Genomic DNA, 112,412 nt, shown 5'->3' on the forward strand with positions numbered 1-112,412 from the left:
GCCCCTGACGCTCGCCGCCCGCCAGGCCGAGCGCCACTTCAACCACATCCACTACTTCGCCGAGCCGGGCGTCGCCGACCGCGACCTCGCCGCCGCGCCCCGCGAGTTCCTGCGCAAGGTCTTCTACGCGCTCTCCAGCGACTACCACTACCTCGACGTCTGGCGTCAGCCTCCGGGCACGTCCTATATCGACGCCCTGCCCGAAACGCCGCCGCTCCCGTGGACGTGGCTGACCGAACCGGAACTGGAGTTCTACGTCGACGCCTACAGCCGCAGCGGCTTCACCGGCGGGCTCAACTGGTACCGGGCCATGGACCTTTCCTGGGAGTACCGCAAGTCCTACGGCGACCGGAAGAACCCCGTCCCGTACTACTTCATCGGCAGCGAGCAGGACGCCGACCTCGAGGGCTGGCACGGCGACGATCCCCTGAACAGGCTCGGCGACCACCACGCCGACGTCCGCGGCGTCCGGATGATCAAGCGGGCCGGCCACATGATGCAGATGGAGAGGCCCGCCGAGACCACGGCGGCGATGCTCGGATTCCTCACGGGGAGCGACAGGTGAGCCTTACCGAAGACCGCGTCGTCGTGGTCACCGGCGCCAGCCGCGGGGCCGGGAAGGGCATCGCGCTCGCCCTCGGGGCGACCGGCGCGACGGTGTACGTGACGGGCCGGACGCGGGCCGAGGGCGACGCCGGCCTCCCCGGCACGGTCGCGGCCACGGCCGAGGAGATCGACGCCCGCGGCGGCACCGGCGTGCCGGTGATCTGCGACCACTCCGACGACGCGCAGGTCGCGGACCTGTTCGAGCGGGTGGAGCGCGAGCACGGCAGGCTGGACATCCTCGTCAACAACGCGTTCACGATCCCGGACGGCCTCACCCGCGAAGGGCCGTTCTGGGAGAAGCCGCTGGCGCTTCAGAGCATGTTCGACGTGGGGATGCGCTCCGCCTACGTGGCCGGTTACTACGCCGCCCCGCTGCTGGTCAGGAACAACGCGGGTCTCGTCGTCAACACTTCCTCCTTCGGAGGACGCTGTTACATGCACGGCCCGGCCTACGGGGCCGGAAAGGCCGCCGTCGACAAGATGGCGCACGATATGGCGGTCGACTTCCAGCCCTACAACGTCGCCGTCATCTCGCTGTGGATGGGTCTGCTGAAGACCGAACGGAACAGGGCGCTTTTCGAGGGCGTCCCCGACCGGTACAGGTCGTTCGCCGCGGGCGCGGAGTCTCCCGAGTTCAGCGGACGGGTGATCGACGCGCTCGCGCGGCACCCCGAGTACATGCGCTGGAGCGGGCAGGTCCACATCGGGGCCGAGCTCGGCGCCGAACTGGGCGTGGTGGACGTCGACGGGACCAGCCCCCGCTCCCACCGCGGGCACCTCGGCGACCCGCCCACCTTCAGCCCCACCGTCGTCAAGTAGTCGGCAACGCCTTCGCCAAGGCTTGCCCGCCTGCCGGATGGCAATTCAAGAGACTTTTCTGATTCGACTCGCCGGCCTCTCATGCGAGGCAAAGCATTCTTCATGTCGCCGGACGCCGCGACGAGCCCTTCCGCCCGGCGACGGCGATTAATACGGATACGCCGGAAATGCCCCGCGAAAGGGCCCCTGACCTGGCGCGCAAGCGGCGTTATGATCCGAAACAGGGCCGAGGAGATAACGGTCCCATCCGGGACGTCCGGACGTCCGTTGTCCGCATTCCTGCGTCCATCCCTGTCCGGCCGAGACCGCGCGAGACAAGGCGATGGGACTCCAGCGAGGAGGCACCATGACCCACGTCGAGCAAGAGTCCACCCCGCAGACCCCGCCCGCGACCGCCGATCCCGCGCCCCTGGGCCTGGCGGCCTTCGCCCTGACCACGTTCCTCCTGTCCGTGAAGAACGCCGGATGGACCGACGGCACCGACGCCTGGCTGGGCTACGCCCTCGCCTACGGCGGCGTCATCGAGATCCTGGCCGGCATGTGGGAGTTCCGGAATCGCAACGTGTTCGGCGCGACGGCCTTCTCGTCCTACGGCGGCTTCTGGCTCGGCCTGGGCCTGTACGTCGTCCTGATCGCCGGTGAGGCGACCCCGGCCCAGGAGGCCAACGACCTCGGCTGGATCCTCCTCGCCTTCGCGATCTTCAACACCTACATGATGCTCTGGGCGACCCAGGTCAACCAGGCCGTCCTGGCGGTGTTCGTCTCCCTGGAGGCCACGGAGATCATCCTGTTCATCGGGAACTTCTCCACCAGCGAGACCACGATCAAGATCGGCGGCTACCTCGGCGTCCTCACCGCCGTCTGCGCCTGGTACGCCTCCGCTGCCGGCATCATCAACGGCATGACGGGCCACACCTTCCTTGGCGTCGGCAAGCCCCTCACGGCCCTGACCTCCCGCTCCGGGCCCTACTCGCGCTGACTCCCGGCGGGCGGCCCCGCGCCTCGAACCCCTGCGGGGGGACGGCGCTAGAGTGGCCTTCGTGACCCCCCGTCCGGACGACCTCGCGCGCCTCGTCGGCGACGATGACCGCGACACCGCCGCGCAGCGCCTGCGGGACGCCTACGCCACCGGGCACCTCACGCACGAGGAGATGGACGAGCGCCTGGACCAGGTCCTCACCGCCAGGACCCACGGCGACCTCGCGGTGCCCCTGGCCGCGCTCCCGGACGAGGACACGGGCGCCACGACCACGATCGGCGCCGCCACCGGACGGATCAAGCGCCGGGGCGCCTGGCGCGTACCGCGCTCCCTCAAGGTCGAGTCGGCCTTCGGACGGGTCCGGCTGGACCTGTCCAAGGCGATCATCGAGCATCCGGTCGTCGCCATCGAGCTGCAGGTCGGCACCGGTCAGGCCAAGATCATCGTGCCGCGCGACGCGGTCGTCGACATCGAGGGCCTGCACACCGGGCTGAAGGACGCGCGCTACACGCCCCGCCGTCCCGCCCGGCCCGGCGGCCCCGAGATCCGGATCACCGGCACCATGGGCCTCGGCCGCCTGAAGATCCGCCACGCCCGCCGCTAGCGCGCCCGCGACCTCTCGACCGTCCGTCACACCTTCTCCGCCTGTTCGAGCCGGGGACGGCGGGCGGCGCGTCCCGCCGGGTGGGGGGTGACGGCCCAGACGGCGAGAGCGCAGAGGGCGAGCGTCGCACCGAGGACGGTGGAGCCGATCCAGCCGACGGCGTCGAACAGGGCCGTGGTCGCGGCCGCTCCCAGAGCCGAACCGAGGGAGTAGAAGACCATATAGGCGCCGATGGTCGTGCTGGTGCGGTCGGGGTAGGCGGTCGTGAGCGTGTGCTGGTTGCTCACGTGGACGGCCTGGACGGCGAAGTCGAGCAGGACCACGCCGAGGATCAGCAGCGGCAGTGACCAGGGCAGCTGTCCGATCGCGGCCCAGGAGGCGATCAGGAGCGCGAGCGCGATCCCGGTGACCCGGCGCGCGTGCCCGGCATCGCCCCAGCGCCCGGACCGGGCGGCGCCCAGGGCCCCGGCCAGCCCGGCGACGCCGAAGAGCCCGATCTGCGCCTCGCCGAGATGCCACGGCGCCCCGGCCAGCGGCAGGGCCATGCCGCTCCACAGGGCGCCGAACGACGCGAACAGGAAGAACGCGATCAGCCCGCGGCCGAGGAACACCGGCTGGACGAAGAGCCCGCCGAAGGACCGGAGCACCTGCCCGTATCTCGCCGTCCCGGACCGGACGTCCGCGGGCAGCGCGGTGAGGGCGAGCAGCGCGAGGACTCCCGCGAGGGCCGCCAGGGCCAGGTAGATGCTCCGCCACCCCCACAGGTCCGCGAGGACTCCCGCGACGACGCGCGCACCGAGGATGCCGATCACCACGCCCGAGGTCACGATGCCGAGGTTGCGCCCGCGCTCGCCGGCCGGGGAGAGCGACGCCGTGTACGCGACGGCGGTCTGCACCACCACCGCGAAGACCCCCGCCGCGGCCAGCCCGGAGAACGCCGCCCAGGCGGCCGGGGCGACCGCGGTGATCGCCGTCCCGGCGGCCACCAGGGCGAGGTGCGCGGCGATCAGGCGCCTGCGGTCGAGCATGTCGCCCAACGGCACCAGCAGCACCAGTCCGGCCAGGTAGCCGAGCTGCCCGGCGGCCACGAACCAGCCGAGCGAGTCGACCGGAACGTCCAGATCGCTCCCCATCGCGCCCAGCACCGGCTGCCCGGCGTAGACGCTCGCCACCGCCACCCCGCACACCGCCGCCAGCAGCAGCCTCGTCGTCCAGCGCACCGGCCCACCTCCGATTGGTTTCATTTTGAAACTCTGCGGAGCGTAGGTCAGAATGGTTTCATTACGCAACTCCTTGGAGGGGTGATGGCGCGCGACGAGACCGGCGGGCGGAGCCCCGCGTGGACGGACCCGGGCTGCCCGGTCGCCCGCACCGCCGACCTGGTCGGCGACCGGTGGAGCCTGCTCATCGTCCGCGACGCGATGGACGGCGCCCGCTCGTTCACCGACTTCCAGCAGCGCACCGGCATCGCCCGCAACATCCTCAGCGACCGGCTCCGCAAGCTCACCGCCCACGGACTGCTCACCCAGGTCGACGCCCCGTCGGGCAGGCGCCGCCTGTACGCGCTCACCGACGCGGGCAGGGACCTCTTCCCCGTGATCGTCACGCTGCGGCAATGGGGCGAGCGCCACGCCTTCGCAGCCGGCGAGGAGCACTCCGTCCTGGTCGACGGCGACGGCGCCCGAGTGCCCGACCTCCTGCCCGTGTCAGCGAACGGCTCGCCGCTGACAAGCGACACGACCTCGGTACGACGTCCCGGCTAGGCAGCGGAACGACTCGCTGTCTCGCCTGCCCTCCGCAGGCCCGGGACGAGCTAGCCCGGGGCGTGGATCCACTTCGCGAGGGTCGGAAGGTAGCCCGGGGCGAGCACACCGTCCCGCCGCACCCGATGGTCGGCTCCCGCGAACACCTGCACGGTCAGCGACGCCCGATGATCGCGGTCGGCGTCACACGCGGCCTCGCCGAACAGCCGGACGCTGGCGGCGACGGGAACGAGCTCGTCGGCACCGCCGAAGATCGCCAGGTGCGGGCAGCGCAGCCGAAGCGCGTCGGGCAGGGGATCGTGATCCTGCTTCCGCTTGAGGAACTCCCAGCCATCGGCGTCGACATCCGACCAGAAGGCGGCCAGGGCCGGGTGCCCTGCCTCGGCGACGATCCGAGTGGCCTCGGCGAAGCCGGCACCACGCCGGCCCGCTTCCACCAGCCGGTCGTAGAACGCCACGACGGAGTCCACGTCACGCTCATGACGCGAGCCGGACGCTCTGGCAGCGGTGGTCCGCGCGTAACGTTCCTGTTCAGCCGGGGTGACGCCAGGGCAGCTGTTGGTGACGACCCAGGACGGCGCGCCCCGGGCGGCCGCGCGCAAGGCCACCCAGCCGCCCTCACTATGGCCGAACAACCCGGCGGCCTCGTCCGGCACCTCCGGCTGGGCGCGCAGAAAGCCCAGCGCCGCCAGCGCGTCGGACGCCAGGTCGTCCATCGTCGCCGCGCACCACCGGCCCGACGACCGCCCCACCCCGCGCTTGTCGTAGCTCAGGACCGCGACCCCGGCCTCCAGCAGATACCGGCGGATCGGGCGAAAGGAGCCGTCGTTGTCCCGGTCGGACGGCCCCGAACCCCCGTCAAGGACCACGCCCGCCACTGCTTCACCGCCCGGAACCCCGAGCAGGCCGGCCAATGTGACGCCCTCGGCTCCGAACCTGACCTCGCGCACACGCCATTCGCCCGGCATGCCCTCAGGCTAGGACGCCGGGCCGGTTCAAGACCGTCTGCGAAGCGTCAGCGCACGGAGTCGGCCGCCACGCCCTGGCCGCCGATGGTGGGGCCCGCCGGCCAGAGCGCTGCGAGCTCCGTGGGCGTCAACGGGTCTCGGTAGGCGGCGTGGAGGACGGCCGTTCTGGTGGCCTGGTCTGCTCGGGCGAGGTTCGCGAACCAGTCGATTCCGGCGGGGTAGGCCCACAGGTAGGAGCGGAGTTGGGGGTCGGCTCCCCTGTCGGTGAGGACGTCGGCGATCGCGGCCTCGGTCGTCCAGGGCATGCGCGCACGAGCGCGCTCGGCCAGTTCGCCGATGCCGGCACCCCGGTTGAGGTCCACGTGCAGTTCGGCGCGTACAAGCTGGTTGTAGTGGTCGAACTTGGTGCGGGCGACCATCAGCTCGTCATCGGGGGCGATGAACAGGGGGAGCGCTTGCGCGAGCCCTTCGAGCAGGACCTGTTGCGGCGCGTGCACCGACATCAGACGCACCCAAGGGACCTCCTGGGCAGCGGCTCGCGCCGACCAACTCGCGCTCTGGAGGCCGTGGCCGAGCACCTCGTGCAGAGCGAACTGGCGAGCGGCGACCTTGGTGAAGCCGGCGCGCCGAAGGTTGAGGCGCAGCCGGACGTCGGCCCCGGAACCGTCCAGCCAGTACGCCCAGTAGGCGTCCACCTCGGCGGTCTCGATGGTGAGGTTGAACGGCGCCTCGCTACCTGTGGCCTGACGGACGGCGGCCTCGTAGTCCGCCGCGGCCTGCCTGATCGCGTCCGGCGCCTCGCCGGCCTCGATCGGCCCCTCGACCGCCCTCAGCTCCCGGACGGTCTCCGAACCCCACCCGACCCCGACGGCGCCGAGTGCCTGGCGGGCCTGGTCGCCGCGGTAGGCGACGTAGTCGTCCCGCCACCCGACAGCGACGCACCCTTGAGTGGCCCGCACATAGTCGCCCAGCGGCGGATGCTCCCCCAGCAGGGCGCCGAGATAGGCGAGATCGGCGGTCAGGCGCGCGGTGAGCCGGTCGGCGCCGGCCCCGACGGTGCGGACGCGCAGGTCGGACAGAGCCCGGTAGACCGCAAGACGGCTGGTCGCAGCCTCGACGGGCGCGGCGGTGGGCGCGCAGTCGAAGTCGATGACGGCCACCGGCCCTCGGTCGGCCTCGTAGGCGTGCCAGCCTCGCAGGACCGTCTCGATCTCGTCGCGCAGATCCACCCATCGCTCCCAGCACAGCGTCACGCCCGGCACCGGCGCGGCGGCGGCAACCTGCCGTCCTTGCCATCGGCTTCCCGACGAAACTATCCCCGGCCGGGTTCTCCGTCTCGCCGATCGCGCGTTCGACGGAACCCGGCCGGCCGCCGATCCACAGGCATCGCCAGGTTTCTCGAGGTGAACGGCACGGTCACGATCAGCAAGGGCGGTCGCGCGAACATTTCCCTCCCCGGCGGTGTCACATGGGCTGAGGGGCGGGGTCGTGGATCCGCCCCCCGGACGAAACCATCAAGAGTGGGCACATTTCAGGCCTTGCTATGTGTTTTCACTCAATGACGATGAGCGTCCGGCCGTATCCTCAACAGTGCGGGAACGTCGATGAGTGCTGGGCAGAACCCCTGGGGACCGTACGGCGGCGGACCGCATCCCCCCGCCCGGCCGCCGCAACCGCCGGGCCGCGGGATGCCGCCGGGCCCTTGGCAGTACGGCGGCGGCCCCCAACCGGGCTGGGGACCCCCGCCCGGACCGCCGCGCCCGCCGTCCCGCAGGCGGCGGCTGTTCCGGCTGCTCAACCCGGTCATCGCCGGACGCCAGGTGGCCAGGCCGACGCGCCCGGACCGGGTGGACGATCCGGCGGTGCGGAAGGTCCAGGTCCTGCGCGCGGTGGTCGGTCTCGTCGCGGTGGTGTGGATCACGGTGGCGTACCGCGTCGCCTCGGACGCCCAGTCTCTGGCCTACCAGCGGGCGGACCAGATCGTGACGTCCGCGGCCCTGCTGCCGGCCACTTTCCCGATCGTCGTCGGCGCGTTCATCCTCGGAAGCCGCCCGCACCTCCGGGCCCTCCACCTGCGGCGGACGCTGAAGCCGCTCGGGTCGCTGCTGGCTCTGGGCGGCACGGTGCTGTTCTTCGTCGTGCTCACCTCCGTCATGCCGGAAGGCGGCCTCATCGGGGATGACGAGCAGCCGTCCCCGGCCGTCTACGCGAAGCTCCTCGTCATGGTCATCATCGCCCTCGTGGCGCTCTGGGCGATCGTGTTCGTGTTCTTCGGCGCCGCCGTCGCACTGGTGCACGTGTTCCGGACCGCCGACATCCACGAGGTCCTGCCCCCGATCATCGCGACCGTCCTGGTCTGGGAACTCGCGATCATGGACCTGTTCTCCCACGACTACGACGGCCTCCCGGTCCCGGCGCGGCTCGCGGTGATCTTCGGCGGCCCGCTGTCGGTCACGCTGGTGAGCCTCTGGGAACTCCGCCGCCTCAGAACCCGCCACCACCTCACCGTCCGCCGAGCACTGGGCCGCTGACCCCAGAGCGGCCTTGGCCCCGTCCGCACGCGACCGAAGCCCGGTTCGGACTCGCGACGCGACCTCCACGCGAGCCCGAACCGGTGTCTCCCGCTTCGAGTGACGCCCCGGGCAACCGGTTGCGCGCGGGCTACTGTTGCTCGTCACCGCCATCGACGAACAATTCGCTGCCGGTGACGAAACTGCTCTGGCCCGAGGCGAGGAAGAGCACGGCGCCGGCGACCTCCTCGGGACGACCAGGCCGGCCGAGCGGAAGGGCACTGCCCAACTGCCGGACGAGCCCGTCGGCCGAGGCGGCGTCGGGCGCCAGGCCGCGCAGCCCCTCGGTGTCGATCGGCCCCGGCACGATCGCGTTCACCCGGACGCCCCGGTCGGCGAGCTCGACCGCCCAGGTGCGGGCGAACGACCGGATCGCGGCCTTGCTCGCCGCGTAGACCCCGAACGCCGCGGTGCCGCTGGTGGCCGCGGTCGAGCCGGCCAGGATGACCGACGCGCCCGGGTTGAGCAGCGGAAGAGCCTTCTGCACCGTGAACAGCGTGCCGCGCACGTTGATCGAGAACGTCTCGTCGAAATGCTCCGGGGTGACGTCGGCCAGGGTCGCGAACGTCCCGCCGCCGGCATTGGCGAACAGCACGTCGAGACCGCGCCCCTCCCCGCGGATCTGCGCATAGAGCTCGTCGAGGTCCTCGGCGCTCGACACATCCGCGCGAACTCCCCGGCCTCGATCACCGAGTGCCTTGACCGTCGCATCGAGTTCCGCCTGCCTGCGGCCGGTGACGAAGACGAACGCGCCCTCGTCCGCGAACCGCTGCGCCGTCGCCCTTCCGATGCCCGACGTGCCCCCGGTGACCAGGGCCACCTTGTTGTCCAGCTGTCCCATGACTACTCCTGTTCCAGATATCAGACCTGCGTGGAAAGCAGGACCTTGGTCCGCAGCCCACCGTTTTCCATGCCGCGGTGGACCTGCGCGGCGTCCATCAGCGGGGCGACGCTCTGCGAGCGCAGCGTCAGCCGCCCGGCGGCCAGCAGTTCCATGACGGCTTCCAACCGCGACGTGATGCGTGGCCCGTCCGGCCCGGACAGCCGGACGGCGAAGTCGGCGGCGTGCGGATCCGAAAGAGTGACCACCCGGCCAGGTCCGCCGGCCAGCTCGACCGCGGCACCGAGGACACCTGCACCGGAGACATCGATGACCGCGTCCACCGACGGCACGACGGCCCGGACGTTCGCCACCAGCTCGGGCCCGTAAGCCACCGGAGCGGCGCCCACACTCGCCACGAGGTCGAAGTCCCCGGGACGGACCGCGGCGATCACCTCCGCCCCGCGCGCGACGGCGAGTTGGCTTGCGATCAGCCCGACCGACCCCGCCGCGCCGACGATCAGCACGGTCTCGCCCGCCGCGACGCCGACCTCGTCCACGACCCGTGCCGCCGCCTCCCCAGAGGCCGGCAGCGCCGCGGCCGCCTGGGCGCCGACCGACCGCGGAACCCGCACCCAGTAACGGGCCAGCACCTGCCCGGCGTAACCGCCGAGTTCGGGCAGGAAGACCGCGACCGCATCACCTGGCCGCACGTCGATCACCGAGGAGCCGACCGCGTCCACCACCCCGGCCGCCTCGAACCCGAGCACGGAACCCGGACGGGCACCGAACGCGCCCTTCAGGCGGCCCGACCTGATGGCCAGGTCCGTCGGCCCGACCCCGGCGAACTCCACGTTCACGCGGATCTGCTCCGCCCCCGGCGGACCGATCTCGACCTCACCCGGAACCAGCCCGTCCGGGGAGCCGTAGTCGCTGAGCACGACTGCCTTAGTCACATCTACCTCCTAGATTTACGTGATATGTCACGTATCGCGGTTAACACGGCTCGTCACGCACTTGTTCCTGGAGATGCGGCATCGGCTAGCCTGAGCGCCGCGCCACGTAGAGGAGCCCGCATGCCGAACGACCTGGGGGACAGCGCGGACGAGCCGGCCCGCAGCGAGCTGACCGCCGAGCAGGAGGCGACCTGGTTCGCCTACATGCGGGTGGCGCTCCGGCTCAACTACGAGATCAATCGCGAGCTGCAGGCCGACGGCGGCCTCTCCCACCAGGACTTCCACGTCCTGAACGCCCTGGCCGACTCCGCCGACCAGCGGCTGCAGCTCAGCGACCTGGCGGTCCGCATCGGCTGGGAGCGGAGCCGGGTCTCCCACCAGGTGCTGCGCATGGAAGCACGCGGCCTGGTCGCGCGCCGCCCGTCGAGCACCGACGCCCGAGGGACCGACGCGGTCCTCACCTCACAGGGCCGGGACGCGCTGCGCCGGGCCACCCCGGGCCACGCCGCCCTGGTGAAGCAGATGTTCTTCGACGGCCTCGACCCGACCCTGCTCGGACCGCTCCACACCGCCCTGGACCAGATCCACGAACAGATCCTCGCCCACGGCACACTCCCGCGCCCCTCAGGCCACCAAACCCGCTGGACCACCACCAACAAGGCCTGACCCACACAGAGACGACCACACGCCCCTACCAGGCACAGCACACAAAAGGCCCCTTCCGAAACCGGAAGGGGCCTCTAAGCCATGTGCACCCGAAGGGATTCGAACCCCTAACCTTCTGATCCGTAGTCAGATGCTCTATCCGTTGAGCTACGGGTGCCTGCCGGAAGTACTGTACCGGCTCCGGGGACCTGACCGCGAATCGGTTCACGGATGCACGGAGCCCGCAGTGTGACTTGAGTCACGGAACCCTTGGTGGGGTAGCTACGCCAAAGGGGTGATTAGGGCGGGTGTGACCTGGGAGGGTGTAGCCCGTTCGCAAGCCCAACCCCCTGAAGGAGAATCCCCATGCGCATGTCCGCCACCAAGCTGGTCGGCGTCCTCGCCGTCGGTGGACTGATGCTCGGTTCCACGGGCTGTGGCGCGGTCGACGCCATCGCCGGCGGGAAGAAGAAGACTGCCTGCAAGAACATCGAGACCGAGCTGCGGAGCTTCTCCACCGGCGGCATGTCGATGACGACGCCGGGCGGCGCCTCGGCCACCGCGCAGAAGTTCTCGGACACGGCCTCCAAGGTCCGGTCCGAGGGCCAGAGCGCCGGCGGCGACGTCGAGACCGCCGCGACCGCGTTCGCGGGCGACCTGGACGAGACCGCCTCGATGCTGCGCCAGGTGCAGTCCGGCAGCACGACCCCGCGCCAGCCCGACCTGGCCGGCATGCGGCAGCACGGCAACGACCTCGCCGAGGCCTGCGGGTTCACCGGGTTCCGGCTCGGCGGCTGACGCCCGGCGCGACCCGCTCCCGCGGCCCCGGGAGCGCGGCGCCGGGACGTGTTTCCGACTATGCTGTCGGAGCCGAGGGTCAGGCTTTGCCGGTTGGCTCGCCGAACCGGTAACCTGTCCTGGGCCTGACGGCTCCTGGAGGATTCGCCTAGTCCGGTCTATGGCGCCGCACTGCTAATGCGGTTTGGGTGCAAGCCCATCCGGGGTTCAAATCCCCGATCCTCCGCCACACTGACCAGGGACTTCGTCCAAGATCTAGATCTTGAGCGAAGTCCCTGTCGCGTTTCGGACGCCCGTTCTTCCTGGCCTGGTGTGCACGGAATGTCGTCGGAGTGCTTTCGTCACCGGACGATGCGGATGCCGGCCGTCTCGTCTTTGATTACCCTGCGTGTTGACCGCGCCGGTTGCGCCGGTCCGCAGGAGAGATCACGTTGGCGACGTCGGGCGTGGCCGAGAGTTTCGCTGATCAGTTTCATGTTGACGCCGACCGCGACCCCGTCCACGCCCGGCTCGCCCCGCATGTCCGAGCACATGCGCAGTGGCATCGTCATCCACCCCCGCGGCGACCACGACTCCACCGGGAGCCCGGCCGGTCACAGACCGGTCAGACGGTCAACTGTGCGCGTCACGCGATCAACTGCGGCGGCGCGGTGGAGGCGAGACTGGAAGGCATGTCCACGCCTCAGTCCTCGCCGCCGTCCGCAGACACTTCGCCGCCCAAGTCCTCGGCGCGGTCCGGCGGCTCGACGAACTGGTCACCGATCGTCGCGCTCGCTGCCGGGATCGCGGTGCTCGTCGGTAGCGAGTTCCTGCCGGCGAGCGTGCTGCCCGCGATGGCCGGCGACCTCGGGGTCAGCGAGGGCACCGCCGGGCTGGCGGTCGCGGCGACCGCGGTCGCGGGCGCGATCACCGCCCCCAGCATCGCGGTGCTGCTGCCGCGGACCGACCGGCGCACGGTCCTGACCGGGCTGCTGGTCGCGGCGGCCGTCTCGAACCTGGCGGTGGCGGTCGCCCCCGGTTTCGCCGTCCTGCTCCTCGGCCGGCTCGTCCTCGGCGTCGCCATCGCCGGGTACTGGTCGTTCGCGTTCGGCGCCGGGACCCGCGCCGTGCCGGGACGCGACAGCGTGGTGTCAACGTCCATCGCGCTGGGCGTAACCCTCGCGACGATCGGCGGCGTCCCGTTGGCGTCCCTGCTCGGCGACGCGGTCGGCTGGCGGTTGGTGTTCGGCATCGCGGCGGCCCTCGGCATTGCCGCTGCCCTGGCCGTGGCCCTGACGTTGCCGCCGGTACCCCCGCACCCGGCCGCCGGAATGGCGATGCTGCGGGCGGCGCTCACCAACCGGTGGCTGATGGCCGGGGTGCTGGGCGTGGTCCTGGTCGCGTTCGGCAACTTCGCCGCCTACCCCTTCGTCCGGGTCGCGATCGAGGACGTCGACGCGGGCGCCACGGTATGGCTGCTGCTGGCCTGGGGCGTGGGCGGGTTGGCGGGCAACCTCGCCGCCGGGCGGTTCGCGGGACGGCTGCGCGCTGTGGTCGCCGCAGCACCGCTGCTGCTGGCCGGCGGCCTGCTGGTCACCGCGACCGCGCCATCCCTGCCGGTGCTGGCCGCGGGGGTCGTCGTGTGGGGCCTGGCCTTCAACATGGTCCCGGTCGCCACCCAGCTATGGGTGACCCGCGTCGAGCCCGAACGCGCCGAGTCGGCCCTTTCGTTGCAGGTCACCGCGTTCCAGGTGGCGATCACGCTGGGGTCGGCGTCAGGAGGCGCGCTCCTGGACGCCCGCGGCGTGCAGGCGGCCTTCCTGCTCGGCACGGGGTTCGCCGCGGCGGCCGGGCTGCTTTTCGCCGCGCTGCGCGTCCCGCGCGGGTGACGGCTCCCGCCAGGCCTGCGGCGCGACGCCGTGGTGGGACGAGAACGCCCGGCTGAAGGCAGCGGTGGAACCGTACCCGACGGCGGACGCGATGTACTCCACCGGACGCGAGGGGTCCGCGAGCAGCCGGCGCGCCTCCCGCATCCGGATCTCCCGGAGCACCTCCGCGGGTCCGCGGCCGAGTGCGCGGCGGAACCGCTCGCCCAGGGCGGAACGCGACAGATGGACCAGGCGGGCCATCCCCTCGACGGTCCACGGCTCGGCCGGGCGGGCGGTCACGGCGGCCACCACCGCGGTGACGGCCTCGTCGGGAGGTCCGGCGTCGCCGCCCTCGTCCTCCTGCCAAGAGGTGGTCATCGCCGCGCCGATCAGGTTGCCGTAGCTGGCGGCGAACAGGGTCGGTCGGCACGCACGTTCGAGCGGGCACTGCGTGACGAGCGCCATGACGCCGCCATGCCGGATGCCGAAGCCACGGACCACCAGCGGGCTGGGCAGCCGACGGACCGGGACGGCCATGCGCAGGTCCGCTACAACCAAGGCGGACTCCTCGTGCCGCTCCGACGCGGTGAGCCGGTAAGCGGTGCGGGCGTCGATGAGGACGGCGTCCCCCTCCGCGAGCGACTGCGCCTCGAACGCCACCTCAAGCGTGAGTTCGCCCTCCAGCACCAACGCCCACAGCGGGACCGGCCGTTCGGTGAGCACCGCGCCCGCCGGCAGCTGGACATGGTCCATGCCCGACATCTCCCACGCCGGTTCCGGGGAGGAGGTGCCGACGTCGTCTGCCCGTGAGATATCCACGATGTTCGCCACGTGAGCTGAAGCAGAGACAAGACGGCGGCCTATTCCCGCGCGTCCCGGATGGCGTCCCGGTTGGCGAGCCTCGACTGGCTACGGGAGTCGACCTGGTGATTACAGTGAGTGCTCGGATGGCGAGGTCTACCTTCGGCTCCAACGACGGTCGGTGAGCACAAGGTGCGCACGAACTGTAATGGATCACGGTGGATGAGGCTGCATCATGTGGTCGCTGACCTGCGGGAACGCGAATTCGCCGGGATGGAATCATCACATAGCACGCCAAGAATGGCTCTGCTCATGCGGTTTGGGTGCAAGCCCATCCGGGGTTCACATCCCCGATCCTCCGCCACTCTGACCAGGGACTTCGTCCAAGATTGTGATCTTGAGTGAAGTCCCTGTCGCGTTCCAGAGGTGCCAATGGGCCAACCCCGACAGGATGACCGGAGAGTCCGGGGCTTGGACGCTCCGGGCGTCCTGTGGCTTCAGCCCCGCGTCATCACTGCTGGGGTGGCTGCGGCATGTCGGCTTTCGACGGCACCACTAGGTCTTTGTGGACGACGGTGAACCCGCCGGACAGGACGGGGGAGAACGGGGCCGGTGCCATCGCGGTGCCGACCTGCTCGGGTTCGTAGGTCTCACCCTGGGGGTTGACGAGCATGTTGGCGTACTCCCAGGACATCCCGATCCTGTCTTTGGACCGGCCTGGCTTGCCACCGTGGTCCCGGCCGGCGTCGTAGACGCTGAAACCCTTGGTCATACCGACCCATGGCGGGCCCTCGCAGCCCTCGGGGGTCGGGGTGTCCTCCACGCACCACGTCTTGACGATCTCGGCGGTGATCGTGGCGTAGCCCGGGGAGGTGATCAGCGAGTCGGCCCGGCCGATCGCGTAGAAGGTCCGCTTCCCCGGAGCGAAGTGGTGCTTGATCTTCACCGTGCCGGTCGCATCGTTCGGCGACCCGGTGATCGTCGCCCCGCCGGGGAGAACGCGGTGGTGAGTGAACGGAGCCTGACGGACGTCGAAGGTGAAGAAGCGGCGGTCCTTGTCGTCCTTCGGCAGGAACGTCATCCGGAACTCGCCGGACCCGGTGACGCCGGCGACCTTGGGCTTGTTCGGCTTGATCTTGGCCTGGACCGCACCTGTGGTCGCGGTGACCACGGCCGCAGCGGCCACGCCCGCACCGAGAACAAGGACAGCGGCCTTACGTGCGCGCTTCACGATCATCTGGGAGTTCTCCTTCTATCTGATGTTTCGTCGCTGAGCGGTGATGCAGGGGAGGTGATCGAGTCCGCGGACACCGCCAGAGCTGGGCGGTGGCGTCGAAACTCCCGGGCGTGGGCCCGGTCCATGCTGAGAGCCGGTCAGGCCGCACGGCGTCGCCGGTAGTAGTGGACGGTGACCGCGATCAGCAGCGGGCCCCAGAACACGACCGGTGCGAAGGAGGCGTTCATCAGCCACGCCCATGCGCCGGTCGGGGAACCGGAGCTGCGATGCGTCCAGGTGTAGAAGTAGCCGGCGGCGTACAGCAGCACCGCCATCGCCCCCAACGTCGCGGAGGTGACCGCGAACCGCACCGACACGCGCTTGCCGCCGACGAACCCCATCCAGCGGGGGAACCGCTCCCCCCACGGCTGGATCAGACCGAGGGTGGCGAACGATGCGACCTCACTCAGCAGGATCAGGGCGAGCACGTACGCCGAGCCCCAGCCGGGGACGTGCAGTTCCACCATCGCCTCGTCGGTGAAGCCCATCCCGAACCCCCACGCCATCGGCAGCCGCCACAACGCCGACGGCAGCGTCGTCAGGGCCGCCGCGTGCGCCGCCCAGCGCGCCCATCTGGGCACACCAGGCACGGTGCGGAACCCCGCTTTCCAGCCGCCCCGCTGGACTTGGACGCCAGCGGACGCCGTTTCGATAAGGGTCGTGGTCATCGTGGCTCCTTGAGAGTGGCGCTCCGGCTCCCGATCCCGGCATGAACGACTTTGCTGGGATCGGGGGCCGGATCCCTCCCCCAGCCGGGTGGGCCGTGCCGTCCCGTCTCCCCCGTGAGAGCTACAGCCGCACGTCCCGCCTGACCAGGGATGACAAGGGGCCAAGAAGACCAGCTCGCCGCGCCACGCGGACGCGGGCGTCGTCGCCGGCCGGGTCAGCCGGGCGGCCATCTGCTGCCAGGCCGCGTCCAGCGCCACGAAACCCCGCTCCACATGCGAACCTGGACAAGCGGTCTGAACGTAGTGGCAGCGCCTCCGAAGGCGATCAACGCTCCTCCCTCAACCCCAGTTCGGGGGCGTATCCGACGGAAATTCCTACAGGGGAAGGCGGACGGGCGTGGGGTCTTCCCTGTGAGGTCGGTGGGGTGCGGCGGATCGCCGGGTCCTTGCTGTCCCCCACCGCCACCACCGCGCCGCCCACGTCCGTTGAAAGAACTGCCCACGGGTTCAGGGGCAGGCGGTTTCACCGGGATGGTTCGGTGGCTGCCCGGGCATCTCGGGAAACCTAGGTGTAGGTGTCTGCGGTGGATGAGGAATGCGAGGCGCCCCCGCGTTTCGCTGATCATCTTTAGGCCGACCTTGGCGAGCGGCGCCAGCGTGGCCGCTCCGTGGAAGCGGATCGGCGGCAAGGCGCTTCTTTCTCGGTCTCTGGGTTGCTGGACTGGGCTGGAGGCGCCTTGGCTTGGGCCCTGGTTGCGTGGCGTGTCCCGTGATAGGGAGCGAGTATGGCGCTGCCTCGCCCGTTCAACACTGAGATCTATGTCCACCCGGACATTGCCGGCCTGGAAATCACACGGCTGGCCGCTCGCCTGCCCGAGTGGGCGGGACGGCAAGCCACTGAGCCGGCCGACCGGCCTGCCGCCGAGGCGGCGATCCGCGGGTTGTACGAACTGGTCGGCGCGCCGCAGCCTCGGCTGGTGTGGATCGATTCACCTCGCGGGGATCCCGATTGGAACTGGAGTGAGTTCGGCTCGCCAAAGCCCCAGGCGATCGCGGCCGCTCACGGTGTGCCGGAACCGGGCGAGTTCCTCCTGACCCTGCTCAGCGGTCATCGGGGAAAGAGGGACGGATGGTTTTTCCGTAAACGGCGACGGGAGGTCTGGAAACGGAGGCTGGCGCTGTGGAAGGAACTCATCGAGTCCTGCGGCGGCTGGTGGCCCTTCAAGGAGGTCTGCCTGGTGTGCGAGCGGCCCGCTCAGATCCGTCTCGCCAAGGCGCCAAGGTCCTTGGAAGGCCCTTTGGTGCTGCACTGCCGCACAGGTCCGGCTTTAAGTTACCGCGACGGCTTCCACCTGTACGCGCTGCACGGAAGGGTCGTCCCCGACGACGCCATCAGCGGCGAGCGGACAGGGGCCAGTCGGCCGTCCGGATTACCGGACAACCTGGCGGAATTGATCGATGACAGCAGTGCCGAGGCCGTCGCCCGGCTCGCCGGCAAGGACTTGCGTGGGGCCGACCTGCGGGGCGTCCGGTTCCCCGAGGGGACCGACCTCATAGGCGCCGACCTCAGCGGAGCCGATCTGCGCCATGCTGATCTCTCCTGCGCCGATCCGGGCGGGGCCCCTGTCCTGGGAGCCCGGTTCGCTCGCGCCAAACTCGTCGGAGCGGATCTACGCGACGCCGACTTCGGCATCGTCGGCGATTTCGTCGGTGCCGACCTGACCGATGCCGACATGACCGGCTCCTACTTCGGCGGCGCCCCCGAGATCGGCACCTCGTGCTTCAATGACGCCAAGCTCGTGCGGACCAAGTTCATCGGCGCCCACCTGGTAGGAGCCTATTTCAGCGGCGCCGACCTCACCGGGACGGATTTCACCGGCGCCCGCCTACACTACTCTTCTGGATCGATAGACTCGAGCTACATACTGTCGCGCTTCGCTCAGTGCACCTGGGACTCCACGACGAGATGGCCGGACGACGAGATGGCCGAGGCCGTCCGCCGGGTATCCGACCCCATCGACCAGGAGACCTTTCGAGTACGCAAAGAGCCACCAACTCCACCCGGACGACGGGAACCCCTCCCTCAACCACACCCCCTTCCGGAGGGCGACCCCTTTTTCGACATCGGCCACTAATTGGCAGTCGTCAACATCCTGGGTGGATGAACTCACCTGGCCGCTTGCTATTGCGCTAACCACTGAGCCACACACGCGCCGGCAGCGTGACGACCGCGCATGGATGATCGGACGATCTTCGGGGTTTTGGGTCTTGACGGATCTTCAGAGGATGCTCAGACTCCTGCATGGGAGCGCTCCCACACTCCGGCTCGCTCGTCCCGCTTGGCCGGATCGCTCCGTGATTCCTCATGGGCGCGCTTCCTCCACCACCCCGAGAGTCTGGAGTACCGGATGAGACGCGGCATCGGGATCCTCGCCACGGCCGCGACGAGCATCGTCGCGCTTCTCGCCCCGCCGGCGCAGGCGTTGGAGCACGACGATCCGCTGGCCGGGAAGGCCAGGTTCTACGTCGAGCCCTCGACGAACGCCGAGCGACAGGCTGACGTTTGGGCGGCCGCGGGGCGCGATGCCGACGCGGCGCACATGCGGGCCCTGTCCAAAGTCTCGCAGGCGATCTGGTTCACCAGCGGCACCCCCGCTGAGGTGCGGACGGCGGTGCGGCAGACGATGATCAGAGCCGCCAAGCAGCACGCCGTTCCGGTGCTGGTCGCGTACTACGTGCCGGGCCGGGACTGCTCGCAGTACTCAGCGGGTGGCGCTCCGACCGAGGCCGCCTATCGCGCCTGGATCGACGCCTTCGCCAAGGGAATCGGCGGTGGCCGAGCCGTGGTGATCGTGGAGCCCGACGGGCTGGCGCTGCTGTCCAGCGAGCCGTGGTGCAACGAGGGCGGCGGCGGTACCACTGGAACGCCGGAGGACACCGCCCGGGTCGACGAACGCTTCCGCGAGATCAACTACGCGGTCGGCGCCCTGCAGCGGCTGCCGCGCACCGGCGTCTACGTGGACTCCGGACACTCGGACTGGCAGCCCCTCAACGACTACGACGCCGGATACGGCGAACCGCGCGCCCAGCTCGGCATGGCCAGCCGCCTGCTGAAGGGCGGCGTCGCCAAGGCCGACGGCTTCGCGCTGAACGTCTCCAACTACCGCAGTGACGAGGAGTTGGTCTCGTACGGCACCAGGCTGTCCAAGTGCCTGCGCTTCCGTCAGGAGACGGGCGCGGCCAGTTGCTCCGACACCGACCTGGCCACCGTCCCGGACGATCCGCGCGAGCTCACACACTTCGTCCTGGACACCAGCCGCAACGGCCAGGGACCGTGGACGCCTCCGGCAGGCAAGTACACCGACCCTCAGGTCTGGTGCAACCCGCCGGGCCGCGGCCTGGGCGCCCGGCCCTCGACCCGCACCGGTGATCCCCTGGTCGACGCGTTCCTCTGGATCAAGCGTCCCGGCGAATCCGACGGCCAGTGCACCCGCGGCACCGCCGGTCCGGAGGACCCCGAGTACGGCGTGGTCGATCCTGCGGCCGGCGCCTGGTGGCCCGAGTACGCCTTGGGCCTCGCCCAGCGAGCCGTACCTCCTCTCCGCTGACCGGCCCGAACCCGACCTGCGTGACGCGGTCAAGGCCGCCCGAGCTCCGCGACCCGCCTGCCCCTTCCGGAGCACGGGCGGCCTGCGCTCAGGGCGTCACGACGGGGGAGTTCGGCTCGGGGTCGTCGATGACGGCGAGCAGCCGGCGCAGCGCGGCGCCGTCGCCGGTGGTGCCGATGCCGGCGGCGTCCTGTCCGCCGGCCAGGGCGAGCAGCATCGGCTTGGTCAGCGACAGGGTCAGGTCGGCGCCGCCCGCACCGTCGGGATCTTCCGGTGCATGAGCGCCCCGTTGGACAGCGACATGCGGTACCGGTCACCGGAATCGGTGAACTCCCAATCGATGATCAGGTGCTCGTTCCAGGTTTGGGGCCGTTGACGCGGATGGCGAGCGAGTCGAAGACCTGCTCAACGTCGAGGCCCGCCGCCATCCCACCGGAGATGCTGGTCGGAACCGGCGGGACGCCGCTGAATCAGAACGAGAAAGAATGGGCGCTGTGGTAAACGGCCACGCCGTAACCGATTGCGGTGATCACTACCAGGCCGAGCGCTCCGAGAAGGAACCCGGCCACGGTACATGAGACCGGACGCTTGGCGGGGGCCCACAATGGTCCCCACACCCAACCGAGCACAGCACCGAGCGGGGGGAGCCCGAACACGGCGACCGCCCCTAGCAGCACGCCCGACTTGGTCCGGTGATTGCCGCGCCAGTCGGTCCCACTGAGATGATGTGCAGCCGATGAGGCCGCCTCGCACCATGCCACGATGAAGACGAGCCAGATGATCAGGGCGATGACCAGCATACCGATCATGTCCTTGCGCCAGGTCTCCACGGTTGGCTCCCGGATGTAGCACAAGATCGCCCACGCCGTGCTCGTGCGGCGCGGCACGCTGACTCATCTCGGCGCGAACGGCTCACGCGCATACCGCATCAACGGTAGGAGATTCGTGAACTGATCCGAAAGGTCGTCCAGGAAAAATTGACCTGACAAAGGCCAAGTGGCGCAGGAGCAGCTACAGCGGTGCCGTCCGGTCCGCCGCCGACGCGCACTGACCACCAGTCGCCCACCCTTGCTGGCCGCCCGTTCCGCCGAGGAGCGGCGAGTCGTGGAAGATTGCAGGAGGAGAGGCGCGTTACCTGGGAGGGGCGATGCTGTTCAGGCGGGAGGTCCTTGAGGGGATCGCGGGCGGGCGGATCGACCGGGTGTTCCGGGTGTGGGCCAAGCCCCCGGTCCGTGCGGGGAGCACGCAGCGCACCTGGGCGGGGATCATCGTCATCGACTCGGTCACGGCCGTCACCCCCGAGGAGATCACCGAGGAGGACGCGCTGCGTTCGGGCTTCGACAGCCGCGCGGCGCTGCTCACCGCCCTGTCCAAGAGCACCAAGCAGGGCGGCTACCACCGCGTCATGCTCCGTCTGGGCGGGCCCGACCCCCGAGCGGAACTGGCCGGGAACGCCGACCTGACCGACCAGGAACTGGCCGACCTCAAAGCCTCCCTCGACGCCATCGACACCCGCAGCCGCCGCGCCCCCTGGACCCGCGAAGTCCTCCGCCTCATCGAGGAGCACCCCGGCCTGCGCGCCCTGGACCTGGCCGAACGCCTCGGCCGGGACAGACTCCCTTTCAAGGCCGACGTCCGCCGCCTCAAAGCCCTCGGCCTCACCGAAAGCCTGGAGACCGGGTACCGCCTCACTCCGCGCGGCAAGGCCCTCATGGCCTACCTACGGTCCTTGACCGAATGATCTGATCCCGGGTTCTGCGAGACGCTGCGCGGCCTTGCCGCCTCCCTGCGACGGGCCGGGGTGTGGTTAACCGAACCCCCGGTCCGCCTGCTTCCACGATCGACCCGGCGGCGCCTCCGGGACGAGTCTGGAGACATCCGTTCACGCAGTTCGGAAGGTGTCTCATGGCGATTCTCGTTTCCCGCGTCACGCGCCGGTCCCGCTTCGGCTCGTCGCTCTGGCGGCGTTCCGCTTACGCGTTCGCGGCCCTGCCTGCGGGGCTTGCCTCGCTCACGGGGGCGCGGGTGCAGCCTGCACTCGCGCACCGCCTGCTGGACGTGCCGTCCGCGCGTCCCGGACGGTTCCGAACGATCCTGCACGCCCTCCTCTCGCTGCCGCTCGGCGTCCTGTCGCTCCTGGCAGGCGCGTACGGGTGGGGGATCGTCGTGCTCAATCTGTTCTACCCGGCCCGCTGGCTCATCGGGATGGGCGGTTCACTGAGGGACGCTTGGGGCGGCCCGACGCTCGCCGGTGCCTGGGCCGTCCACGCGACGGGCGGGCTGGTGATGCTGCTGCTGATGCCCGCCCTGATGAAGGGCATCACGACGTTGCAGGCCCGCCTGATGGTCCGCGTCATCGGCAGGGCGGACGGGACAATGGGGCGATGACACAGGTGCTGAGGGCCCCGGCCGTCCACCGGGCCTGGTCGGAGGCGCTCTACCTGCTCGCCGGCGCCCCGATCGCCCTGGCCGGGGTGTACTACGCGGTGTTCTCGGGCGCGTTCGGCATCGTCATGTCGGTCACGCGGCTGGGCGCCGCCGCGACGGCGGCGGTGCTGCGCGGCGCCTGCCGGTTCGGGGAGTTGCACCGCCGGCTCGCGGCCGTCCTGCTGGACGAGCGGGTGCCGGCGCCGGGCCAGCCGCGGTCGCGGGCCGGGCTGCGGGCCTGGGTGCGGGACGCACACGACGCCACTGGGTACCGCGCGTTCCTGCATCTGCTCGTCCGGTTCCCGCTGGCCGTCCTCGGCGTCGTCGTGGTGCTCGTGACCTGGGTGTATGGATTCCTCCTGCTGACGTATCCGATCCAGCTCCCCCTGCATCTGAACGAGATCACCACCCGCGACTCGGGCGGCAGGGTCCGGCACGGCCTGGTCGTCGGCGGGTTCTACTTCGACACCTGGCAGCGCAGTCTGCTGGTGGCTCTGGCCGGCGCCGTCCTGCTGGCGTTGGCGCCGCGGGCCGTGCGGCTGGCCGTGCGTCTCGACCTGGCGGTGCTGCGGTCGCTGCTCGGTCCGCGGCCGGACGACGCGCGCATCCGCGACCTGGAGCTGAGCCGGTCGTACGCGGTCGAGGACGCGGCGGCGACGCTCCGCCGGATCGAGCGGGACCTGCACGACGGCGCCCAGGTGCGGCTCGTCTCGCTGACCATGACCCTGACCGCGCTGCAGGAGACCCTCCCGGCCGACACCCCCGAGCCCGCCCGCGAGCTGGTCGCCGCCGCGCGCACCGGCGCGCGGGAGGCGATCGCCGAGCTGCGCGAACTGGTCCGCGGCATCCATCCGCCCGTCCTGGACCAGGGGCTGGACGCGGCGCTGGCGACGCTCGCCGCCCGCAGCCCCGTCCCGGCGGAGCTGGAGACGGACCTGCCGGTCCGGCCGTCCGCGGCGATCGAGTCGATCGCCTACTTCTGCACCGCCGAGCTGCTGGCCAACGCGGGACGGCACGCGGCGGCCGACCGGGTCGCCGTGTCCGCCGTCCAGCCGGGGGACGGCACCCTGCGGCTGTCGGTCACCGACGACGGGAAGGGCGGCGCGCGGGCGCGTCCCGGCGGCGGGCTCGCCGGGCTGGCCGAGCGGGTGCGTACGGTGGACGGCGAGCTGTCCGTGCTGAGCCCGCTGGGAGGACCGACCACCGTGACCGTCACGCTCCCCCTCACCACCTCATGACCGGTCTGCGCGTGGTGATCGCCGAGGACGCGGCGATCCTGCGGGACGGCCTCGCCCACCTGCTCGGGCTGCGCGGCCACTCGGTGGTCGCGGCGGTCGGCGACGCGCCCGCGCTGCACGCGGCCGTGGCCGAGCACGGGCCGGACGTCGCCGTGGTCGACATCCGGATGCCGCCGACGCACACCGACGAGGGGCTGCACGCCGCGATCGAGCTGCGCCGCGTCCGTCCCGGGCTCGGCATCCTGCTGTTCTCGCAGTACGTGGAGACGCGGTACGCGGCCGAGCTGCTGGCGGGCTCGCCCGCGGGCGTCGGCTACCTGTTGAAGGAGCGGGTGTCCGACCTCGACGACTTCGTGGACGCGCTGAACCGCGTCGCCGCCGGGGGCACCGCGCTCGACCCGGAGGTCGTGGCACACCTGCTCGGCGCCGCCCGGCGCGACGACGGGCTCGCGTCCCTCACCCCGCGCGAGCGGGAGGTCCTCGGCCTGATGGCGGAGGGCCGGACGAACGCGGCGATCGCCGCGTCCCTCGTGGTCACCGAGCGGGCCGTGGAGAAGCACATCGCGAACATCTTCACCAAGCTCGGCCTCGCGCCCACGGGCACCGACCACCGCCGCGTCCTGGCCGTCCTGCGCTATCTGGGAGCGTCCTGATCGTCCGTTGAGGGGCGTCCTACGGCCAGGGCGGGCCCGGCTTTTCGCCGAGCCCGCCATGTCGGGTCCGCTTCCGTGTGTCAGCGCTGGAGCGTCAGCAGACCCGGCCGGTAGGGCAGGAGGCCGTAGTCGCCGCCGGAGTTGGGGCTGCGCCCCTGGTAGAGCAACTGCAGGTTGCAGGGGTCGACGGTGAAGGTCTGGTCGGCGCCGGCGCGGATCAGTTCGCCGTGGCTGATGTCGTTGGTCCAGGTGGCGCCGCTGTTGGCCTTGCCGGCGAAGGGGTTGCTCTCGGTCGCGGCCTGCGGGGTCCACGAACCGTTCAGGCTGGTGGCCGTGAACGAGCGGAAGTAGCGCCCCTGTGAGCCGATCGCCTCGACGAGCATGAGGTAGCGGCTCTGGCCCTGGAGCTTGTAGACCTGGACGGCCTCGAACAGGTTGTTCGTCGAATCGCTCATGACCACTGTCGAGGTCGCGCCGAAACTGCCCGGGAAGTTCCCGATCGGCATACTGGCCCGGTAGATCTTGCCGTTGTCACCGGCGAAGAAAAGGTACATGTTCGTGCCGTCGCCGATAAGCGTCTGATCGATCGGGCCCGTTCCGGAGCCGCTGATGCTTCCGGAGAAGAGCACCTGCTGCGATGACCACCCATTCGGGTTGGTGGGGTCGCTCGACGTCCGGTAGGAGAAGGCGGTCCCGCCCCACTGGTAGGCGAGCACCCAGACGTTCTTCGGCGCGAAGTAGAAGAGCGTGGGAGCGACGGTTGAATTCGACATCGTGTTCTGACTGGCCGAGGCCATCTCCGACCAGTTGGTGAAGGGGCTGAAGTTCATCGAACCCCATCTCGTCCCCGTGTCGTGCGTCGTCGCATAGACGAGATGCCGGCCGTTGTAGGGGGCGACGGTGAAGTCCTTGAGCGAGACCCACCCCGACTTGGGCTGCGCCAGCGGGCCGGTCGACGTCCAGCGGTAGGCCGCCGGGAGGTCGCACGCGGGAGTGGAGCCGCCGCCGACCGGGACGAGCTGCCACTGCTGGTTGTCGCCGCCCCAGTCGTCGTACTGGACGATGTTCGCGTTGTCGGCGGTGGAGCCGCCTTGCACTTCGAGGGCCTTGCCGCTGTGGCGCGACACGAACCTCACGTAGCCGCCAGGGCTGTCGGCCAGCCGCCACTGCTGGTTGGCGCCGTTCAGGTCGGACCACTGGACGATCGAGCCGCCGTTGGCGGTGGAGAAGTTGTAGACGTCCAGCACCTTGCCGGAGTGGCGGGACCTGATGCGGTAGTAGCCGTCGCCGGAGTCGACGAACTGCCACTGCTGCTGGTTCTGATCGTTTCTCGTCCACTGGGTGATGCGGGCGCCGTCGCCGGTCGCCAGGTTGTAGACGTCCAGAGCCTTGCCGCTGTTGCGGTTGACCAGGACGTACCACGTGTTCACATCCACTGTCGCGGCCTGGGCGGGCTGTGGGTTCGTCACGCACATGAGCACCGAAAGCAGGAGCGATGCCAGCACCGCGCCGGTCCTCACCATGACCTTCTTCCTTTCGTTGGGCGTGGATGTTAGCGCTAACAATTTCTGTCGGACGGGACCTTCTCTCCATCGGCGGCCAGGGGGTGGCGGTGGCCGGAGTAAATAACAGGCAGAAAGGCATCGTCAAGGGCCCGGGAACTTCGAAAAGTTTCGAGCGCCGGCCAGCCGAAAGATCACGCATACGGCGCCATGAAAGATATGGAAACTATTGACGGAATCTGCGGGGGCTCACACACTGAGTCCGCGACGCCCTGGTGGTGTGTGCGTTCCTGTGAAGGAGCGCGGCGTCTTTTACACGGCTGTGTTCCGTGCTCCCACCCCTCGTTCATTCATGGAGGAACAGACGTGCGTACGAACGCCATGCTCAGGCCCGGGATCCGTAAGCGGGCCCTTCTCGCGGGCACCCTCGGGGTGCTCGCCGCCGCTCTGGTGGCACCGCCCCCGGCCACCGCCGCCGAGAGCACGCTGGGTGCCGCGGCGGCGCAGAGCGGCCGCTACTTCGGCACCGCCATCGCCTCGGGCAGGCTCAACGACTCGGCGTACACCACGATCGCGAGCCGCGAGTTCAACATGGTGACCGCCGAGAACGAGATGAAGATCGACGCCACCGAGCCCCAGCGGGGCCAGTTCAACTTCAGCTCCGGCGATCGGGTCTACAACTGGGCCGTCCAGAACGGCAAGCGGGTACGCGGCCACACCCTGGCCTGGCACTCCCAGCAGCCCGGCTGGATGCAGAGCCTCAGCGGCGGCACGCTGCGCCAGGCGATGATCGACCACATCAACGGGGTCATGGCCCACTACAAGGGCAAGATCGCCCAGTGGGACGTCGTGAACGAGGCCTTCTCCGACGACGGCTCGGGAGGCCGCCGCGACTCCAACCTGCAGCGCACCGGCAACGACTGGATCGAGGTCGCCTTCCGCACCGCGCGCGCCGCCGACCCGGCCGCCAAGCTCTGCTACAACGACTACAACATCGAGAACTGGTCCTGGGCCAAGACCCAGGGCGTGTACGCCATGGTCCGCGACTTCAAGCAGCGCGGCGTGCCCATCGACTGCGTCGGCTTCCAGTCCCACTTCAACAGCGGCAGCCCCTACAACAGCAACTTCCGCACCACCCTGCAGAACTTCGCCGCCCTCGGCGTCGACGTGGCCATCACCGAACTGGACATCCAGGGCGCCTCGGCCACGACCTACGCCAACGTGACGAACGACTGCCTGGCCGTCTCGCGCTGCCTCGGCATCACCGTCTGGGGCGTGCGCGACACCGACTCGTGGCGCTCGGAGCAGACCCCGCTGCTGTTCGACGGCAACGGCAACAAGAAGGCCGCCTACACCTCGGTCCTCAACGCCCTCAACGGCACCTCGTCTCCCCCCACCGGCTCCGGCAAGACGATCAAGGGCGTCGGTTCGGGCCGCTGCCTGGACGTGCCGAACGCGAGCACCACCGACGGCACCCAGCTCCAGCTGTGGGACTGCCACAGCGGAACCAACCAGCAGTGGACCTCCACCGACGCGGGCGAGCTCAGGGTCTACGGCGACAAGTGCCTCGACGCCGCCGGGACCGGCAACGGCGCCAAGGTCCAGATCTACAGCTGCTGGGGCGGCGACAACCAGAAGTGGCGCCTCAACTCCGACGGATCGATCGTCGGTGTCCAGTCCGGCCTCTGCCTGGACGCCGCCGGCAGCGCCAACGGCGCCCCGATCCAGCTCTACTCCTGCTGGAACGGCAGCAACCAGCTCTGGAGCCGCGCCTGACCTACCGCACGACGGAGTGGAGCCAGGAGTGTCCTGGCTCCACTCCGTCGCCTTTCTGCGGCTACCCCCCTTCGGGGACGCTGTGCTGGGCGCGCGCGATGGGCATGTACGTCGGGGACGCGTCAGTGGTCAGGAACGCCAGGACCATGGCGCGCACCGCTTCGGCGTGCTCCATCAGCAGCAGATGGCTGGCGTTGGGCAGCACGGCCAGCTCGGCGGTGGGCAGCGCGCGGTAGAGCGCCACGGTGTGGTCGAGCGTGACCAGATCGTCGTCGCCGGACAGGACGAGAGTCCTGGCCGTCACCGCGCGCAGCTCGGCCGGGTCGAGCCGCGGCTCGGTCGCGGCCGCGTGCGCGATCTTGCCGAGGACGACCGGGAAGTGGTCGCGGCCGTCGGGCGACACCTCGGCGTAAGCGTCGACGAGCGCGGCGGGCGTCTCGCCGTCCGCCGACGGCTTGAAGATCAGTCCGTCCAGGTCGCAGGCGGTGCTGATGAGGACGAGGCGCTCGACCAGGTCGGGGCGGCGCATCGCCACCCACAGCGCCACCGTCCCGCCGGCGCTGTAGCCCACCAGCCGGGCCGGGCCGCCGACCACCCGCTCCAGGAACGCGATCGTGTCCCGGGCCATGAGCTCCATGGTGATCGGACCGGGGGCGTCGGGCGTGCGGCCGTGGCCGCGGCGGTCGGGCAGGTAGATCTCGAACGTGTCGGCGAGCCCGTCGAGGTTGCCGGTGAAGCAGCGGCCGTCGGTCAGCCCGCCGTGCAGGAGCACCACGGGGTCGCCCTTGCCGCGCTGGTCATGCCACATGGGAACGATGTCGGTCATGCACTACATACGGGACGGCGCCTCAGGAGTCATCGGCAATCCGAACAACGCGAACAGGGACGGATCCAGGTAGGTCGTCGTGTTGGCGATCAGTCCGTCGCGGACGTCGATGACGGACAGGCCGAACGCCTTCCCGTCCCGGTACTGCGCGAAGGCCGGCGATCCGTTGGCCGCCGTGCGGACCAGCCGGTCATCGGCGCAGGCACCGGCCGCACCCGCCAGGGCGGCCCGGATCGCCTCCCGGCCCCTGAGCCACCAGGCGAACGGCGGCATCGACATGGTGGCGTCCCGGTGGAGCAGCGACACCAGGCCGTCGACGTCGTAGGAGGTGAACGCCTTGACGTACCGTCCGAGCAGGTCCTCGTCGACCTCGCCGCTCCCGCCCGGCGTGCGACGCGCGGACATGGCGGCACGTGCTCGTTGCAGGGCACTGTTGACCGCGGCGGGGCTGCTGTCGAGCAGCCCGGCCACCTCCTCCGCCGTCCAGCAGAGCACCTCACGCAGGATGAGGACGGCCCGCTGGCGCGGCGGCAGAACTTGCAGGGCGGCGACGAACGCCAGCCGGATCGTCTCGCGCCCCTCGGCCAGCTCGGCCGGATCACCGTCAACGGGCAGCGCGAGCCGGTCGGGGATCGGCTGCACGAAGGCGGCGGCTCCCAGCGGCGCGCCGAGAGAAGCACCGGCGGGTGAGGACGGGCCGAGATCCATCGCGAGCGCGCGCCGCTGGACGCTACGGGTCATGTCGAGGCAGACGTTGGTGGCGATCCTGTGCAGCCAGGTGCGCAGACCGGCTCTGCTCTCATCGAAGCGATCGGCGTTCTTCCAGGCGCGGAAGAAGGTCTCCTGGACGGCGTCCTCGGCCTCGGCGGCGCAGGCGAGCATGCGGTAGCAGAAGCCGGTCAGGTCGACCCGGTGTTCTTCCAACCGCTCCTCGAAGGCCACGTGCCCACCATATTCAGGGCTTTGGCCCGCGCTGCCTCACATCCGGGACCTCAGCACGTCGACCTCGCAGCCCGGCGCGAAGGGGTCGAAGCCGTGCTCGCTCAGCCAGCGGACGATCAGCAGGCTTCGCAGGGACCACCACGCGCGGATCACGTCGAGGTCGACGTCGACGCCATAGCCGGCGAGGACGTCGCCGAGGTGCTCCTCGTGTCCGAGCGTGAAGGTGGCGAGGTCGTACAGGGCATCGCCCCGGCCCGCCTCGGACCAGTCGATGATGCCCGTGACCTCGTCGCCGTCGACGAAGACGTGCGCGATCTGCAGGTCGCCGTGCGTGAACGCCGGAGTCCACGGCCGGAGCGCGGCCTCGGCGACCCGGCGGTTGCGGCTGACGAGGTCGGCGGGCAGGAGGCCGCCGGTCACGAGCAGCTCGCACTCGGCGTCGAGCTCCGCCTCCAGCGCGGCGATGCTCCGGCCGGCCTGGCCCGGCCAGGACGGCGGCGGCGCGTCGTGCAGCGTCCGGATGGCGGCGCCCGCCGCGGCCCACGCCGACGGCGACCCGGTCGACGGCCCGCCGAGGCGTCCGAGCGTCGTCCCCGGGAGTGCGGCGATCGCGAGCACGGGCGGCTTGCGCCAGAGGACCTCCGGGGTCGGGACCGGCGCGAGGGACATCGCCTCAAGCTCGACATCGATGCGCGTCTGGTCGGCGTCCATCTTCAGGAACACGTCGCCGACGCGCAGAGTCGCACGCTCGGAATGGGCGACGACGACCTCGACCTCATCCACGGGCGACCAGTATCCCGGGGATGATCGCCGCCGTCGCCGGGTTTTTCGCCTGTGATGACGCGGCTGACCGCGTCCCCCTACCCAGCGGCCTTCCTCAGGCGACGACCGCGAGGAGGGCTGTGATGGCCTTGGTGAGCTCCGCGTCGCCGCTCACCGTCGATCGCTGACGGGCCTGCTCCACGGTGATGCCTCGGGTCGCCAGGCGCCAGAAGGTGTCCTGGTCCATCGCGACGCGTGCGGTCGGCTCTCCCTGGGGCTGGGTCATCTGCCATCGTCCGTCCTGCCGGACCGCGCCCCACCGGCCGCCCGCCGGGCCGAGCACTTCCAGGTGAGCGGTGTGGCCTTCAGGCCGGTCGTGCATCCGCAAGGCGTGCGGCAGGCCGCGCGCGAAGATGTCCAGCACCGGGGCCATGAGATCGGGTTCTTCGGCGCCCGGGACGGAGACGGCGTCGCGCACCTGCTGCTGGTGGACCCAGAACTCGGTGAAGTCGCGTCCGATGTCCAGCCAGGCGGGACTGTCGATGTCGGTGGCGGCCCAGGAGACGTTCAGGTCGGCGGCTGCCCGGAGGTCTTGTGCCGCCCACACGGCGTCGAGACGTGGGCCCAGGTGATCCAGCAGTTCGATCAGCAGCCGGGGACTGAGCTGGCGGGACGCCCGGACGAACTCATCGTTGGTGCGGGCCAGGTACGAAGGAAGCGTCTCGTCATTGGCGAACACCGCGCCGCCGTACCCGTCGCGGCTGCCCGACAGGCGCCGCATGTAGTCGTTGAGCACGTGAGCGACGACGTCGTGCACGTCCCAGCCGGGACAGACCGTGGGGGCGGCCCAGTCGGCGGGGCTCAGGGTGCGGAGCAGGTCGAGCAGGGCCTGCCGCTCGCGCGGGAACAGCGGACGAACGTCGACGATGGGACCAAAGATCATGATCACCTGACCCTACCGACTGCCGTCCCGTCCTCCACAGGTTTTTCCGCCGGCCGGGCGTTCGAACGATGTGGCGGGCATTCATGCAGCGTGCCGGGGATGAACCGGCCTGTGGCGGATTCGGCCGGGTGCATCCGCGCCGACCGCGACTAGTGTTGCCGACTGATGGGTGATGACGCGACGGACGACCGGCCGCCGTCGCCCTTTGCCGGAAACGGCCAACGGCGCACAATGGTCCCCGGACACACGAGAGGATCGGACAATGGCTCGACGGTGACGGGACGACCCGATGGCGCGGGCGCGGTAGGCGCTGCCGCCGCCCGGCACGGTCGCCGAGGACGCGGGCGAACACGTCATCACGAGCACCCGATCGCGGCCCGAGACCCCGCCTGGCGGCCGCGCGGCAAGGCTCTGTCGAGCGCCGAAGGACAACGCGGACCCGGTTGCGCGGTGGGACCCATGGCCGCGTGAGATGGTAGCGATCACAGGAGCCGGGCAGGGAGCAGAGACGACATGATGCAAGGCGTGACGGCGGCCGTGGTACTGGCCGCGAAAGACCCGAACACCCAGCAGCTGGCCGACTGGCTGCGCAATATCTTCGGGCCGCTGTTCCTGGTCATCATCGGGATCGTGGCCCTGTTCTTCCTGTTCACCCGGGAGATCACGCGGTTCATTCAGTTCATCGTGCTCAGCATCGTGATCGCGGTCGTCTTCTACTACCCCGGGATCATCACGTCGGTGGCCGACGGAATCGTGCGAGCGCTCGGCGTCAAGGAGTCCGGCTAGGCCCGCGCGTCCACCGCGCTCGGCGTCGACCGCCGGGGTGGGACCACTCAGCCGGTCACCGGTTGGGAGTCCTGGTCTCGGTGGACCGCGGGCGAGGTGTCCGGGGTGGCTTCGGTGGTGAGGAAGCCGCCGGACTGGTGGTGCCAGAGGCGGGCATAGGGACCCTCGGACTGGAGGAGTTCCCGGTGGGATCCCTCTTCGAGGACGCGGCCGCGGTCGAGGACGACCAGACGGTCCATGCGGACGACCGTGCTCAGACGGTGCGCGACGACCAGGGCGGTGCGGTCGCGCATCAGGCGCCACAGAGCTTCCTGGATGAGGAGTTCGCTTTCGGAGTCCAGTGCGCTGGTCGCCTCGTCCAGGAGCAGGATCGGGGTGTCTCGCAGGATGGCGCGGGCGAGGGCGAGGCGCTGCCGCTGGCCGCCGGAGAGCTTGACGCCTCGCTCGCCGACCAGCGTGTCGAAGCCGTCCGGCAGGTTCTCGACGAACTCGGTGACGTGGGCCGCCCGCGCGGCCCGCAGGATCTCGGCCTCGGTGGCGCCCGGCCGGGCGAAGGCGATGTTGTCGCGCACCGACCGGTGGAACATCGCGGGCTCCTGGGGAACGTACGCGATCATGTTGCGCAGGTCGCTCTGGCGCAGCCGCGCGATGTCCTGGCCTCCGATGAGAATGCGGCCGCCGTCGACGTCCATGAGACGCAGCAGCAGCCGGGAGAGGGTGGTCTTGCCGCCGCCCGACCGCCCCACCAGGCCGATCTTGGCGCCGCTGGGGATCTCCAGCTCCAGGCCCTCGAACAGGGGCGGCCCGTCGCCGTGGGCGAAGCGCACCCGCTCGAAGCGGACCGAGGCGTCGACCGGACGCAGCGGCTGCGGGTCGGGCGGGTCCACGACGGTCGGCGGCGTCAGGAGCAGCTCGGTGAACTGGGCGCTCTCGGTGAGCGTGCTCTCCATCCGCCGGTAGATCTGGTTGAACTCGAACATGATCCGCGTCGCGTTGGTGTAGTAGGAGAACGTCACCACGATGGCCTCCACCCCGAGGCCGCCGCGAAGCGCCACCGCGACGAGCAGCCCCAGGGCGCTGGTCAGGATCGACATCGGAGCGACGATCGTGTCGACCCGCAGGTTGGCGTAGTCCCAGGAGCGCAGTGCCAGGCGGTTCTGCTCGGCGACCCGGCCGCGGAGCTCGGCGGCCTCCCGCTCCTCGGCGGCGAACGCGCGGACCGTCTCCATGTTGGTCAGCACGTCGGCGATGTGGCCCGACACCCTCACCTTCGCCGCCTCGCGCCTGTCCACGAGCGCCTGCCTGCGGCGGATGAACGGGATGACGAGGAAGCCGGTGAAGACGATCAGGCCCAGGAGGACGACGACCAGCAGCGGGTGGTACCGCCACAGGATCACCGAGGCGAAGGACAACGGGATCACGTTGGCCACGACCGCGAAAGTGAGGGTGTCGGCGAAATTTTCGAAGCCGCCGCAGAAGCTCAGTATCCGTTTGGTCAGCGAACCGGCGAAGTTGTCATGGAAGAACGCGGCGTCTTTCGCGAGCAAGTCGTCCATGCCGGTGTTGGCGAGCCATTCGATGCCCCGGCTGTTCGTCCGGTTGAGGAAGTGCAGGCCCACTCTCCACAGCGCCTCGCCCGCGAACATCAGGCCGGCGAATCCGAGGACGTAGGGCAGGAGGGCGGAGAGATCGCTTTCCCCGCCTTCGGCCAGGTGCCCCACCAGGGCGGCGACCATCAGCGGAGTCAGGTAGAACAGGCACGTATTGCCCAGCGCCGGCAAAGTCAGCGCCGGAAGCGAGATGCGCCACTGGCGGCGCAGCACATCGCAGTAAAAGCGCAGGGCCAGCAGAACCGCGCGTTGCCGGACCGACTCGCCGCCTCTGGACCTGCCTCGTAGCACTGCCACCCCGCCCTCCACGCCGCCGCCCATCCATGCTGCCTCAGACGGCCGGGGCAAAGCGAACGCATTTTTCCATCACTCAAAACGATCACCAGATTTCAGAAAAAGCGGCGTCCGCGGGGGAACACCGATGACGTTTCATAAGGACGGCGTCCACTGGCGCGACCCTGTCCCCGTGCCGGCGCGACCGATCCGGGGGCCTGTCCCCCGTGCGAGCTACCCGCAGATGTCCACCGCACGGTGAAGATCCGGCGGGGGGCGAATCCTTAGCGTTTCGGGCGACGCCGCGGCGCCATGGCCGCGGAACCCCCTGAAGGAGTCAGCATGCGACTGCTGAAGCAGCTCGTCGTCGTCGTGGTGGTCGCCGCCGCCGGCGGCGCGGGCGTCAACGGCGTGGTGTGGAACCCGGCCCTCACGCTCGTCCTCGGCGCCGCGGCGGCGCTGGTCAGCCTGTACACGTACCGCTGGGTGGTGCGGCGGACCGAGCGCCGCGAGCCGGCGGAGCTGGCGCTGAAGGGCGCCGCGGGCGGCCTCACCCGCGGGATGCTGATCGGTTTCGCGATGTTCGGCGCCGTCATCGTGAACATCGCGTTCCTCGGCCACTACCGGATCGACGGGTTCGGCTCCGCGACCGGCCCGGTCGCCCTTCTCGGCTTCATGGCCGCCGCGGCGGTGTCCGAGGAGGTGATGTTCCGCGGCGTCCTGTTCCGGATCATCGAGGAGCGCACCGGCACCTGGGCGGCGCTGGCGCTGACCGGCCTGGCGTTCGGCCTGATGCACCTGCCCAACCCGAACGCCGACCTGTGGAGCGCGCTCGCCATCGCCATCGAGGCCGGCGGCATGCTCGCCGCCGCCTACGTGGCCACCCGCACCCTCTGGGTGCCGATCGGCCTGCACTTCGCCTGGAACTTCGCCGGCGCCGGGATCTTCGGCACCGACGTCTCCGGCAAGGACGCCCCGGACGGCCTGCTCGACGGCGCGACCTCTGGCCCGACCCTCCTCAGCGGCGGCGAATTCGGCCCGGAGGCGAGCCTGTACGCGGTCGGCGCGGGAGCGGCCCTGACGATCGTGTTCATGTGGCTGGCACGCCGGCGCGGCACCATCGTCCGCCGGAACCGGGCATCCCGGACCCCCGCCGCCGCTACGCTCGCCCAGTGATCGACATCCGGCGGGGCCGGGAGGCGTGGCGGCGGCTGGACGTCACGGTGCGGGACCTCCCGTTCCCGCTGCTGCTGGCGGCCGGGTCGTTCGTCCCGGCGCTCCAGGCCCACGGGACGCAGGTCGGCGATCTCCCGGCCCGCCCGTTCGACGCGCTGGCCGTCCCGGTGATGCTCCTGACCTGCCTCCCGCTCGCCGTGCGCCGGCGCTGGCCGGCCCTCAGCGTCGTCCTCGTGTCGCTCGGGTTCGCCGCCGACCAGCTCCGCGCCTACCACTCGTTCACGGGCAGCGCCCTGGCGTTCGCGCTGGTGAGCGCGGGCGCCCACCTGGAGCGCCGCCGGTACGCCGTCGCGGCCGTCCTCTCCGCGGCGTACGTGCCGCTGGCGGTGGCACTCGACCGGATCGGCTCCCCCGAAGGCCTGGACGGCTTCGTCACGTTCTACCTGGGGGCCGTCTTCGCGTGGGGCGTCGGAGCGTGGCTGCGCTCCACCCGGGCCGTCGAGTCGGAACGCCGCCGCCGCGTCGCCGAGGCCACCCGCGCGGCCGAACGCACCCGCATCGCCCGCGAGCTCCACGACGTCGTGACCCACCACGTGACGGCGATGGTCGTACAGGCGGAGGCGGCGAAGTACCTGACCGCCGCCCCCGACCGCCTCGACGAGACGCTGAGCGCCGTCGGCGACACCGGCAGGCGGGCCATCGCCGACCTGCGGCACCTGCTCGACCTGCTCAACCCCGACCACGGGACGGACGCGCGGATGCCGTCCGTCGGGGAGCTCCCCGCGCTCGTGGAGCAGACGCGCCGAGCCGGGCAGCCGATCGAGTTCACCGCGGCGGGCGAGCCGGCGGAGACGACCGGCAGCGCCGAGGTCGTGGCCTACCGGGTCGTTCAGGAGTCCCTGACGAACGCCCTCAAGTACGCCCGGGGCAGCCGTACCGTGGTCCGGGTGCAGTACCGCGACAAGGAGATCAGCGTGGAGGTCGGCACCGACCCTTCCGGGGCGCCGACCGCGTCCCCGGGCGGGAGCGGGCGGGGGCTCGCCGGGCTCCGCGACCGGGTCGGCGCCCTCGGCGGCGACTTCACCGCGGACCCGCGGCCGGACGGCGGCTTCGTCGTGCGGGCCCGCATCCCTTCGGGGAGTCCTTCGTGAGCGCGCCGGTGCGGGTCCTGGTCGCCGACGACCAGGCGCTGATCCGCACCGGGTTCGCGACCATCATCGACGCGCAGCCCGACCTGGAGGTGGTGGGCGAGTGCGGCGACGGCCGCGCCGCCGTCGACCTCGCCCGCCGGCTCGCCCCGGACATGGTGGTGATGGACGTCCGGATGCCGGTCCTCGACGGCATCGAGGCGACCCGCATGCTGGCAGGCGCCGGGGTGACCGACCCCGTCAAGGTGCTCGTGGTGACCACGTTCAACCTGGACGAGTACGTGTACCAGGCGCTGCGCGCGGGGGCGAGCGGCTTCCTGCTCAAGGACGCCCCGCCGGCGCAGTTGCTGCACGGCATCCGGACCGTCGCCGCCGGCGCCGCGCTGCTGGCCCCCGAGGTGACGCGGCAGCTGGTCGGCAGGTACGCGGCGCGGATCCGTCCCGCCGAGGAGACGCCGGCGGACGGCGCGCTGACCCCGCGCGAGATGGAGGTGCTGCGCCTCATGGCCGACGGCATGTCCAACAGCGAGATCGCCGCGACTCTCGTGCTCAGCCAGGAGACCGTCAAGACGTACGTCTCCCGCATCCTCACCAAGCTCGACCTGCGCGACCGCGTCCAAGCGGTCGTCTACGCCTACCGCCGGGGCCTGGTGACCTGAACCGGGCGTCCCGGCCCTCGGCCGCGGGAGCGCAGGCGGCCGGCTCGGGAGCCGACGGTGCGGGCCGTGGGCTCGGGACGGCGGTGCGCCCGGTTCAGGACCGGTAGATCCCTCGCTCGACGGAGGGTGAAGACCGCTCGCTCCGGCGATTCGCCGGAAGACCGGGCGCCTCAGGATGAGTGACGTCCCGCCGGGCAGGCCGAAGCCCCGGCGATCACTCTGGAGTTGGGGATTCATGATGAACCGTCTTGCGGCCATGCTCGCGGTGCCCGCGCTCACCTTCACCTACGGCCTGTTCCGGATCGCGGACGGGTCGGACGGCGAGCGAGGCCCCGGCGTCGCCTGGACCCTCGGTCATCTGGCGTTCTGCTCGGCGCTGGTGCTGTTCGCGGTGGTGTTCCGCTGGCTCGGGGGACTCGCCCCGTCGGGCGACCGCGTCGCGGCGGGGGCGCGGTGGACGGCGACTGCCGGAGCGGCGGTCCTTCTGGTGCAGTTCGCGATCGACCTGGTGGCGGGGGCGGTGTCCGCGAACCACCTGGAGATGTCCCGGTTCACGGAGCGGGTTTCGCAAGTGCCCGGCGTGGCACCGGTCGTCTACGACTTCGGCCCGTACCTCTTCTACGTGGGGATGCTCGCCCTCATCGTCCGGCTGGCCGCGGTCCGGGTGATCAAGCCGTGGACGGTGCTCCTCGTCCTCGCCGACCTGGTGATGCCGCTGGCCGACAAGGACCTGATCCCGGTCGGGGCGCTGCTACTGTCCGTCTCCTTCGCGCAGATCGCGCGGGTGATGGAGTCGCGGCAGGCCGCCTCCGGAACGGCGGACGGCCGCGGCGCGGGGCCGTCCCCGGCGGTGGCCGGTGCGCGCTGACGCGTCCGGAGGAGTTGTGACCTGGAGAGACGTGGGCGCGCGGGCGGTCCGGGTACGGGGGCGGTTTCGCTCCCTGCCCCCACGCGCCGTCGACGGCGGGCTCGCGGTCCTCGTGGCCGCCGCCCAGCTCTGGCCCTTCGCCGCGCGGGCCGGCGTAGGCGGGCCGTGGAGCGGGTGGGGCGTCCTGGTCGTACTGGGCTCGGCGGCGCCGCTGTACTGGCGGCGGAAGCACCCGGTGCCGGTACTGATGGTGAGCCTCGCGGCGACCAGCGGCTACGACTATGTCAGCCACGTGCCGTCCCAGCCGGTCTGGTACGCCGCCCTGGTAGCGATCCACTCGGTCGCCGAGCGGTCGGGGCGGTGGGTCCGTCATACGGTGGTCGTGACGACCGTACTCGGCAGCTTCGTCCTCGCGTCCTCCGAATCCGGGCTGCGGATGAGCGTGCTGTGCGTCGCCGCCTACGCGCTGGGCAGGGCGGCCGCCTCCGGCCGGGTCCACGCCGAACGGCTGGAACGCGAGCGTCAGGCGGAGACCGAGAAGGCCGCGCTCGCCGAACGCGCCAGGATCGCCCGGGACATGCACGACATCCTGTCCCACGCGGTGAGCCTGATGGTCGTGCAGGCCGAGGCCGGACCCGTCGCCCTGGCCACGGACCCGGCTCGCGCCGAGCGCGCCTTCGACGCCATCGCGGGTGCGGGACGCGACGCGATGGCGCAGCTCAGAGGGATCCTAGAGGTGCTCGATCCGGACCGGGCCCCGGGGCCCGAGCGCGCCCCTCAGCCCACCCTCGCCGACCTGCCGGTGCTGACCGCCGGCTCGGGCCTCACGGTCGAGTTCGCGCAGACCGACGGCTCGGGGCCGACCGTCGGGTATCCGCTGCCCGGCGGGGCCGGCCAACGTCCGCTCGCCCCGCACGTGGAGACCGCCGCCTTCCGCATCGCCCAGGAGGCGTTGACCAATATCGTCAGGCATGCGGGCACCGACCGTGCCCGGCTTCACCTCCACTGGCAGGAAGACCGAGGCATCGTGCAGCTCGACATCACCGACGACGGCGCGGCCGCCGGGCGGCGGCCCGCCCGCTCCCTGCCGTCCGGCGGCCACGGCCTGATCAACATCCGGGAGCGCGCGCGTTCGTGCGGCGGAACCGCCGAATGCGGGCCCCGGACCGACGGCCCCGGCTTCCGGGTCCGCGCCCGCCTGCCGCTCCTGCCTCCGTCGTGAGCGGCGGTACGGCGGCGGAGCCGCTGCGCGTGGTCGTCGCCGACGACCAGGAACTGGTCCGGGCCGGTTTCGCGATGATCCTGGACGCCCAGCCGGACATCGAGGTTGTCGCGGAGGCCGCCGACGGCTCGGAGGCGATCACGGCGGTACGCGCCCACGCCCCGGACGTCGCGCTGCTCGACATCCGCATGCCGGGCATGGACGGCCTCACCGCCACCGCCGAGGTCTGCGCCGGCACCGCCACCCGCGTGATCATCCTGACCACCTTCGACCTCGACGCGTACGTGTTCGAGGCGCTGCGCGCGGGTGCGAGCGGCTTCCTCCTCAAGGACGTCCGGCGCGACGATCTCGCCCACGCCGTCCGGGTCGTCGCGGGCGGCGAGTCCCTCCTCTCGCCGTCCGTCACCAGCAGGCTCATCGCCCACTGCACCAGCGCGTCCGCGGCGGTGCCGCCGCTTCCCGACCCGCGCTTCGACTCCCTGACCTCACGCGAGGCCGAGACCCTGCGCCTGCTCGCCCGCGGCCTCACCAATCCGGAGATCGCCGCGACCATGGTCATCAGCGAGCACACCGTGAAGACCCACGTCAGCAGCGTCCTCGCCAAGCTCGGCCTCCGTGACCGCATCCAGGCGGTGATCGCAGCCTATGAGGCGGGCCTGGTGGTACCGGGCCGAGCGGAGTCCTCGGAGAGTCTGCGGCGGCGGAATTCTCGCGGGGTTTCGCCGTAGCGGCGTTTGAAGGCCGAAGAAAACCACGTGGACGTGAGGCCGGCGCGGGCGGCGATGTCGCTGATGCCGACGTCGCTCTGGGCCGGGTCCTGGAGGGCGTCCCGGGCGGCTCGGAGCGTTTCCTCGTTGCGCAGGTCGCGGTAGGTGGTGCCGGTCTGGTGGAGGGCGTTGCGCAGGTGGCGTGGCGACCAGCCGAGCGCCTGGGCCACGGCGGTGAGCGGGAGCTTCCCGGTGCCGAGACGGTTCCGCACGTGCTCGCGGACGAGTTGCGCGACATCGGTGAGGTGGGCGTCCGGCGGGCGCGCGTCCCTGAGAGCGATCATGCAGAACAGTTCGGTCATCCGATCGCAGACCGCGTGGAACTCGTGGGCGGACAGGTTGTCCTGTTCGGCGTGCGTGCTCTCGATCAGGGTGCTGAGGATGCGGCCGAGACCGGTGTTCAGGTCGAGGACGAGCCGCAGCGGTGTCGGCGAGCTGATGTGGTTGTCGAGTTCGGAGCGCGGGACCTGGAACGCGTACGCACGGGACTGCGGGACGGAGAGCCAGCAGGACTCGTCCATGCCCATCACGGAGGCGTGCCCCGGCGGGGTCCGCGTTTCCTCCTGGCCGTGCCTCACCGTGTAGACGCCGCTGCGCGGCACCACGATCCAGTACTGCTCGTCGCCAGGGACGTTGCGGACGTGTGAGGGCGTCCGGACGGCGATCCGGTCCCCGTGTTGGTCCCAGTGCAGCAGCCGGTAGCCGCCGCTCTCCTGGGCGGTGAGATCCGCGCGCCAGCTCCCCGGATTCCGGAAGCGGTGGTCCATCGGCAGGATGCTGTCGCTGAGGTCGCGCCAGGCGTCGGTATCGTCGGTGGTCCAGGAGTGGAACTGCATGGGCCTACCTCCGCTGTGAGCCCGCACATGCCCGGTAACCCAACGTCCCCGCACGGTCGCTGTCAAGCCCTCTCGGCGCCCGCCGAACCTCTGTTTTCGTGCCGTCCGACTTCTGGTTGGAGGCAGGATCCGCCTGCGGATCTGTCCGGTGGACCCGCGCCCGGAGATACTCGGGGCCCGGCCGCTGACGGCGGGTGTCAGACGAAGGGAATCCGTTGACGATGAGCCTGCCCGCGTTCCCTGCTCTCGACGAGAGCCCGCTCGACACCTGCATCCGGCTCCGGGAGATCGCGCCTGTGGTCGAGGTGGCGTTCCCCGGCGGCGTGCCGGCCTACCTGGCGCTGACCCACAGGGCCGCGCGCGAGATCCTCGCCGGGGACAACAGGACCTTCGCGCGCGACCCCAAGCACTGGCCGGCCCTGCACGACGGATCGATCCCCGAGGACTGGCCGCTGCGCGCCATCGTCCAGGGCGACCACCTGTCCACCAAGGACGGTGACGATCACCGGCGGCTGCGGGGCCTGGTCGGCAAGGCGTTCACCCCCGGCCGGGTGCGGGAGATGGAGCCGCGGATCCAGGAGCTCATCGACTCGCTGCTGGACGACGTGGTGGCGGCCGGGGACGGCGTCGACCTGGTGCCCGCCTTCACCGAGGCGCTGCCGATGGCGGTGATCTGCGAGCTGTTCGGCGTGCCGGAGCCGGACCGGGCCCGGCTGCGCGGGTGGACGGCCGCCCTGCTGGCGCACACCACCCCTCCGGAGGAGGCGTTCGAGACCCAGAAGGCGCTCATGGCGTACCTGTACGGACTGGCGGAGCGCAAGCGGCTGGACCCTGGCGACGATCTCACCTCCGGCCTGGTCAAGGCCCGTGACCGGGACGACAGGCTCACCACCGACGAACTGGTCGCCGTGCTGTGGCTGATGCTGGTCGCCGGCCACGAGACCACGGTCCACCTGCTGGGGCACGCCATCGCCGCGCTGTCCGCGCATCCCGACCAGCTGGCGTCGGCCGCGGCCGGGGACCGCTGGGGCGACGTGGTCGAGGAGACCCTGCGGTACCGCCACTCGGTGATGATGACCAGCTTCCGCTTCACGCTCACCGACGTGGTGATCGCGGACGTGGCCATCCCCAAGGGCAGCGCGGTCGGCGTCGTGTACCAGGCGAGCGGCCTCGATCCGGAGCGGTACGGAGAGACCGCGGACCGGTTCGACATCGACCGCGAGCAGGGCGACGGCCTCGGCTTCGGGCATGGCCCCCGCTACTGCATCGGCGCCCCGCTGGCCCGCCTGGAGAGCAGGCTCGCGCTGGCCTCGCTGTACCGGCGGCTGCCGGACCTCACCCTGGCGATCGACCCGGACGACATCCCCTACTCGCCGTCCTTCTTCACCGTGGGCCCGCTGTCGCTGCCCATCAACCTCGGCGCCGGCCCTCGCTGACCTTTCTGCCCCATCGCGAAACCGGGGCAGCCGAGCCGTGGGAACGAGCGCGCGGCGTTCGTGATGCCTGAGAGACGCCGCGAGCGCCGTTGGCGCGGACTCCGTTCGCTCCGCCCGGACGCACCACCTCAAGCTTGGAGAACCTGGAGTGACATCCGTGAAGTCGACCGTGCACCTGTGCGGCAGCGTGCCGCTGGCCAATTCGGAGACCGTGTTCCGCGCGGTGGCGACCAAGCTCAACGGCCGTGTGCGGCGGATCCCGGACGGCGAGCCGGGTGAGCGGGACAACTGGGTCGTCTGGCAGCTGGCGAAACTCTCCGCGCACCCGGACCTGGAGACGGTGCCGCCGCCCGGCCCGGAGTACGGGCCCTCCCTGCGCGTACGGCCGAAGCCCGGCGTCGACCCGGCGTCGGTGGCCTTCGGGCCGCTCGGGTACTCGGCGGCCGCGCTCGACTCGTGGCGGGTGTTCGCCCGCCTGCGCGCGGAGGGCGTCATCGCGCCGGACGTGCGTTTCCAGGTCAGCCTGCCGACACCGATCGCCGTGGTCGCCGCGTTCATCGGTGCGCGTCACGCGGAACTCGAAGCCGCGTACGAGGCCCGGCTGCTGGCCGAACTGGAGGAGATCCTGGCCGTGGTCCCGCCCGCGGACCTGGCCGTCCAGTGGGACACCGCGGTCGAGTTCGCCGTCTTCGAAGGGGTCTATCCGGCCTGGTACGGCACGGACTATCCGTCCCGCCTGGCCGAGACCCTGACGCGCCTGGTCCGGCTCGGAAACGCCGTGCCGGAAGAGGTCGAGCTGGGATACCACCTCTGCTACGGCGACTTCGAGCACAAGCACTTCGTCGAGCCCGCCGACACGTCCAAGCTCGTGGCCGTCGCCGACGGCCTCGCCGGGGGCCTCGGGCGGCGCTTGGACTGGGTGCACATGCCGGTGCCGCGCGACCGTGCCGATGAGGCGTACTTCGCGCCGCTGTCGGGCTTGTCGCTGCCGGCGGAGACCACCCTGTTCCTCGGGCTCGTGCACGCCACGGACGGACTCGACGGCGCCCGCGCGAGGATCGACGCGGCGCGCGGGGCGGTGAAGACGTTCGGCGTCGCCACCGAATGCGGCATGGGCCGGCGTCCGTCCGAACAGATCCCCGCCCTTCTCGACCTGCACGCGGCGGTGGCCGACCTCCTCTGACGGCATATCGTCGGCATATCGAAAACCCCATACGGCATGGCAACACCCCGCTGCCTTGACTGGCAGAATGCCATCACTACCACTCTCGACGCGAAAAGAAGCCCGCGCACTTCTCCGGTACATCGGCATCGCCCTGGCAGTCGCCCTAGCCATGATCGCACCGGCGCTCGCCTATCAGTGGCAGAATTCCTCGTCCTCCTCTGCCCGGTCATTTCCGCCGTCCGCCGCCCCCTCCCCGGACGGCCATCGCGACGACCGGAGAACCACGCCCGGCAAGATGCCCGCGCGCCGCGGACTCCCTGGGGCGATCGGCGAGGCCGACGGCGTCGTCCCGGACGGTGTGACCGTCTTCAACGACGCGTTCCCGGCCGTGACCAACCTGGATCCAGATCTCCTCAAGGCCCTTCGGCGGGCCGCGACGGACGCCGCGGGCGAGAGGACCACGTTCTATGTCAACAGCGGCTGGCGCTCCCCGGCGTACCAGAATCGACTTCTCCGCGAAGCGGTCTCCAAATACGGATCCGAGGAGGCGGCCGCCCGTTGGGTGGCCACCGCGGCGAAGTCGCTTCACGTGAAAGGAAAGGCCGTCGACATCGGACAGTCCGACGCCGCGAAATGGCTGTCGAGACACGGGGCGCAGTACGGGTTGTGCCAGGTCTACGCCAACGAACCCTGGCACTACGAACTGCGCGCCGATGCGGCCGAGCGCGGGTGCCCGCGGATGTACGCCGACCCCACCCAGGACCCGCGGACCCGGTAGCGACCGAGGTTGCTTCCACAGGCGCGCTCCCGGTTGACGTCCGCAACGAATAACCGCTATCTATTGGCTAGCCGTTAGGGGTGATGCATGCAGGACGCGGTGCTGGCGCTGCTCGCGAAGGAACCGTCGCACGGGTACCGCCTGCGCGAACGGCTGCGGCGCGCGCTCGGACCGCTCGGCGAGTCGATGAACGCGGGCCAGATCTACGTGACCCTGGCACGGCTGGAGAAGGCGGGACTGGTCGTCTGCGAACGGACCGGCGGGGCGCCGGACCGACCGGACCGCAAGATCTACGCGCTGACGCCGGACGGGCAGCGGCGCGTGGCCGCCTGGGTGGCCGAGGTGAGCTGGCCCAAGCCGAATCTCGCCGAGTTCCATCTCAAGCTCGCCGCCGCCGCGGCGGCGCGGCTCGCCGATCCGGTGGAGCTGGTGGACGCCCATCGCCGCGAGCTGCTGCGGCGCCTGGGCGACGTGCAGCGCGCGGCGCTGGCCGAGCCGGACGGCTCGACCTCCGGCCTGCTCCTGGAGGGGGTCGCGCTGCGGTTGCAGGCGGACCTGCGCTGGCTGGCGGCCTGCGAGCGCGTCTGGTCGAGAACCGAGAACGAATCCGGGGATGCATGAACGAGTGCGGCGCCGTGGTGCGGGTCCGCGGCCTCAGCAAGGAGCACGGACAGGGGCCGGGCCTTGTCCGGGCTGTCGATGAAGTCGACCTGGACGTCCCGGCGGGGCAGGCGCTGGCGGTGACGGGGCCGAGTGGCTGCGGGAAGTCCACACTCCTGCACATTCTGGGCGGCCTGGAGCGGCCGACCCGCGGGGAGGCGTGGCTGGCCGGGCGGCGGATCGACGTGCTGAGCGAGCGGGCCCTGGCCCGGCTGCGGCGCCGGTCGGTGGGCTTCGTCTTCCAGGCCTTCCACCTGGTGGAGGAGCTGTCCGCGGCGGAGAACGTGGAGCTGCCCGCACTCCTGGCCGGGCACTCGCCGCGCGCGGCCCGGCGCCGCGCGGCCGCCCTGCTGGAGCAGATGGGGCTCGCAGACCGCGCCCGGCATCTGCCCTGGCAGCTGTCGGGCGGGCAGCGCCAGCGGGTGGCCATCGCCCGCGCGTTGGCGAACGACCCGCTGGTCCTGCTGGCCGACGAGCCGACCGGGAACCTGGACACCACGGCGACGCTCGACGTGCTGAGGCTGTTCGACGACCTGCGCGCCGCGGGCCAGACGCTGGTGATCGTCACGCACGACGAGCGGGTCGCGGCCACCGCGGACCGGCTCATCTCGATGCGGGACGGGACGTTCGTCGACGACACCCGGCTGGCGGGGCGCGGCGGGCGCCTCGGCGGGCTGATCGAACTGGGGGACTGAACGCCGTGGGGCGCATCCTCCTCGTCGTCCGCCTCGTCGTGGCCGACGTCCGCCGCAATCCCGCGCAGGCCGCGATCCTCCTCGTCTCGATCATCGCCGCCACCGCCGCGCTGAGCCTGGGCCGATCGGTGGACGGCGCAACGGAGACCCTCTACCGGCAGACACGGGCGGCCACGGCCGGACCGGACGTGGTCGCGTATTCACCGGACACCAGCCCGACCACCATCGACGCCCTGAAGTCGTTGGAGGACGCGCCCGGCGTGGTCGCGCACAGCGGGCCGTACCGCGAGTACTACACGAAGCTCACGGCGCACGGCTCCACGGGAGCCGCGGTGGTGCAGGTCGCGGATCCGACGCCGGGCCCGATCGACCGTCCGCTGGTGACATCGGGCGGTTGGGTCCGTCCCGGCGGCGTCGTCGTCGAACGCGGCTTCGCCACCGCTCTGGGCGTCCGCGTGGGTGACGACGCCACCGTCGCCGGCCGCTCGCTGCCCATCGTCGGGATCGCCGTGACCGCGTCCCACGCGGTGTACCCGTGGGCGCCGGGGATCGGTCCGGGCGGGGGGCCGAGCGACGGCGGCGGTCTGGTCTGGATGACCGAACGGGACGCCCGTCCCCTGGCGTCGCCCGAGGTGCCGGTGACCTCCCTCATCAACCTGAGGCTGCGGGATCCCGGCTCGGCCTGGACGTTCACCAGGCACGACCCCGCCGTAGGTCCGGCGCCCACCGACACCTTGGTGAACATCAGGGCCTGGCAGCACATAGCCGAGCAGGACTCGGTCATGCTGCGGGACAGCCAGCCGATCCTGGTCATCGGGAGCTGGCTGCTCAGCTTCCTGGCCATCGGCGGCGTGGCCACGCTGGCCGCGGGACGCGCCGCCGAACAGATCCGCCGCGTCGGGCTGCTCAAGGCGGTCGGCGCCACACCCGGCCTCATCGCCGCCGTCCTGTTCGCCGAGTACCTGTCCCTGGCGCTCCTCGCCGACGTCCTGGGCCTGGTCGTCGCACGGCTGATCGAGCCCGCCATCGTCAATCCCAGCGCCAGCCTGCTCACCGCCGCCACCGGGCCGGCCGGTGACACCATCGCGCTCACGACCATCGTCGCCCTGGCCGTGGCGGGTCTCACCACCCTCGGTCCGACCGTGCGGGCCCTGCGCACCGAGACCGTCGCCGCACTCGCCGACAGCGCCCGCCCGCCCCGGCACCGGGGCCTGCTGACCAGGGTGTCCGCGCTGCTGCCGACCCCGCTCCTGCTCGGGCTGCGCCTGGTCGCCCGCCGCCCGCGCCGCGCCGTCCTGCATGCCTGCAGCACCGCGGCCACCCTGGTCATGATCACGGGCCTGCTGGTGATCTACGCCCAGCCCGCGAAGGACCACCCGGGCTCCTCCATGGCGAACGATCTGCGGAACGCCCAGGAGCACCACGTGATCCTGGGGGTCACCGCCGCGCTGATCGTCCTCGCCGCCGTCAACGCCGTCACCATCACCTGGACCACGGCGCAGGAAGCCAGGCACACCATGGCCGTCGCGCGCACCCTCGGCGCCACGCCCGGGCAGATCACCGCCGGACTGTCCACCGCGCAGCTGCTGCCGACCCTGCCCGGCGCCCTAGCGGGCATCCTTATGGGCCTCCTGCTGTGCCTGCCCTTCAGCGCCCCGAACACGGTCTGGCCGCCCACGTGGTCGCTGCTCACCGCCGCGCTCGCCGCCCTCCCCGCGACGGCCGCGCTGACGGCCGTCCCCGCCCGCATCGCGGCCCGGCGATCGATAACGAGAACCCTCAACCCCGAAACGACATGACCCTCGGCACGTTCCGCCTATGCCGCAACTGAGTCCCGACCACGGCACGGCGCCAGTGGGCCACAATGCCTGTGTGACGCGGCTGCTCGATGATGGCGAACTGGCGAGATCGTCGGTCGTGGCGAACTGCATGATGAATCGCGAGCGGTCCCTCAGCGGCTCCAACGGTTACGGCAGAGAACTCGGCATGGACGTCCTGACCGAGGTCAGCGCCCGCGCCAGGGCCTCGCAACCCGTGCGGTGGCTGGACCTGTGCTGCGGGAGCGGACGGGCATCCGTCGAGGCGGCCTCCCTCCTGGCCGGTCGCGGCATGACCGGACAGGTCGAGATCACCGGTCTCGACCTCGTGGACCATTTCGTCCCGGGCTCCGTCCCCGCGATGCTGCGCCTTGTCGGCGGCTCGGTGGCCGACTGGGTCCCCGGCTGCCGCTTCGACCTGATCACGTGCGTGCACGGGCTGCACTACGTGGGCGACAAGCTCGGTGTCCTGAGCCGTATCGCGTCGTGGCTCACCGATCACGGCCGGTTCGTCGCCAACTTCGACGCCCGCTCCGTCCGCCGTGAGGACGGCGCTCCGGCAGGCCGTCGCCTCACGGCCCAGTTGCGCGCGCAGGGGTTCGCCTACGACTCCGTCCGCCGCCGCATCTCCCGCGACGGGTACGGGCAGGTGCGGTTCCCCTACCGGTACCTCGGAGCCGATGACCAGGCCGGTCCGAACTACACCGGTCAAGCCGCCGTCGACTCCTTCTACGAGCCTCTGCGATGAAGCGTCCTACCCGGCTGGTACATCTTCGGGCATGCGTGCTGAGGAGTTCCTGCGTACGGTGCTCGCCTTGCCGGAGGTCACCGAGCGCGAGGCGTTCTCGGATCTGACCGGCTTCCGGGTCCGCGGCAAGGGATTCTGCTACCTCAACGAGAACGACGGCTTCGTCCTGCTCAAAGCCACCCGGGAGGAGCAGGCCGCCCTCGTCGCCGAAGCCCCCGGCACCTTCGCCCCGTCCTGGGCCAGCGGACGCTTCGGGTGGGTCGAGGTCAAGCTGGCCACCGTCGACCCCGAGGAGCTTCGCGAACTGGTCACCGAAGCCTGGCGGCTCTCAGCCCCCAAACGCCTCGCCGCCACACTCCACACCTGAGCGCAAGCCCGTCCCCCTGGTCGCCTCGCCGGGGGCGGGTCGTCCGTCCCTTCAAATAGACATTGATGTCTGTTAGCGTGGTCACGCGCGCCGGGTGGGGTGCGCTCAAGCCGAGGTCGCTGGAGCGGGGATGGGGCTGGTCAGATCGATCGCCGTCGTGGTCGCCGCTGTGGTGGGGGCGGGCCTGGTGGGGCCCGTCGCCTCGGCGAGCGGTCCGGAGTACTACCTCGCGCTCGGCGACTCGCTGTCCGTGGGCGTTCAGGCCGGGACGGGGCCGACCGATCAGGGCTACACCGACCGGCTCCATGCCGCGCTGGAGGCACGGAATCCTCGGCTCCAACTGGTGAAGCTCGGGTGTCCCGGGGAGACCACCACGACGATGCTTCAGGGCGGTATCTGCCGATACGCGGAGGGCTCCCAACTGAAGGCCGCCGAGGCCTTCCTGACGACGCACGCCGGCCGCGTCCGGTACGTCACTCTCGACATCGGGGCCAACGACACCAACGGCTGCCTGCCCGGCGGGAGCGTCGACGCGGGTTGCGCGGTGCGGGGCGTCGGCTCGCTGGTCGCCAACCTGCCGCAGATCACCGCGCGGTTGCGGGGCGCGGGAGGCGGCGGGCCCGCCTACGCCGCCATGAACTACTACAACCCCGGCCTGGCGTCCTGGGTGTCGGGCGGCAAGGCCGCCGCCCTCGCCTCCGTACCGGTCGTCGACACCTTCAACGCCTACGAGCACGGCGTCTACCTCGCCGCCGGATTCCGGGTCGCGGACGTCAACGGCGCCTTCGCCGGGCACGACCTCACCGAGGTGACGGCCCCTCCGTACGGCGCCGTCCCCCGGGGCGTGGCCCGGATCTGCACGTGGACGTACCAGTGCAGCGACGGCGACGGCCACGCGACCGCGGCGGGGTACCAGGAGATCGCCAATGCCTTTCTCAAGGTCGTTCCGGCAGTGCCCACCGAGCGGGCCGGCGTTCCCGGCACCGCCTGACCCCGCGGGGAGCGTCGATACCGCCACACCAGAAAGACATGGCCGTTCAGGTGAATGCGGACCGTTCCCGGCGCGCTATAACATTGTCATGCCCAAAACGTCGGGGACGCGCGAGAAGCTGATCGGGGCCGGGATGCGGCTGCTGGAGGAGCGGGGGCCGGAGGCGCTGAACGCCCGGGGGGTCGCCGCGGAGATCGGGGCGTCCACGATGGCCGTCTACACGCACTTCGGCGGGATGACCGGGTTGTACGAGGCGCTCGGCCGGGAGGCGTTCGCGCGCTTCGAGCGGCACCTGCGGCAGGTGCCCGACACCGACGACCCGGTGACCGACCTGCTGGTCCTCGGGCTGGCCTACCGGGAGTTCGCGGCGGCCAGCCCGCAGCGCTACCGGCTGATGTTCGGGCTCGCCTCGCCGGGGGCGCTGCCGTCGTTCGGGCACGACCTGACCGCCGAGGGCACGCCGGCGACCGCCGCCGAGCTGAACGACGCCTTCGCGCTGCTCCCCCGGCAGGTGCGGCGGGCGATGAACGCGGGGCGGATCCGCCGGGACGACCCGGTCCTGGTGGCCGGGCAGATCTGGTGCATGATCCACGGCTACGTGCTGTTGGAGACCACGGGGGTGTTCGGCCAGGAGGGCCGGGGCGTGCTGCACGTGCTGGGCCCGCATGTGATCAATCTGCTGGTCGGGCTCGGAGACGAGCGCGAGGCCGCCGAGCGCTCCGCCGGGCAGGCGCTGCTCGACGCCGAGACGGCCGGGGTCGTCGCGCGGGAGCCGGCACCCCGCCGGGGTCGGCGGCCGCGCCCCGCGCGGTGACGTGACGATCGCCACGCGGGCGGTCCGAACCAATCGCCGCACCGCGCCATCCCATAGTAATAACCTACCCATTACAAAGTTATGCCATGGTCCGCGATGCTCCCTCACACGCGCGGACCGTCCCTGATCAGCAGTTCGAAGAGATCGGTCTGATGATGGCGATGGCGATGACCTCGGGCACGATGCCGGACCCGGCCCCCCGCCTGCTCGAATTCACCGTGCTGGGCCCGGTCCGGGCCTGGCGCGGCGGGACCCGGCTCGACCTCGGCCCCCTCAGGCAGCAGGCCCTCCTGGCCGCGCTCCTGCTGCGCCCGGACATGACCGTGAGCCGGCGGGAGCTGCTCGACGGCGTCTGGGGCGTCGATCCGCCCGGCTCCGGCGACAAGATCGTGCCGGTGTACGTCCACCGGCTCCGCCGCAGCCTGGGCGCGCTCGGCGAGGACGCGCAGGAGTCGGTGATCGCGCGGGAGCGGGGCGGCTACCGCTTCGTCAGCCGGGGGACGGCGGTCGACGTGCTGCGCCTCGACGAGGCCGCGGACGCGGCGGCCGCCGCGAGGAGGTCCGGCGATCTCGCGGCCGCGGCGAGCGCCTGCGACGCGGCCCTCGGGCTGTTCCAGGGCCAACCGCTGGCCGGGCTGCCCGGGCCGTTCGCGGAGGCGGAGCGCCTGCGGCTGGAGGAGCGCAGGCTCACCCTTCTGCAGGAGAAGGTCGAGTGCCAGTTCCAGCTCGGCAGGTTCGTGGACGCGGTCGGCGAGCTGCACGCCCTGATCCCCAAGCACCCCCACAGCGAGGCCCTGACCTCGCTGCTCATGCGGGCGCTGTACGGGAGCGGCCGCCAGGCCGACGCGCTGGCCGTCTACTCGCACCTGCGCCGCCGGCTCGTGGAGGACCTCGGGGTGGAGCCGGGCGACCGGCTTCGGCGCGTGCATCAGGCGGTGCTGCGCGGTGACGACGCGGCCCTGGACCTCGCTCCGCGGGACGAAGCGGGAGACGAGGGACGTGTGCGGGTCGCCTCCGCGCGGCGCGTCCCCGACGAGCTGCCCGCGGAGGTCGGGGAGCTCGTCGGACGAGAGGACGAGCTGGCGCTTCTCACCGGCGGCGGCCTCGCGGTGGCCGCGGTGGACGGGGTCGCGGGGGCGGGCAAGACCGCGCTCGCGGTGCGCGCCGCGCGGGCGCTGCGCGGCGGGCACCCGGACGGCTGCCTGTTCGTCGAGCTGCACGGGCACAGCGACCGGCGGGAGGCGGTGCCGCCGGAACGCGCGCTGCGCCGGCTGCTGCGGGCCGTCGGCGCCGGGCCCGCGTCCGGCGACCTGGACGAGCTCGCGGCGTCCTGGCGGAGCGCGACCGCCGGGCTGCGCCTGCTCCTGGTCCTCGACGACGCGTCCGGCGCCGACCAGGTGCGTCCGCTGCTCCCCGCGGGGGCGGGCAGCAGGGTGCTGGTCACCAGCCGCCGGCGGCTGGTCGGGCTGGACGTGGACCGCCGGGTCTCGCTGGGGGCGCTCACCCGGACGGCGGCGGAGGCGCTGCTGACCCGGATCGTGGGCGCCGAGCGCGCCGCGGCCGAGCCGGTCGCCGTGCGGGAGCTGGCGGCCATGTGCGACCGGTTGCCCCTGGCGGTGTGCATCGCGGGCGCGCGCCTGCAGAGCCGCCCGTCCTGGGCGATCGGGCATCTGGTGCACAGGATGGCCGATGCCCGGCGCCGCCTGGACGAGCTGACGGCGGAGGACCGGAGCGTGGAAGGGGCTTTCCGGCTTTCCTACGAACGGCTTCCTGCCGCCGAGCGCCGAGCGTTCCGCGCATTGGGGGCGGCGCCTGAGGGGCGATCCGGCCATCGGGCTTTGGCGGCCGCCCTCGGCTGGGGCGCGCGAGGGGCCGAGCAGGCGCTTGAGAACCTGGTGGACGCCAACCTCGTGCAGCAGCCGTCCGTCCACCAGTACCGGCTGAACGGGCTGCTCGCGCTGTTCGCGCGAGAACTCGCCGCGGAGGACCCGCCGGCCCTGGGCAGAGCCGGTCTGGTCGCCGTCGCAGGGGCGCCTTCACTCCTTTAGCCGCCGTTCACCGTCCATTTCTCCGGAACCACGCGCCGAACGAATCCGAGAAGCGTTCGGCGCGTTTTCGGCATGCCCGTGAAAGTGTGGTCGAAAATAACAGGACGAGCCGCCTCGATATTCGCCTGTCATCGTAATTTCAACGGGTCTCACTAGCGTCGCAGACACGATCGTCGAATTGTCTGGGAGACCGAATGCGAAGTCGGAAGTTCCTTGTCCGCGCCGGCGCGACGCTGGTCGCGGCGGCCGCCACCGTGACGGCGGTGACGATGGGCGTCCAGGACCGGGAGGCCACGGTCGCCTCGGCCGGCGCGAAGACCGAGGCCGGTAACGATGTGCGGGCCGCCGGCCTCCAGGAGCGCGTGGCCAGGCTCCAGTCGGAGCACCATCTGCCCGGGGTGATCGGGATGGCCCGCAGCGGCGCCGACACCCAGTACGCCGCAGCCGGTCACGGCGACATGTTCATGCGCGTGCCCGCCGACCCGAAGGCGAAGGTCCGCATCGGCAGCAACACCAAGGCGTTCGTGTCCACGGTCCTGCTGCAGCTGGAGGCCGAGGGCAAGCTGTCGCTGAACGACACCGTGGACCGGTGGCTGCCCGGTCTGGTCGCGGCGAACGGCAACGACGGCCGCAAGATCACGATCCGGCAGCTGCTCAACCACACCAGCGGGCTCCCCGACTACATCCACGACCTGCGGATCTCGGGGTCCTACGTCGCCGACATCAATCCCTACCGGAAGTGGGACCCCCGCGAGCTGGTAAAGGCCGCCACGGCCAACAAGCCGCTGTCGGCGCCCGGCGCCAAGTTCAACTACGCCAACACCAACTACGTCCTCGGCGGATTGATCATCCAGGCCGCGACCGGGCACCACCCGGCCGTCGAGGTGACCAACCGGATCATCAAGCCGCTCGGCCTCAGCGACACCACGTTCCCCGAGGCCGACCCCAAGCTGTACGGGAACTGGCTGCACGGCTACTTCACCATCCGGGACATCTCGTTCTCCAACGTCCAGATGTTCGGCGCTGCGGGCGCCATGGTCTCCACCCAGGAGGACCTCGCCGACTTCACCCGCGCGCTCGCCTCGGGCCGCCTGCTGCCTCCCGCGCAGCAGCGGGAGCTCCAACAGGTCGCGTCCCCGGACAAGCCCTACGGCCTCGGCGTGATCATGATGAAGACCCCGTGCGGCACCGCGTACTCGCACAACGGCGCCGTGATCGGCTACTTCAGCCAGTGGTTGACGAGCCCGGACGGCAAGGACCAGGTCGTCATGGCCACCAACCGCTACAACATGATCCCCGACAAGGCGGGCACCGCGGTCGTCACGGCGGCCCAGGACGCCTACTGCGCGCTGAGGGGCCGGCGGTGAGCGCCGGACTGCACGCCAGGAGGCCGCAGTGGCGGCGCTACCGCAGGCCGGCCGTCGCGGTCGCGGTGGCCGGAGCGGTCGCGGCCGCCGCCGCGGTGCCGCTGCTGAACGCGGACGGGCCGGTCAACGCCGCGCGGACGTCCGGGGCCATGTCCTGCACCCCGATCAAGCTGATCGTCGTGCCCGGCACCTGGGAGACCACGTCGGCCGCCGACCCCGACACGCCGGTCGGCATGCTCCGCGGCATCACCGAGCCGCTGGAACGGCGGTTCGGCGACCGGATCTCCTCGTACTGGGTCGGCTACAACGCGACCGCGTTCGACCAGGGCAAGACCTACAACGACTCCAAGCAGACCGGGATCGACGCCGCCCGCAAGGCGATGACGGACATCTCCCGGGACTGCCCCGGCACCCGGTTCGTCGGGCTCGGCTTCAGCCAGGGCGCGGACGTCAACGGCGACATCGCCGCTCAGATCGGGGCCGGGAAGGGTCCGGTCCCGGCTGCCTCCTACGTCGCGGGCGGAGGCGTGGCCGACCCCGGCAGGGGGACGAAGGGCGAGGTGAACCTCGGCGATCCGCTCCCCGGCACCCGTGGTCTCGCCGGGCCGCGGCCGGGAGGCTTCGGCGAGCTGTCAGGACGGGTCGCGAACGTGTGCCTCAAGGGCGACCTGTACTGCGCCCTGCCGGAGGAGAACGAGCTCACCGCCACCCTCGGCACCGTGCTGAGCCGTGTCGGCATCGCCAACCTGCAGGGCTCGGCGGAGCGTGAACTCTCCACCGACCTCGGCACCGTCAACGGCAGGCCCGCCGACCTCACCGCCGTCCCCAACGGCGTGAAGACGCTGACCGGCCAGGCGCGCGGCAAGGACACCACCGGGGCGGCCCGCACGGCCGGCGACCTCGCGAGGCTCGTCGGCCCGCTGCAGGCGCTCACCCGCGCGGTCGCGAACCCCGTCGTGGTGAACACGCTGCTGAACTCCCCGCCGGGCTCGCAGAACCAGATCGCGGGCCAGGTGCTCCAGGCGCTGGCCAACACCGACCTGGTGGGGCTGGCCAACGAGCTCGACGCGGTGCAGGCCGCCGCGAAGGCGGGGGACACGGCCGCGCTGGCGCGGGCGGCCCTCGCCGCCGCCGCCAAGGCCGCGCCGCTGGCCGGGCTGCCCGCCGACCAGGTGGCCAAGGTCACCAAGGTCATCCAGGGGCTCCAGCCCGTCGCGCTGCTGGCCCAGGCGAGCAACGTCGTCGGCGGGATCAGCAGGATCGACTACCGCGGGATCGAGCGCGCCGCGCGGGCCGTCCCCGCGTACGCCCAGCGGGGCGACACGCGCGGGGTCTACCGTTCCCTGGTCGCGATCGAGGACCGGCTGATGCCGCTGGCCGAGACGGCCAACCGGGTCGACCTCACCCCGCTCGCCGCGCTGCTGGCGATGTGGCCGCCCGGCTCCCCCGAGCGGGCCGTCGGGGAGGCCCTGGCCATCCTCGACCGCGTCGACTGGGTCCGGATCACCCGCGACCTGCGCGCCATCCAGAACAAGCTGGACGACTTCGACCCGAAGCACCCTCCGAAGATCGACCCGGCCGACCCGGTGAAGTCGCTCAACGCCTTCTTCGGCGTCGACCTGCTCTCCCTGGTCCCCCAGATCACCGACCTGACCGAGCACGGTCTGGACGTGGCCGGCGTGCCGCTGCCGAAGGGCACGCTCAACCGGTTGCTGAAGACCCGGCTCAACCCGAGCAACCTGGTCAAGGAGGGCGTCGACGCGGCGGTGTTCTACGGCACGCGGCGGCACGTGATGTACGGCACGGAGCCCGTCGACGACAGCGGGCGCCCTGCCCTGGAGGTCCTTGAGGCCTGGCTCGCCCAGCGCATCGAGGCCGCCTGACCCTCGTCGTCCCTCCAGGGACTCCGACCGCCGGCAGGCCGGGTGACGCCCGGCCTGCCGGCGGTCGCGTGACAAGAAGAAACCGCCCTCGGACGGGCCGCCGGCCTCGTCTGGGGGCGGTCGGGCGAGCCGGGCGCCGCCGGGGGACGGCGCCCGGTCCTCGCTCAGGAGAGCATGTTGATCTTGTACTGCATGATCCGGTAGTTCCGCGGGTCGTACCACTGGCTGACGATGATGTGGAAGTTGCCGAACGTCGAGCCGGGGACGACGAAGCCGCCGTAGGGGCTGGCGACGAGGTTGGCCGCTTCGGCCCGGGGGTCGGACGGCAGGATCAGCGTCTGCTCCAGCGTCCGCGTCAGGTCCGAGGTCGGGAGCGGGAAGACCATCGCCCGGATCGAGAGTGGGTTCATGTTCAACCAGGTCAGGACGTACTTGCCGTCCATGGCGCGGAAGCAGATCTCGCCCCACTTGCGGACGCCGAAGACCGTCGTCGGGGGCGCTCCCCAGCGCCAGTCCCCGTCGGCGTACCCCCAGGGCTCGTAGGCGTTCGGGTCGCCGAGCCGCTCCTTGCGCACCCGGTGGAGCAGCATCCCCGAGTCCCGGTCGCGGTTGAAGACCGTCGACAGGACGTAGCACCAGCCGTCGGCGGCCACCGCGTAGGTCTTCTGCTGGAACTGGCCGCCGTGCAGGTCACCCGGCCACTGGCACAGGTACTCCCAGGTCTCGCCGTTGTCGGTCGAGCGCCAGAAGTCGGTGTGGTGGGTGTCGTAGATGACCCCGCGCATGAGGTGCATGTACATGACGCCGTCCACGACGAAGGCGTCGGACGGGATCGCCGTCGTGGCCTTGTCGCCGACCGGGTTGTGCGGCTCGTCGACGAGGGCCCTCGCGTGGCCTCCGCCGACGCTTCCGTCGATGCGCAGGTTGTTCACGTCGCCGTTGCTGGAGCGCAGGCCCACCGGGGCGCGCCAGTCGTCGGCGGGCTCGCCCGGGTTCGGCACGTGGTCGCCGTTGAAGGTGTCGCCGCAGACGAAGAGCATGGTGCCGTCCGGGCACCGCACGGGGATGCCGAGGTCGGTCCACGGCGAGGCGAACGGGCCGGTCTCGACCGGGCCGCTCAGGTTCTTGATCTTGGTCGCGAGGGTCGGGCTGGACGGGTCGCCCGGTCCGCCGGCCGTCCGCACCGTCGCCTGCCGCCCGTCCTGGCTGAAGCCGACCCACCCCGCGCCGACGGCGCCCGCGCCGAGGGCGACGCCGGCGCCCACCCTGAGGAGCTTGCGGCGGGAGAGACCGCCGGCGTCCGTGCCCTTGTCGTCCGATGGACGTGTCATCTGGCGATGCCTTTCAGGTCGACTCTCGTGCATGGAGATGCCCTTGGCGCCGCGGCCCTTGGCGAGGATCAGCAGATCCCGGTCGTCCGGCGACAAGCTCAGAAGAACATCAGTGTCTGTTTTACCGTATATACGGGGAGAGTCGCCAGGGAATCACGATCAGTAATCCGATTTATCCGGCGGCGGGTCGCCGAGCGTCCGGCGGTCGAGCGTCCGGTGGTCGAGCGTCCGGTGGTCGAGCGTCCGGCGGTCGAGCGGTTCCGCGAGGTGCCGCCGCGGGATCGGAGCCTCCCGCCTGGATCACCGGTGGATGCCGAAGGTGTGCGCGACGTGGGGTGTGTCGACCAGGGTGTGGGGCGCCAGGGCGTGGTAGGCCCAGACGTGCACCCACGCGTTGCCGGTGCGCACGGTCAGCCAGGCCTTCACCATGCCGGGGCCGAAGTAGGTGAGCAGCAGGAAGGCGATCGAGACGGCGGCCGCCCGGGGGGAGCCGTACTCCGCCCAGGAGTCGGACACGTGCAGGGCCGCGTAGACCACTCCGCCGAAGATCACGGTGGTCGCGGTCGAGCCGGTCAGCCTGGCGAAGCGCGGGATCAGGATCGCGTGGACGAAGACCATCGTCGGCAGGACCGTCCCGGCCATGTAGAGGACGAAGGTGAGCGGCGCGCCGAGCAGGAGCTGCCTGGCGCCGAGGTCGAAGATCTCCGGTCGCAGCGCGGCGGTCTGCACGGCCGCCTCGACCAGCAGCACGACGACGATCAGGCGGAGGTCGCCGCGCCGGTCGGCGGAGACCAGGTTGAGCGCCCGGGCGGAGTAGCGGCGCCGGAAGTACACCAGCGGCGCGATCGCGAACACCACCAGGTTGTACCCCGCCCAGACGATCGCCTCGGCCCGCGTGACGTGGTCGTTCGTCTCGTTCATCGAGCCGGCCAGGTGCAGGCCGAACGGGTGCCAGCCGAACGCCCGCCCCACCGCGAACCCGAGGGCGAGCCCGCCCGCGCCGTAGGCGAGGAGCAGCAGGGTCTCGCGGAGCGCGGTGGCGCGCTCGGGGGCGCGGGCCGCAAGGTCGGGCCTGGTCCGGCGCCGGGTGAGGAGGAAGACCAGGGCCATGAGGAGGACGACCTCGGCGAGCCGCACGTTGAGGTCCACCAGATAGGCGGACGTGGTGCGCTCCCCGGCGTCGTGGAGGTCGAGCGGGAGCCTGCGACCGGCCAGGACCAGCGTCAGCGCGTTCGCCGACACCCATCCCAGGGCGGTCAGCCATACGGCGCGGTTACGGAGCAGCGATGAGGCCGTGCCGCCGCCTGTCGACGGACCGGTGCCGGACGGGCGGCGCGAAGGGGACCTCAGGCACATCGGGCGATCTCCGTTCGACGTGTACTAGCACAACTGTGCTACTTCCTGCGGATAGTAGCACGACTGTGCTAGTAATGGGCGATGCCTAGAGTGGTGGACGGTGAGCAACGGCGCCTGGACGTGGCGGCGGCGGTGTTGCGGGTGGTCCTGCGCGACGGACTGGAACGGGCCTCGGTCCGCAACGTGGCGAGCGAGGCCGGTCTGTCGATGGGGTCGCTGCGGCACTACTTCGCGACGCAGTCCGAGCTGCTGGCGTTCACCCTGCGCGCGATCATCGAGCGGATCCAGCGACGCATGGCGGCGCTGCCCCCCGAACCCGATCAGCGGCGCCGCGCCGAGCTGGTGCTGGCCGAGCTGCTGCCGATGGACGAGGAGCGGGCCGTCGAGAACCGGGTATGGCTGGCCTTCACCGCCCGCGCGATGGTCGATCCGACGCTGCGGGCCCTGCAGAGCGAGGGGTACGGCCTCCTGCGCGAGGGCTGCCGCTCCCTCGTGCGCTCCCTGGACGTCCCCGAACCCGCCGTGGAGTACGAGACCGACCGGCTGCACGCCCTCGTCGACGGCCTGGCCGTCCACGCCGCCACCCATCCCCACCTGACCACCCCGGCGCGGATGCGCGAGGTCATCGCCGTCCACCTCGCCGGGCTCGGCCGTCCCGCCGGTGCCGCCTGACCGGGCCCGCGGCCCCGTTACCGAGCGTTTCCCGGATCACTCCAGGTTCAGGTCCTGGGGGACGTCGCCGGGGGTCAGGTCCTGTCTCAGGCGGAGGAAGCGGACGGCGTGGCGCCAGCGGCCGTGTTCCACAGCGGCGTCCACGCTGATCTCCACGACGGCGTCCGGGGCCACCCGGGTGTAGTGGATCGGGTCTCTGGTGGAGGGGAGGCCGCCGGCCCAGCCCGCGGGCAGGGGCTCCGGCCAGGGGTGGCCGGGGCCGGCCTCCGAGAGGGCGCCGGCCAGTGCGGTGCGCGCTCGGGGAGTGAGAGGTGTGGTGCGGGCGACCACGCGGAGCACCCCGGCCGTCGTGTATCTGCCCAGGAGCAGGGTCTGCGGTTGTTCGAGGGTGCCGGTCACTCCGCCGATGAGCGCCTCGGTCGTCGTGCGGTGCTTGACCTTCCACCAGCCGCGCCTGCCCTCCTTGTAGGGGTCGCCCGCGGCCTTCACGACCAGGCCCTCGATGCCCTGCGCGACGAGGATCTCGAACCACAGGCGGGCCTCGCCCACGTCGCGGAGCTGCGGGCAGAGAACGATGCGGGAGGTGCCGGGGAGGCCGCGCAGGAGGCGCTCCAGCTCGGCGCGGCGGGCGGAGAGGGGGGCGGGGCGGTGGTCCGTTCCGCCGGCCTCCAGGACGTCGAAGACGACGTAGTGGCACGGCTCGGTGATCGGGGAGCCGGTGCGGCGGGTGACGTGGCGGCGCTGGAGGGCGGCGAAGTCCAGGCGGCCGTCGCCTCCCCAGCGGACGATCTCCCCGTCCACCACCGTGCCGGGCGGGAGGGTTCCGGAGACGGCGGAGACGATCTCGGGGAAGGCCGCGTCCAGCCGCTTGAGACGGCGTGACCAGAGCTGGACCTCGCCGTCCTCGCCCACCCGGGCGACGCAGCGGAACCCGTCGAACTTGGGCTCGTAGCGACAGCCGCCTGAGCAGGCCCTTTCCTGGGGGATGCGGTCGATCGCGGTCGCGGCCATGGGGGCGACGGGTCCCTGGATGCGCACGCCCACCCCCGATCGCGCTCGTGTCCGAGGTACCCGCCGGTGGCGCGGCGAGCGCCCTCCGGCCCGGCTTTGGACAGGTCATTGCCTCGCGCAGGCCCTGTCGAGGGCACCGGTCGAACCGAGTCGGACGAGATGTAACGTTCTGAACGACCCCGGCGCTGAATGATCACCTGGGTCGGAATGTGAACGGGGAAGCATGCTCAAGCGCACAGTGATAGGGACGTCGCTCGCCGCCGTGGCGGTGGCGGGAACGGTGGTCTGGACGGTCTCGTCGACGTCGACCTCGACGGCGACCACGGCGTCCGCGACCCGGCCGGGGCCCGGACGGGTCCACGCCCGCGCCCTCGGCGACATCGCCGCCGCGGCCGCCGCGGGCCAGGAGGCCAAGGGGCTGGCCGCCACGGAGACCGAGCCGTTCAGCCTCGTCGGCGTCACCTGGAACAAGCCGCGCGAGGAGCTCAGGGGAACCGTGCGGATCCGCACGCGGGACGCGAAGACCGGCCGCTGGTCGGGGTGGCGCGCCCTGGAGCCCGAGCTGGCCGATGCCCCTGACCGGGGCGGACGCGGAGGGACGAACGGGCTGTGGGTCGGCCCGTCCAACGGTGTCGACGTGCGCGTGACCGGGCAGAAGGGCCGCACGCTGCCGGAGGGCCTGCGCGTCGACCTGATCGACCCGGGCGCCTCCGCCGCGACGGCGACGCCGCGGGCGGCGGGGCCGGACGGCGGCACCGGGATGAGGCTGGTGGCGGCGACCACGCCCCTCGCCGGGCCCGTCACCGCTCCGAAGCCGGCGATCGTGGCGCGGGCCGGGTGGGGCGCGGACGAGTCCCTCGTCAAGGAGCCGCCGGAGTACGACGCTTCGGTCAAGGCCGCGTTCGTCCACCACACCGACACGGGCAACGAGTACTCCTGCACCCAGTCGCCGTCGGTGATCAAGTCGGTGTTCCTCTACCACGTGCAGAGCCAGGGCTGGAACGACATCGGCTACAACTTCCTCGTCGACAAGTGCGGCACGGTCTTCGAGGGGCGGGCCGGGGGCGTCGACCGCCCCGTCCACGGCGCCCACACCTACGGGTTCAACACCGACACCACCGGGATCGCCGTCCTCGGCACCTACACGGCGGCGAACGACCCGGACGTCCCGGGCGTCGCCCCCACCAAGGCCGCCCTGGACGGCGTCGCGAAGATCGCCGCGTGGAAGCTCGGGCTGACCGGGGTCGACCCGACGGCGAAGACGACGCTGACGTCGGCCGCCCCCAACGGGACGGGCGGGAAGTACCCCTACGGGCAGCAGGTCGAGTTCAACACGATCTCCGGTCACCGCGACGGGTTCGCGACCGCGTGCCCTGGCGCGCAGCTCTACTCCGCGCTTCCGGCCGTCCGGACGGCCGCCAAGCAGATCACCGTCCCGGCCCTGAGCGCCACCGTGAGCGGCGCCACAGCCGCGGGGGGCCGCTACTACACCAAGAGCACGGCCACGCTGAACTGGACGCCGGCCGAGGGCGCGACCTACACCGTCAGCGTGGACGGCGCGACGGCCGCGACACCGGCCGCCGGGGCCACGTCCGCCACGGTGACCCTCGCGCCCGGGACGCACTCGGTCCAGCTGAACGCCGCCTTCGCCGACGGGACGACCTCGGCGTCCCCCGTCTTCACGATCGTCGCGGACACGACGCCTCCCGTCATCTCGTCCCAGGCGCTCTCCCTGCGCAAGGCGACGGTCAACAGCGGCGCGTGGCCCGTCTCGCTCACCTGGAAGGCCGCCGACAACGGCTTCCTCAGCTCGCTGAAGGCCACCTCGCCCGCGGCCAAGACGTTCTCCACCACGACGACGCAGTGGGCCGCGGTGTCCAAGCCGGGCACGACCCAGACCTGGACGCTGGCCGGCACCGACGCCGCGGGCAACACCGGAACCTCCAGCCTGAGCCGCTACACCGGCGGCCAGACCGAGGGCGCCGCGCGCCGCACCGGCACCTGGGGCGTCAGCACGACCAGTTCCTACCTGGGCGGGCGCGGCATGTACAGCAAGTACCGGGGCGCGAGCGCGAGCTGGACGTTCACCGGGCGCACCGCGGGCCTGATCTTCAAGCGCGCCTCCAACCTCGGCGCCGTGTACGTCTACGTGGACGGCGTCAAGATCGGCACGCTGGACACCCGGGCGTCGACCACGGCCTACCGCCAGCTGATGTGGACGCGCGCCTGGAGCACCAGCGGCACGCACACCATCAAGATCGTCGTGGCGGGCACCTCGGGCCGTCCCATGGTCGGCATCGACGGCCTCGCCTACCTCCGCTGACGCCCGCGGGTCGGCCCCGGCGGGCCGGGGCCGACCTAGGGTGTGTGGAGTGACTGAGGAGTCGTGGCGTGATCGCGTGATCGCGGAGTGCCTGGCCAAGCCGGGCGCGCTGGAGGACTATCCGTTCGGCGACGAGGTGGCCGTCTTCAAGGTCGCCGGACGGATGTTCGCGCTGGTTCCGCTGGGCGCGTCGCCGCCCACCGTCAGCCTGAAGTGCGATCCGGGTCTCGCGGAGGAGCTCCGCGCCCGGCACGCCGCGGTCACGCCCGGCTACCACCTCAACAAGCGGCACTGGAACACCGTCGTCCTCGACGGCTCGGTGCCCGACGAGGACGTGTGGGAGCTGGTCGACCACTCCTACGACCTCGTGGTCGCGAAGCTCACCCGCGCCCAGCGTTCCCGGCTCTGAGCGTCTCAGCCGATCACGGACGGAATCGGCCTTTACCTGCCCGGGGCCTTTTGCACGAATAAGGCCCGACTCTAGATGGTCTTCCCTTTTCTCCCATTTAGTCGGTCCTCAAAGATCCCCCCTTGCCGAGGCCGGCATATGTTGCGCAATCCCGTATTCCGTGTACGGTATTCCCGTGGCGATCATCAGACGCCGCGAACAAACGAAACAGAAAAGGAAAAGCCATGTCCAGGATCTGGACCCCGGGCGCGGACGCGTCCGGTTTCGACCCCCGCAGCATCAGGCGCGGGCTCGACGAGTACCTCCCCCGCTGCGAGCAGGAGCTGATCGGCATCCGCCGTGACCTCCACGCGCACCCGGAGGTCGCGTTCAAGGAATTCCGCACGACCCAGATCATCGTCGACTTCCTGTCGGCGATCGGCCTCCGGCCGTGGGTCCTGCCCAACGGCACCGGCGTCATCTGCGACATCCGCGGGGGCGACGGACCGATCATCGCGCTGCGCGCGGACATCGACGCGCTGCCCCAGAAGGACACCAAGCTCGTCTCCTACCGCTCGACGGTGGAGGACGCGGCGCACAACTGCGGCCACGACGTGCACACCGTCATGTTGCTGGGCGCGGGGCGCTTCCTGGCGATGCTGGCCGAGGCCGGCCTGCTCCGCGGCACGGTCAGGCTCATCTTCCAGCCCGCCGAGGAACTCCCCGGCGGCGCGCGGAACGTGATCGCGGCCGGCGCGCTGGACGGGGTGCGGCGCATCTTCGCGCTGCACTGCGACCCGGCGCAGGAGGTCGGCTTCCTCGGTCTGCGGACCGGAGCGATCACGGCGTCCTACGACAAGATCCTCATCCGGGCCACCGGGGCGGGCGGCCACACCGCACGGCCGCACCTGACCGGCAGCCCCATCCGGGCCCTGGCGGCCATGGTGGGCGAGCTGTCGGCGGTGCTCGACCAGAGGTTCGACGCGCGTTCCGGCCACGAGCTGGAATGGGGTCGCCTCCAGTCGGGCCTGGCGGCGAACTCGATCCCCATCGTGGGAGAGCTCGAAGGGACGCTGCGCTGCCTGGACCCGCAGCACCGGCGGTCGGCGCTCGACGCGCTGCCGGCGCTGGTCGGCCTGGTGGCCGAGCTGCACAGGGTCGAGGCGGAGCTGATCACCACGCTCGGCCTGCCGCCCACGGTGAACGAGGCGACGAGCGTGGAGATCTTCCGGCACGCCGGTGGTCTCGCGCTCGGCGAGGACAAGATCGGCCCCACGGGGCAGAGCATGGGTGGGGAGGACTTCTCCCTCTACCTCGAACTGGTCGACGGCGCCCTCGGGCGTTACGGCGTGCGCAAGCCCGGCACGCCGAAGTACGACCTGCACCAGGGAGGTTTCGACGTCGACGAGAGCTGCATCGCGCGCGGCGTCGACCTGGAGGTGCACATGGCGCTGACGGCTCTGGACCACGCGCGGTCTGAGGCCTGACGCACCGGCCGGCCGTGATCGACCACGCGTCGGTCACGGCCAGGGGGCCCGGCTCACGCCGGGCCCCCGCTGCTCTTCTCCGAAATTTCTTCCGGAGGAACGATGAATCGACGAACTCCCCGCGGTACACACCTCGACCGATCGAAGTCGAGAAGGGGATCATGCGATGAACAGCGACGAGAAGGCCGTCCACGAGGTGTTCGAGCGGCTGTACCAGGCGTGGGGCGACGGCGACGCCGACGCGTTCGCCGACCTCTACGTCGAGGACGCGACCGTGGTGATGCCCGGCGTGTTCAACCGGGGCCGCGAGGCCGTGCGCGGCTTCATGGCCGCCGCCTTCGAGGGGCCGCTCAAGGGCTCCCGGGGAGTGGACGAGCCGCGGGACGTCCGCGTGTACGGCGACACCGCGATCGTCGTCAGCAGGGCGGGCATCATCATGGCCGGGGAGCAGGAGTTCCCGCCCGAGCGCGAGCGGCTCGCCACGTGGGTGCTGTCGCGCCGGGACGGACGCTGGCTCGTCGCCGCCTACGCCAACGCGCCCGCACGCTGACAGGGAGACCACCATGGACGAGGATCTCGACTCCTACCGGCGCGAGCTGCTGGTGCACTGCTACCGGATGGTCGGCTCGGTGCACGAGGCGGAGGACCTCGTCCAGGAGACGATGCTGCGCGCGTGGCGGTCCCGGGACCGCTACGAGCCGCGCCTGGCGTCCGTCCGCACCTGGCTCTACAAGATCGCGACGAACGTGTGCCTGACGGCGCTGCGGGGGCGGGCCCGGCGCCCGCTCCCGTCCGGGCTCGGGGCGCCGAGCGAGGACCCGGACGCGCCGCTGAGCCCGGCGTTCGAGGTGCCGTGGTTGCAGCCGTTCCCGGACGCGCTGCTCGACGACCCGGCATCGCGCGTCGTGCGACGCGGCAGCCTGCGGCTGGCGCTGGTGGCGGCGATGCAGGCACTGCCGCCGAGGCAGCGCGCCGTGCTGATCCTGCGGGACGTCCTGGAGTTCGGCGCGGCCGAGGCGGCGGAGCTGCTGGAGACGTCCCCGGCCGCGGTGAACAGCGCCCTGCAGCGCGCCCGGGCGGGGGTGGCGGGCGTCGCGGAGGAGGAGGTCACCGAGCCGGACGACGCGGAGGTCGGCGCCGTCCTCGACCGGTACGTGAGGTCGTTCGAGGCGGCCGACGTCGACGGGCTGGTGGCGCTGCTGACCGACGACGCCGTCATGGAGATGCCGCCCGTGCCGCTCTGGTACCGGGGGCGGCGCGACTACGGGCGGTTCATGGCGCGGGTGTTCGCGACGGCCGGCACCGACTGGCGGATGGCGCGGACGTCCGCCAACGGGCAGCCGGCCCTTGTCGCGTACCAGCGGTCGGAGGGCGCGTACCGGCTGCACACCCTGCAGGTCTTCACCGTGACGCCGGGGGGTGTGGCGCGCAACGTCGTCTTCCAGGACGCGCGGGTGTTCGCCGCGTTCGATCTGCCGGAGATGTTCGGCGGATGATGTCGATTTCGGCGGCGCGGGTTCGACCTCCTTTCAGAAGCCCTGAAAGGAGCACCTCATGGACATCGCTCAGACGCTCACCAGCAGCGCCCGCCCGATCTGGCTGACCGGGGCCGCCGCGGCGCTGGCGGGGTCGGTCGCCACCGAGCTGTTCGGCCTGGCCACCCGCGCGGCCGGCGTCCCGATGGAGGCCGGCGGCGTCGGCGCCGACGCCGCCGATCCGATCATGGTCGGGATGTTCGCGATGGGGACGGTCATCAGCACGTTCTGGGGGACGCTCCTCGCGATGCTCCTCGCGCGGTTCGCCCGGAGGCCGTCCCGGACGTTCGTCTGGGCCGCCGTGGCGCTGACGGTCCTGTCGTTCACGACGCCCGTCGCCGCGGGCGCCACGGCGACCTCGACGAAGGTGATGCTGTGCGCCGCGCACGTCCTGGCCGCGGCGATCATCATCCCGATGTTCGCCCGCCGTCTCCCGGCCTCCCGGGACTGAGCCACCCCGAGTGCGCCGCGCGCTCCGCGGCGGCGTGCCACCAGGCCGGAGGGGAGGGACCGGCGGGCCGGGACGCGGGCTGGTCGGGGTGCAGGCCGAGGGGCCGGAGGGCCTCGGCCCGCACCTGGACGCTGTACCAGCCGCGCGGGCGCCCGTCGTCGTCGCGCCCGCAGGCGAGCCCTATCGTGACGTCGTCGGCCCGGAACGGCATCCAGTCGATGCCGCGGTCACGCAGTCAACGCCGGAGCGCGGCGGCGGGCGGCGGGCAGCCCTTGACGTTCTCGTAGACGGCGACGGTGATCCACGCGTTCATGCGCCCATCATGCCCCGGCGGACCGGATGCGGTCGAGGACGGGCAGCGGGGACAGGCCGTAGGCGTAGTAGTCGACCGTGCCGGCGCCGGAGGCGCGGGCGGCGGCGGCCTTGGCGGACAGGTGGTCGGCCGAGGTCGTGTCGGGATGGCCGGGGCGCAGGACGGCGCGGAGCGTGGTGTCCGGCCCCAGGGCGGCCCGGTAGGCGGCCACGTCCTCGGCCACGCGGGCGGTGTCGTGGGCGTAGCAGAGGACGGCGTAGGACGGGACGGCCGAGCCGAGCGCCGCGGGGTCGACGCCGATCCGCCAGGCGGACGCGGCCGCCGGGGCGCCGGAGGGACGTCCGTCCGCGTAGCCCAGGACGGCGCCGGTGAGGTCGAGGAACGTCAGCCGGGAGCCCTCGGCGGCGACGGCCGCGGCGACCTCCGCCGCCAGCGACGTCACGATCGGCGAGCGGGCACGGGCGTACTCGGTGAGGACGTCGGGGAGTTCGACGGCGGGCGGGCCGCCGTCCAGCACCTCCCCGACCAAGCGGGCCGCGGCTTCGCGGGCCTTTTCGGCGTCCGGGAGAAGGGCCAGGCAGTGCGGGCAGAAGCACAGGCCCAAGGCGAACTCGGCGGCAGGCCCGAGGTCCACGAAAGAGCGTTCGTGGTGGTAGCCGTGGCCGAACGTCCCGAAGTGGAGGGATTCCGCGACCACGGAGTCCACGCCTTGACGGGCGATGGCGCGGCCCATAGCGATGGCATATGCGCGGACGTCCGGGTGAGACGGGCATAGGTCGGCCGGCGCTGCACGGTCGCCGAAGCAGTTCTCTTGGGTGACGTCCGGGAAGGCCAGGCCCAGCGTGGTGTTGTGCAGGAAGACACCCCAGCCGTGCAGCGCTATCCCACGCGCGCGGGTCTCTTCTCTGAGCGCCCTTATGGGCTCCTGGTCGGCGCCCTTCTGCACCGGCGGCACCAGCCGGAGCCCGTCGAAGACATCACCCAGGGGAAAATGGACCCCGTCGTGGCGGAACGTGACGCGCGTCGTGCCATGCGGTGTCACGTCACGGGCGCGGTGGTAGGCGGCGCCGATCGTGATGGCCGAGACCCCGTGGGAGAGGATCTGCGCGGCGCCGGCGCCGCGCAGATCCTCCACCATGGCGAAGAGGGACGAGTCCATCAGCTCTTCTTGTAGGCCACGAAGTCGATCTCGACGAGGATGTTCATCAGCTGCGATCCCACGGTGGTGCGCACCGGGTACGGCTTGGTGAAGTGCTCCCGGTAGACCTCGTCGTAGGCGGCGAAGTCGCGGTGGAGGTCCTGGAGGTGGACGGTCGACTTCACCACGTCGTCCAGGCCGAGGCCGTGCTCGGCCAGGATCGCGGCCAGGTTGGCGAGGGTCTGCCGGGTCTGCGTGGCGACGTCCGTGCCGACGATCTCGCCGGTCTTCGGGTCGAGCGGCCCTATCCCGGACGTATACACGAAGTCGCCGACCACGAGCCCCTGCGAGTAGGTGCCGACGGGCGGGGCGGAGTCCCCGCTGCGAATCTCGCGCTTGCTCATATCTGTCTCCTTATCGGGTGACGTCGTTTTCCGCGGTCTTCAAGAGTTCCAAATCGGCCCGGCTGGGGAGGCCCTCCCAGTCGCCGCGGACGGTGACGGCGTAGGCGCCCGCGGCCGTGGCGGTGGCCAGGCGAGCGGCGACGGGCAGGCCGCGGACGAACTCGGCGAGGTACCCGGCGGCGAACGCGTCCCCGGCGCCGACCGGGTCCACGACCGGGACCCGGTGGGCGGGCTGGACGTGCAGCCGCCCCTCGCAGAACGCGACCGCCCCGGCCGCGCCCCGCTTGACGAGGACGTCGCGGGGGCCGAGCGCCGCCAGGGCGGTGGCGAGCGCGGCCGGGTCGTCGCCGGACACGACGAGGCGGGCCTCCTGCTCGGTCGCGAACACCAGGTCGGCGCGCTTGACCAGGGGGTGCAGGCGTTCCCCCGCCTCGGCGGGCGTCCACAGCGCCGACCGGTAGTTGAGGTCGAGGGAGACGGGGACGCCGGCGTTCCGCGCGGTCTCGACGGCGTCGTCCAGGGCCTGGCGGGCGGTGTCGCTGATGGCGGCGGTGATGCCGGTGACGTGCAGGACGCGCGCGGCCCGGATCAGGTCGTGCGGGACGTCGGACGGGCGGAGCCGGGAGCCCGCGCTGCCCGTCCGGTAGTACTGGACGCGGGTGAGCGTGCCCGAGCGGCGCTCCTTGAACAGCAGCGCGGTGGGCGCGGTCCCGTCCACCACCGTGTGGTCGAGCCGGACGCCCTCCCCGGCCAGCGCCGTGGTGATCAGCCGGCCGAACTCGTCGTCGCCGACGCGGCCGAACCAGGCCGCGCTGCCGCCGAGCCGCGCCAGCCCGATCGCCGTGTTCGACTCGGCGCCGCCGATGCCGAGGTCGAGCGAGCGGGCGTGCCGCATCGGCCCGACGGCGGGGTTCTCCAGCCGCGCCATGGTCTCGCCGAACGTGACGAGGTCGGGGCTCATCGGGGGGCCTCCTCCGGGGCGCGCCGCCCCGGGGCCGCCGCGGCGAGCAGCGCCCGCGCCCGGTCGGCCAGGGCGGTGAGGGAGCCGCCGTCGAGGGCGTCGCCGATGAGGGAGCCCCCGGCGCCGACCGCGACCGCCCCGGCCGCGATGTAGCCGGCGGCGGTGTCCGGGCCGATGCCGCCCGTCGGCAGCAGCCGCACGTCGCGGAACGGCTCGGCGAGGTCGCGCAGGTAGCGCGGCCCGAACGCGTTCGCCGGGAAGATCTTCACGGCGGTGGCGCCGAGGTCCCAGGCGCGGGCGACCTCGTTCGGGGTGAGGGCGCCCGGGTAGTAGCGCAGGCCCCGGTCGCGGGCAGCCTCGGCGACCTCCGCGCGGGTGTCCGGCGCGACGAGGAAGGACGCGCCGGCGTCCGCCGCGGCCTCCGCCTCCGCGCGGGTGCGGACCGTTCCGGCGCCGACCTCGACGCCCGCGGGCAGCCGGTCGCGGGCCGCGCGCAGGCCGTCCAGCGCGCCCGGGGTGTTGAGGGTGACCTCCAGGCAGCGGACGCCTGCGGCGACCAGCGCGTCCAGGACGTCGGCGACGCGGTCGGCGCGGCGGCCGCGCACGACCGCGACCACGCCGGTGGCGGTCAGCGCGGGTCCCGGCGCGAGGCGGGGGATCATGGGGTTCCCTTCTCGGAGGTACCGGTTCAGAAGTACGTGCGGATCAGGTCGACCACCGTGTGGTCGTCGTCCACGACGGGGATGACCTGCCATTTGTCGAAGGCCGTGCACGGGTGGGAGATGCCGAAGCAGATCAGGTCGCCCGGGCGCACGGAGGCGTCCCCCGTCGCGACGTAGGCGTGGTGGTCGTTGGTGTCGGTGACGCGCATGCCGTCCGCCGGGGCGATCGTCCCGTCCGGCCTGCGGATCCGCAGCGGGACGGGCAGGCCCGCGTCGTAGGGCGCCTCCCGCTTGCCCATCCCGGCGATCGCGAGACCGGGCTCCGGGACGGACGTGACCTGCGCCCAGATCTCCAGCGCGGCGTCCAGTGAGCCGGGGACGCGGGTGAACGGCGTCCGCTCGGTGTAGATGCCGTCGTCGTGGGAGACGTAGGCGCCGCTGCGCAGCACCACGGTGAGGTCGTGACCGGGCAGCCAGTCGCCCGCGAGCCTCTCGGCGACCTGGTCGAAGTAGGCGCTGCCGCCCGCGGTGACGACGACGTCGCGGGGGAGCAGCGGGGACAGCTCGACCGTCGCGTCGCGCAGCGCGCCGAGGTAGGCGCCGGCCGCCGCGACGTCCGGCAGCCCGCCCTCGTACCCGGCGACGCCGGCGAGTTCGGTGCCGGGGGCGCCGGCGACGGCGCGGGCGACGGCGGCCAGCTCCTCCACGGTGCGGCAGCCCGTGCGGCCGCTCGGGTGCCCGAGCTCGACGAGCACCCGGAACGGGCGCTCACCGGCCGCCGCGGAGATCGCCGCGACGCCCTCGGCGGAGTCGGCGTACAGCAGGAACTCCATGCCGCGGTCGACCTCGCCGCCGAGCCAGCGCAGCGCGGTCGGGTCGAGCAGCTCGTTGGCCAGCAGGATGCGGGGGACGCCGAACGTCCGGTAGGCGAGCACCTGGTTGGCGGTCGCGGCGGTGATGCCCCAGGCGCCCGCGTCCAGCTGGGCCTGGAACAGCGTCGGCGCCATGGACGTCTTGCCGTGCGGCGCGAACGCGAGCCCGTGCTCACGGCAGAACGCGGCGAGCGCCGCGATGTTGTGGTCCAGCGCCGACCGCCGCGCCACCATCAGCGGCCAGGTGAACGGGCCGCCGAACAGCGGGTGCCGCGCGGCGGCGAACTCCTCCAGGGGGACGGGCGGACCGGGCAGCCAGAGGCCCTTGGTCCGCCAGTCGACGTGCTCGCCGGGAATGGTGAGGCTCACGGCTGGTTCCCTTCGTGCGGGTCGTGGCGCGTTCTGTCGGGGCGGCGGCGGGACGGCCGGGACGAGCCCAGCACGCGGGAGATCTCCAGGCCCGCCCGCTCGACCATCGGACCGACCTCCCGGACCCGCGCCGGCGTCATCCGGGACGTCAGCCCGGACACGCTGAGCGCCCCCACGGCCCGGTCGGTGTGGTCGAAGATCGGCGCGGCGACGCAGCGGACCTCGGGCTCGTTCTCCCGGTCGTCCACGGCGTACCCGGAAAGCCGCACCCGCTCCAGCTCGGCGGCCAGCCGCGCCGGGTCGGTGATCGTCCGTTCGGTGCGCGCGGGCATCCCGGCCGCGACGACCGTCTGGAAGTCGTCCTCGCCGAGCCAGGCGAGGATGGCCTTGCCGACGGCCGTCCGGTAGGCGGGCATCCGCAGCCCGACGCGGGACGCCATCCGGACATTGTGCTCGTTCTCCACCTTGTCGATGTAGACGACGTCGGGGGCCTCGTAGACGACCAGGTGGCACGTCTCCCCCACGAGGTGCTGGAGGCGGCGCAGCGGGTCGGCGGCGACCGACCGCATGTCGAGCGTCGACAGGTACGCCTGGCCGAGCCGCAGCGCGCCGTGCCCGAGCCGGAACCAGCCGGTCTCGCGGTCGCGGGTGAGCAGGTCGCCGTCGATGAGCGGCTGCGCGAGCCGCAGCACGGTGCTCTTGCTGATGCCGAGGTCGTCGGCGATGCGGGTCAGCGACACCCCGCGCGCGTCGGCGTGGTCGCGGACGTGGTCGAGGACGGCGAGAGCGCGCCGCAGCGACGACGACTGGTTCCTCGGTTTCGCCTGGTCGGTCGTCATGTGGTGCTCCCCGGAAGCAGGCCCCGGCGCAGGACGTCCCGCGCGGCGCGCAGGTGCCGCCCGGCGCGGGCGAGCGAGATCTCGTGGTGGCCCGGCAGCAGCATGTCGACCTCCAGTCCGGCGAGCCGCTCCAGGCTGGCGGCGTAGTCGGGGACGCGCGAGTCGTGCAGGTTCTGCAGCGAGATCCGCCCGCCGGTGAAGACGCAGTCCCCCGAGAACAGCGCGCGGCCCTCGGGCGCGTCGAGCAGGTAGCAGGTGTGCCCGTCGGCGTGCCCGGGGGTGGCGACGGCCTGGAGGGCGACGCCTCCGCCGAGGTCGACGCGCTCGCCGTCCGCGATGGGCCGGACCTGCGGGCACGCCGGGAACGTGTAGCCGTCCGGGTAGACCCCGGCGGCCTTGCCGCGGTCGACGCTGAGCTTCCGCTCGTCGCCCGAGGCGATCCAGTCGCTCGCCGGTGCCCCCGCGCGAACGGCGAGCCCCTCCACGCCGCGCGCCAGCCCCGCGGCCCCGCCCGCGTGGTCGGCGTGCCCGTGGGTGAGCAGCAGGTGCCGCTCCCCCGTCGGCCCGGCCGCCGCGAGCATCCGCCGGGCGAACAGCCCGGCGGACACCCCGGCGCCCGCGTCGACCAGCGCCGCGCCCTGCGACCCCCGCACGAGGTAGACGTGGCAGTCGAGCGGGTCGGTGAGGTCGAACCCCGCGGCGCCGCTGCCGACGAGTTCGACGTGCTGCGTCAGCCTCATGACCGGCCCCCGCCGAGCGAGCGGACGGTGTCGGCGACGATTCGGGCGGCGAGGTCCACGTCCGCCAGCGCGACCGACTCGTCGGCGGAGTGGGCGTCGGCGATGGAGCCGGGGCCGAAGACGACGGAGGGGATGCCGGCGCGGGCGAGCTTGCTGGCGTCGGTCCCGAACGGCATGCCCTGGACGGCCGCGGGACGTCCCGCCGCTTCCAGGGCGCGGCGGAGAGCGGCCGGGACCGGGCTGGAGGCGGGCGTGTCGAGGGCGTAGTCGACGGTGAACGGCTCGTCGACCTCGACGCGGCCCGGGATGAGCGCGGCCAGCTCGGCGCGGTCGCGGCGCCACACGTCCAGGGGGTCCTCGCCGGGCAGGGTGCGGCGGTCGACGTCGATCTCGCAGCGGCCCGGCACGGTGTTCGGGCCCTCGCCGCCCCGGATCCGGGTGACGCAGCGGGTCGCCGTCCCGAGCAGCGGGTGCGGCGGGACGTCCGGCGCCGCCGCGCCGATGTGGTCGATCACGCGGGTCATGAGGGCGACCGCGTTGACGGCCTCGTCCGGCCGGGAGCTGTGCCCGGCCGTCCCGAGCGCGCGGACGGTGTAGCGGACGCAGCCCTTGTGCGCGGTGGCGGGGACGAGCCCGGTCGGCTCGCCCACGACGGCGCCGGCGATCGGCGCGTCCCCGAGGTCGGAGATCAGGCCGAGGACGCCCTGGTAGGCGTGCTCCTCGTCCACGACCCCGGCGAGGACGACCCCGAACGGCGGCGGGTCGCCGGCCGCCAGCTCGGCCGCCGCCAGCATGAACGCCGCGAGCGGGCCCTTGGCGTCGCAGGCGCCGCGGCCGTAGAGGCGGCCGTCCCGGATCGTCCCGGCGAACGGGTCGACGGTCATCCCGGTGGTCTCGACGGTGTCGAGGTGCGACTCCAGCAGCACCATGCGGGGATCGCGTCCCGGGACGGTCGCGACGACGTTGGGACGTCCCGGCAGCACCTCCCGGAGCTCCGCCTTCACGCCGCGCGCTTCGAGCCAACCGCGCACGTACCCGGCGACCGCGGCCTCCCCGAACCCGGGTCCGGACCCGGCGCGCGGGTTGACGCTGGCGATGCCGACCATCGCCTTGAGCAGCTCCCCCGAGCGCGTCATCAGGACCGCCGTTCCCGCGCGTAGGCGAGCAGCAGCGCGATGATCAGCAGGCCGAGGACGATCTGCCGGACGCCCTCCGAGACGTTCCACGCCGCCAGCAGCGCGGTCAGCAGCGTCAGCAGCAGCGCGCCCGCGACCGTGCCGAGGACGTGCCCGCGCCCCCCGAGGATGGACGTCCCGCCGAGCACGACCGACGCGATCGACAGGAGCTGGTACGGGTTGCCCATGGTGAGGGAGCTGGTGGAGGTGAACCCGAGCAGCACCAGCCCCGACACCCCCGCGAGCAGCGCGCACGCGCCGTAGGCGATGAACGCGGTGCGGGCGAGCGGCACGCCGGACGCGCGCGACGCGCGCTCCCCGTTGCCGAGCGCGAAGACCCACCGCCCGGCGCGGGAGGCGTGCAGCAGCCACGCGGCGACGGCGGTGATGCCGAGCCACAGGACGAACGCGAGCGGGACGCCCGCGACGCGGTCGTTGGCGAGGGACGCCAGCATCGGCACCTTCGCCGACTTCGGCGACCCGTTCGTGTAAACCAGCAGCGCGCCGGCGACGATCGTTCCGGTGGCCAGCGTCATCACCATCGGCGGCACCCGCAGCCAGGTCACCCCGGCGGCGTTGGCGAGCCCGACCAGCAGGCTCGCGGCGAGCGCGACGGCGACGCCCGCGGGCCCGCCCGAGCCGGACGCGACCTGCGCGCACACCACCGCCGACAGCGCGACGACGCCCGACACCGACAGGTCGATGCCGCTCATCATGATCACGAGGGTCTGGCCGACGGCGACGATACCGAGGAACGCGGCCGTCTGCACCAGGTAGCGGACGCTGGAGACGCTGTCGAACCCCTTGGCGAACAGGATCGCGGCGAGCCAGGTCACGAGCAGCACGCCGAACGCCCAGGCGGCGCGGTTGTCCCGCAGCGCCGCCACCGGCCCGCGGGCGCCCGCGGTGCGCGAAAGCGCGGCCATCAGTCCGTCCTCTCTCTGGTCGCGAAGGTCTTGACGGCGATCGCCACGATCAGCACCGCGCCCTGCATGATCAGCTGGTAGAACGGCGAGAGGCCGGTGAACAGCAGCAGGTTGGTCAGCAGGCCGATGAGCAGCGCGGCCAGCACGGTCGCGCGCATCTGCCCGACGCCGCCGAAGAAGCTGACCCCGGCGAGCACCGACGCGGCGATCGAGTTGAGCGTGTACGGGGCGCCGATCGTGGCGTCCCCGGAGCCGGTCTGGATCGCGAGGCCGATGCCCGCGAGGCCGACGAAGACGCCCGCGAGCGCGTAGGCCGAGATCTTCACCTTGCGGGTGCCGATGCCGCTGGCGTAGGCGCCGTGCTCGTTGCCGCCGACCGCGTACAGCGACAGGCCGAAGCGGGTCGTCCGCACGAGCTTCCAGAGCAGCAGCACCAGGGCGAGCGCCACGAACGGCAGCGCGAGGCCGTTCCAGCCGTTGTTGTACGCCTTGACCAGGCCGGACGGGACGCTCCCGCCGGGCTGGGGGAGGACCACGAGCGTGACGCCGCCCCACAGGAACGACGCCGCCAGCGTCACGATGATCGGCGGCAGCCCGGCGTAGGCGACGAGCACGCCGTTCGCGGCGCCGGTCGCGGCGGCGGCGGCCAGGGCCAGGCCCGCGGCGACGAGCACGCCGTCCTCGGCGCGGACGGCGAACACCGCCATCGCCAGCGACAGCACCGCGCCGAGCGACAGGTCGATGCCGCCGGCCAGCATGACGGTGCTCTGCCCCATCGCCGCCAGGATCAGCGGCAGGAACTGCGCCGACAGGATCGTGATCGACGCGGGGGTGAACACCTGCGAGTCGTAGTGGCTGTAGACGGCCAGCAGCACGACCAGCAGCGCGCCGAGGCCCGTCACGTCCAGGTTGCCGCGCAGCGCGGCGGAGAGGCGGTCAGGCATGCGCCACCGCCCCGGTGACGGAGGCGCGGACGAGCCGCTCCTCGGTGAGGTCGCCGCCGGAGAGCCGGTCCACGACCGCGCCCTCGTACATGACGGCGACCTCGTCGCACAGGCCGACGAGTTCCATGGTGTCTCCCGAGGTGACGAGGACCGCCACGCCGCTGTCGGCCAGCCGGCGGAGCAGGTGGTAGATCTCGCGCTTGGTGCCGACGTCGATGCCGCGCGTCGGCTCGGCCAGCAGCAGCACCCGCGGCTCCGAGGGCAGCCAGCGGGCCAGCGCGACCTTCTGCTGGTTGCCGCCCGACAGCCGGCGCGCCTCCTGCTCCGGGCCCGTCACCTTGATCCGCATCCGTTCGACGAGGTCGGCGACGAGCCGGTCCTCGGCCCGGCGGTCGACGGTGGTGAGCCGGCGGCCGGGCGTCACGACGCCCAGGTTGGTGAGGGACAGGTTCGCCCGGACGGTCTGCGCGACGTGCAGGCCCTCGACCTTGCGGTCCTCCGGGACGTAGGCGATGCGGCGGCGGATCGCCTCGCGCGGGGACGCCAGGCGCGCGGGGCGTCCGTCCAGGTCGACCCGGCCGGTGTGCCGGACGAGCCCGAACAGGGCGCGCAGCACCGCGCGCTGCCCCTGCCCCTGGAGGCCGCCGAGGCCGATGATCCGGCCGGGTTCGAGGTCGAGGTCGACGCCGGCGCAGGCGCCGGGGACGGTCAGCCCCCGCACGCTCAGCACCGGCCCGCCCGCGGGGACCGGGGTCGCGTCCCCCGCGGAGTCCTCGGCCGCGGTCCTCTCCGCGGCGATCTCCCGCTCGGAGGGGACGGCCGCGGCGTCGCCGGCCGCCGGGGCGGCGGTCCCCGCCCCGGCCTTCGGCGGGAACAGGTCGGACAGCTCCCGGCCGATCATCAGGTGCACGATGTCGTCGTGGTCCGTCTCGGCGCGCTCGCGGGTGGCCATGACCTCGCCGTCCTTGAGCACGGTCAGCCGGTCGGCGACGGCGAACAGCTCGCCCATCCGGTGGCTGACCATGATCACCGACGAGCCGGCGGCGCGCAGCTCGTCCACGACCTTGAACACGCAGGCCACCTGGTCGTCGTCCAGGGCGGAGGTCGCCTCGTCCAGGATCAGCAGGCGCGGGGACGAGGCGAGCGCCTTGGCCAGCTCGACGAGCTGCTGCTGGCCGAGCGGGAGGCGTCCCGCCCGGGTCAGCGGGTCGGCGTGCAGGCCGACCCGCTCCAGCAGCGGCCGGGCGCGCCGGGCCAGGTCGCGGCGCAGGACGAGCCCGCGCCGCGCCGGCCACTGGCCGAGGAACACGTTCTCGGCGACGGTCTGGTGCGGGTTGAGGCTGAGCTCCTGGTGCACCGAGCCGATCCCCGCGGCCCGCGCGCGGTGCGGGGACCAGTCGCCGGCCGGCGCGCCGTCGAAGACCACGCGTCCGGAGTCGGGCGACAGCAGACCGGTGACCAGCGAGAGCACGGTGCTCTTGCCCGCGCCGTTCTCGCCCACCAGGGCGAGGACCTCACCGGCGCGGACGTCGAAGCTCACCTCGTTCAGCACGCGGTTGCCCGCGAAGGACTTGGAGACCCGCTCGACGGCCAGGAGTGTCATGGCTACTTGCCGATCAGCTTGTCGATCTCGGACTGCGGCAGCGTCTGGATCGGGTAGGAGTCGTCGGGCTGGTCGGCCTTGACGTACTCGTCCAGGTTCTCGTCCGTGATCTTGGGCAGCGGGACCGTGATCTGGTTCGGCACCGTCGCGCCGCCGGCCTTGGCGACCGCCGCGCGCAGCGCGATCACGCCGAGGTAGTTCGGCTGGGCGGTGGACAGCGAGGAGAACCCGCCGGCCTTGTTGTCCTTCCAGAGCTTGAGGAACCCGTTGTAGTTCTCGCCGGTGATCGGGACGAGCTTCTTCTTCTGCTTGACGAGGGTCTGGAGCGCGGCGGCCGACAGGGCGCCGCCCTGCGAGAACACGCCGTCGATGTCGGGGTTGGCGGAGTAGGCGGAGGCGAACGCCTGCGCGGCCGGCGCGAGGTTGTACTCGCTGTGCACGTTGGAGACGACCTTGACGCCCGGGTACTGCTTGAGGCCCTCCTGGGCGCCCTGCCAGCGCTCCTCGCTGACCGCGACCCCGGCCGGGCCGTTGAACGCGATGATCTTGCCCTTGCCGCCCAGCTTCTCGCCGAGCCACCGGCCCATCATCCGGCCCCACTCCTTCTGGTCCGTGCCGACGCGCACGACCTTGTCGGAGGTGACCAGGCTGTCGAAGTTGGCGACCGTGATACCGGCGTTCGCGGCCTGCTCCAGCGCCGGGTTCAGCGCGGTGGACGACCCGGCGTCCACGAGGATCACGTCGTACTTCTGCTGGATCATCGCCCGGATCTGGGCGATCTGCTGGGAGGTGTCGCCGTTGGCGTTGAAGACCTGGTAGTCGGCGACCTTGCCGTCCTTCTTCAGCTGGGCGACGTCGTCCTTCAGCATCTTGTCGGTCTGCTGCATCCACGACGGGGTCAGGTAGATCGTGGACCAGCCCACCTTGAGGGCCTTGGACTTCCCGGCGGAGGCGGACGACCCGCCGTCGCCGGAATCGACGCCGCACGCGGCGGTGGCGGCCAGCGTGCCCAGCGCCGTGACGGCCACGGCGGCGCGCGTGAACCTACCGATCATGAGGGACTCCTTGTGAAGGTCCGGGCCCGGACGGGCCTCGGCGAACTGGGCGGGGGGTGGCTCTGGCAGATCAGGCGGGAGTGAGGGCCCGCCCCGGCGGTCTCGCGGTCTCGGCGAGGACGCCTCCGGACAGGACGGGGACGCCGTTGACCACGACGTGCTCGACGCCCTCGGCGGGCACCCTGGGTCTTTCGTAGGTGGCGAGGTCGGTGACGGCGGACGGGTCGACCACGGCGATGTCGGCGGCGCGCCCGGTCTCGACGCGGCCCCGGTCGGCGAGCCGGAACCGGTCGGCGGCCCGTCCGGCCAGGTGCACGGCGGCCTGCTCCCACGTCCAGTCGCCGAGCTCGCGGACGTGCCGGCCGAGCAGCCGGGCGAAGGCGCCCCACCCGCGCGGGTGCGGGTGCCCGCCCTGGTAGATGGCGTCCGATCCGGTGGTCTGGGCGGGGTGCCGCAGCAGCGCCCGCACCGACTCCTCGCTGTTGGTCGGCGGCTGCCCGAACACGCATCCGGCCTCCAGCCGGGTCGCGACGAGCAGGTCGCAGCAGAACGCCCCGGGGCCCGAACCGGCCCGCTCGGCCGCGTCCGGCAGGCTCATGCCCTCCGCCCACCGGAACGCGTCGGCGGGGACGTGCGAGAGCGTGATGCGGGGCCACACCTCGGGCCGGTGCGCGAACCAGTCGCGCTCCAGCCTCTCCCGGACGGACGGGTCGGCGAGCGCGTCGAGCGTGGCGTCCAGGTCGGCGATGGGGAGCCAGTCCGGCAGCGTGACGAGCGTCAGCGTGCTGGACCCCCGCAGGTAGGGGTAGTTGTCGAAGGTCAGGTCGATGCCCTCGGCGCGGGCGCCGTCCACGAGCCCGACCAGCTCGTCGCCGGGGCCGTGGTAGTGCGAGACGTGCGGGGCGACGCGTCCGGCCCGCGCGATCTCCAGCACCTCCGCCATCGCCGCGCCGGCGGCGGACTCGTACCCGCGCATGTGCGTGACGTAGGGGAGCCCGGCCGCGCCGACCGGCGCGCACAGCGCGGCGATCTCGGCGGTGGCGGCGTAGGCCCCGGGCACGTACTCCAGCCCGGTGGACAGCCCGGCCGCGCCTTCGGAGAGCCCGCGCTCGACCCGGGCCCGCATGGCCGCCAGCTCGCCGGGCTCCGGAGCCCGCCGGGCGGTCCCCATGACGCCGTGCCGGATCGTGCCGTGCGGCAGCAGATAGACGGTGTTGAGCGGGGTGCGCCGGTCGTAGGAGGCGAGCAGTTCCGCGACGGTCACCGGTCCGCCGTCCAGACCGGGGTGCGTGCCGTTGACCGGCGCGAAGTAGCGGCTCACGTAGCGGAGCGTCTCGGCGCCGGCCGGCGCGTAGGAGACGCCGTCCTGGCCGAGGACGAACGTGGTGACGCCCTGCCGCAGCGCGGCGAGCTGCACCTCGGGGTCGAACACGGCCGCGTCGCCGTGGACGTGGGTGTCGATGAAGCCCGGCATGACGTACCGGCCGGTCGCGTCGATCTCGGCCGACGCCCGCGCGCCGTCGAGGACGCCGACCGCGGCGATCCGGCCCGCGGTGACGGCCACGTCCGCGCGGCGCCCCGGGGCCCCGGTGCCGTCCAGCACCGTCCCCCCGCGAACCAGCAGATCGTACATTGGACCTCATTCACCCCAACGAGCACGTAACCGGGCTTCAGTGCCGGTAGTCGTGGAGGTTATGGGGCGCACCAAGCGCGGCACCAGATTTGCAACACATGATTTTGCATTGCACAACCACCCGTTGACCTGCGACGTTACCCGACGCCGGAGGGTTCGGCGCCGGTCAAGGGGGGAGCGTGGGCCGCCTAGGTCGAGCGGCTCGCCTTGGGCCGGCGCAGCAGGAACGGCCGCACGCGGCCCAGGCCCTGCAGCGGGCGCGGACGCAGACCGGAGGCTTCGCAGGGCCCGGACGGCAGCGCCGAGACCAGGGCGGCGTCGGCCAGGACCGTCCCCGGGTAGGCGGTGGACGTCAGGCGCGCGGCCATGTTGACGGGCGTGCCGAACACGTCGCCCAGCCGCTGGATGACCTCGCCGTAGGCGAGACCGACGCGGACCTTGGGGAAGTCGGGGTCCTCGTTGAACCGCTCCGCGACGCGCAGCCCGATCTCCGCGGCGGGACCGGCGGCGGGCGCGACGAACAGGACCTCGTCGCCGAGCGTCTTGACCACGCGGCCCCCGCACTCGGCGACGATGTGCGTGACGTCCCACTCGAAGCGCTCGACGAAGCCGGCCAGGGCGTCGCCGTCGAGGCTGCGGCTCAGCCGGGTGAACGACACGACGTCGGCGAACCCGACCGCGAGGAGCGCGACGCCCGCGGCGGGGTCGGCCCGCGCGGCGGCGGTGGACGCGGCGGCGCGCATCCCGGCGGCGGTGAGCTGGCGGCGCCAGCCGTGCAGCAGCAGCCGCTCGAACGAGGGCCGCAGCTCCTCGGTGGCGACCAGGGCCGCGGTGACCAGGTCGGACGTCACCGGCTCGTCGGACGGCAGCGCGCCCAGGCGTTGGAGCCACACGTCGCCGAGCCAGCTGGCCAGCCGCCCCATCGTCTGGCCGACCGCGCGGACGAGCTGGAGCACCGTCTCCTCGTCCACCAGCTCGTGGGACAGCACCTCGCGGATCTCGACGAGCGCGGCCACGTCGCCGTCGGTGAAGGCGACCTCGTCGTCCGGCGGGACGGGGAAGCCGAGCGCCTGCCAGATGCGCCGCGCGAAGTCGTCCGAGACGCCCGCCCGGGCCTCGACCTCCCTGCGCGTGTAGCGCAGGGGGCCGCCGAGGAGGGTCTCCTCGATGTCGTCCGCCATGCGGCAACCCTATGTGCCATCGATCGATGTAACAATGAGGTACGGGTAAGATCACGGCGGTCAGACGACACGAGCCGGCGGACGGGGCATGGCCGAGTACCGAATCGACGAGCTGGCGCGGCTGGCGGGCAGCACGGTGCGCAACATCCGCGCCTACCAGGACCGCGGCCTGCTGCCGCCGCCCCGCCTCGAAGGCCGCGTCGGCATGTACGACGACACGCACCTGGCGCGGCTGCGGCTGATCGGCAAGCTGCTGGCCCGGGGCTACACCTTCGCGATCATCAAGGACCTGATCGGCGCCTGGGAGACCGGCAAGGACGTCGCCGAGGTGCTCGGGCTGGAGAAGGTCCTCACCGACCCGTGGTCGGACGAGATCCCCGGCACCGCCACCTACGAGGAGCTCGTGGCGAAGTTCGGCTCCGGCCTGGACGACGACCAGGTCGCCCGCACCCTGGAGCGGACGGTCGAGCTCGGCCTGATCGAACCGGACGGGGACAAGTACCGGGTGCCGAGCCCGCGGCTGCTGCACGTCGGCGCCGAACTCGTCGCCGCCGGCATCCCGCTGGAGTCCGTCCTGGACATCGCCGGGCAGATCCGCGCCGACTGCGATGTGATCGCCGGTCGGTTCGTGAACCTCGTCCAGGAGCACGTGTTCTCCCGGCTGGAGCGCCAGCCCGTCCCGGACGGCGACGAGGTGGGCGAGGTCGCCGCCGTCGTCCGCCGGATGCGCCCGCTGGTGAAGATGGTCGTCGACCCGTTCATCGCCCGGGCCATGGAGGCCCGCGTCCAGGCGGCGCTCGGCGACCACCTCGAAATGATCAGAAGCCATCTCGGGGAGCGCCCCGCCCCCGGCGGCTGAGCCGCTACAGCAGCGTCGCGCCCCAGACGACCTTCACCTCGTGCGGCGCGCCCTCGGAGTCGGTGAAGGTCAGCGTGCCCTGCCCCGGCAGGCCGATGAGCGCCGTCCGCAGCGTGACCGTCAGACGCGTCGTGCCGTCCTCGGGCATGCCGCCCTGCATCTGCGACAGGATCAGCTGGTTCGAGGACGTCATCGCCGTCCACGACACCGGGCCGCTCTTCGCCGCGAGGCTGACCTGGGCGGTCTTCGTCCCGTACATCTCGACCTTGGCGGGGTTCACCACGAGGACGCCCGGCGGCGCGGGCGACGGGGACGGCGGCGCCGGGTGCTGCGGCGTCGGCCGCGGACCCTCCGGGCTCTCCTGGCTCTTCTCGTGGGTCTGCGGTTCGGGCGGCGGCTGGCCGGGGCGGACCTGCGCGCCCCCGCCGGGCCCCTGCGGCGCCTTCCCGCCGTGCCCCTGGCCCTCCGGCCTCTCGTGCGTGATCGACGGTGCCGGATGCGTGCGGAACGGCGGCCACGACAGCGTCCCCCCGCCGATCCCGGGGCCCATCACGAGCGCGGCGGCGAGGGCCGCGACCAGCGCGCCCACCATGCCGCCCCCGGTGAACAGCCACCGGCGCGTGAACGGCGACGGCACGTCCGGCTGGCTCGGCAGGCCGGACGGTGTCAGCGTCCCGCCGCGCGCCGCGATGTCGGCGCGGTAGCCCGCCAGCTCGGGGTCCGTCGCGGTGTGCATGACGCGGTGCCGCAGCGCCGCGGGCAGCACCGGCGCGGGCGCCCGCCCCAGCAGTTCGGCCGCGGTCACCCGGGACCGGGCACGGCAGTCCTCGCAGCCGGCGGCGTGCGACGCGGTCGCGGGATCGACCGGGGAGATCTCGCCGCGACGGCGGAACCGCCACCACGGCCCCCGGACCGGCTCCGGCGGAGGGGCCTCCTCCCGGCGGTCCGGCGCCCGCGCCGCCAGGACGGGGATCGCCGCGGACCGGGACTCCTCGGCCGCGCCCGCGGCGGCCGCGCACTCCCGTCCCGCGCGGTCGATCTCCCGCCGCAGGGCGGCGTCGAGCTCGGCGCGCGCCCTGCGCACCCGCGCGGCGGCCCGCCGCGCCGACAGGCCGAGCGTCGCCCCGAGGCGGGCCGGGCGCAGGCCGTGCCGGTCCGTCAGGAGCATCACCTCCTGGTCGACGGGCTCCAGCCGGGACAGGCACGCGCGCAGAAGGTCGTGCAGCTCGTCCGAGCGCGGCCGGGCCGGCGCCGGGTCGCCGGCCTCGGCACGGTCCAGGAACGGCGCGTCGGAGAACTCGCCGTCCCGGTCCCAGAACAGCACCCTGGGGCGGCCGCGGCGGATGCAGCGGCGCCGCGCCGCGCCGTACAGCCAGGAACTCAGATACAGGTGGTCGCGCATTCGCGGAGCGCGGCGGCAGGCGTCGATGAAAGCGTCGTGGACGATGTCGGCGGCCGCTTTCCCGTCCCCCGACATGGACAGCGCGTAATCGTAAAGGCGCTCACCGTACTCGTCGTAGAGCGCGGCCAGGGCCGCCTCGTCACCCTCGTTCAGTCCCTTGATGAGCTTGCGGTCGGCTGTGGGGGCGGAGGTCGACAACCTGGGCATTCACGCTCCCGGCAGCGGAGTGTGGAAGTTGCCCCCATGGGGGCCATCCGGACATTCGGCCCACCTTGCATACACCCCCGAACCCCGCCCGCACCACTTGATCGACTGAAATCACCGCCAACGTGACCCCGGGTGATTGGCCGCGTCTCTGAGTGACCACCCGATCTGTGACTCGGCGTCAGAATCCAGTAATCAATGCGGTGTCAATCAGCGCGGCGCACCTCCAGATCACCGTCCGCGTAGCGCCGCCGAAGCACTTTTTTATCGAACTTGCCCACGCTGGTCTTCGGGACCTCGGTGATGAAAGCCCAGCGCTCGGGAACCTGCCATCCGGCGACCCGGCCGGCGAGGAACTCGCGCAGTTCCGCCGGCGTGACCGCGGCCCCGTCCCGCACGACGACGGACGCGAGCGGGCGCTCCTGCCAGCGGTCGTCGGGCACGCCCACCACGGCCGCCTCCACGACGTCCGGGTGGGCCATGAGGTGATTCTCCAGCTCCACCGACGAGATCCACTCCCCTCCCGACTTGATGACGTCCTTCGCCCGGTCGGTGAGGACGAGGTACCCGTCCGGCGACAGCGTCCCGACGTCCCCGGTGCGCAGCCAGCCGTCGTGGAACCTGCCGGGGTCCTCGTCCAGGTGGTAGGCGCCGGTGATCCACGGACCGCGGATCTCGACCTCCCCCACGGCCTCCCCGTCGCTGGGCAGCACCGCGTCGCCGTCCCCCACGATCCGCATCTCCAGCCCCGCGAGGACGCGCCCCTGGCTCACCCGCGCCCGCCACGCGTCCTCGCCCGCCGCCCCGGGCGGCGGGTGCGCGACCGACGCGACCGGCGAGGTCTCCGTCATCCCCCACGCCTGCACGATCCGGACGCCGATCTCCTCGAACCCCCGCATCAGCGACTCCGGCACCGCCGACCCGCCGCACGGCACGAGCCGCAGGGAGGTCAGGTCCGACCCGTGCTCCTTCGCGTACCGCAGCACGTCCGACCAGATGGTCGGCACCGCGCCCGCGACCGTCGGCCGCTCGGCCTCGATGAGCCGGACGAGCGGCTCCGCCTGCAGGAACCGGTCCGGCATGACCAGCGGCGCGCCCGCCATCACCGCCGCGTAGGGCAGCCCCCAGGCGTTCGCGTGGAACATCGGCACCACCGGCAGGACCACGTCGGACGCGCTCAGCCCCATCGCGTTCCCCGTGCACGTCGACATCGAGTGCAGGTACGCCGACCGGTGCGAGTAGACGACGCCCTTCGGGTGGCCCGTGGTCCCGCTCGTGTAGCACATCGCGGCGGCCGACCGCTCGTCGATCTCCGGCCACGCGAACGTCGCCGGCGCCGCCGCGAGCAGCTCCTCGTAGCCGTGCAGCTCCTTGCCGGCGCCCTCCAGCGGCGCGGTGTCGCCCTCCCCGACCACCACCACGTGCCGGACGGTCTCGAACCGCGCCAGCACCGGCGCGAGCAGCGGGATCAGCGACGCGTCCACGATGACGACCCGGTCCTCGGCGTGGTTCGCGATGTAGACGAGCTGGTCGGGGAACAGCCGCAGGTTGAGCGTGTGCAGCACGGCGCCCATCGACGGCACCGCCAGGTACGCCTCCAGGTGCTCGGTGTTGTTCCACAGGAACGTGGCGACCCGCTGGTCCCCGTCCACGCCGAGTCCCCGCAGCGCCCCCGCCAGCCGCGCGGCGCGCTCGCCCACCTCCGCGTACGTGCGGCGCCGCGTCCCGTCGCCCGTCCACGTGGAGACCTCGGCCTCCCCGAAGACCCCGGCCCCGCAGCGCATGATCGTCGTAATGGTCAGCGGAAAGTCCTGCATCGTGCTCCACACGGCAAGCCTCCAGCGCTCGCAGCGGCTCTAGAACCGGATTCTGCCAGCGTCCCCCTCCCCTGGCGACCCCCTAGTACAGCTCGCGCAGGCGGGCCATGGCACGGGAGACGGTGGACTTGACCGTGCCGACGCTGACGCCCAGGACTTCGGCGATCTCACGTTCGGACATGTCCTCGTAGTAGCGGAGCATCACGGCCAGGCGCTGGCGTTCGGGGAGGCGGGCGAGGGCGCGGCCCAGGGCGTCGCGCATCTCGCTGCGGTCGGTGTGGTCCTCCACCGGGCGCTCGGGGAGCTGGTCGGTGGGGTAGACGTCCAGCTTGCGGCGGCGCCACCAGGAGATCTGGGTGTTGACCATGGCGCGGCGGACGTAGCCGTCCAGGGCGGAGCGGTCCTCGATGCGGTCCCAGGCGAGGTAGGTCTTGGCGAGGGCGGCCTGGAGGAGGTCCTCGGCCTCGGTGCGGTCGCTGGTGAGCTGGGTGGCGGCCCGGAGCAGGACGGGGCCGCGTTCCACCACGTATGCGCGGAACTCCTCGTGCCGCGTCGCGCTCACACCCACCACCGGACCAGGGGCTGGGGAGCCGCACCGACTCCCGGTACGACGACGATCGCATGCGCGGCGTAATTACGGGCCTACTGGAACAATATTTCCGGGTCAACCAGTTTATAAATTTCCACCGAGGTAGATCAAAGCTCCTCCGGCCGTTGACTTATCGCGACAAATCCGTCGACAGCGAGGTCACGGCGCGTGACTCTTGACTCACTGTCCTAACAGCTCTCGCCGTACGTCACGACGATCGATGCCGGAGTGCCGCGATGCCGACGACCCACCTCCGCCGGGCGGCGCACCGCCGGGCGCTGTTCGCGGCTCCCGAGGCCCCGGAGGCCGACCGGCGCGCGCGTGCGATCAGCGGGATCCTCCTGGACGCGAGCCCGCACCTGCTGGTGGTGGCCGAGGCCGCGGCGCGGGGCGCCGAGACCCGCATCCCGATGAGCGAGGACACCGCGATCTGGCACGGCGGGCGCGGGGGCCCCGCCGCGCTCCGGCCGGGCCGGTCCGTGGTCGTCCGGCGCGCGGGCGGCGGCCGCGCCGAGCGGATCTGGGTCGACATCGGCCGGGTCAGCGGGACGATCCTCGCGTGCGGACGCGGCGCCGTGGAGGTGGACATGGGGCCGCACCGCGGGCGCGCCCACGTGGTCATCCCGCCGTCCGTCCTCGGCCCGGTGCTGGTCCGGCATCCGCGCCTGGAGCCCGGCTACCTGCTCGACGTGGTCTGCGTGGGGTCCCCCGGCGGACCGCAGGCGGTGCGCCCGGGCACGTCGCAGCCCGGATACCGGGTGGCCGACCTCGCCGCGCCGGCGGCGGCCGCGCCGGTGCCGCGGGAGCTGCGCGGGACGGCGACCTGGTTCGGCGGCGTGGAGGGGGAGTGGCGGGACGGGGCGTCCTACCCGGCGGTCGACTCCGAGGGGGACGCCGGGGGCTGCGCGGAGGCCCCGTCCGGATGCGCGCCGATGCCGTACCTGTCGATCGGCAGCGAGATCACCGTGCGCAACGAGTGCGGGGGGCGGGCGGCGGCGGTCCCGGTGATCGAGTGCGGCTGCACGGCGGCCCGGTTCTGCGACCGGTGCGTGGAGTGCGACGCGTCGCCGCGGGGGCGGATCGTCGAGCTGACCCCGGCCGCCTTCGCCGGGCTCGGCGGCGACCTGACGGCCGGCTGCTTCAACGCGACCGTCCGGCCGGGCGCGCCGGGGGGGATGGAGGGGCCATGGTGACGGCGATCCAGAACACGCAGGTCCTGCTGCTGGCGTCGGTGCTGCTGGTGGCGTGCCTGGCGAAGCTGACGATCCGGGAGCGGGCGGCGGGCGCGCCCGACCACGTGCACGGCGTCCCGGTGCCGGCCAGGCTCGCGCGGCTTTCGGCACTGCGCCGCAGCCGCGGCATGACGGTCGGGCTCGGCATCGGCGAGGGCCTGCTCGGACTCGCGCTGCTGGTGACCTCGCACCTGTCGGTGCGGCTGGCCACGACCGTGGCGTTCGCCGCCGCGACCTGGGTGGTCGGGGAGCTGCGGGTGCACCGGCCCGACGCGGGGTGCGGCTGTTTCGGCGCGCTCAGCGCCAAGAAGGTGGACCGGCGCAGCGTGCTGCGGGCGATGCTGTTCACCTGCGCGGCCGTCGTCTCGCTCGGCGCGCCGCACGCGGGCGTGGACGTGCTGCGGGACGTCCCCGCGCAGGTGGGGCTCATGTTCGCGGTCGAGGTCGCGCTGTTCGTGGCGCTGTCCCCCGAGCTGGCGGAGCTGGCCGGGCGGCACCGGCTGCCGCGCGCCGCCGTCCCGTGCGAGCGGCGCCGCAGCCCGATGCCGGAGACGTACGCGAGGCTGTACGAGAGCCCGGCGTGGGCCGAGCACGAGAACGCGATCAGGAGCGCCGTGCCGCTGGACGTGTGGCGGGAGGGCTGCTGGCGGTTCGTGGCCTTCCCCGGACGCCTGAGCGAGCGCGACGTGGAGATCGTGTTCGCGGTGTCGACGTCGGAGCGGGACCGGGCCGTCCGGTCGGCGGTGGTGGCGCCCGCCGATTGCGCCGGATAGCCGCCGGGGCCCCTGGGCCGCCGGGACGCCGTCAGAACTGCTGGGCGCCCCCGCGCGAGCGCCGGTAGAGGAGGCGCCGGGTGCGGGCGTGCAGCGCCGCGCGCAGCCGGACCATGTACCGGTTCTCCGACCCGATCTCCGGCGGGCGGCCGCCCTGGTCCTGGCGCATCGCCGACTCGTCGTAGCCGAGGATCGAGGCCGCTATGTCGTCCTCCCCCGAGAGTTCCTCGTCGGTCTCGTGTCCGTCGGGCCGGCGTCGCACTTCCATGTCTTCCCCTGGCATCGCCCAGATGCCCGCCGCGGGTCGCCAGTGATCTCCTACCCCGCTGACCTGGCACGACAACATGCGGGCGGGGCCGGTCGACCGGCCCCGCCCGCATCGTCGGGGCGGCGCCCGATCGCCTCTCTGCAACTCTCTAGCGCTTTATAAGGGGAGATCTAGAAAGGGTTAGAGAAAGCCAGAGGAAGGACGAGCGAAATCTACGGCTCTCTACCTCTGTCGCTAGAGAGCCGGATATTCGTCCGGCAAACCGGCTCGATGCGGCCTTCTACCGCTCTCTAGCGTCAGCGCTAGAGAGCCGGATAGGCGGATAGGTCAGGCGGGCTGGGAGCGGAGGAACTTGCCGAAATGCGGGACGGTGAACGCGACCATGCCGCGTTCGGCGCTGTAGATGAGGCCCTTCTTGATGAGCCCGTCGCGCGCGGGCGACAGGCTGGACGGTTTGCGGCCCAGCTCGTCGGCGACCGACGCGGTGGGCACCGGGTCGTCGCCGAGCATGGCCATGGCGCGCATGTAGTCGCGCTCGGCGGGGGTGGCGCGCTCGTAGCGGCTGCCGAAGAAGCCGACGGCGAGCTCGCTCTCCGCCTCGGGCGCGGCGACCTTGATGTCGTCGACGGTGATGGGGCTGTCGGGGGCGACGTCCCAGACGACCTTGGCGTACGCCTGGACGAAGTAGGGGTAGCCGTCGGCCGCGCCGTACAGCGCGTCGAGGGCCTCCGGGGTGAAGGTGACGTCCTCGCGCTCGGCGGGGGCCAGCAGCGCGACGTCGGCCGACTCGCGGTCGAGCCGGTCGATGCGGGCGTACCGGAAGAGCCGCTCGGAGTAGGACTTGCTCGCCGACAGGACGGCCGGCAGGTGCGGCAGGCCCGCGCCCACCACGATCAGCGGTCCGCCGACCTGCGACAGCTCGTGGCACGCGGCGCACAGCGCGGACACGTCGTCGGCGGGGATGTCCTGCATCTCGTCGACGAACAGGGCGATGCCGACGCCGACGTCGGTCGCGACGGAGGCGGCGTCCACGAACAGCTCGGTGAGGTCGATCTCCAGGTCGCCGGAGTCGGCGCGGCCGCGCGCGGCGGGCACGTCGATGCCGGGCTGCCAGCGGTGCGCCCGGGCCTTGGCCTTGCCGGACGGCTCGGGGCCCGCCTGCGCGAACGCCTTGAGCACGCCGAGGAACTCCTCGATGCGGTCGGGCGCGCGGTGCCGGGGCGCCAGCTCCCGGACGGCCCGGTGCAGCGCGGACGCCACCGGGCGGCGGATCGACTGGTCGGGCCGGGCCTCGATCTTCCCCGTCCCCCACAGCCGCTGGATCGCCTGCGACCGGAAGGCGTTGAGCAGCACGGTCTTGCCCACCCCGCGCAGCCCGGTGACGATCATGCTGCGCTCGGGGCGGCCGCGGGCCACGCGTTCGAGCACCACCTCGAACTGCCGGAGCTCGCGGTCGCGGCCGGCCAGCTCGGGCGGGCGCTGCCCGGCGCCGGGGGCATAGGGATTCCGCACGGGGTCCACGCTCTCGGACTCTATGAGGCGATATAGCTGCGGCCGTAGATTTGCGTAGAGAACGCCGCGGCGTGTCGCGTGGTCACGCCGCCGCCCGCAGCGCGCGGAGCCGTCGGGCCCCCGTGTGGCCATGGTCGCCACCATGTCGCCTCCCGGGCGAGCGCGATCGAACAGGGCGGTCGAACTTCTGTTCGACCATTCGAACACAGTAGCGCATGCCGTCGCCCCCGTCCCGTGGAACGCGGGGACACGGAACGCGGGACGGGGGCGACGGAAGCCGGACCCCGGCCGCGGGCACCACCCCCGCGGCCGGGGAGCTCGGAGGCCGGACCGGAGTCAGGCCAGGGAATCGTCCGCCTCGGACCGGTGGGGCACCTTCTCGGCGGGGACGGTGCCCATCCGCCCGGCCTGGAAGTCCTCGAACGCCTGGACGATCTCGTCGCGGGTGTTCATCACGAACGGACCGTACCGGGCGATCGGCTCCCGGATCGGCAGACCGCCGAGGACGAGGATCTCCCACCCTTCGGCGGCGGCGTTCGGCTGGGCGTCGGCGGCGCGGACGACGAGTCCGTCCCCGTCGCCCTTGTGGTGCGAGCCGGCGAAGACCGCGAGCTGCCCCTCGTCCAGCGCGACCTCCTCGACGCCGGCCGTCCCGCGCCCCGACAGGACGTACACCAGCGCGTTGAAGTCGCGCGGCCACGGCAGCGCCAGGCGCGCGCCGGGCGCCACGGTCGCGTGCAGGTAGTTGATCGGCGTGTAGGTGGTGCCGGGGCCGTCGTACCCGGCGAGCGACCCGGCGATGACGCGCACCAGGGACGAGCCGTCGTCCGCGGCGAGCAGCTTGACGTCGCGGGCCTCGATGTCCTGGTAGCGCGGCGGCACCCACTTCCGCGCGCGCGGCAGGTTGACCCAGAGCTGGACGCCGTGGAACAGGCCGCCCTTGGCGACCAGCTCGGGCGGCGGCTGCTCGATGTGCTGGATGCCGGACGCGGCCGTCATCCACTGCGTGGCGCCGTCGGAGATCAGGCCGCCGCCACCGGTGGTGTCCTGGTGCTGGAACGCTCCGTCGATGATGTAGGTGACGGTCTCGAACCCCCGGTGGGGGTGCCATGGGGTTCCCTTCGCCTCACCCGGCGCGTACTCGACGGCGCCCATGTGGTCGAGGAGGAGGAACGGGTCGGCCAGGGACAGGTCGATGCCCGGGAACGGGCGCCTGACCTGGAAGCCCTCGCCCTCCAGGTGGCGCTTGGCGGTCACGACCTTCGCGACGCGGCGCCAGTCGGTGCCCTCCTGGGGCAGCAGCGGCAGGCGGGGCAGGGTCAGCGGGTCGGCCATCACGGCAGGCATCGGGTTCTCCCTCGTCCGGGTGTCCGTCCGCGATCGGGCGGCGCATGGTCCCTGCAACGTAGTTGATGCTTCAACTATTTCCTCGGACGGGGGCGCCCGTCCTGTTAGGCTGAAAATAGCGAGAGTTAGTTGAATCTTCAATGTGTGAGCTATAATCGGGACATGACCGAACCTCGCTGGCTCGACGCCGCCCAGCAGCGCGACTGGCGGGCATACGTGGACGGCAGCGTCCGGCTCGCCGAGGTCATGGACCGCGATCTCAAGACCAAGCACGGGCTGTCGAACTCCGAGTACGAGATCCTCGTCCGGCTGTCGGAGGCGCCCGACCGGCGGCTGCGGATGGCGGAGCTGGCCGACAACGCCAGCCAGTCGCGCAGCCGGCTCTCCCACACCTGCTCCCGCCTGGAGACCAAGGGCCTGGTCAAGCGGGACAGCTGCCCGAACGACAAGCGCGGCGTCTACGCCCACCTGACCGACGAGGGCTTCGCCGCGCTGGACCGCGCCGCGCGCGACCACGTCGAGGTCGTCCGGACGTTCTTCGTCGACGTGGTCGAGCCCCAGGACCTGGAGGCCATCGGGCGCGCGTTCAGCGTCGTCCTCAAGCGGCTCGGCGGCGCGTCCTAGAGCGGGGCGGTCACCCCGGTCAGGAACCCGACGGACAGCAGGGTCAGCAGGCCCCAGGCGAGCATCATCCCGATGCCGAACGTCCGCCACCGCCCGCCGACCCTCCAGACGAGCAGGCCGCCGAGCCCGAACGCCAGCACCAGCAGCGTCACGAACTGCGGCATCAGGCTGGGCCGGCGGCTCATCATCAGCGGCGGATACATCATCACGGCGTCGACGAACACGAACGCCGCCATGCCCGCCGCCAGCGCCTTGACGTCCCGGACGAGGAACGCCCGCGCGCGCTCCGCGGCGACCTGCGCCCTCTCCGTCTGCAGCAGGGGATGCGCATGCGCAGCCTGCTCGACCTCCACGCTGTGCGCGACCGCGAAGATCTCGTCTTCGAGGCTTGGGAGGTCCCTCTCCTGAGGTTCCGCCATCCCGGCTCCCTGGGGCCGGCGCCCGCCGGGCGACATGCCCGGCGGAAGGTTGAGGATCACGGCCCGTCCGTCCCGGCCCTTTCCGGCGAGCGCGCCTTCAAACGCACCGTAGCGAATACCCGGCCCGGCGTGCGCACCCCATGACCTGCGTATGCTGCAAAGATGCCAGGTAGGAGGGCCAAAGGAACCGCGACTTTCCTCGCCACGCTGCTCACCGTGCCGCTCGCCGCGGCCGGATGTGGCCGCGGCGGCGGCGACACGGGCGAGTCGGCGCCCCCGGCGACCCCGCCGACGGCGTCCGCTCCGGGCTCCCCGTCGCCGTCCCCGACCCGCCAGGGCTTCCAGTCCACGATCAAGAAGGTGACTGCCGGGGACCTCAAGTACTCGTGGCGGCGCGGCTGCCCCGTGTCGCCCTCCGGGCTCCGGATGATCGAGATGACCTACTGGGGGATGGACGACGAGCCGCACACCGGCGGGCGGCTCGTCGTCAACGCGAAGGCGGCCGGCGACCTGGTGAAGGTGTTCAGGAAGCTGTACGCCATGCGGTACCCCATCGAGCGCATGGAGCCGGTCGACAAGTACAAGGGCAGCGACTTCGACTCGATCGAGGCGAACAACACCTCGGCGTTCAACTGCCGCCAGGCGACCGGGTCGAGTTCGTTCTCCAACCACGCCTACGGTCTCGCGGTCGACATCAACCCGTGCCAGAACCCGTACGTCTACGCGGACGGGCGGGTCGCGCACAAGGACTGCGTCAAGTACAAGAACCGCAAGAACGACGACCCGGGCGTCATCCACGCCGGCGACAAGGTCGTCAAGGCGTTCGCCTCGATCGGCTGGAGCTGGGGCGGCACCTGGAGCGGCGCCCGCGACTACCAGCACTTCTCCAGCTCGGGCCGCTGAGCGTCACATCATCATCAGGGCGATCACGAGGATCGCGACGACGGCCACCACGGCGACGATGCCGACGATCAGGCCGATGTTCGGGCCGGACTTCTCCGGCTGCCCCTGGCTGGCGAAGTTCTGGAACTGGTGCGTCGTGCCTGCAGGATCCTGCGGTGTCTGCGACATGCCGAAGAGGGTAACGAACCCTTCCGCCCGAGTCGGACGATTTCACCACGAGAGCATCCCGAGTCGCAGCGGGGGTTCCCGGCCTGTGAGCGGAGAGTGTGGGATTCGAACCCACGAGGACTGTCCCCAGCCCTGGGCGCTTTCAAGGCGCCTGCACTAGTCCACTATGCGAACTCTCCAGGTGACCGCCTCGCGGCGGTCATCGCCCACGATAGCGGGCGGGGGCGGTTGCGTTCGACCGCATATGGCGACCGCGCTCAGGGGACGCGGTAGCCGGGGATGGACGGCCAGCGCACCGTGAGCACCACCGACTCCTCCTCGGCCTCCCACGAGTGGTCGACGCCGCGTCCCCACACGACGTAGTCGCCCTGCTCGGCGAGGACGACGTCGCGGCCGGGGAACTCCAGCCGGAAGCGGCCGCTGATCAGCACGAGCAGGGCGGTGCGCTTCTCTCCGTCCGTCCACGCGGCGCGGCGCTCGCCCTTGGGGTGCACGCCCCACTTGATCTCGACCTCGGCGCTGTGCCGCAGGTCGCCGGGGGCCTTGAAGTGCCCGAGCAGCCACCCGCGGTCGGCGGCCGCGTCCGGCGCCGCCTTCCCCACGTACACACCGTCGTCGTCCGTCACAGATGGCAACGGTAGCCCAGGTCAGAGCTGCGGGCGCTGGAAGGCGAAGCCGTCGCCCACCACGGCGGCGAGCGTCAGGTAGGCCTCGCGGGTCCCGGGGGCGAGCTGCTCCAGCTCGACCTCGGCGCCCTCCTCCAGGTGGTCGTCGTAGGGGATGCGGACGACGGCGCGGCAGCGGCTCTCGAAGTGGGCCTGGAGCTTGTCCAGGTCGACCTGGCTGCGGGTGCGGTTGCGGACCATCGACAGGACGACGACGCCGTTGCGGACCAGGTGGCCGTGGTCGTGCGCCTCCAGCCAGTCGAGGGTGGCGCTCGCGGACCGGGCGCCGTCCACCGACGGGGAGCTGACCAGGACGAGCTGGTCGGCCAGGCTCAGCACGCCCGCCATCGCCGAGTGCAGCAGCCCGGTGCCGCAGTCGGTGATGCAGACCGAGTAGTACTGCTCCAGGACGACGGCGACGGCCGCGTAGTCCTCGGCGCTGAACGCCTCGCTGACCGCCGGGTCGCGGTCGGACGCGAGGATCTCCAGGCGCGCCTCGTTCTGCGAGGTGAACGCGCGGACGTCGGCGTACCGGTGGATCTGGTCGCGGTTGTTGAGCAGGTCGCGGACGGTCGCGGCGGTCTCCAGCCTGACCTTGTCCGACAGCGTCCCGCGGTCGGGGTTCGCGTCCACCGCGATGACGCGGTCGCCGCGCAGCGACCCCAGCATCGAGCCGAGGCCGGTGGTCGTGGTCGTCTTGCCGACGCCGCCCTTCAGCGACATGACGGCCACCCGGTGGTGGCCGCCCGCCACGGCGGTGCGCGCCCGCCCGATCAGGTCCTTGCGGCGCAGGTCGCCCTGCGACTCGCCCGGGTGGATGCTGCCCGCGGTCGCCTTGTAGACCGCGCGCCGCCAGCCGGACGAGGGCGCGATGCGGCGCTCGCCGAGCAGGTTCTCGGAGCTGAGGCTGTCGGCGCTCTGCGGCTGCTGCTGGGCGGGATGGCCCGGCCCCGTCATCTGTCCGGGCGCCTGCGGGTACTGCCCCTCCCCCTGCGGGGGCCCGGCCGGATACCCGTAGCCCTGCGGCGGGTACGGCTGCCCGGTGGCCGGGTCGACGGGAGGCCCGTAGGGCCGGCCGGTGTTCGGGTCGACGGGCGGGTACGGCTGCCCGGCGTTCGGGTCGGGCGCGTAGGGCTGGCCGGTGGCGGGATCCATCGGGGGATACGGCTGGCCCGGCGCGGGCGGGCCCGGCGGGAACGGCTGACCAGCGGCGTTGGGGTCCATCGGCGGGTACGGCTCCCCGGCGTTCGGGTCAGGCGCGAACGGCTGCCCCGCGTTCGGGTCCACCTGCGGGAACTGCTGACCCGCGGCATTCGGGTCCATCGGCGGGTACGGCTGACCCGCGGCGTTGGGGTCCATCGGCGGGAACTGCTGGCCACCCGCATTCGGGTCAGGCGCGAACGGCCGCCCGGCGTTGGGGTCCATCGGAGAGAACTGCTGGCCGCCCGCGTTGGGGTCAGGCAGGAACGGCTGACCAGCGGCGGTGGGGTCCACCTGGGGGAAGGGGAAGGACTGCCCGCCGACGTTGGGGTCAGGCGCGAACGAGTGCCCCGCGTTCGGGTCGACCGGCGGGTACGGCTGACCGCCCGCGTTCGGGTCAGGCGCGAACGGCTGCCCCGCGTTCGGGTCCGTCGGGGGGAATTGCTGGCCTTCCGCGTTCGGGCCGAACAGGATGGGGTCCTGCATGCTCGGGTCAGGCGGGTAGGGCTGGCCGGGAGCGGGCGGGCCCGGCTGGAACGGCTGACCGGTGCTCGGGTCGACGGGCGGGAACTGCTGCCCCTCCGCACTCGGCTCGGGGGCGAGGGGGAGGCCCGTGGCCGGGTCGAGGGGGACGTACGGGCGGCCCGAGTCGTCGGTGTCCTGCGGGTAGGGCTGGCCCGTGGCGGGGTCGACGGACTGGTACGCCTGGCCGGGCGCGTCCTGGCGGCCGAACTGGTCGGCCGGGTAGGGCGGCAGCTGGTCGAGGGGCGGGGCCGCGTTGCCGTTGGTGTCGTAAGGGGACGGCTGGGACTGGTAGCCGCCCGTCGCGTACGGGGGCGGGAGCATCCCGCCGTCGAAGGGCTGCGGCATAGGGCCGCCCTCGTAGGGCGCCGGCTGCGGCGGGCCGAAGTTCTCGGGGGACTCCTGGAAGGCGGGGGGCGCCGCGAGCCAGGGCTCGTCGTTCAGGGCGGCGGGCTCGGCGGGGGCGGGCTGCGCGTCCTGCTCCTCGGGCTCCTGGGCCGGGGGCTGCGCGCCCTCGGGGGCGGGGGACGGACCCGCCGCGTCGCCGCTCATCGCGTCCAGAGAGGCCAGTCGCTCCTCCAGGGAGCGCCCGTCGTGCTCGTTCCTCGCCACCGTTTTCCCCCTCGGGCACGCCTCTGATGATCCACACGGTGCAGGCGGGCAAAAAGACCCCCACGCAGGATACCGGTGCGTCAATACCGGGCATCCCGCGCGTAGATCGGCCTTGCCGCGGCCGGGCCCGGGGGCCGGGGGCGTCTTGGACCCGCCCGGTAGCGTGACCGGTATGCATGCGATCGTGATTCGCGAACCGGGCGAAGCCGACGTCCTCGAATGGACTCCGGTGCCGGATCCGGCGCCGGGACCGGGCGAGGTGCTGATCGACGTGGCGGCGAGCGCCGTCAACCGCGCCGACGTCATGCAGCGCCTGGGCTTCTATCCCCCGCCGGACGGCGCTCCCCCGTACCCGGGCCTTGAGGTGTCCGGACGGATCGCCGGGCTGGGCGAGGGCGTGACCGGGCCGAAGGTCGGCGACGAGGTGTGCGCGCTGCTCAGCGGCGGCGGCTACGCCGAACGGGTCGCCGTCCCCGCCTCGCAGGTGCTGCCAGTGCCGCGCGGCGTGGACGTCGTGGAGGCGGCCGGGCTCCCGGAGGTCGCCTGCACGGTGTGGTCGAACGTGTTCATGCTGGCCGGGCTGCGCGAGGGCGAGACGCTGCTCGTCCACGGCGGGGGCAGCGGCATCGGGACGTTCGCCATCCAGCTCGCCAAGGCGCGCGGGGCGCGCGTGGTGACGACGGTCGGCAGCCCGGAGAAGGCCGAGCGGTGCCGGGAGCTCGGCGCGGACGTCACCGTGAACTACCGCGAGGACGACTTCGTCGAGAGCGGCCCCTACGACGTGATCCTCGATCTCATCGGCGCCAAGTACCTCGGCCGCAACGTGGAGGCCCTCGCCACCGGCGGGCGGCTCATGGTGATCGGGCTCCAGGGCGGCGCGAAGGCGGAGCTGGACATCGGCATGCTGCTGCGCAAGCGGGCGCTGGTGCACGCCACGACTTTGCGGGCCCGTCCGTTGGACGAGAAGGCGGAGATCGTGGCCGGCGTCCGGGAGCATGTGTGGCCGCTCCTGGAGTCGGGACGGATCCGGACGGTTGTCGATCGGCGGATCCCCATGGCCGAAGCGTCGCGCGCGCACGAACTGATGGAAGAGAGCGGTCACGTCGGCAAGATCCTGCTGACCGTGTGAGGATGTGGAGTTTATGAGCGAGGCTTCGAAGAGGCAGTCGGAAGAGCCCCAGGTGCTCGTCCTGGGCCCGGGCGGCATCACCGTCGAGGGCGGCGGCGAGGGCGAGTCCGAGGGCAAGTCGGTGACCGAGATGGTCGAGCAGCCGGCGAAGGTCATGCGGATCGGCGGGATGATCCGCCAGCTGCTGGAGGAGGTCAAGGCCGCCCCGCTGGACGAGGCGAGCCGCGCCAGGCTGCGGGAGATCCACCAGTCGTCCATCAAGGAGCTGGAGGACGGTCTCGCGCCCGAGCTGGTCGCGGAGCTGGAGCGGCTGTCGCTGCCGTTCACCGAGGGCACGGTGCCGAGCGACGCGGAGCTGCGGATCGCGCAGGCGCAGCTCGTCGGCTGGCTGGAGGGCCTGTTCCACGGCATCCAGACGACGCTGTTCGCCCAGCAGATGGCGGCGCGGGCGCAGCTGGAGCAGATGCGGCGCGCCCTGCCCGCGGGAATGATGCCCCCCGGCGTCGAGGAGGAGCCGAAGCCCGGTCCGCGCTCGTCCGGCCCCTACCTGTAGGACGCACGACTCCGGCCGCACCCCGCAGCGGGTGCGGCCGCGCTATGGGAAGAGCCGCTCCAGGACCTCGGCCACGCCGTCGTCGTCGTTGCGGGACGTCTTGTGCGCCACGGCGGCCAGCACGAGCGGGTGCGCGTTCGCCACCCCGTAGGACGTGCCCGCCCAGGTCAGCATCGGCAGGTCGTTGGGCATGTCGCCGAACGCGGTGACGTCCCGCGCGGTGATGCCGTGCTCGGTACACAGGGCCGCCAGGGCGCTGGCCTTGGTGACGCCGAGCGCGCTCATCTCCAGCAGCCCCCGCCCGGAGGAGTGCGTCACGGTCACGAGGTCGCCGACGGCCCGCACCGCCTTCGCCGAGAGCGCGTCGGGGTCGGCGGCCGGGTGGAAGGCGAGCAGCTTGGTCCCGCCCCTGCTGACCAGCTCGGCGTCGTCGACGGGCCGGCCGCCGAGCGCCGCCGCGTCCCACCGGCCGAGGTCGTAGCTGGCCTCGAACACGAACCCGGTCGGGTACTCCACCGCGAAGCGCAGCTCGGGCACGACGCCGCGCAGCCGCCCGATCACCTCGGCGAGCACGTCCGGCGCGATCTCGTTGGCCTGCAGGACGGTCTCGGTGTGCAGGTCGTAGAGGACGGCGCCGTTGGCGCAGATCGCGACGCCGCGGTGGTCGACGGCCGCGGCGATCTCCGTCATCCAGCGCGGCGGCCGCCCGGTGACCATGACGAGCATCGCCCCGGCCCGCTCGACCCGGGCGAGGGCGGCGACGGTCCGGGCGGAGATCGTGCCGTCGGAGCGCACGATCGTGCCGTCGAGGTCGGTGGCGATCACACGCGGCGAGGACTCAGTCATGTCACCTTCCTGGGCAGATGGGACACACCCTAGGCCAGTGCCCTGACACGCCCGGCTCCCGGCATCGCCCCAAGGCCCGCGGAGACGCGAGCGGGGCCCGTCCCGGTCAGGACGGGCCCCGCTCCACGCGCGTTCAGCGCTTGACCGGCTCCAGGACCTCCAGGCCCAGGAACTTCTGCAGCGCCTTCGGAACTCGCACCGAGCCGTCGGCCTGCTGGTGGTTCTCCAGGATCGCGACCATCCAGCGCGTCGTCGCCAGCGTCCCGTTCAGGGTCGCCACCGGCTGGTTCTTGCCGTCGGCGTCGCGATACCGCACCGCCAGGCGCCGCGCCTGGAACTCGGTGCAGTTCGACGTCGAGGTGACCTCGCGGTAGGTGTTCTGCGTCGGCACCCACGCCTCGCAGTCGTACTTGCGGGCGGCGCTTGCGCCGAGGTCGCCCGCCGCGACGTCGATCACCCGGTACGGGATCTCGACCTTGCCGAGCATCTCCTTCTCCCACTCCAGCAGCCGCAGGTGCTCGGCGTGGGAGTCGGCCGGGTCGCAGTAGGAGAACATCTCCACCTTGTCGAACTGGTGGACGCGGATGATGCCGCGCGTGTCCTTGCCGTAGGAGCCGGCCTCGCGGCGGAAGCAGGACGACCAGGCCACGTACCGGCGCGGCAGCTCGTCGACGATCTCGTTCATGTGGAACGCGGCGAGCGGCACCTCCGACGTGCCGACCAGGTACAGCTCGTCCTGCGGGAGCTGGTAGACCTCGGCGGCGTGCGCGCCGAGGAACCCGGTGCCCTCCATCGCCTCCGGCTTCACCAGGACCGGCGGGTACATCGGCACGAACCCGCTCGCGACGGCCTGCTCCATGGCGAGGTTCAGCAGCGCGTACTGGAGCCGCGCGCCCACGCCCGTCAGGTAGTAGAACCGCGCGCCCGACACCTTCGCGCCGCGCTCCATGTCGATGGCGCCGAGGCTCTCGCCGAGCTCCAGGTGGTCCTTCGGCTCGAAGTCGAACGCGGTCGGCTCGCCGACGTGCTCCAGGACGACGTAGTCCTGCTCGCCGCCGGGCGGGGCGCCCTCCTCGATGAGGTTCGGGACGCCCTTGAGCAGCGCGTCGAGCTCCTCGCCGAGGCGGTCGGCCTCGGCCTCGCGCTCCTTCACCTGCTGCGCCAGCTCCTTGGCACGGGCCAGCAGCGCCTGCCGCTCGTCGCCCTGCGCCTTGGACACCGACTTGCCGAAACTCTTCTGCTCCGCCCTGAGCTGCTCGAACGAGGTCAGCGCGGAGCGGCGCCTCCCGTCCAGGTCGAGCAGCCGGTCGACGACGCCGTCATCCTCACCGCGGGCGCGCTGCGAGGCGCGCAGCCGCTCGGGATCCTCTCGAAGAGCTCGCAGGTCAATCACAGACCCGAGGCTACCGGCCCGACGCCCCCGTCCGCGCGCGAGTATCGGCGGTTCGCGTCCGCCGGCCGCCGCCGCCGGGGGAGGCCTCCGACCGCCGCCGCTAGCGGACGCCGCCGGCCAGCAGCGCGTGCGCGGGCAGCGCCACCTTCCCGTCGCCGGCCGCGTAGTCCGCGACGATCTCGTCGTAGGCGGCCTTGACGCGGGCGACGGTCGGCGCGTCCTGCCGTCCGACGACCACGCCGTTCGTGCCGACCCGGGCCAGCGCGCCCGTCTCCCACCACTCCTCGGGGTCGACGACGTGCTCCCAGGTCACCTCCTCGACCGCGACGTCGGCGAACCCGGCCTCGGCGACGAGCCGACCGAACGCCGCCGGCTCGCCGTACTCCAGGAACGGCGGCTCGGGGATGTCGTCCGGCCACGGCACGCCCGCCGCCTCGATCGCCTCACGGACGACCGCGAGGGCCCCGCTGCCCGGCATCATCCAGCAGGTCATCGCCAGGCGCCCGCCCTCGCGCAGGACGCGCCGCAGCCGGGCCAGCGCCACGTCGGGGGCGCCCACGTGGTTGATGACGAAGTTGCCCGCGACCGCGTCGAACGCCGCGTCCTCGAACGGGACCTCGGGCAGGACGGCGACCCGCACGTCCAGCCCGGGGACGTTCCGGCGCGCCGTCTCCGCCATGCCCGGCTCGGCGTCCATGGCCGACACCAGCGCGCCGCGCCGCGCCGCCTCCCGCGAGACGAACCCGGGCCCCGTGCCGACGTCGAGCAGCCGCGTCCCGCCGGTCACCCCGGCCGCGTCCAGCAGCGGCTCGATCATGTACCGGGTGACGTGGGCGAATCCCCGCTCGTACGCGGGGGCCCGCCCGGCCCACAGCTCCCGCTCGTAAAGGTCGAAGTCCTTCGCCACGCCCCGCAGCCTACGTCAGCGGACGTCCACGGTGTCGGCCGGCGAGGTCGAGCCGATGTACCCGGAGGACTCCTTGTAGACCGCCTTCCAGGTGCCGTCCGCGGACGCCTTGAACTTCTTGGAGAACCAGCCGTAGACGTTGGTCTTCGTCGCCGCCATCCGGACCCACTTCGCGGTGCCGGCACGCCGGAAGTACACGTACACGGGCGCGTTCGGGGCCGGGCTCGCCAGGTCCCGGAACCGGAAGAGCTGCCCCTTGACCGTGAGGGTCCCGCCCTTCCTCACCGGCTCGGGCGAGGCGTTGAAGACGTACCACTCCGTCCGGTACTTGACGTCGACGAAGTCGACGGAGCTGACGGCCGGCATGGTCAGGAGGCTGCCCGGGTAGCGGACGCGCCAGTACGCGTCCTTCGTCACCAGCTTGGGATCGTTGAAAGTGAAGTACACGGGCCGCGCCAGGGTCTGGCTCGCCCAGGCCTTCCACTTCTTGCCGTCCAGGGAGTACTCCAGGTACACCGGCAGGTCCGTGGCGCCGGTGTCGCCGGGCCGGACGTACAGTCGCCCGTCCGCGACGATCGGTTCGCGGTAGGCGTGCGGCTCGGGGATGGCGTTGAAGCCGTCGATCTCGGAGTAGTTCTGGATCTTCAGCGTCCCGAGGTCGACCTGGCTGCCGGTGAGGGACTCGTTCCCCTCGAAGCGCGCCGTCACGGTGCCCGACTTCCCGACCTGCCGCCCGACGGTGAAGGCGGCGCGGAAGGTGCCGTCCGCGAGCGTCCGGGTCGTCGTGATGCTTCCGGCCTCAAGGAGGTCGGGCGGCACATCGAGCTGGATCTCCAGCCCCTCCACGGGCTCGGGACGCGTGCCCTGCCGGAGGACTCTGCCGCGCACGGTCATCACCGAGCCCGGACTCACGGGCGATTCCGGCCGCATCTGACCGGTGATGACCGTGGCCTGCTTGTCGACGGTGAGGGAGGCGGCCCGGGTCGTGACATCGGTCGCGCCGGCGTGGGCGGCGCCGGGCACGAGGAAGAGGGACGAGGTGAGGGCGGTGGTGGCGAGCAGTGCGGATGAGCGACGCAAGGCGAAACCTCTCCACTGAATACTGGTATGGAGTTGACGTCCGACGCTGACGGGCGGTTGACAGCCGGTGATCACGCTTCCCTCACGTCAGCGCACGTCCACGTAGTCGGCCGGCTGGTTGGAGCGCATGTACGTGGAGCCGCCCTTGTAGACCGCCGTCCAGTAACCGTCCTTTGACGCCTTGAACTTCTTGCCGAACCAGCCGTTGCTCGCCGTCCTCACCACCGCGACGCCGGTCCAGGTGGACGACCCCTTGGCCTTGAAGTAGATGGAGACCGGCGCCCCCGGGCCCGGCTTCCCCGCGGGCATGTAGCGGTACAGCAGGCCCTTGACGGTGATCGCCGCGCCCTTCCTCACCGGCTCCGGCGAGGCGTTGAACTGGTGGATGTACGTCCGGTACCGCACGTCGACGTAGTCGGCGCCGCTGACGGAGGGCACCACGAGGTAGCCGTCGTCGTCGGGGACCCTGGCTCGCCAGTAGCCGTCACGCTCGGCTTTCACGTCGACGGCGAACCGGCCGTCACCGCCCGGCGACTGCGCGGTCTTGTCCTTCCAGGTCTTCCCGTCGGTCGAGAACTGGAGCCGCACGGTGGCGCCGCCCGCGGGTCTCTTCGTCCCGTCGGCCATCGTGAACATCACGGTGCCGGACGCCCGCATGGTGCCGCCCAGACCCACCGGCTCGGGCGTCGCGTTGAAACCGCTGATGGAGGTCCGGTGCGTGACCTGGCGGACGTCGGTGTGGGCATACGCCGTCTCGTAGCTGTAGTAGTCGTCCGGCAGGTTGACCGGATCGTTCGCGAAATCGATCGCCCAGGCGCCGTTCTCGACCACCAGGACCCGGACGCTGTAGTAACCGTCGGCGTCGGTGACCGGAGCGGCGATCGTGTTCCAGTCCGGGCTCGACGACCGGTTGAACCGGAGATCGAGCCGTTTGCCCGCGAGCGGGCCCCATGTGCCGTCGAGGTCCTGACTTTCGAGCCGGCCCGTCACGGGAACCCGTTCACCGACGAGCAGGCGGTCCGGGACGTTCATCGTCAACCGGGTCTTGAGCCGCTGCTCGGCGATCAGCGGCGAGCCCGTCGGCGCCGGTGCGCGGTCACCGGGCACCCGCAGGGGTGCCGCCGCGTGTGCGGGGGCCGCGGTGACGGGGGAAGCCACGGCAAGGGCCGCGACGAGGGCGAGCATTCGGCGCACGGAACGACCTCTCCACTGTTCACTGGTGTGAAGAGGACGCCCAAGATCGACAACCGGTTGCCGCCGGGACGCGCCGTGATGATCTCGGTTGCGTCACGGCGGGGAGGCGGCGGGCGCTACTGGTGCGCGTCCGCCCACGCCTGGTCGAGGACCTGCGCGAACGTCTCGGCGGGCTGGGCGCCCGAGACGCCGTAGCGGCGGTCGATGACGAAGAAGGGCACGCCGGTCGCGCCGATGTCCCGCGCCGCGCGCTGCTCGGCGTCCACCTCCGAGGCGAACGCGTCGGACGCGAGCACGTCGCGCGCCTCGGCGGCGTCCAGGCCCGCCTCCGCCACCACGTCCACGAGGGTGTCCCGGTCGAACACCGGGCGCTCGTCGGTGAAGTAGGCCTTGAACAGGGCCTCCACGACCGCGCCCTGCACGCCGCGCTGACCCGCGAGGTAGACGAGCCGGTGCGCGTCGGCGGTGTTGCCCGCCTGGCGGCCTTCGAGGTGGTACTCCAGGCCGGCCGCGGCGGCGCGCTGCTCCATCTCCCGGTTCTTCTCGACGGCCTCGTCGCGCGTCATGCCGTATTTCTCGGCCAGCATGTCGGCCACGTCGACCGTCTCGCCCGGCGGGAAGGAGGGGTCGAGCTGGAACGCGCGGTAGACGACCTCGACCTGGTCCCGGTGCTCGAAACCCTCCAGGGCGCGCTCGAAATGCCGCTTGCCGAGATAGCACCAGGGGCACACGACGTCGGCCCAGATCTCAATACGCACGAAGACACCTTTCTCAGGACGGTCTACCGTGCCAACACGTCCCCGGCGCCGTTGATTTCCGGCGCGCGGGCTCAGGCGCGGCCGGTGCGGATGCCGGTGATCCAGGCGGCGGCCTCGGTGAAGTCGGCGTCGTGGGTGCCGCGGCGGATCTCGGGGCGGACCTGGTCGGCGCGGGTGTAGGAGCCGACGAAGCGGACGTCGGCGCAGACGCGGCGCAGCCCCATCATGGCCTCCCCGACGCGGGCGTCGGCGACATGGCCCTCGAAGTCCATCCAGAACAGGTAGGAGCCGAGGCCCGCGCCGGTCGGGCGGGACTGGATCAGCGTGAGGTTGATGCCGCGGACCGAGAACTCGGTGAGGATCTCCAGCAGGGCGCCCGGGTGGTCCTCGCCGATGAACGCGACGACGGTCGTCCTGTCCATGCCGGTGGGGGCCGGCGGGGGGCACGGGCGGCTCAGGACGACGAAGCGGGTGACGGCGTCGGCGACGTCGTGGATGTCCTCCGCGAGGACCGACAGGCCGTAGCGGGCGGCGGCGAACGAGCCGGCGAGCGCGGCGTCGTAGTGGCCGTCGGCGACGTGCTGGGCGGCCTCGGCGTTGGAGGTCGCGGCGCGCCACTCGGCGTCCGGGACGTTCTCCTGGAGCCAGCGGCGGCACTGCGGCTGCGCGATCGGGTGGGACGCGACGGTCTTGATGTCGTCCAGCGCCGTGCCGGGACGGACGAGGAGGGCGAAGGACACCGGCAGGTGGATCTCGCCGACGATCTGGAGCGGCTCCCCGGTCGCCAGCTCGTCCAGCGTGGTGGGGACCGATCCCTCGACGGAGTTCTCCAGCGCGACGACGGCGGTGTCGACCTCGCCGCGGCGCAGCGCTTCGAGGGCCGCCGGGACGGTGGCGTACGGGATGTGCTCGGCCCCGGCGGCGCCGGGGAGGGTGAGCAGCGCCGCCTCGGTGAAGGTGCCCCGCGGACCCAGGTAGGCGTAGCGCGCTTGCCTGTCGTCTGCGGTCACTGGGGTCCCCCGGGGCGTGTTTCGGCTGTGCGGCAGCCGTCTAGAGGCATGGTGAGAAAGCCGAGTCTACCGCCCGGAGCCCGGGCCCCTCAGGCGCGGCGGGCTCCGCCTCAGGCGCGCGCCGTGGGGGTGCGGGCGCCGTTGCCGAAGTCGGGCAGCGGGTCGTCCATCGAGACGATGGGGCCCTTGCCGAGCCGGGCGGCCCGCAGGGCCTGGTTCTCCTCGGGGGAGAGCGTCTCGACGGCGTGGCCGCCCTGGACGGCCTTGGCGTACGTCCGCGTCTCGGTCCGCCCGTTGATCGAGCTCACCACCACCCCGTCGCCGACCGCGTTGATCAGCGCGAGGGAGAAGGAACGGTGCCCGGACATCTCCTTGAGCGCGTCGTAGTGCACGATCGCGAGATCGCGCAGGGCGCGCTCGTCCACCTCGCCGCTCGCGACCTGGAGCTGGCGCCTCAGCATTTCCCCGCACTCGTCGACGACCTGGTTGACCCGGTTGTGCGCGACCACCGCGATGGAGAGCCCCGCAACCCCGGCGACCAGGCCGGCGACGGCCACTGCGACGAGCATCACGCGCCGAGCGTACCCATGCCGACCTGCCGTTGCGAAGGATCTCGGGGGTGGTTGTCCGGATCGAGCCGTTTCACCAGCCATGTTCCGAGGACCAGGATCGAGGCCAGCGCGGCGAGCCCGAACGAGTCGCGCAGCACCTGGCCCGCGAAAACCGTTACAGGGGAATGATCCGGGCCGATCAGCCCGCGCGCCCACCACGGGACCGGGAACAGGAACAGCAGCCACAGGGCGCACGCGACCAGACATCTTCGCGTGTCACGCCCATCTCCCACCAAAGCCCCCAGTACCGCGATCATCCACACAAGATGATGAATCCACCCCACAGGGGACAGGACGACGGACAGCAGCCCGACGATCGCGACCCCGGCGAGCAGGAGGCTGGAGGCGTCGGCGCCGGTCGCGGCGTCCGCGGCGAGCGTCGCCCGGCGGGCCCACCCGAAGCCGAACCAGGCGACGACCAGCGCCAGGGCCAGCCACACCAGCGTCCGGGCCGGCCCCTCGTCCAGGATGCGGGCCACGATCCCGTGGATCGCCTGGTTGGTGGTGCCGTCGACCGCGCCCGTCCGGTCGCCGCCCTCCAGCAGCGCGCCGAACCAGTACGCGGACGAGTCGGACGGCAGCAGCGCGAACCCGCCCAGCGTGGCGACGACGGCGGTCAGCACGGCGTTGACCAGCGCGTCCCGCCGCCCGGTGACCAGGAAGTAGATCAGGAAGACGCCCGGCACCAGCTTGATCGCCAGGGCGAGGCCGACGAGCATGCCGCGCGGCCAGCGCGCGGTGCGGGCGCAGCAGTCGGCCAGGCACATGGCCAGCAGGAACAGCCCGACCTGCCCGAACCTGACCTGGTCGCGGACGGGGTCGAGCCACGCCGTCGCCGCGACCAGGACGCCCGCGGTGAGCGGCGCCCAGCGCCCCGTCCGGCGGATGAGGTCGCGGAAGGCGTAGCAGACGACGACCACGAGCGACAGGTAGATCAGCACCGTCCACGTCCACTGCGCCGCGCGCCACGGCAGGAGCGTGAACGGGACCGCCAGGGCGGCGGCGATCGGCGGATAGGTGAAGGGGAGCAGCTGCGGCGGCTGCGTGAGGAAGTCGTACAGGGGCGCGCCGCGCAGCACCGCCAGCCCGCCCTCCCGGTAGACCTCCAGGTCGACGAGCCGCTGGTCGGGCTGGTTGCCGAGCCACCGCTGGACGATCGGCGCCGCCGCGACCACGGCGACGGCGATCCCGGCGAGCAGGACGAGAAGGTCGCGGGCGCCCCACCGGGCGGGGTCGCCGGCCGCCTCACCGGGGGTTTCGCGGGCATCCCGCGCCATCAGACCGTCCACAGCCCGCAGGATATGGCCCCTGCCCGGTGGTAGGGCTCTTGTAACCTGAACGCCATGACGTCCCGGGGAACGAAGATCGCCATGTTCCTCGCGGCCCTCGCGGCGGCGCTCGCGGCGGTCCTCGGGCCCGCGGCGGCGCACGCCTCCCCCTCGGCCCCCGCCGAGCGGGCCGTCACCGGCCGCGTGGTGATCATCGGGGTGCCCGCGCTGATGTGGAGCGACGTCACCCGCGAGAACACGCCCGCGCTGTGGGGGCTGACCGCGCAGGGCTCCGCCGCGGGCCTCAGCGTCCGCACCACCCGCGTCATCACCTGCCCGACCGACGGCTGGCTGACGCTGTCGGCGGGGCAGCGGTCGCGGCTCCCGCACGGCGACTGCGCGCTGCCGTCCACGCCGGTCCTGCCCGGCCAGGCCTCCCCCGCCGGCCCGCCGCCCGCCGGCGGGGCCGTCGCCGCCGGCTGGCCCACGATCAAGAGCGACAACGCCGGCACCAACTACCACGCGCGGATCGGGCTGCTCGGCGACGAGGTCCACCGGGCGGGCGGCTGCACGACGGCCGTCGGGCCCGGCGCGGTGTTCGGCGCCGCCGACGGCGCCGGCCGGGTCGACCGGTACGTCGCCTCGCCCGACAAGGCCACCGCCGCCGACTGGGCGCGCTGCCCCCTCGCCGCGGTCGACGTCGACGACCTCTTCCGCGCCTACATCACCGCGGGCGTCGACCCGCACGGCGACCAGGTCCCGCTGTCGGACGAGGTCCGCGCCGCCGCCGCGAAGGCCGCCGACCGCCGGGTCGCGCAGGTCGTGGCGGGGCTCCCCGAGGGGACGACCGTCCTGGTCGCGGGCCTGTCCGACACCGGCGTCAACCCGCACCTGCGCGTGGCCGTCGCCAAGGGCCCCGCCTACGGGCCCGGCTACATGACCTCCAGCGCCACCCGCCAGGACGGGCTGGTCACGCTGACCGACCTCACCGCGACGACGATGAAGCTGCTCGGGGTGAAGCAGCCCAAGGAGGCCGTCGGGTCCGCGTGGCGGTCGCAGCCGTCCACGTCGTCCACGCACGAGCGGGTCGACGCGCTCATGGACGAGGACGTCGCGGCGCAGGCGATCCGGGCCGTCCAGACGTCGTTCTACTGGGTGCTGTTCGCGGTGCAGCTCGTCCTGTACGGGATCGCGGTGGTCGCGCTGCGGCGCCTCGGCGGCGACCGCCGCTCGCGGGCGCGGATCCTCGGCGGCACCCGGGTGACGGCGCTGCTCGGCGGCGCGGCGCCCGGCGCGTCCTTCCTCGCCGGGCTGCTGCCGTGGTGGCGGGCCGAGCACCCGACGCCCGTCCTGATCTGCACCGTGCTGGGCTTCGCCGGGCTGCTGACGGGCGTGGCGCTCGCCGGGCCGTGGCGCCGCTCCACCGTCGTCCCCGGCCTGGTGATCACGGGGGTGACGGCGCTCGTCCTCGCGCTGGACGTGATGACGGGCTCCTCCCTCCAGCTCAACACGCTGATGGGCTACACCGCCCTCGTCGCCGGACGGTTCTACGGCTTCGGCAACCAGGCGTTCTCACTGTTCGCCGTCGCCGCGATCCTGACGGCGGCGTGGCTGACGGAGTACCCGCTGCGCCGGGGCAACCGGGCGCTCGCCGTCGCGATCGTGGCGGTGATCGGCGCGTTCACGGTCGCGGTGGACGGCCTGCCCGCGTTCGGCAGCGACTTCGGCGGCGTGCTGGCGATCGTCCCGGCGTTCGCGATGCTCGGCCTGATGGTCGCGGGCAAGCGCATATCGGCGCTCAAGCTCGGCCTGTTCTTCCTGGCCGGCATGGTCCTCGTGCTGGCCATCTCCTACGTCAACGCCCAGTCGGCCAACCCGACCCATCTCGGCCGGTTCTGGCAGGACCTCGTGGCCGGGGACGCGTGGGACGTCGTCACCCGCAAGTTCGACGCGATGCTGAACAGCCTCGGGTACTGGCCGTACACGCTCGCGCTGGCCGCCGCCGTCGTCTTCCTGTTCTTCGTCCTGGCGCGGCCCACGCGGTGGCGGGTGTCGCTGCTGCAGGGCGCCTACGAGAAGAGCCTCACGATGCGCCCGGCGGTGATCTGCGCGCTCGCGGTCGGCGTCATCGGCACGCTGGTGAACGACTCGGGCGTGGTGATCCTGTCGGTGGCGTTCAGCCTGGCGACCCCGCTGATGCTCGCCGCGGGGCTCCGGGCGCTGGAGCTCGACCTGAGGAACGCAGACACGCCGCCACCAGAGCCGTCAGGATCGCCAGAAGCGTCCACGGGACCACGGTCGGCCGAACGACGGTGAACAGCCACTCCAGGTCGTCCGGCAGCCGGATGCGGGCGGGCGCGCGGGCCGGCAGGTAGGCGAGGCTGAGCGCGGTGGTGTGGGCGAGCAGGATCCAGTCGATCCGCGTCCAGGGCAGCAGCGCCAGCAGCGCCCACCCGAACCCGTCGTACCAGGGCAGCGCGTAGGGCGCGGCCAGGAGCCACGCGAGGGCGATCGCGGCGGCGACGCGGCGCTCCTCCCCGCCGGGGACGAGGGGGTCCTCCCTGGGCAGGGCCCGGGCGAGCAGCACGAGCAGCGCCAGGCCGAGCAGCATCGCGCCCAGCTTGATGACCTCGCGCTGCGAGCCGCGGCCGAGCGACTCGTCCAGCAGGTGCCAGGGGGTCGCGAAGGAGACCATGTTGCTGGCCTCGCGGACCTGGTCGAGGGCGTGCGGCCCGGCGAGGGCGTAGGACAGCGCCGTGACGGCCGCGGCCCCGCCGAGCAGCGCGGCCAGATGGCCGATCGGCCACGTGCGGCGTTCCGTCCGGGTGCGGCGCAGCAGAACCCAGGCGGGCCCTCCGGCGACGAGCGCGGCGGGCAGCTTGATCGCCGTCCCGAGCCCGGCGAGCGCCCCGGCCGCCAGGGAGCGCGCCCAGCCCGCCCGGCCCGCGGCCGCGCCGCCGAAGACGGCGAGCGCGGCCACCATCGGCGCGATCGCGAGGACGTCGTTGTGCGCCCCCGCCACCAGGTGGAACAGCACGAGCGGGTTGCACGTCCACAGCAGCGCCGTGCGGAGCCGCCGCTCCTCCGTCCGGGACATCCGGTAGAGGACGAGGGCCGTCACCGCGAACGCGAGCACGTTCAGCACCGACAGGACGAAGACGGTCAGCCGCACCGAACCGCTGCCGATCCACGCGGCGAACGCCTGCCCGCCCGTGGCGACCGGCCCGTACACCGACGGCGTCGTCCGCCACTCCTCGGGCGCCCCGGCGACCGGGTCCTTCGGCAGGTCGACGGCGCTCGTGCGGTACGGGTCGTGCCCCGTCGCGGCCATCCGCCCGTAGGAGGCGTAGTTCAGGTGGTCGGTGGACCCGACCGGCGGCATGAACATGAACGCGACCGCCGCCAGCAGGCCCGCGGCGACCAGCGGCAGGGCCCGCACGCGCCAGCCCCTGCGGACGGCGGCGAAGCACAGGCCGAGCCCCAGCGCGCTCACGACGATCCCCGCGACGACGAGGCCGATCACCAGGTACGGCGACGGGTGGACGTCCAGCGCGTACGGCGGCTCCGAGCGCGGCCCCTCCAGCTCCGGCTCGAACACCGACGGCCCGAGCAGCGCGGTGGCGGCGAAGCAGGCGACGCCGGCTCCGATCCCCCACAGCCCGCCCGTGCCGAGACGGGTCACGGGCGGCTGCCGCGCAGGCGGTCGAGCCCTCTGGCCACCGCTGGTTCGCGCGCGGCGAGCGCTCGCGCCACGTCCCGGAACTGCCTGGCGCGGTGCATCTGGGAGCGCCAGTCGGTGCCGGTGGCGCGGTGCGCGAGCGGCACCTCCACCTCCGTCACCCGGAACCCGGCACGCAGCAGGTCGATGGTGAGCGCGGTCTCGACCCCGAACCCGGCGGCGAGCGGGAGCGCGGCGTCGAACGCGGCGCGGGTCAGGCAGCGCTGCCCGTTCAGGGGCGCGGTGGCCTCCCAGCCGGTGGCGCGGCGGATCCCGTCGCGCGACAGCCGGACCACGAACCCGTGCCCGCCGAGCTTCACGGTCGTGGTGAACACGGCGATCGTCATGTCGGCCTCACCGGACCTGACCGGCTCGACCAGCGGCGCGGCCTCGCGCGCGGTCTCGGCGAGGTCGGCGTCCAGGAACAGCAGGTGGCGGGGCTGGTCGCGGCCCTCGTCCAGCAGCCGGACGGCCTCGGCCCCGCTCTCCATCGCGGCGCCCTTGCCCCGGTTCCGGCTGTGCCGCACGACCCGTGCCCCGGCCTCGCGGGCCACCCGCCCGGTGCCGTCGGAGGAGCCGTCGTCGATCACCACGACCAGGTCGGCCCCGGGAAGCTCCTGGGCGGCCTTGACCGTGGCCGCGATGCGGTCGGCTTCGTCCTTGGCCGGGATGCATACCGCTACGTCCTGCATAACCGCGATCGTAGTCGGGGACGGGCGCGCGGTGCCGCAGGGCACGAGGTAACGGACCAAGCCATTACCCGCCGGACAGGTCGGCGACCCGCGGGGTTCACCCGCGGCGCCGGCGGTCGAGGACGACGGGCCGGAAAGGTCAGCCGGCGTCCAGGACCGGCGCCGCCTCCGTCACGGTGAAGACGGTGTCGAGCCCGGTCACCTGCAGGATCCGCTTCACGGCGGGGCGCGGCGCGGCCAGTTCCAGCGCGCCGCCCTGCTCCTTCAGCCGCTTCATGGCCGAGAGCAGCACGTTCATGCCCGTCGAGTCGCAGAACTCCACGCCGCTCATGTCGACCACGATGTGGTCGGCCTGGTCGCGCAGCAGGCCCGCGAGGGCCGCCTGCAACCGTGGCGCGGTGTACAGGTCGAGCTCACCGGTCGCCGTGACAACGGCGTGACCCCCCTGAGACGCGGTCGAGACGTTTAGCTCCACGTCCGGCACACTATCTCGCGAACGGCCCGGGAGCCAGGCGGTTCGCCAAGTCCCCTGCGCCGTGGGTGTTTCCGGGGCGTGTCGCCGCCTTGCCAGTCCCGCACGCTTTGAGTACTACGCACCGTAATGTAACGATTTCAGCGTTCCGAGGCGCCGATCCGGTCCGCCGATATCGCGGGTTCTTCCCGCACGATCGTCCGGAGTAGGGGAACCTGAACGGGTGCAACAGCGGCATGGTCGACTGCGCGAGCGCCTGGAGACGATCCGGGCGCGGGCGGCGAAGTCCAGCACGTGGCGAACGTCCACCCAGGTCCTGTTCCGCTTGGTGAACAAGGACGGCTTCGTCCCGGTCCGGACGCGTCTGTCCCGCGAGGACCTCGCCTTCCTCGCCGGCGCCCGCGAGGAGGTCATCGCCTTCGCCGACCTCACCCTGCGCCTGGTCGACCTGCACCGCCCGCAGGAGGCCGGCGGCATCACCAGCGACCCCGACCGCCCCATCCGCCGCTGCCGCGCCTGCATGTCCCGCTGGCCCTGCGCCACCTACCGCACCGTCACCGAGGCCCTGGACCCCTGACCCACCCGGACGCGCGAACCCACGCAACACCTCAATGCTTGCGATCGCGCCCAAAGGCAGTTCCCAGCGAACCCGATCCCGCAAGGCGAGCCAAAGCGAAGCGAAGCGAGCAATCGCCCCGAGTGTCAGGGCGGCGGAGAGCCGACAGCGACAAATGCCGTCTACTACGCCAACCGCGGCCTTGGGAGCAACCACCCAACAACCTGAGAAGTCGCGATCGCGTCCAAAGGCAGATTCGAGCGAAGCAAGAATCTGATCGCGCAGCGAGCCGCAAGGCGAGACGAAGCGATGCCAGCGATCGCCCGCTTTTATCGCCGATGGAGGGCCGCCAGGCCCGAAGGAGAAGATAAAAGCAAGCTAACACGGAAGGCGGACTTCGAAGCGGCAGCCGGGGCCGGTGTTGGCGACGCCGATCTCGCCCGCGTGGGCCTCGACGATGCCGCGGGCGATGGCGAGGCCGAGGCCGGCGCCGCCGCCCGGGGTCCGGGCGGCCTCGCCGCGGAACGCGACGTCGAACACGCGCGGCAGGTCGCCTTCCGGGATGCCGCCGCAGGCGTCGGCCACCGTCACCCGGGCCTCGCCGCCGCGGACCTCGCCGGTGATCTCCACCGCGCCGTCGCCCGGGGTGTGCCGGATCGCGTTCACGACGAGGTTGCGCAGCGCACGGCCGAGCTCTCCCGCGTCCACCTGGACGGGCAGCCCCTCCCGGACCTCGCCGCGCAGCCGGACGCCCTTGGCGCGGGCCAGCGCCTCGGTGCCGGCGACCGCCTCGGCGACCAGGTCCGCGAGGCCGACGCGCTCGCGGGAC

Annotated in this window: 107 protein-coding genes, 3 tRNA genes and 4 pseudogenes (2 of these 114 only partly in view); 53 read left to right on the forward strand and 61 right to left on the reverse strand. The window is 72.2% G+C overall.

The genetic code is table 11. The features are described from left to right. From ABD944_RS01405 to ABD944_RS01420, 4 genes are all read left to right on the forward strand, one after another. A protein-coding gene (locus tag ABD944_RS01405; RefSeq protein ID WP_345171450.1) for an alpha/beta hydrolase crosses the window boundary here: on the forward strand, nt 1-565 show its 3' portion. Its footprint begins 404 nt before the window's first position; only the last 565 of its 969 coding nucleotides appear in the window; the start codon falls outside the window, past its left edge; the stop codon is at nt 563-565. Further along, complete coding sequence (locus ABD944_RS01410; RefSeq protein ID WP_345171452.1) at nt 562-1,425, forward strand: SDR family NAD(P)-dependent oxidoreductase; 864 nt, start codon at nt 562-564, stop codon at nt 1,423-1,425. The genes ABD944_RS01405 and ABD944_RS01410 overlap by 4 nt, the downstream gene beginning before the upstream one ends. A 346-nt stretch (nt 1,426-1,771) precedes the next feature. Then, nucleotides 1,772-2,404, forward strand: coding sequence for an acetate uptake transporter (locus ABD944_RS01415; protein WP_345171454.1), 633 nt, complete (start codon nt 1,772-1,774; stop codon nt 2,402-2,404). A gap of 61 nt (nt 2,405-2,465) precedes the next feature. Further along, complete coding sequence (locus ABD944_RS01420) at nt 2,466-3,008, forward strand: DUF1707 SHOCT-like domain-containing protein (protein WP_345171456.1); 543 nt, start codon at nt 2,466-2,468, stop codon at nt 3,006-3,008. A gap of 26 nt (nt 3,009-3,034) precedes the next feature. On the opposite strand, the gene ABD944_RS01425 is transcribed toward ABD944_RS01420, so the two are convergent. Continuing rightward, entirely contained in the window at nt 3,035-4,228 is a 1,194-nt protein-coding gene (locus tag ABD944_RS01425; protein WP_345171458.1) for an MFS transporter, read from the reverse strand. An 84-nt stretch (nt 4,229-4,312) separates the two neighbouring features. On the opposite strand from ABD944_RS01425, the gene ABD944_RS01430 reads away from it, so the two are divergent. Next, nucleotides 4,313-4,771 carry a winged helix-turn-helix transcriptional regulator gene (locus ABD944_RS01430; RefSeq protein WP_345171460.1) on the forward strand — a complete coding sequence of 153 codons (459 nt, stop codon included), beginning with the start codon at nt 4,313-4,315 and terminating at the stop codon, nt 4,769-4,771. Between the two features lie 50 nt (nt 4,772-4,821). Here the strand turns inward: ABD944_RS01430 and ABD944_RS01435 are convergent, their stop codons facing one another. Both ABD944_RS01435 and ABD944_RS01440 read right to left on the reverse strand, forming a co-directional pair. Continuing rightward, nucleotides 4,822-5,739 carry an alpha/beta hydrolase family protein gene (locus tag ABD944_RS01435; protein ID WP_345171462.1) on the reverse strand — a complete coding sequence of 306 codons (918 nt, stop codon included), beginning with the start codon at nt 5,737-5,739 and terminating at the stop codon, nt 4,822-4,824. 47 nt (nt 5,740-5,786) lie between these two features. After that, entirely contained in the window at nt 5,787-6,968 is a 1,182-nt protein-coding gene (locus ABD944_RS01440; protein WP_345171464.1) for a hypothetical protein, read from the reverse strand. Nucleotides 6,969-7,427: 459 nt separating this feature from the next. On the opposite strand from ABD944_RS01440, the gene ABD944_RS01445 reads away from it, so the two are divergent. After that, on the forward strand, nt 7,428-8,270 hold the full coding sequence (locus ABD944_RS01445) for a hypothetical protein (RefSeq protein ID WP_345171466.1): 843 nt from the start codon (nt 7,428-7,430) through the stop codon (nt 8,268-8,270). Nucleotides 8,271-8,400: 130 nt separating this feature from the next. Here the strand turns inward: ABD944_RS01445 and ABD944_RS01450 are convergent, their stop codons facing one another. Together ABD944_RS01450 and ABD944_RS01455 are read right to left on the reverse strand one after the other, a co-directional pair. Further along, nucleotides 8,401-9,150 carry an SDR family NAD(P)-dependent oxidoreductase gene (locus ABD944_RS01450; protein WP_345171468.1) on the reverse strand — a complete coding sequence of 250 codons (750 nt, stop codon included), beginning with the start codon at nt 9,148-9,150 and terminating at the stop codon, nt 8,401-8,403. Between the two features lie 20 nt (nt 9,151-9,170). Then, nucleotides 9,171-10,085: an NADP-dependent oxidoreductase gene (locus tag ABD944_RS01455; protein ID WP_345171470.1), complete on the reverse strand. Its 915-nt coding sequence runs from the start codon at nt 10,083-10,085 to the stop codon at nt 9,171-9,173. Between the two features lie 120 nt (nt 10,086-10,205). On the opposite strand from ABD944_RS01455, the gene ABD944_RS01460 reads away from it, so the two are divergent. Next, nucleotides 10,206-10,751, forward strand: coding sequence for a MarR family winged helix-turn-helix transcriptional regulator (locus ABD944_RS01460; protein WP_345171472.1), 546 nt, complete (start codon nt 10,206-10,208; stop codon nt 10,749-10,751). 84 nt (nt 10,752-10,835) lie between these two features. On the opposite strand, the gene ABD944_RS01465 is transcribed toward ABD944_RS01460, so the two are convergent. Further along, nucleotides 10,836-10,908: transfer RNA gene (locus ABD944_RS01465), tRNA-Arg, on the reverse strand. Nucleotides 10,909-11,096: 188 nt separating this feature from the next. On the opposite strand from ABD944_RS01465, the gene ABD944_RS01470 reads away from it, so the two are divergent. Then, the gene (locus ABD944_RS01470; RefSeq protein WP_345171474.1) at nt 11,097-11,528 is read left to right on the forward strand and encodes a hypothetical protein; all 432 of its coding nucleotides are present in this window, start codon (nt 11,097-11,099) and stop codon (nt 11,526-11,528) included. A gap of 137 nt (nt 11,529-11,665) precedes the next feature. After that, nucleotides 11,666-11,757 (forward strand) — tRNA-Ser (locus ABD944_RS01475). A gap of 112 nt (nt 11,758-11,869) precedes the next feature. Here ABD944_RS01475 and ABD944_RS01480 read toward each other — a convergent pair. After that, nucleotides 11,870-12,073, reverse strand: a complete 204-nt coding sequence (locus ABD944_RS01480; protein ID WP_345171476.1) for a hypothetical protein — start codon at nt 12,071-12,073, stop codon at nt 11,870-11,872. Between the two features lie 126 nt (nt 12,074-12,199). On the opposite strand from ABD944_RS01480, the gene ABD944_RS01485 reads away from it, so the two are divergent. Next, nucleotides 12,200-13,396 carry an MFS transporter gene (locus ABD944_RS01485; protein ID WP_345171478.1) on the forward strand — a complete coding sequence of 399 codons (1,197 nt, stop codon included), beginning with the start codon at nt 12,200-12,202 and terminating at the stop codon, nt 13,394-13,396. On the opposite strand, the gene ABD944_RS01490 is transcribed toward ABD944_RS01485, so the two are convergent. From ABD944_RS01490 to ABD944_RS01500, 3 genes are all read right to left on the reverse strand, one after another. Then, nucleotides 13,283-14,194, reverse strand: coding sequence for a helix-turn-helix transcriptional regulator (locus ABD944_RS01490; protein WP_345171480.1), 912 nt, complete (start codon nt 14,192-14,194; stop codon nt 13,283-13,285). The two genes, ABD944_RS01485 and ABD944_RS01490, sit on opposite strands and share 114 nt — an antisense overlap. 493 nt (nt 14,195-14,687) lie before the next feature. After that, entirely contained in the window at nt 14,688-15,362 is a 675-nt protein-coding gene (locus ABD944_RS01495) for a hypothetical protein (RefSeq protein ID WP_345171482.1), read from the reverse strand. Nucleotides 15,363-15,550: 188 nt separating this feature from the next. Next, a complete protein-coding gene (locus ABD944_RS01500; protein WP_345171484.1) occupies nt 15,551-16,120 on the reverse strand; it encodes a hypothetical protein in 570 nt (189 codons plus the stop codon). 785 nt (nt 16,121-16,905) lie between these two features. Between ABD944_RS01500 and ABD944_RS01505 the strand changes: the two genes are divergently transcribed. Continuing rightward, nucleotides 16,906-18,255 carry a pentapeptide repeat-containing protein gene (locus ABD944_RS01505; protein ID WP_345171486.1) on the forward strand — a complete coding sequence of 450 codons (1,350 nt, stop codon included), beginning with the start codon at nt 16,906-16,908 and terminating at the stop codon, nt 18,253-18,255. 273 nt (nt 18,256-18,528) lie between these two features. Next, entirely contained in the window at nt 18,529-19,728 is a 1,200-nt protein-coding gene (locus ABD944_RS01510; protein ID WP_345171488.1) for a glycoside hydrolase family 6 protein, read from the forward strand. A gap of 88 nt (nt 19,729-19,816) precedes the next feature. On the opposite strand, the pseudogene ABD944_RS01515 reads toward ABD944_RS01510, so the two are convergent. From ABD944_RS01515 to ABD944_RS01520, 3 genes and pseudogenes are all read right to left on the reverse strand, one after another. Continuing rightward, nucleotides 19,817-19,975 (reverse strand): annotated as a pseudogene (locus tag ABD944_RS01515) (alkyl sulfatase C-terminal domain-containing protein); the annotation flags it as partial. Next, a pseudogene (locus ABD944_RS42350) lies at nt 19,966-20,085 on the reverse strand (alkyl sulfatase C-terminal domain-containing protein); the annotation flags it as partial. The pseudogenes ABD944_RS42350 and ABD944_RS01515, both read right to left, overlap by 10 nt. A 113-nt stretch (nt 20,086-20,198) precedes the next feature. Then, nucleotides 20,199-20,558: a hypothetical protein gene (locus ABD944_RS01520; protein WP_345171490.1), complete on the reverse strand. Its 360-nt coding sequence runs from the start codon at nt 20,556-20,558 to the stop codon at nt 20,199-20,201. 317 nt (nt 20,559-20,875) lie between these two features. Between ABD944_RS01520 and ABD944_RS01525 the strand changes: the two genes are divergently transcribed. From ABD944_RS01525 to ABD944_RS01540, 4 genes are all read left to right on the forward strand, one after another. Next, on the forward strand, nt 20,876-21,469 hold the full coding sequence (locus ABD944_RS01525) for an ASCH domain-containing protein (RefSeq protein WP_345171492.1): 594 nt from the start codon (nt 20,876-20,878) through the stop codon (nt 21,467-21,469). 164 nt (nt 21,470-21,633) lie between these two features. Next, nucleotides 21,634-22,116 (forward strand): hypothetical protein, encoded by a 483-nt coding sequence (locus ABD944_RS01530; RefSeq protein ID WP_345171494.1) that lies wholly within the window; start codon nt 21,634-21,636, stop codon nt 22,114-22,116. Continuing rightward, nucleotides 22,113-23,393 carry a sensor histidine kinase gene (locus ABD944_RS01535; RefSeq protein ID WP_345171496.1) on the forward strand — a complete coding sequence of 427 codons (1,281 nt, stop codon included), beginning with the start codon at nt 22,113-22,115 and terminating at the stop codon, nt 23,391-23,393. The genes ABD944_RS01530 and ABD944_RS01535 overlap by 4 nt, the downstream gene beginning before the upstream one ends. Nucleotides 23,394-23,398: 5 nt before the next feature. Continuing rightward, entirely contained in the window at nt 23,399-24,046 is a 648-nt protein-coding gene (locus ABD944_RS01540; protein ID WP_258940348.1) for a LuxR C-terminal-related transcriptional regulator, read from the forward strand. An 80-nt stretch (nt 24,047-24,126) separates the two neighbouring features. Here ABD944_RS01540 and ABD944_RS01545 read toward each other — a convergent pair whose 3' ends face one another. Beyond that, complete coding sequence (locus ABD944_RS01545) at nt 24,127-25,569, reverse strand: non-reducing end alpha-L-arabinofuranosidase family hydrolase (RefSeq protein ID WP_345171498.1); 1,443 nt, start codon at nt 25,567-25,569, stop codon at nt 24,127-24,129. Between the two features lie 345 nt (nt 25,570-25,914). On the opposite strand from ABD944_RS01545, the gene ABD944_RS01550 reads away from it, so the two are divergent. Continuing rightward, the gene (locus tag ABD944_RS01550) at nt 25,915-27,324 is read left to right on the forward strand and encodes an endo-1,4-beta-xylanase (RefSeq protein WP_345171501.1); all 1,410 of its coding nucleotides are present in this window, start codon (nt 25,915-25,917) and stop codon (nt 27,322-27,324) included. 61 nt (nt 27,325-27,385) lie between these two features. On the opposite strand, the gene ABD944_RS01555 is transcribed toward ABD944_RS01550, so the two are convergent. From ABD944_RS01555 to ABD944_RS01570, 4 genes and pseudogenes are all read right to left on the reverse strand, one after another. Then, nucleotides 27,386-28,150, reverse strand: a complete 765-nt coding sequence (locus ABD944_RS01555; protein WP_345171503.1) for an alpha/beta fold hydrolase — start codon at nt 28,148-28,150, stop codon at nt 27,386-27,388. A gap of 3 nt (nt 28,151-28,153) precedes the next feature. Beyond that, nucleotides 28,154-29,098: pseudogene (locus ABD944_RS01560) on the reverse strand (RNA polymerase subunit sigma-70); the annotation flags it as partial. 30 nt (nt 29,099-29,128) lie between these two features. Next, complete coding sequence (locus ABD944_RS01565) at nt 29,129-29,875, reverse strand: phosphotransferase family protein (protein WP_345171505.1); 747 nt, start codon at nt 29,873-29,875, stop codon at nt 29,129-29,131. 94 nt (nt 29,876-29,969) lie between these two features. Further along, nucleotides 29,970-30,797: a maleylpyruvate isomerase family mycothiol-dependent enzyme gene (locus ABD944_RS01570; protein WP_345171507.1), complete on the reverse strand. Its 828-nt coding sequence runs from the start codon at nt 30,795-30,797 to the stop codon at nt 29,970-29,972. 516 nt (nt 30,798-31,313) lie between these two features. Between ABD944_RS01570 and ABD944_RS01575 the strand changes: the two genes are divergently transcribed. Then, the gene (locus ABD944_RS01575) at nt 31,314-31,583 is read left to right on the forward strand and encodes a hypothetical protein (RefSeq protein WP_353831643.1); all 270 of its coding nucleotides are present in this window, start codon (nt 31,314-31,316) and stop codon (nt 31,581-31,583) included. A 47-nt stretch (nt 31,584-31,630) separates the two neighbouring features. On the opposite strand, the gene ABD944_RS01580 is transcribed toward ABD944_RS01575, so the two are convergent. Then, nucleotides 31,631-33,490: an ABC transporter ATP-binding protein gene (locus ABD944_RS01580; RefSeq protein ID WP_345171511.1), complete on the reverse strand. Its 1,860-nt coding sequence runs from the start codon at nt 33,488-33,490 to the stop codon at nt 31,631-31,633. A 318-nt stretch (nt 33,491-33,808) separates the two neighbouring features. On the opposite strand from ABD944_RS01580, the gene ABD944_RS01585 reads away from it, so the two are divergent. From ABD944_RS01585 to ABD944_RS01610, 6 genes are all read left to right on the forward strand, one after another. Further along, the gene (locus ABD944_RS01585; protein WP_345171513.1) at nt 33,809-34,642 is read left to right on the forward strand and encodes a CPBP family intramembrane glutamic endopeptidase; all 834 of its coding nucleotides are present in this window, start codon (nt 33,809-33,811) and stop codon (nt 34,640-34,642) included. Continuing rightward, nucleotides 34,639-35,793: a sensor histidine kinase gene (locus ABD944_RS01590; RefSeq protein ID WP_345171515.1), complete on the forward strand. Its 1,155-nt coding sequence runs from the start codon at nt 34,639-34,641 to the stop codon at nt 35,791-35,793. The genes ABD944_RS01585 and ABD944_RS01590 overlap by 4 nt, the downstream gene beginning before the upstream one ends. Then, nucleotides 35,790-36,449: a response regulator gene (locus ABD944_RS01595; RefSeq protein WP_345171517.1), complete on the forward strand. Its 660-nt coding sequence runs from the start codon at nt 35,790-35,792 to the stop codon at nt 36,447-36,449. The genes ABD944_RS01590 and ABD944_RS01595 overlap by 4 nt, the downstream gene beginning before the upstream one ends. 235 nt (nt 36,450-36,684) lie before the next feature. Next, on the forward strand, nt 36,685-37,317 hold the full coding sequence (locus tag ABD944_RS01600; protein ID WP_345171519.1) for a hypothetical protein: 633 nt from the start codon (nt 36,685-36,687) through the stop codon (nt 37,315-37,317). A 16-nt stretch (nt 37,318-37,333) separates the two neighbouring features. Beyond that, a complete protein-coding gene (locus ABD944_RS01605) occupies nt 37,334-38,539 on the forward strand; it encodes a sensor histidine kinase (RefSeq protein ID WP_345171521.1) in 1,206 nt (401 codons plus the stop codon). Next, nucleotides 38,536-39,267, forward strand: a complete 732-nt coding sequence (locus tag ABD944_RS01610; protein WP_345171523.1) for a response regulator — start codon at nt 38,536-38,538, stop codon at nt 39,265-39,267. Before ABD944_RS01605 ends, ABD944_RS01610 begins: the two co-directional genes overlap by 4 nt. Here ABD944_RS01610 and ABD944_RS01615 read toward each other — a convergent pair. Then, the gene (locus ABD944_RS01615) at nt 39,183-40,142 is read right to left on the reverse strand and encodes an AraC family transcriptional regulator (protein ID WP_345171524.1); all 960 of its coding nucleotides are present in this window, start codon (nt 40,140-40,142) and stop codon (nt 39,183-39,185) included. The two genes, ABD944_RS01610 and ABD944_RS01615, sit on opposite strands and share 85 nt — an antisense overlap. Nucleotides 40,143-40,363: 221 nt before the next feature. Between ABD944_RS01615 and ABD944_RS01620 the strand changes: the two genes are divergently transcribed. The 13 genes from ABD944_RS01620 (at nt 40,364) to ABD944_RS01680 (ending at nt 54,911) form a co-directional block, all read left to right on the forward strand. Next, entirely contained in the window at nt 40,364-41,578 is a 1,215-nt protein-coding gene (locus ABD944_RS01620; protein WP_345171525.1) for a cytochrome P450 family protein, read from the forward strand. 157 nt (nt 41,579-41,735) lie between these two features. Beyond that, on the forward strand, nt 41,736-42,761 hold the full coding sequence (locus ABD944_RS01625; protein ID WP_345171527.1) for a hypothetical protein: 1,026 nt from the start codon (nt 41,736-41,738) through the stop codon (nt 42,759-42,761). A 151-nt stretch (nt 42,762-42,912) separates the two neighbouring features. Continuing rightward, nucleotides 42,913-43,521 carry a M15 family metallopeptidase gene (locus tag ABD944_RS01630; RefSeq protein WP_345171529.1) on the forward strand — a complete coding sequence of 203 codons (609 nt, stop codon included), beginning with the start codon at nt 42,913-42,915 and terminating at the stop codon, nt 43,519-43,521. An 87-nt stretch (nt 43,522-43,608) separates the two neighbouring features. Next, nucleotides 43,609-44,142, forward strand: coding sequence for a PadR family transcriptional regulator (locus ABD944_RS01635; protein ID WP_345171531.1), 534 nt, complete (start codon nt 43,609-43,611; stop codon nt 44,140-44,142). Then, nucleotides 44,139-44,876: an ABC transporter ATP-binding protein gene (locus ABD944_RS01640; protein ID WP_345171533.1), complete on the forward strand. Its 738-nt coding sequence runs from the start codon at nt 44,139-44,141 to the stop codon at nt 44,874-44,876. Before ABD944_RS01635 ends, ABD944_RS01640 begins: the two co-directional genes overlap by 4 nt. Before the next feature lie 5 nt (nt 44,877-44,881). Next, nucleotides 44,882-46,675 (forward strand): ABC transporter permease, encoded by a 1,794-nt coding sequence (locus ABD944_RS01645; protein ID WP_345171535.1) that lies wholly within the window; start codon nt 44,882-44,884, stop codon nt 46,673-46,675. A gap of 73 nt (nt 46,676-46,748) precedes the next feature. Beyond that, nucleotides 46,749-47,441 carry a class I SAM-dependent methyltransferase gene (locus tag ABD944_RS01650; protein WP_345171537.1) on the forward strand — a complete coding sequence of 231 codons (693 nt, stop codon included), beginning with the start codon at nt 46,749-46,751 and terminating at the stop codon, nt 47,439-47,441. A 31-nt stretch (nt 47,442-47,472) separates the two neighbouring features. Beyond that, nucleotides 47,473-47,808: an MmcQ/YjbR family DNA-binding protein gene (locus ABD944_RS01655; RefSeq protein WP_345171538.1), complete on the forward strand. Its 336-nt coding sequence runs from the start codon at nt 47,473-47,475 to the stop codon at nt 47,806-47,808. A 130-nt stretch (nt 47,809-47,938) separates the two neighbouring features. Further along, entirely contained in the window at nt 47,939-48,799 is an 861-nt protein-coding gene (locus tag ABD944_RS01660; protein ID WP_345171539.1) for an SGNH/GDSL hydrolase family protein, read from the forward strand. 88 nt (nt 48,800-48,887) lie between these two features. Continuing rightward, nucleotides 48,888-49,613: a TetR/AcrR family transcriptional regulator gene (locus tag ABD944_RS01665; RefSeq protein ID WP_345171540.1), complete on the forward strand. Its 726-nt coding sequence runs from the start codon at nt 48,888-48,890 to the stop codon at nt 49,611-49,613. Between the two features lie 86 nt (nt 49,614-49,699). Next, nucleotides 49,700-51,661: an AfsR/SARP family transcriptional regulator gene (locus ABD944_RS01670; protein ID WP_345171541.1), complete on the forward strand. Its 1,962-nt coding sequence runs from the start codon at nt 49,700-49,702 to the stop codon at nt 51,659-51,661. A 194-nt stretch (nt 51,662-51,855) separates the two neighbouring features. Next, entirely contained in the window at nt 51,856-53,028 is a 1,173-nt protein-coding gene (locus tag ABD944_RS01675) for a serine hydrolase domain-containing protein (RefSeq protein WP_345171542.1), read from the forward strand. After that, nucleotides 53,025-54,911, forward strand: a complete 1,887-nt coding sequence (locus ABD944_RS01680; protein ID WP_345171544.1) for a cutinase family protein — start codon at nt 53,025-53,027, stop codon at nt 54,909-54,911. Before ABD944_RS01675 ends, ABD944_RS01680 begins: the two co-directional genes overlap by 4 nt. A gap of 164 nt (nt 54,912-55,075) precedes the next feature. On the opposite strand, the gene ABD944_RS01685 is transcribed toward ABD944_RS01680, so the two are convergent. Beyond that, on the reverse strand, nt 55,076-56,242 hold the full coding sequence (locus tag ABD944_RS01685) for a DUF4185 domain-containing protein (protein WP_345171546.1): 1,167 nt from the start codon (nt 56,240-56,242) through the stop codon (nt 55,076-55,078). Between the two features lie 300 nt (nt 56,243-56,542). After that, the gene (locus ABD944_RS01690) at nt 56,543-57,484 is read right to left on the reverse strand and encodes a hypothetical protein (protein ID WP_345171548.1); all 942 of its coding nucleotides are present in this window, start codon (nt 57,482-57,484) and stop codon (nt 56,543-56,545) included. 195 nt (nt 57,485-57,679) lie between these two features. Between ABD944_RS01690 and ABD944_RS01695 the strand changes: the two genes are divergently transcribed. After that, nucleotides 57,680-58,270 carry a TetR/AcrR family transcriptional regulator gene (locus ABD944_RS01695; RefSeq protein WP_345171550.1) on the forward strand — a complete coding sequence of 197 codons (591 nt, stop codon included), beginning with the start codon at nt 57,680-57,682 and terminating at the stop codon, nt 58,268-58,270. A gap of 36 nt (nt 58,271-58,306) precedes the next feature. Here the strand turns inward: ABD944_RS01695 and ABD944_RS01700 are convergent, their stop codons facing one another. After that, on the reverse strand, nt 58,307-59,308 hold the full coding sequence (locus ABD944_RS01700; RefSeq protein WP_345171552.1) for an ATP-dependent DNA ligase: 1,002 nt from the start codon (nt 59,306-59,308) through the stop codon (nt 58,307-58,309). 196 nt (nt 59,309-59,504) lie between these two features. Between ABD944_RS01700 and ABD944_RS01705 the strand changes: the two genes are divergently transcribed. The 6 genes from ABD944_RS01705 (at nt 59,505) to ABD944_RS01730 (ending at nt 65,465) form a co-directional block, all read left to right on the forward strand. Then, nucleotides 59,505-61,604, forward strand: coding sequence for a peptidoglycan recognition protein family protein (locus ABD944_RS01705; protein ID WP_345171554.1), 2,100 nt, complete (start codon nt 59,505-59,507; stop codon nt 61,602-61,604). Between the two features lie 49 nt (nt 61,605-61,653). Next, on the forward strand, nt 61,654-62,013 hold the full coding sequence (locus tag ABD944_RS01710; protein ID WP_345171556.1) for an MmcQ/YjbR family DNA-binding protein: 360 nt from the start codon (nt 61,654-61,656) through the stop codon (nt 62,011-62,013). A 224-nt stretch (nt 62,014-62,237) separates the two neighbouring features. Next, on the forward strand, nt 62,238-63,479 hold the full coding sequence (locus ABD944_RS01715) for an amidohydrolase (protein ID WP_345171558.1): 1,242 nt from the start codon (nt 62,238-62,240) through the stop codon (nt 63,477-63,479). Nucleotides 63,480-63,645: 166 nt separating this feature from the next. Further along, nucleotides 63,646-64,029, forward strand: a complete 384-nt coding sequence (locus tag ABD944_RS01720) for an SgcJ/EcaC family oxidoreductase (RefSeq protein ID WP_345171560.1) — start codon at nt 63,646-63,648, stop codon at nt 64,027-64,029. Between the two features lie 13 nt (nt 64,030-64,042). After that, nucleotides 64,043-64,975, forward strand: coding sequence for a sigma-70 family RNA polymerase sigma factor (locus tag ABD944_RS01725; protein ID WP_345171562.1), 933 nt, complete (start codon nt 64,043-64,045; stop codon nt 64,973-64,975). Between the two features lie 58 nt (nt 64,976-65,033). Next, nucleotides 65,034-65,465, forward strand: coding sequence for a DUF6069 family protein (locus ABD944_RS01730; protein WP_345171564.1), 432 nt, complete (start codon nt 65,034-65,036; stop codon nt 65,463-65,465). 320 nt (nt 65,466-65,785) lie between these two features. Here the strand turns inward: ABD944_RS01730 and ABD944_RS01735 are convergent, their stop codons facing one another. From ABD944_RS01735 to ABD944_RS01800, 14 genes are all read right to left on the reverse strand, one after another. After that, nucleotides 65,786-66,937 (reverse strand): hypothetical protein, encoded by a 1,152-nt coding sequence (locus ABD944_RS01735; RefSeq protein WP_345171566.1) that lies wholly within the window; start codon nt 66,935-66,937, stop codon nt 65,786-65,788. Then, the gene (locus ABD944_RS01740; RefSeq protein WP_345171568.1) at nt 66,937-67,320 is read right to left on the reverse strand and encodes a RidA family protein; all 384 of its coding nucleotides are present in this window, start codon (nt 67,318-67,320) and stop codon (nt 66,937-66,939) included. Before ABD944_RS01740 ends, ABD944_RS01735 begins: the two co-directional genes overlap by 1 nt. A 10-nt stretch (nt 67,321-67,330) precedes the next feature. Continuing rightward, nucleotides 67,331-68,281, reverse strand: a complete 951-nt coding sequence (locus ABD944_RS01745; protein ID WP_345171570.1) for a sugar kinase — start codon at nt 68,279-68,281, stop codon at nt 67,331-67,333. Then, on the reverse strand, nt 68,278-68,943 hold the full coding sequence (locus ABD944_RS01750) for a bifunctional 4-hydroxy-2-oxoglutarate aldolase/2-dehydro-3-deoxy-phosphogluconate aldolase (protein WP_345171572.1): 666 nt from the start codon (nt 68,941-68,943) through the stop codon (nt 68,278-68,280). The genes ABD944_RS01745 and ABD944_RS01750 overlap by 4 nt, the downstream gene beginning before the upstream one ends. 26 nt (nt 68,944-68,969) lie before the next feature. Next, the gene (locus ABD944_RS01755; RefSeq protein WP_345171574.1) at nt 68,970-70,184 is read right to left on the reverse strand and encodes an alanine racemase; all 1,215 of its coding nucleotides are present in this window, start codon (nt 70,182-70,184) and stop codon (nt 68,970-68,972) included. After that, nucleotides 70,181-71,023: an IclR family transcriptional regulator gene (locus ABD944_RS01760; RefSeq protein WP_345171576.1), complete on the reverse strand. Its 843-nt coding sequence runs from the start codon at nt 71,021-71,023 to the stop codon at nt 70,181-70,183. Before ABD944_RS01760 ends, ABD944_RS01755 begins: the two co-directional genes overlap by 4 nt. Continuing rightward, entirely contained in the window at nt 71,020-71,763 is a 744-nt protein-coding gene (locus ABD944_RS01765; protein ID WP_345171578.1) for an MBL fold metallo-hydrolase, read from the reverse strand. Before ABD944_RS01765 ends, ABD944_RS01760 begins: the two co-directional genes overlap by 4 nt. Beyond that, nucleotides 71,760-72,899, reverse strand: coding sequence for a M20 family metallopeptidase (locus ABD944_RS01770; protein ID WP_345171580.1), 1,140 nt, complete (start codon nt 72,897-72,899; stop codon nt 71,760-71,762). The genes ABD944_RS01765 and ABD944_RS01770 overlap by 4 nt, the downstream gene beginning before the upstream one ends. Then, nucleotides 72,899-73,864 (reverse strand): ABC transporter permease, encoded by a 966-nt coding sequence (locus tag ABD944_RS01775; protein ID WP_345171582.1) that lies wholly within the window; start codon nt 73,862-73,864, stop codon nt 72,899-72,901. The genes ABD944_RS01770 and ABD944_RS01775 overlap by 1 nt, the downstream gene beginning before the upstream one ends. After that, on the reverse strand, nt 73,864-74,808 hold the full coding sequence (locus tag ABD944_RS01780) for an ABC transporter permease (RefSeq protein WP_345171584.1): 945 nt from the start codon (nt 74,806-74,808) through the stop codon (nt 73,864-73,866). The genes ABD944_RS01775 and ABD944_RS01780 overlap by 1 nt, the downstream gene beginning before the upstream one ends. Next, nucleotides 74,801-76,411: a sugar ABC transporter ATP-binding protein gene (locus ABD944_RS01785; protein WP_345171586.1), complete on the reverse strand. Its 1,611-nt coding sequence runs from the start codon at nt 76,409-76,411 to the stop codon at nt 74,801-74,803. Before ABD944_RS01785 ends, ABD944_RS01780 begins: the two co-directional genes overlap by 8 nt. A gap of 2 nt (nt 76,412-76,413) precedes the next feature. Continuing rightward, a complete protein-coding gene (locus tag ABD944_RS01790) occupies nt 76,414-77,466 on the reverse strand; it encodes an ABC transporter substrate-binding protein (protein WP_345171588.1) in 1,053 nt (350 codons plus the stop codon). Between the two features lie 70 nt (nt 77,467-77,536). Further along, the gene (locus ABD944_RS01795) at nt 77,537-79,099 is read right to left on the reverse strand and encodes an N-acyl-D-amino-acid deacylase family protein (RefSeq protein WP_345171590.1); all 1,563 of its coding nucleotides are present in this window, start codon (nt 79,097-79,099) and stop codon (nt 77,537-77,539) included. Between the two features lie 188 nt (nt 79,100-79,287). Beyond that, nucleotides 79,288-80,280 carry an adenylate/guanylate cyclase domain-containing protein gene (locus ABD944_RS01800; RefSeq protein ID WP_345171593.1) on the reverse strand — a complete coding sequence of 331 codons (993 nt, stop codon included), beginning with the start codon at nt 80,278-80,280 and terminating at the stop codon, nt 79,288-79,290. Nucleotides 80,281-80,368: 88 nt separating this feature from the next. Here ABD944_RS01800 and ABD944_RS01805 point away from each other — a divergent pair, with 88 nt between their 5' ends. Beyond that, a complete protein-coding gene (locus tag ABD944_RS01805; protein WP_345171595.1) occupies nt 80,369-81,139 on the forward strand; it encodes a MerR family transcriptional regulator in 771 nt (256 codons plus the stop codon). Nucleotides 81,140-81,143: 4 nt separating this feature from the next. Here ABD944_RS01805 and ABD944_RS01810 read toward each other — a convergent pair whose 3' ends face one another. The 3 genes from ABD944_RS01810 to ABD944_RS01820 all read right to left on the reverse strand — a co-directional run bounded on the left by ABD944_RS01810 (nt 81,144) and on the right by ABD944_RS01820 (nt 85,133). Continuing rightward, entirely contained in the window at nt 81,144-82,748 is a 1,605-nt protein-coding gene (locus ABD944_RS01810; RefSeq protein ID WP_345171597.1) for a sigma-70 family RNA polymerase sigma factor, read from the reverse strand. Nucleotides 82,749-82,951: 203 nt separating this feature from the next. Next, a complete protein-coding gene (locus ABD944_RS01815; protein ID WP_345171599.1) occupies nt 82,952-84,562 on the reverse strand; it encodes a long-chain fatty acid--CoA ligase in 1,611 nt (536 codons plus the stop codon). 82 nt (nt 84,563-84,644) lie between these two features. After that, a complete protein-coding gene (locus ABD944_RS01820) occupies nt 84,645-85,133 on the reverse strand; it encodes a SigE family RNA polymerase sigma factor (protein WP_378188034.1) in 489 nt (162 codons plus the stop codon). 254 nt (nt 85,134-85,387) lie between these two features. Between ABD944_RS01820 and ABD944_RS01825 the strand changes: the two genes are divergently transcribed. Together ABD944_RS01825 and ABD944_RS01830 are read left to right on the forward strand one after the other, a co-directional pair. Next, complete coding sequence (locus ABD944_RS01825) at nt 85,388-86,344, forward strand: hypothetical protein (protein ID WP_345171603.1); 957 nt, start codon at nt 85,388-85,390, stop codon at nt 86,342-86,344. Next, nucleotides 86,338-87,156: a MauE/DoxX family redox-associated membrane protein gene (locus ABD944_RS01830; RefSeq protein ID WP_345171605.1), complete on the forward strand. Its 819-nt coding sequence runs from the start codon at nt 86,338-86,340 to the stop codon at nt 87,154-87,156. The genes ABD944_RS01825 and ABD944_RS01830 overlap by 7 nt, the downstream gene beginning before the upstream one ends. Before the next feature lie 31 nt (nt 87,157-87,187). Here the strand turns inward: ABD944_RS01830 and ABD944_RS01835 are convergent, their stop codons facing one another. From ABD944_RS01835 to ABD944_RS01845, 3 genes are all read right to left on the reverse strand, one after another. Then, complete coding sequence (locus ABD944_RS01835; RefSeq protein ID WP_345171607.1) at nt 87,188-87,424, reverse strand: hypothetical protein; 237 nt, start codon at nt 87,422-87,424, stop codon at nt 87,188-87,190. A 327-nt stretch (nt 87,425-87,751) separates the two neighbouring features. Then, nucleotides 87,752-88,936, reverse strand: a complete 1,185-nt coding sequence (locus ABD944_RS01840; RefSeq protein WP_425550299.1) for an ATP-binding protein — start codon at nt 88,934-88,936, stop codon at nt 87,752-87,754. A gap of 336 nt (nt 88,937-89,272) precedes the next feature. Next, nucleotides 89,273-90,283, reverse strand: coding sequence for a pirin family protein (locus ABD944_RS01845; protein ID WP_345171612.1), 1,011 nt, complete (start codon nt 90,281-90,283; stop codon nt 89,273-89,275). Between the two features lie 162 nt (nt 90,284-90,445). On the opposite strand from ABD944_RS01845, the gene ABD944_RS01850 reads away from it, so the two are divergent. After that, entirely contained in the window at nt 90,446-90,907 is a 462-nt protein-coding gene (locus tag ABD944_RS01850; protein WP_345171614.1) for a MarR family winged helix-turn-helix transcriptional regulator, read from the forward strand. Here the strand turns inward: ABD944_RS01850 and ABD944_RS01855 are convergent. Continuing rightward, nucleotides 90,904-91,326 (reverse strand): hypothetical protein, encoded by a 423-nt coding sequence (locus ABD944_RS01855; protein ID WP_345171616.1) that lies wholly within the window; start codon nt 91,324-91,326, stop codon nt 90,904-90,906. The genes ABD944_RS01850 and ABD944_RS01855 overlap by 4 nt on opposite strands. Nucleotides 91,327-91,488: 162 nt before the next feature. Between ABD944_RS01855 and ABD944_RS01860 the strand changes: the two genes are divergently transcribed. Next, nucleotides 91,489-92,229, forward strand: coding sequence for a M15 family metallopeptidase (locus tag ABD944_RS01860; protein ID WP_345171618.1), 741 nt, complete (start codon nt 91,489-91,491; stop codon nt 92,227-92,229). A 3-nt stretch (nt 92,230-92,232) separates the two neighbouring features. Here the strand turns inward: ABD944_RS01860 and ABD944_RS01865 are convergent, their stop codons facing one another. The 4 genes from ABD944_RS01865 to ABD944_RS01880 all read right to left on the reverse strand — a co-directional run bounded on the left by ABD944_RS01865 (nt 92,233) and on the right by ABD944_RS01880 (nt 95,396). After that, nucleotides 92,233-92,397, reverse strand: coding sequence for a hypothetical protein (locus tag ABD944_RS01865; protein WP_345171619.1), 165 nt, complete (start codon nt 92,395-92,397; stop codon nt 92,233-92,235). Nucleotides 92,398-92,487: 90 nt separating this feature from the next. Continuing rightward, nucleotides 92,488-92,576 (reverse strand) — tRNA-Ser (locus ABD944_RS01870). Nucleotides 92,577-92,654: 78 nt separating this feature from the next. Next, nucleotides 92,655-93,023, reverse strand: a complete 369-nt coding sequence (locus tag ABD944_RS01875) for a cupin domain-containing protein (RefSeq protein WP_345171621.1) — start codon at nt 93,021-93,023, stop codon at nt 92,655-92,657. Between the two features lie 21 nt (nt 93,024-93,044). Next, nucleotides 93,045-95,396, reverse strand: a complete 2,352-nt coding sequence (locus ABD944_RS01880) for a MinD/ParA family ATP-binding protein (RefSeq protein ID WP_345171623.1) — start codon at nt 95,394-95,396, stop codon at nt 93,045-93,047. A gap of 172 nt (nt 95,397-95,568) precedes the next feature. Here ABD944_RS01880 and ABD944_RS01885 point away from each other — a divergent pair, with 172 nt between their 5' ends. Further along, the gene (locus ABD944_RS01885; protein WP_345171625.1) at nt 95,569-96,525 is read left to right on the forward strand and encodes an NAD(P)H-quinone oxidoreductase; all 957 of its coding nucleotides are present in this window, start codon (nt 95,569-95,571) and stop codon (nt 96,523-96,525) included. A gap of 13 nt (nt 96,526-96,538) precedes the next feature. Further along, nucleotides 96,539-97,078: a bacterial proteasome activator family protein gene (locus ABD944_RS01890; RefSeq protein ID WP_345171627.1), complete on the forward strand. Its 540-nt coding sequence runs from the start codon at nt 96,539-96,541 to the stop codon at nt 97,076-97,078. Nucleotides 97,079-97,120: 42 nt separating this feature from the next. Here the strand turns inward: ABD944_RS01890 and ABD944_RS01895 are convergent, their stop codons facing one another. From ABD944_RS01895 to ABD944_RS01935, 9 genes are all read right to left on the reverse strand, one after another. Beyond that, nucleotides 97,121-97,924, reverse strand: a complete 804-nt coding sequence (locus ABD944_RS01895) for a Cof-type HAD-IIB family hydrolase (protein WP_345171629.1) — start codon at nt 97,922-97,924, stop codon at nt 97,121-97,123. A gap of 133 nt (nt 97,925-98,057) precedes the next feature. Further along, entirely contained in the window at nt 98,058-99,317 is a 1,260-nt protein-coding gene (serS, locus tag ABD944_RS01900; protein ID WP_345171631.1) for a serine--tRNA ligase, read from the reverse strand. Between the two features lie 100 nt (nt 99,318-99,417). Beyond that, nucleotides 99,418-100,224, reverse strand: coding sequence for a class I SAM-dependent methyltransferase (locus tag ABD944_RS01905; protein WP_345171633.1), 807 nt, complete (start codon nt 100,222-100,224; stop codon nt 99,418-99,420). A gap of 15 nt (nt 100,225-100,239) precedes the next feature. Then, nucleotides 100,240-101,304: a hypothetical protein gene (locus ABD944_RS01910; protein WP_345171635.1), complete on the reverse strand. Its 1,065-nt coding sequence runs from the start codon at nt 101,302-101,304 to the stop codon at nt 100,240-100,242. Nucleotides 101,305-101,391: 87 nt separating this feature from the next. Then, on the reverse strand, nt 101,392-102,498 hold the full coding sequence (locus ABD944_RS01915; protein ID WP_345171637.1) for a hypothetical protein: 1,107 nt from the start codon (nt 102,496-102,498) through the stop codon (nt 101,392-101,394). Nucleotides 102,499-102,614: 116 nt separating this feature from the next. Continuing rightward, the gene (locus ABD944_RS01920; RefSeq protein ID WP_345171639.1) at nt 102,615-103,256 is read right to left on the reverse strand and encodes a DsbA family oxidoreductase; all 642 of its coding nucleotides are present in this window, start codon (nt 103,254-103,256) and stop codon (nt 102,615-102,617) included. A 71-nt stretch (nt 103,257-103,327) separates the two neighbouring features. After that, nucleotides 103,328-104,266: a prephenate dehydratase gene (gene pheA, locus ABD944_RS01925; protein ID WP_345171641.1), complete on the reverse strand. Its 939-nt coding sequence runs from the start codon at nt 104,264-104,266 to the stop codon at nt 103,328-103,330. A 110-nt stretch (nt 104,267-104,376) separates the two neighbouring features. After that, nucleotides 104,377-104,835: a DUF4446 family protein gene (locus ABD944_RS01930; protein ID WP_345171835.1), complete on the reverse strand. Its 459-nt coding sequence runs from the start codon at nt 104,833-104,835 to the stop codon at nt 104,377-104,379. Further along, nucleotides 104,835-106,166 carry a glycosyltransferase 87 family protein gene (locus ABD944_RS01935; RefSeq protein ID WP_345171643.1) on the reverse strand — a complete coding sequence of 444 codons (1,332 nt, stop codon included), beginning with the start codon at nt 106,164-106,166 and terminating at the stop codon, nt 104,835-104,837. Before ABD944_RS01935 ends, ABD944_RS01930 begins: the two co-directional genes overlap by 1 nt. A 54-nt stretch (nt 106,167-106,220) precedes the next feature. Here ABD944_RS01935 and ABD944_RS01940 point away from each other — a divergent pair, with 54 nt between their 5' ends. After that, nucleotides 106,221-108,461 carry a hypothetical protein gene (locus ABD944_RS01940; protein WP_345171645.1) on the forward strand — a complete coding sequence of 747 codons (2,241 nt, stop codon included), beginning with the start codon at nt 106,221-106,223 and terminating at the stop codon, nt 108,459-108,461. Between the two features lie 529 nt (nt 108,462-108,990). On the opposite strand, the pseudogene mptB reads toward ABD944_RS01940, so the two are convergent. The 3 genes and pseudogenes from mptB to ABD944_RS01955 all read right to left on the reverse strand — a co-directional run. Next, nucleotides 108,991-109,827, reverse strand: a pseudogene (mptB, locus tag ABD944_RS01945) (polyprenol phosphomannose-dependent alpha 1,6 mannosyltransferase MptB); the annotation flags it as partial. Next, the gene (locus ABD944_RS01950; RefSeq protein ID WP_345171647.1) at nt 109,824-110,555 is read right to left on the reverse strand and encodes a glycosyltransferase family 2 protein; all 732 of its coding nucleotides are present in this window, start codon (nt 110,553-110,555) and stop codon (nt 109,824-109,826) included. The gene ABD944_RS01950 and the pseudogene mptB, both read right to left, overlap by 4 nt. 139 nt (nt 110,556-110,694) lie before the next feature. Beyond that, entirely contained in the window at nt 110,695-111,030 is a 336-nt protein-coding gene (locus ABD944_RS01955) for an STAS domain-containing protein (protein ID WP_179831569.1), read from the reverse strand. Between the two features lie 220 nt (nt 111,031-111,250). On the opposite strand from ABD944_RS01955, the gene ABD944_RS01960 reads away from it, so the two are divergent. After that, entirely contained in the window at nt 111,251-111,604 is a 354-nt protein-coding gene (locus tag ABD944_RS01960; RefSeq protein WP_345171650.1) for a hypothetical protein, read from the forward strand. A 357-nt stretch (nt 111,605-111,961) separates the two neighbouring features. Here the strand turns inward: ABD944_RS01960 and ABD944_RS01965 are convergent, their stop codons facing one another. Next, nucleotides 111,962-112,412 carry the end of a sensor histidine kinase gene (locus ABD944_RS01965; RefSeq protein ID WP_345171652.1) on the reverse strand. The gene runs 659 nt beyond the window's last position, so 451 of the gene's 1,110 nt are visible here — the last part of the coding sequence; its start codon lies beyond the right edge, outside the window; the stop codon is at nt 111,962-111,964.

This window comes from Actinomadura verrucosospora (genome assembly GCF_039540335.1).
GTDB lineage: Bacteria > Actinomycetota > Actinomycetes > Streptosporangiales > Streptosporangiaceae > Spirillospora > Spirillospora verrucosospora.

Coding starts and splice junctions, on each gene's coding strand:
- ABD944_RS01630 (WP_345171529.1), top strand. CDS start 42,913: ATGATCGCACCGGCGCTCGCCTATCAGTGGCAGAATTCCTCGTCCTCC.
- ABD944_RS01735 (WP_345171566.1), bottom strand. CDS start 66,937: ATGGACTCGTCCCTCTTCGCCATGGTGGAGGATCTGCGCGGCGCCGGC.
- ABD944_RS01470 (WP_345171474.1), top strand. CDS start 11,097: ATGCGCATGTCCGCCACCAAGCTGGTCGGCGTCCTCGCCGTCGGTGGA.
- ABD944_RS01655 (WP_345171538.1), top strand. CDS start 47,473: ATGCGTGCTGAGGAGTTCCTGCGTACGGTGCTCGCCTTGCCGGAGGTC.
- ABD944_RS01830 (WP_345171605.1), top strand. CDS start 86,338: ATGGTGACGGCGATCCAGAACACGCAGGTCCTGCTGCTGGCGTCGGTG.
- ABD944_RS01660 (WP_345171539.1), top strand. CDS start 47,939: ATGGGGCTGGTCAGATCGATCGCCGTCGTGGTCGCCGCTGTGGTGGGG.
- ABD944_RS01585 (WP_345171513.1), top strand. CDS start 33,809: ATGCGACTGCTGAAGCAGCTCGTCGTCGTCGTGGTGGTCGCCGCCGCC.
- ABD944_RS01770 (WP_345171580.1), bottom strand. CDS start 72,899: ATGACGCGCTCGGGGGAGCTGCTCAAGGCGATGGTCGGCATCGCCAGC.
- ABD944_RS01570 (WP_345171507.1), bottom strand. CDS start 30,797: ATGATCTTTGGTCCCATCGTCGACGTTCGTCCGCTGTTCCCGCGCGAG.
- ABD944_RS01835 (WP_345171607.1), bottom strand. CDS start 87,424: ATGGAAGTGCGACGCCGGCCCGACGGACACGAGACCGACGAGGAACTC.
- ABD944_RS01825 (WP_345171603.1), top strand. CDS start 85,388: ATGCCGACGACCCACCTCCGCCGGGCGGCGCACCGCCGGGCGCTGTTC.
- ABD944_RS01635 (WP_345171531.1), top strand. CDS start 43,609: ATGCAGGACGCGGTGCTGGCGCTGCTCGCGAAGGAACCGTCGCACGGG.
- ABD944_RS01815 (WP_345171599.1), bottom strand. CDS start 84,562: ATGCAGGACTTTCCGCTGACCATTACGACGATCATGCGCTGCGGGGCC.
- ABD944_RS01730 (WP_345171564.1), top strand. CDS start 65,034: ATGGACATCGCTCAGACGCTCACCAGCAGCGCCCGCCCGATCTGGCTG.
- ABD944_RS01795 (WP_345171590.1), bottom strand. CDS start 79,099: ATGTACGATCTGCTGGTTCGCGGGGGGACGGTGCTGGACGGCACCGGG.
- ABD944_RS01530 (WP_345171494.1), top strand. CDS start 21,634: ATGGCGATTCTCGTTTCCCGCGTCACGCGCCGGTCCCGCTTCGGCTCG.
- ABD944_RS01940 (WP_345171645.1), top strand. CDS start 106,221: ATGACGTCCCGGGGAACGAAGATCGCCATGTTCCTCGCGGCCCTCGCG.
- ABD944_RS01715 (WP_345171558.1), top strand. CDS start 62,238: ATGTCCAGGATCTGGACCCCGGGCGCGGACGCGTCCGGTTTCGACCCC.
- ABD944_RS01460 (WP_345171472.1), top strand. CDS start 10,206: ATGCCGAACGACCTGGGGGACAGCGCGGACGAGCCGGCCCGCAGCGAG.
- ABD944_RS01950 (WP_345171647.1), bottom strand. CDS start 110,555: ATGCAGGACGTAGCGGTATGCATCCCGGCCAAGGACGAAGCCGACCGC.
- ABD944_RS01685 (WP_345171546.1), bottom strand. CDS start 56,242: ATGACACGTCCATCGGACGACAAGGGCACGGACGCCGGCGGTCTCTCC.
- ABD944_RS01720 (WP_345171560.1), top strand. CDS start 63,646: ATGAACAGCGACGAGAAGGCCGTCCACGAGGTGTTCGAGCGGCTGTAC.
- ABD944_RS01430 (WP_345171460.1), top strand. CDS start 4,313: ATGGCGCGCGACGAGACCGGCGGGCGGAGCCCCGCGTGGACGGACCCG.
- ABD944_RS01575 (WP_353831643.1), top strand. CDS start 31,314: ATGCAAGGCGTGACGGCGGCCGTGGTACTGGCCGCGAAAGACCCGAAC.
- ABD944_RS01695 (WP_345171550.1), top strand. CDS start 57,680: ATGCCTAGAGTGGTGGACGGTGAGCAACGGCGCCTGGACGTGGCGGCG.
- ABD944_RS01890 (WP_345171627.1), top strand. CDS start 96,539: ATGAGCGAGGCTTCGAAGAGGCAGTCGGAAGAGCCCCAGGTGCTCGTC.
- ABD944_RS01780 (WP_345171584.1), bottom strand. CDS start 74,808: ATGCCTGACCGCCTCTCCGCCGCGCTGCGCGGCAACCTGGACGTGACG.
- ABD944_RS01725 (WP_345171562.1), top strand. CDS start 64,043: ATGGACGAGGATCTCGACTCCTACCGGCGCGAGCTGCTGGTGCACTGC.
- ABD944_RS01760 (WP_345171576.1), bottom strand. CDS start 71,023: ATGACGACCGACCAGGCGAAACCGAGGAACCAGTCGTCGTCGCTGCGG.
- ABD944_RS01670 (WP_345171541.1), top strand. CDS start 49,700: ATGGTCCGCGATGCTCCCTCACACGCGCGGACCGTCCCTGATCAGCAG.
- ABD944_RS01435 (WP_345171462.1), bottom strand. CDS start 5,739: ATGCCGGGCGAATGGCGTGTGCGCGAGGTCAGGTTCGGAGCCGAGGGC.
- ABD944_RS01895 (WP_345171629.1), bottom strand. CDS start 97,924: ATGACTGAGTCCTCGCCGCGTGTGATCGCCACCGACCTCGACGGCACG.
- ABD944_RS01415 (WP_345171454.1), top strand. CDS start 1,772: ATGACCCACGTCGAGCAAGAGTCCACCCCGCAGACCCCGCCCGCGACC.
- ABD944_RS01745 (WP_345171570.1), bottom strand. CDS start 68,281: ATGAGCCCCGACCTCGTCACGTTCGGCGAGACCATGGCGCGGCTGGAG.
- ABD944_RS01750 (WP_345171572.1), bottom strand. CDS start 68,943: ATGATCCCCCGCCTCGCGCCGGGACCCGCGCTGACCGCCACCGGCGTG.
- ABD944_RS01810 (WP_345171597.1), bottom strand. CDS start 82,748: ATGCCCAGGTTGTCGACCTCCGCCCCCACAGCCGACCGCAAGCTCATC.
- ABD944_RS01775 (WP_345171582.1), bottom strand. CDS start 73,864: ATGGCCGCGCTTTCGCGCACCGCGGGCGCCCGCGGGCCGGTGGCGGCG.
- ABD944_RS01640 (WP_345171533.1), top strand. CDS start 44,139: ATGAACGAGTGCGGCGCCGTGGTGCGGGTCCGCGGCCTCAGCAAGGAG.
- ABD944_RS01500 (WP_345171484.1), bottom strand. CDS start 16,120: ATGACCACGACCCTTATCGAAACGGCGTCCGCTGGCGTCCAAGTCCAG.
- ABD944_RS01615 (WP_345171524.1), bottom strand. CDS start 40,142: ATGCAGTTCCACTCCTGGACCACCGACGATACCGACGCCTGGCGCGAC.
- ABD944_RS01800 (WP_345171593.1), bottom strand. CDS start 80,280: ATGGCGGACGACATCGAGGAGACCCTCCTCGGCGGCCCCCTGCGCTAC.
- ABD944_RS01850 (WP_345171614.1), top strand. CDS start 90,446: ATGACCGAACCTCGCTGGCTCGACGCCGCCCAGCAGCGCGACTGGCGG.
- ABD944_RS01785 (WP_345171586.1), bottom strand. CDS start 76,411: ATGACACTCCTGGCCGTCGAGCGGGTCTCCAAGTCCTTCGCGGGCAAC.
- ABD944_RS01525 (WP_345171492.1), top strand. CDS start 20,876: ATGCTGTTCAGGCGGGAGGTCCTTGAGGGGATCGCGGGCGGGCGGATC.
- ABD944_RS01665 (WP_345171540.1), top strand. CDS start 48,888: ATGCCCAAAACGTCGGGGACGCGCGAGAAGCTGATCGGGGCCGGGATG.
- ABD944_RS01545 (WP_345171498.1), bottom strand. CDS start 25,569: ATGGTGAGGACCGGCGCGGTGCTGGCATCGCTCCTGCTTTCGGTGCTC.
- ABD944_RS01885 (WP_345171625.1), top strand. CDS start 95,569: ATGCATGCGATCGTGATTCGCGAACCGGGCGAAGCCGACGTCCTCGAA.
- ABD944_RS01555 (WP_345171503.1), bottom strand. CDS start 28,150: ATGACCGACATCGTTCCCATGTGGCATGACCAGCGCGGCAAGGGCGAC.
- ABD944_RS01930 (WP_345171835.1), bottom strand. CDS start 104,835: ATGCTCGTCGCAGTGGCCGTCGCCGGCCTGGTCGCCGGGGTTGCGGGG.
- ABD944_RS01765 (WP_345171578.1), bottom strand. CDS start 71,763: ATGAGGCTGACGCAGCACGTCGAACTCGTCGGCAGCGGCGCCGCGGGG.
- ABD944_RS01620 (WP_345171525.1), top strand. CDS start 40,364: ATGAGCCTGCCCGCGTTCCCTGCTCTCGACGAGAGCCCGCTCGACACC.
- ABD944_RS01485 (WP_345171478.1), top strand. CDS start 12,200: ATGTCCACGCCTCAGTCCTCGCCGCCGTCCGCAGACACTTCGCCGCCC.
- ABD944_RS01790 (WP_345171588.1), bottom strand. CDS start 77,466: ATGATCGGTAGGTTCACGCGCGCCGCCGTGGCCGTCACGGCGCTGGGC.
- ABD944_RS01740 (WP_345171568.1), bottom strand. CDS start 67,320: ATGAGCAAGCGCGAGATTCGCAGCGGGGACTCCGCCCCGCCCGTCGGC.
- ABD944_RS01855 (WP_345171616.1), bottom strand. CDS start 91,326: ATGGCGGAACCTCAGGAGAGGGACCTCCCAAGCCTCGAAGACGAGATC.
- ABD944_RS01535 (WP_345171496.1), top strand. CDS start 22,113: ATGACACAGGTGCTGAGGGCCCCGGCCGTCCACCGGGCCTGGTCGGAG.
- ABD944_RS01805 (WP_345171595.1), top strand. CDS start 80,369: ATGGCCGAGTACCGAATCGACGAGCTGGCGCGGCTGGCGGGCAGCACG.
- ABD944_RS01480 (WP_345171476.1), bottom strand. CDS start 12,073: ATGCCACTGCGCATGTGCTCGGACATGCGGGGCGAGCCGGGCGTGGAC.
- ABD944_RS01845 (WP_345171612.1), bottom strand. CDS start 90,283: ATGCCTGCCGTGATGGCCGACCCGCTGACCCTGCCCCGCCTGCCGCTG.
- ABD944_RS01865 (WP_345171619.1), bottom strand. CDS start 92,397: ATGTCGCAGACACCGCAGGATCCTGCAGGCACGACGCACCAGTTCCAG.
- ABD944_RS01505 (WP_345171486.1), top strand. CDS start 16,906: ATGGCGCTGCCTCGCCCGTTCAACACTGAGATCTATGTCCACCCGGAC.
- ABD944_RS01510 (WP_345171488.1), top strand. CDS start 18,529: ATGAGACGCGGCATCGGGATCCTCGCCACGGCCGCGACGAGCATCGTC.
- ABD944_RS01450 (WP_345171468.1), bottom strand. CDS start 9,150: ATGGGACAGCTGGACAACAAGGTGGCCCTGGTCACCGGGGGCACGTCG.
- ABD944_RS01600 (WP_345171519.1), top strand. CDS start 36,685: ATGATGAACCGTCTTGCGGCCATGCTCGCGGTGCCCGCGCTCACCTTC.
- ABD944_RS01445 (WP_345171466.1), top strand. CDS start 7,428: ATGCCGCCGGGCCCTTGGCAGTACGGCGGCGGCCCCCAACCGGGCTGG.
- ABD944_RS01705 (WP_345171554.1), top strand. CDS start 59,505: ATGCTCAAGCGCACAGTGATAGGGACGTCGCTCGCCGCCGTGGCGGTG.
- ABD944_RS01675 (WP_345171542.1), top strand. CDS start 51,856: ATGCGAAGTCGGAAGTTCCTTGTCCGCGCCGGCGCGACGCTGGTCGCG.
- ABD944_RS01860 (WP_345171618.1), top strand. CDS start 91,489: ATGCCAGGTAGGAGGGCCAAAGGAACCGCGACTTTCCTCGCCACGCTG.